A 115343-nucleotide genomic window follows, 5' to 3' on the forward strand; every position below is an offset into this window, starting at 1 on the left:
GGCGACCGACCCGGTGCCGATGGACATCTCGAAGGGCGAGATGTTCCGCCAGGGCGGCAGCAGCTACCCGAGACTGGTCCGGCTGGAGAACGGCGGCCTGGCGAACGGCCGCGTCCTGGCCAGCATGACGACCTACGTGGACAACGCCGGACGTGCGGTGATCTACGAGAGCACCGACGACGGGAAGTCCTTCCAGCCCGTCGGCGAGATCCGCGACCCGGCGGGCGAGAACGCCAAGGGCATGTGCTGCTCCACCCTCTACGAGCTGCCCCGCCAGGTCGGCGACATGCCCGCGGGCACCCTGCTGTGGGCGGGCACCGCCGGCGTCGGCGACGACGAAGAGACCCGCACCAGCAGCGTCCGGCTGTGGCGCAGCGACGACCACGGCCGGAACTGGACCTTCATGTCCGACGTGGTCGCCAAACCGCCGGGTCCGGGAATCTGGGAACCGGAGTTCACCGTCTCCGCGGAAGGCGATCTGGTCGCGTTCTACTCGGACGACATGGACCCGGCGCACGATCAGAAAATGGTGCAGATCCGGTCGAAGGACGGGATCACCTGGACCGACGAACGCGATGCGATCAAGCAGGACGAATTCCGGGTCCGGCCGGGCATGGCAGGGGTTCGGCAATTGCCGGACGGCACCTATGTGATGACCTACGAAATGTGCAACTTCGACCCGGTGCACACCTGCACGGTGTGGATGCGGACCTCGCCGGACGGCTGGGACTGGGGCGACCCCTACGACCCCGGAACCGAGATCGTCTCGGACACGGGCGGGCAGCCGCTCGGCACGCCGACGATCACCTGGGCGCCCGGCGACGACCCGAACGGCAGGCTCGTCCTCGCCTACCAGATGCTCGCGGGCGACGAAGGCGGCTGGGCGCCCGGCAACGGCCGCACCCTGATGGTCAACGACCACCCGTCCGACCTGTCCACCGGCTGGCGCGAGATCGACGCCCCGGTGCACATCGACCACAACCAGGGCAGCACCTGCCGCGGGTTCAGCCCGTCCGTCGTCCCCACCGAGGACGGGAAGTCGCTGATCCACGTCGTCACGGACTTCGAGAAGTACATCGGCGGGCCGTGCGAGGCGTTCTTCGGCACCGGCCCGATCGACGGCGACGGCGACGCGGCGACCGCGGACACCGGCCGCACCCCGCTCGACCCGCGCCCCGGGCGCTGAGCGGGACACCCGTCCGACGAGAGGTGAACGGCCCGCTCGCCCCGCCACGCAGGGCGGACGGGCCGTTCGGGCGTCAGGTGCGCAGCGTCGCGTGCGACCCGTCCAGCTCGGCGAGCGACGTCACGCCGAGCAGCCGCATCGTGCGCTCCACCTCGGTGCGCAGGATGTCCACCGCCCGCTGCGCGCCGCGCTCCCCGCCTGCCATCAACCCGTACAGGTAGGCCCGCCCCACCAGGCAGGAATCCGCGCCGCGCGCCACCGCGGCGACCACGTCCGCGCCGCTGAGGATGCCGGTGTCCAGCAGGATCTCCGCGCGGTCCCCGACGGCCTCGCGCACCCGAGGCAGCAGCTCCAGCATCGTCGGTGCCCGGTCCAGCTGGCGGCCGCCGTGGTTGGACAGCACCACCGCGTCCGCGCCCAGCTCCACGACCTTCGCCGCGTCGGCCGCGTTCTGCAGGCCCTTGATGACCAGCGGGCCGTCCCACGCCTCCCGCAGCCATTCGACGTCCGCGAAGCTCAACGAGGGGTCGAACATCTCGTTGATGAGTTCGGCGACGGTGCCCTCCCAGCGGTGGAAGGAGGCGAACGACAGCGGCTCGGTGGTGAGCAGGTTGATCCACCACGCCGGGTGCAGCGCCCCGTCCGCGATCGTCTTCACCGTCAGCGACGGCGGGATCGTGAGCCCGTTGCGCACGTCCCGCAGCCGCGCGCCCGCCACCGCGGTGTCCACGGTGAGCATCAGCGCCTCGTACCCGGCTTCCTGCGCCCGCTGCACCAGGTCGCGGCTCGCGGCGCGGTCCCGCCACACGTACAGCTGGAACCACTTGCGGGCGCGCGGCGCGGCGACGGCGAGGTCCTCCACGGACGTGGTGCCCATCGTCGACAGGGCGTACGGGATGCCCGCGCGCTCGGCGACCCGCGCCACCGCGGGCTCGCCCTCGTGGTTCATCATCCGGGTGAAACCGGTGGGGGCCAGTGAGAACGGCAGCTCGGAGCGCTCGCCCAGCACCGTCGTGCTCGTGTCCACTTCGGACACGTCGCGGAGCACGGAGGGGTGGAACTCGATGTCGTGGAACGCGCGCCGGGCCCGCCGCAGGCTCGTCTCGCTCTCCGCGGCGCCGTCGGTGTAGTCGAAGACCGCGCGCGGGGTGCGGCGGCGTGCGATGGCGCGCAGGTCCGCGATGGTGTGCGCGTTCGACAGCCGCCGCTCGGTGGGGTTCAGCTTCGGCGGTTCCACCCGCAGCAGCGGGCGCAGCTCGGACCAGCGGGGGATCTGACGCCGCACCATCGGGCACCGTCCTTCCACGTCGTCGTGATCGACGCGGCCGACCCTATCCGGCGGGAGCGGGCGCGGGCACCGCCGAAGACGGGCGGGCGCGGCCACCCGGTGACCGCGCCCGCCCGGATCCTGCACGCTCCTGCCGATCAGCCCTGGAACACGACCGTCCCGCCGCTGCGCGTCTTCGACGCGAAACCGACGATGCGGCCGGAGTCCGCCTGCACCGGGGTGATGTCGGCCTGCTCGACCGCGTCCGCGGTGGAGGTGCCCGCGCCGCCGAACTGGCGCACCGCCGCGTAGTAGACGTTCGCGGCCGCCTTGCACAGCCCGTCGTCGTCGCAGATCGAGTACATGTCGGCCTTGAAGTTGTCGTCGACGCGCAGCCGGCCGTCGTCGGTGAACCGGTCCTGCGCCTTGTAGTTGCGGTAGCCGAAGTCGTGCCGGTCGCAGCTGGTGGAGAAGTCGAAGCCCAGCGGCTGGTCCGGCGAGTACGAGCAGCTGTCGGAGGACCAGTCCAGCTGGTCGGCGTGCGGCTGCTCGGACCGCAGCTCGACGAAGTCGTCCAGCGAGGTCTCGAACAGGTAGCGGTCGGTGATCTGCCGCAGCTCGCCGTCGGACAGGTCCGCGTGCGCGGTACCTGCGGACAGCAGCAGCGCGGCGCCCGCGGCGACGGAGGCGACGAGGCCGCGGCGGATTCGTGCGGAACGGAACACGGGATCTCCTCGGGATCAGGGTGGGGCCTGCACGGATCACCCAGTGTTATAGCGGTTGCGCGCGGTGCGCGTGGGACTGTTCGGGTTTTCACCAGGTGAACCGGGTGTCGCGGCACGTGGCCAGGCTGGTGATCACGACGAGCGGAGGGGGTCGGGTGAGGCTCAGCACGACGGTCTTCGGCGACGGCCCGCGCACGGTCGGCCTGGTGCACGGGCTCGGCCAGTCCGGGGCGCTGTGGGAGGACTTCGCGGCACCGCCGGCCGCGAGCGGGTGCACGGTGCTAGCGGTGGACCTGCGCGGCCACGGCGACAGCCCGCGCGGTTCGTCCTACCTGCTCGACGACTTCGCCGCGGATCTGGTGGACACGCTGCCGACCGGGCTGGACGTGCTGGCCTGCCACTCGCTGGGCGGCTCGATCGTGCCGCGCGCGATCGGTGAGCTCGCGCCGAAGCGCGCGCTGTACCTGGATCCCGGGTTCCGGCTGGCGCTGCCGACGAGTGGGTTGCGCGCCCGGCTGTTCTGGGCGGCGCCGCTGGTGAGCCTGCTGATCAGCGCGCTGGGCCGCCGCGATCAGCAGCGCCGCGCCGCGGCCGCGCACACTCCGCGCACCCGCGAGCTCACCGCGCGGGCGAAGCGGGACTTCGACCGGCGCATGATCGGCGAGGTGTACCGGGACATCGCCCACCACCCGTTCTCGGCCGCCGCACCCGAGGTCCCCAGCACCGTCGTCCTCTCCGGCGAAGCCGAGGCGGTCGTGCCCGCCGACCTCGCCGCCGATCTGGTCCGGCACGGCTGGGACGTCCGCCGCCTGCCCGACCTCACCCACGAGTTCTGGCTGGAGAACACCCCCCAAGACCACCGAAGCCGACCTCTTCTGACCGGTACCGCCCGATGGTGTCGGTGCGAGCACGCCTGTTGAGGTACCTCCAGGCTGTTTTTTGCGGTTAACTTGCACGAGAAGGCTCGAAGCTCGACCTCGGAAGGTGTCCCATGCTCCGGAGCTTCCGGCTCGGCAACCACCGCTCGTTCGCGGAGGAGCAGGAGCTGCTCCTCATGCCCGCTTACGACAGGACGCGCGAAGTCCTGCCGGTGGCGGCGATCTACGGGGCGAACGCCTCGGGCAAGTCGAATCTGCTGGACGGGCTGCGGTTCATGCGGTCTGCAGTGGTGGATTCCTTCGGCCACTGGGACGCGGACGGTGACGGTGGTGTGCCGAGGCGACCGTTCCGGCTCGACCCCGCACTTCGAGCAGAACCCTCGACCTTCGTCGTCGAGCTGCTCATCGAGTCCGTCCGCTACACCTACGGGTTCGTCCTGGACGACTCCGCGGTGCGCGAGGAATGGCTCTACTCGTATCCGGAGAACCGGCGCCGGGTGCTCTTCGAACGCGAAGGTCGCGAGGTGAAGTTCGGCTCGACAGTCCGGACGGCGAAGGTCAAGCGCGAGGTGCTGGAGGAGATGACCCGGGAGAACGCCCTGCTCCTCTCCGTGGCAGGGCAGTCGCGGTTCGAGGAGGTCCAGCCGGTTCACCGGTGGTTCGTGCGCACATTGCGCTTCCGGAGTTCGGCTGCGAACCGCCCGGCGACACTCGGAGCCAGACGACTGGCCGATTTCTTGGAACGCGGTGACACATCTCGGGAGCAGGTGTTGAACCTGATCCGAGCGGCGGACCTCGGCATCGCGGACGTCCAGGTGGAGCGACGCGAAGACCGCAGCCGCATCGATTCGTACCTGTGGCACGTGAAGCGCGCCGAGGAAGCGGGTGATTCCGAAGGAGCGGACCGCTGGAAATCCCGGGTGGCCGAACTGGAGGCCCGTGGCCCGGATGTGGAGACGCTGCTCAAGTTCGCGCACGCGGAAAGCGGCGACGAGCTGTTCGACCTCCGCGACGAATCACAGGGCACGCAGCAGTGGATCGGGCTGCTGCCGGTAGTCCTGTCCGCGCTCCGCGACGGTTCCGTCCTCGTCGTCGACGAGATCGACACCAGCCTGCACCCGTTGCTCACCTCGCGGTTGATCGGTTTGTTCCGCGACGAGCGGATCAACGCCGCGCAGGCCCAGCTGATTCTCACCACGCACGACACGAGCCTGCTCGGCACGATGCTCGACGAGGCTGCGCTCCCGCGCGATTCGGTGTGGTTCGTGGAGAAGGACCGCGCCGGGCGGAGTTCCCTCTACGCGCTGTCCGACTTCAAACCGCGCAAGGGTGAGAACCACGAACGGCGCTACCTGCACGGCAGTTACGGCGCGGTCCCGTTCACGGCGGCCGAGCGTTTCGCGGAGGCATTCGGGGTCGACCGGTGACCCGCCGGGAGAACAGGGGTGGGCGTCGTCGGCCCAAGCTGACCTCGAAGCCTCTCGTGCTGGTGCTGTGCGGCGCAGCGGAGACCGAGCGCCAGTACTTGTCCGCGCTGAGCTCGCACCTCCGCACCTTGGCCGTCGACGTGCAGCTCGAGAGTGAGGCGGTCGACCCGGTCACGCTGGTGGCGAAGGCCGAGCGCTGGCGGCGCAGGCATCCCGACGCCTACGACGAGATCTGGTGCGTGGTCGACGTGGACGAGTTCGACATCGACCAGGCGCGCGCCGCCGCCAAGAAGGCGAAGATCAGGCTGGCCGTGTCCAACCCGTGCTTCGAGTACTGGCTGCTCCTGCACTTCGAGGAGTACGACGGCGCGTTACCCGACTACGCGGCGACCGCGCGCAGGCTCAAGCGCCACGTGCGCCACTACGCGAAGGCGGCGATCGCCTTCGACGACTACCGGGAAGGCCTTGCGGACGCCCGCGCGCGGGCCGAGCGCAGGTGCGAGCACGAGTGCGAGCACCAGCGGAACCCGTCGAGCGGGGTCTGGCGGTTGGTCGACGTGATGGACGGACGCCGCGGCTGACCCCGCTCAGCGGGGGAGTTCGAGGAGCATTCGGGTGTTGCCGAGGGTGTTGGGCTTGACGTACGGGAGGTCGAGGAACTCGGCGACGCCTTCGTCGGCGGAGCGGCGCATCTCGTCGTAGACGTCGGGGGAGACCGGGGCGCCGTCGATGGGGCGGAAGCCGTGGCGGCCGAAGAACGAGGTCTCGAAGGTGAGCACGAAGACCCGGGCCAGCCCGAGCTCGCGCGCCAGCCCGACCAGCCTGCCGACGACCTGGTGGCCGACGCCGCGGCCGCGGGCCGCCGGGTCGACGGCGACGGTGCGGATCTCGGCGAGGTCCTCCCACAACACGTGCAGCGCCCCGCAGCCCACCAGCCGCGGCGCTCCGTCCTCGTCGGTCAGCTCGGCGACCCAGAACTCCTGGACGTGCTCGTAGAGCGTCACGAGTTCCTTGGCCAGCAGCACCTTGCCCGCGTACGAGTCGACCAGGGCTTTCATCCCCCGGACGTCGTCGACCCGAGCACGCCGAATCGATATCGCCCCAGTCGCATAGTCATGCATGGCTCGAATGCTACCTTTCCCGCGTCCCGCAGGTCGACGCTCGTCGGAGAACCCGCGGTGACCGGATGGCCCGTCCGCGAGACGAGATCAGCACCCGGCGCGGGGTCGCCGTCCGCCGGTGCGTTCGGCGGACTCGCGGGCCGCTCACCGGGCGCGCGCGCAGGGCCGCCGGACGCGACGGCTAACCTCGGGTCATGCCAGCAGGGTCCACATCGCGCCGAGTGTCCATGGTCACTCTGGGTTGCGCGCGCAACGAAGTCGATTCCGAAGAGCTCGCGGGAACCCTGCACGAGCGCGGCTGGGACCTCGTCGACGGTGCCGACTCCGCGGACGTCGTGGTCGTCAACACCTGCGGATTCGTCGAATCCGCCAAGAAGGACTCGGTGGACACGCTGCTGGCCGCCTCCGACACCGGCGCGAAGGTCGTCGCCGTCGGCTGCATGGCCGAGCGCTACGGCCAGGAGCTCGCCGAGCAGATGCCGGAAGCCGACGCCGTGCTCGGCTTCGACCACTACGGGCAGCTCGCCGAACGGCTCGACGACGTGCTCGACGGCAAGCCCCTCGCGTCCCACCAGCCCCGGGACCGCCGAACCATGCTGCCCATCACCCCGGTCGAGCGGCCCGCCGCCGCCACCGAGGTCGCGGTGCCCGGCCACGGCTGGGTGCCCTCGACCCGGGTGAGCAGGCGCAGGCTGGACAACGCCCCGGTCGCCTCGCTCAAGCTCGCCTCCGGCTGCGACCGGCGTTGCACGTTCTGCGCGATCCCCGCCTTCCGCGGCTCCTTCCTGTCCCGCAAGCCCGACGAGATCCTCGGCGAAGCGGCCTGGCTGGCCACCCAGGGCGTGCGGGAGCTGTTCCTGGTCAGCGAGAACTCCACCTCCTACGGCAAGGACCTCGCCGACCCGCGCGCGCTGGAGACCCTGCTGCCGCGGCTCGCCGGGATCGAGGGCATCGACCGGGTGCGGGTCTCCTACCTGCAGCCCGCGGAGACCCGGCCCGGGCTGGTCCGCGCCATCGCCGCCACGCCCGGCGTCGCCCCCTACTTCGACCTGTCCTTCCAGCACGCCAGCGAGACCGTGCTGCGGCGGATGCGGCGCTTCGGCTCCACCGAGTCCTTCCTGGGCCTCATCGAGCAGATCCGGGACCTCGCGCCCGAAGCCGGCATCCGCAGCAACGTGATCGTCGGGTTCCCCGGCGAGACCGAGGAGGACTACGCCGAGCTGCGCGACTTCCTCACCAGGGCTCGGCTGGACGCCGTCGGCGTGTTCGGCTACTCCGACGAGGACGGCACCGAGGCCGAGGGCTTCGACGGCAAGCTCGACGAGGACGTCGTCGCCGAACGCGTCACCGAGCTGTCCGCGCTCGTCGACGAGCTCACCGACCAGCGCGCCGAAGACCGCATCGGCGAGACCGTGCGGGTCCTCGTCGAACGCGGCGCCGACCACGAGGACGGCTGCGCGGGCCGCGCGGAACACCAGGGGCCCGAGGTGGACGGCGAATGCCTCCTCGTCGATCCTGGGAACGTCGTCGTCGGCGACGTGCTGCGCTGCGAAGTGGTCGGCAGCGAAGGCGTGGACCTCGTGGTCCGGCCGACCGGCGACGAGCTCGAACGGCAACGTTCCGGGGAGACGACATGAGCGCCGAAGGCGCGGCTTCGGGAGCGGCGCCCGACACCCGTCCGGTGCCGCTGCTCAACATCGCCAACGTGCTCACCGTGTCCCGGCTGCTGCTGGTCCCGGTGTTCCTCGTGGCGCTGCTGTGGGAGGACGGCCACCAGCCGCTGTGGCGGTGGGTGGCGCTGCTGGTGTTCCTCGTCGCGGCCATCACCGACCGCATCGACGGGGAGCTCGCCCGCAGGCGCGGCCTCATCACCGACTTCGGCAAGATCGCCGACCCGATCGCGGACAAGGCGCTGACCGGTGCCGCCCTCGTCGGGCTCAGCCTCGTCGGCGACCTGCCGTGGTGGGTCACGGTGTTGATCATCGCACGTGAGCTGTTCGTCACACTGCTGCGGTTCTGGGTGATCCGGCACGGCGTGATCCCCGCCAGCCGCGGCGGCAAGCTCAAGACGCTGCTGCAGGCCATCGCGATCGTCGCCTACCTGCTGCCGCTCGGTGCGCTGATCGATCCGCTGCGCTGGGCCATCATGGGGGCCGCGGTGCTGGTCACGGTCGTGACCGGGCTCGACTACGCGGTGCGGGCCTGGCGGCTGCGGGCTGCGGGCAGGCGCGCCGAGGGCGCGGGATCGTGACCGCCGCCGCCGAACTGCTCGGCCTGCTGCGCGACCGCGGGGAGACCGTCGCCACCGCCGAATCGCTCACCGCGGGCCTGCTCGCGGTGACGCTCACCGACGTGCCCGGCGCCAGCGACGTCGTGCGCGGCGGGCTGATCGTCTACGCCACCGACCTCAAGGACCGGCTCGCCGGGGTGGACGCGGAACTGCTGACCCGCGGCGGTGCCGTGCAGCCCGCCGTCGCCGAACAGCTGGCCGTCGGCGCCCGCGAGCGCTGCGCCGCGACCTGGGGCGTCGGGCTCACCGGAGTCGCCGGTCCCGACCCGCAGGACGGCGCCGAACCCGGCACCGTGCACCTCGGATTCGCCGGTCCGCGCGGGACGAACGTGCTGTCCACCAAACTCGACGGTGATCGCGCCGAGGTGCGGGCGGCGGCCGTTCGAGTGGCGTTGGAACACTTCGCGGCACTGCTGCGTTGAACGTTCCGGAAGTGTCCGCGCGCCCCAGCGCTGCGGAATCGTCGCCGAACCGCGCACGCGCGGCGGTGCCGAGGACGTTCGCCCTCGGCGGATTAGCGGATGATCGCTCTCGTAACGGCGTTGCGATGAGTAACGTAGGGGGCGTTGACGCGTAGCGCACGATGTAAGCGACGAAGGAGGGAGGCGCGCGATGACCGTGTTGTTGCGGGAAGCAGTCGGTGAAAGGCTGCGCCGCGCCCGGACCGCTCAATCTCGTACGCTGCGAGATGTCTCGCGCGCCGCCCGGGTGAGCCTCGGCTACCTCTCGGAGGTGGAGCGAGGGCGCAAGGAGGCTTCGAGCGAACTGCTGGCCTCGATCTGCGGCGCATTGGACCTGCCACTGCCCGAACTGCTCGTCACGGTCGCGGGCGACCTCGACGGGTCGGGCTCCGTGCTCACCCCGGCGATGGTCGAGCAGCGCGGTGCCGCCGATTTCGACGGTGGCCGCCTGGTGCCCAGCCTGATGGGCGCCGACCTCGCCGACACCGAGCTGTCCGGTGCCGACTTCGCCGGTGCCGAAGCGGCGGGCGTCGACGCGCAGCTCTCCAGCGAGGACCTCACCGAGGAGCAGCACCGCCTGCAGCCGGTGCTCAGCCAGCGGATCAGCGCACCGCTGCGCAGCTCCGGTGGCGTCGTCGTCGCAGCCTGAAACCCGCCGTTCCGCGGAGTGGTGCGCCCGCACCGCTCCGCGGAACCTCGCGGCGCCCTCGTGCGTTGATCGGGTGGACCGTGCGGAACCGCGGCCGCCACCCGGGCGCGGGCCCGGTCGGCGGTGCTGGTTCGATCATGGCGTGACCGCTCGGGGGTCGCTGGGGGCAAAATCCCGGAGATCTTCGCATCCTGGTGGAACCGGACACCGCGCCCTGACACGATGGGTGCGGCGGATCCAGGAGAATGGGACGCGACACGGCTGGCACCGGCACGCGCCGGACCTTCGGCATCGGGTCCAGGTCCACGGTCGCGACACGCGCACGGGCAGCACCGGCAGGAGAGAAGGCAGGCGGAGGAGATGGCCAATCCGTTCGTGAAGTTCTGGAAGTACCTGATGGCGTCGTTCTCGTCGAAGATCGACGAGAACGCCGACCCGAAGGTGCAGATCCAGCAGGCCATCGAGGATGCGCAGCGCCAACACCAGGCACTCTCCCAGCAGGCGGCCTCGGTGATCGGCAATCAGCGGCAGCTCGAGATGAAGCTCAACCGCCAGCTCGGCGAAGTCGAGAAGCTGCAGTCCTCGGCCAAGCAGGCCCTGGTCATGGCGGACCAGGCGCGCGCCGAAGGCGACACCGCCAAGGCGCAGAAGTACGAGGAGACCGCCACCCAGCTGGCGAGCCAGCTCGTCACCGCCGAACAGGGCGTGGAGGACCTCAAGACGCTGCACGACCAGTCCCTGCAGGCGGCCGAGCAGGCCAAGCAGGCGGTGGACCGCAACTCCCAGATGCTCCAGCAGAAGATCGCCGAGCGCACCAAGCTGCTCAGCCAGCTGGAGCAGGCCAAGATGCAGGAGCAGGCGTCCAACTCGCTCAAGCAGATGAGCGACCTCGCCGCCCCCGGCAACACGCCGTCGCTGGACGAGGTGCGAGACAAGATCGAACGCCGCTACACCACGGCGCTCGGCGAAGCCGAACTGGCGCAGAACAGCGTGCAGGGCCGGATGATGGAGGTCCAGCAGGCCTCCCTCGACGCCGCGGGCTCCAACCGGCTCGAACAGCTCCGCGCCACCATGGGCGGCGGCCAGCAGCAGGTCACCGGCGGTCAGCAGGCGAGCGGCCAGACGGCGGAACCCGCCACCCGGCCGCAGCAGCAGAACCCGCAGACCGGCCAGGCCTGATCGAGCCGGACGATGCCACCGCGGAGGAACGAACTCGCGGCATGGGGCGAGGCCGCGCTGCGCGAGCTGCGCGGCCCCGTCGCCGGTGAAGTGCGCCGCACCCTCGCGCGGTGGCGCGATCCCCGCGCCCGCCTGCTGCGCAAGCGCAAGCGGGCGCGGCGGCAGGCCACCGCCGGAACCGTCGGGACCGGCGTGCTCGGCGTCGGCACCTACGGGGCGTTCGCGCCCGAGACGTTCGGCATCCCGGTCGGCGACGGCGTGCTGGAGACGATGTTCGACGTCGCCGGATTCGGCGTCGGTGCCGTCGCGCTCGCCGCCGCCGCGGGCACGGCCGTCGGCTGGCGCCGCTACCGCAGGCTGCTGAAGGCGCCGCTGCCCGCGGCCGCGCCGGAGCCGGTGGAACTGCCCGCGCACGGATCGCAGGCCAGGGAACCGATGCGGCTGCTGCGCGACGCCGAGCAGAGCCTGCACGAATCGTTGGCGCAGCTCGGCGACGGCGGCTTCGGCGAAGCCACCGAGGCACGGGCCACCGCCGACCGCGCCGCCACCGCGCTGCGCGAAATCGCCTCCCGGCTGCAGGCCGTCGAACGCGCACTGCCGCACGTGCCCGGCACCGAGCAGGGCGCGCTGCGCTCGGACGCGCAGCGGCTGCGCACCGAACTCGACGAAGGCGTCGAGGGCTACCGCCACCTGGTCGCCGCCGCGGGCCGGGCCGTCGCCGCGAGCGGCGCCCCCGAACAGCGCCACGCCGTGCAGGACGCCGCCGACCGGCTGGGCGGTCTCGCCGCCGCGCTGGACGAACTCGACCGGGGCAGCGGAACCGCCGGATCGGCGGACCAACCTCGCGCGTGAGTCGCGGAACAGCAGGTCGGCGGCCTCGCGAGCTGACTCCACGTCGACCTGGGTGACTCATCTCTTCACCCGGATGACCCCGTTACGGGTTGATTATGTGATGCCGAATAGTAATCTTCCCAGCGTCGCTACGTTACGTGGCGGCGATCCCCGCAGGTGGGGACAGTCGGGGAGGGCGATGTGGCGTTGTGGACCGTGCACGGCAACGGTCGTCAGCTGGTGGACGACGCGGTCGTGGGGTCCGGCGAACGGCTCAGCTGGCCGCTGACGTTCGGGTTCGGGTTCCAGCACCTGATCGCCATGTTCGGCACCACCACCCTCGTCCCGCTGCTCACCGGATTCCCCGCCTCCACCACGCTGCTGCTGTCCGGGCTCGGGACGCTGCTGTTCCTGCTCGTCACCCGCAACCGGGTGCCCGCCTACCTCGGCGCCTCCGCCGCCTTCGTCGTCCCGATGGGAGCCGCCGTTGACCACGGCGGCGCCACCCCGGGAGCGCTGCTCGGCGCGATCATGATCGTGGGCCTGGTGGTCTTCACCTTCGGGGTCGCGGTCAAAGCGCTCGGCGTGCGGCTCCTCGAATCCGCGATGCCCCCGGTCGTCACCGGGGGCATCGTGCTGCTGATCGGGCTGAGCCTCGCGCCGCAGACCGTGCGCTCCTTCAGCGTGCAACCGGTGCCCGCCGTGATCACCCTCGCGGTCGTCGTGCTCGCCACCGTGCTCAGCCGCGGCATGCTGCGGCGGCTCGCCGTGCTGCTCGGCGTGCTCGCCGGCTGGACCTGCGCGGCACTGCTCGGCCAGGTCGACCCGGCGCGGCTCGACGCCGTCGCCCGCGCACCCTGGTTCGGGGCACCGGAATTCGTCACCCCGCAGATGCACCTGTCCGCGGTGCCGTTCGTGGCGCCGATGGTGCTCGTGGTGCTCGCCGAACTCGTCGGCAACGTGAAGGCCGTCGGAGCGATGAGCGGGCGCAACCTGGACGGCCAGGTCGGGGACGCGCTCATCGGCGGCGGGCTCGCCACGGCGCTCTCCGGCGCGGGCGGCGGCTCCGCGCTCAGCAGCAGCGCCCCGAACGTGGGAGTGATGGCCGCGGCCCGGGTGTACTCCACCGCCGCGTGCATGATCGCCGCCGTCGCGGCCGTGGTCCTCGCGTTCTGCCCCAAGCTCGGCGCCCTGCTCGGCACCATCCCGGTGGGCGTGCTCGGCGGGGCGCTGCTCGTCGTCGTCGGCGTGCTCGCGCTCGTCGGAGTGCGGATCTGGAGCGAGGCGGGCGTGGACTTCGCCGACCCGGTGAACCTCGCGGTGCTGGGCACCGCCCTCGTCGCCGGCGTCGGCGACCTGACATTGTCGCTGGGCGCGCTGCGGTTCACCGGGCTGGTGTGGGGATCCGTCGGGATCGTGCTCGTCTACCCGGTGCTGCGGAGCCTCGCGGACGCGGTCTCCGCCCGGCGGGATGCTTAGCCGGCTCGTGCGAAGCGACGGGTGCGGCGCCCGCTGCGGGATCGCTCCTCGTCGGCGGCAACGCCCGGTGGGGGCCGCTGCGGCGCCGGTTGATCGGGTGCTCGCCGCTCATCGGCTCCGCCCGCCGGCAAGAAGGCCCGCGCGGTGCGGCGGGGGAGTTCAGGGGCCGGGTTGGCAGCGGGGGCAGTGGTAGGTGACGCGGTCCGCTTCGGCGTCGCGGTGGACCGGGCCGCCGCAGCGCAGGCAGGTCCGGCGGCCGTACACCCAGTAGCGGGCGTCCCGGCGGAGATCGCCGGTGGTGGACCGGTCCGCCCGCAACGCGTTGCGCAGCAGCAGATCCCGGCACAGCCGCACCGCCCGCTCCGCGTCGACCTCCGCCACCGGGACGTGCGGGGAGCGGCGCAGCAGGAAGCACACCTCGGTCCGGTAGATGTTGCCGACGCCGGCCAGCACCGACTGGTCCAGCAGCGCGGCGCCGATCTCGCGCGCCGGATCCGCGGTGAGCCGCCGCACCGCCTCCGCCGCCGCCTCCGGGCCCCACTCCGGCGACAGCAGGTCCGGGCCCAGGTGCCCGATCAGCTCGTCCTCGTCGGCGGTGCGCACCCAGCGCAGCAGGCGCAGGTCGAAGCCCACCGCGGTCCGGCCCGGCACCTCCAGCACCGCCCGCGCCCGGTGCGCCGCCCGGCGCCACCGGCCGCCCGGTGGGTACAGGTGCCACGCGCCGTCCATGCCCAGGTGGCTGTGCAGCGTCCGGCCGTCGGTGAAGCGGATCAGCAGGTGCTTGCCCGCCGGGCGCACCTCGCGCACCGTCCGGCCGCGCAGCGGCACCTCGGCCAGCCGCGGATGGCGCAGCTCGCCGCGCACCAGTTCCGTCCCCGCCAGCGCCTCGTCGAGACGCCGGCAGGTGAGGAACACGGTGTCGCCCTCCGGCATCAGGCTCCCGGCGCGTCGCCGTCGAACTCATCCAGGTCCTGATCGCCCGGATCGTCCTCGAACGAGTCGTCCGGCAGCGGATCCCGGCGGCGGCCCGCGCGCAACGTGCGGGCCAGCAGCAGGTTGAAGCCCAACGCGACCTCGCGAGCACCCGGCGTTCCCCACTGGTGGATCGGCATGCACGCGCCCTGCGCCTGCTGCACCGCCAGCCGGTCCGGCAGCGCCACCGGCATCACCAGCGGGCCGAAGATCTCCCGCAGCTCCTCGATGCGGAACTGGTGCTCGTGCGACCGCGGCCGCACCCGGTTCACCACCACGCCCAGCGGTTGCAGCCGCGGGTTGTTCTCGGCCCGCTCCGCCTGCACCGCCTCGAACGCGCGCTGCACCCCGGACACCGCGAAGATCGTCGGCTCGGTCACCAGCAGCGCCCGGTCCGCCGCGATCAGCGCCGACCGGGTCAACCGGCCCAGCGACGGCGGGCAGTCCAGCAGGACCAGCTGGTACGGCAGCTCGCCGTCCGCGATCAGCGCGTCCAACGTCGACAGCGCCGTGGTCAGCTTCGCCAGATCTCCCTCACCGTCGTGCGGGCCGCCGTTGTACAGCTCGGCGTCCTCCGACCCGACGAGGACATCGACCTCCGCACCCCATCCGCTCGGCGCCACCGCCGCGCGCAGCACCTCCGCGCGCGGATCGGACAGCACATCGCTGAGACCCAGCCGGGTCTCGTCCGGCTCCAGCGCGGCCGTCGCGTTGCACTGCGGATCCAGGTCCACCACCAGCGTCCGAGCGCCGCGGCGCATGGCCGCCGAAGCGAGCCCGAGCACCACGGTCGTCTTCCCGACACCGCCCTTGAGGCTGAGCACTGCCACCGTTTGCACGCCCGTAGCCTACGGAACCGGACCGATCACGTGTGCCGCTGCGCCCGCCGTCCCGCCCCGCCGGTGCGTCGCCCGGTCTGACCCGCCATTACGCTGCTGGCCATGAGATCCGACGCCGTCCACCGGGTGCTGGAAGAAGAGATCACCGAAGCCCGAACGCGCCGCGACGGCCGCCCGCCCCGAGTCCTGGACGTGGGCGGCGGCAGCGGGGTCTGGGCGGTGCCGCTGGCCAGCGCGGGCTGCGAGGTCACCGTCGTCGACCCCAGCCCCAACGCGCTCGCCACCCTGCAGCGCCGGGCCGCCGACGCCGGCGTCGACCGGCTCATCACCGCGCTGCAGGGCGACACCGAGGCGCTGCACGCGTTCGCGCCGCCCGGCGGGGCGGACCTGGTGCTCGGCCACGGGCTGCTGGAGTACGTCGACGACGTCGCCGGATCGCTGGCCTCGCTCACCGCGGCCACCGCGCCCGGCGGGGCCGTGTCCGTGCTCGTGTCCAACCGGTACGCGGCCGTGCTCGCCAGCGCGCTCGCCGGGCGGCCCGCCGACGCGCTGCACGTGCTCCGCGATGCCGACGGCCGGTACCGGGGCGGCGGGGACACCGTGCTGCGCCGCTTCGACGGCGACGAGCTCGCCCGGCGGATGCGGGAGGCGGGGCTCGACGTGGAACTCGTCCAGGGCCAAGGGGTGTTCACCGACCTCGTGCCCGGGTCCGTCGCCGAAGGCCAGGGGGCCGACGCGCTCGCCGAACTGGAGCGCGCCGCCGCGGCGACTCCACCGCTGCGGGACGTCGCCACCCGGCTGCACGCCATCGGCAGGCTCCGCGGCTGACCCGAAATCCCACGTCGCGCCCGGGGATTGCGCCGATCGGTTGATCCGACGGGATGATGTCGGCAACCTCGCGGGCGCGACCTGACCCCTGCGGGTAGTCGGGACGTCGCCGGAACCGTATCCTCGACGGTGACGCCCCCAAGCGTTCGCCGGGTTCCCACTCCGGAGGTGTGCCCTCCGGGTTCCGGCGCCACTGAGTTACCTGTGCCGGAGGAGGAGCCATGCCACTCTCCGAGCACGAGCAGCGACTGCTCGACCAGATCGAGCGCGCGCTCTACGCCGAGGATCCGAAGTTCGTCTCCACCGTGCGTGGCGGCCGGTTGCACCGACCGTCCCGGCGGCGCCGCCTGCAAGGCATCGCCGTGTTCGTGCTGGGGTTGATCCTGCTGGTGCTCGGCGTGGTGATACCGGTCAAGCCGGCCGATATCCCCGTGGTGAGCGTGGTCGGCTTCCTCGTGATGTTCGGCGGAGCAGTTCTGGTGCTGTCCGCGATGCGTGGTGGCAGCCAGGAAGCTGAATCCGAGGGGGAGGGGAGCGCAGGCCCGGCGTCCGGTGGAGACCGGAAGAAGCCCGAGCCGCGAGCGCGCGGTTCCTTCGCCCAGCGGATGGAAGAACGCTTCCGGAAGCGGTTCGAGCAGTAGTCCCGACAGGGACGGCGGAGGCCGGAGATCGTCGACCCCACGGGTCGGCGATCCGTCCTCATCACCTGGCCCGATGGTCTGATGACCGTCGGGCTGGTTCTTTTTCCGGGGGTCTTCCCCTGATGCCCGCGACCACCCGACCGGTGCCGGTCGCCGCCCGGACGGTTTCCGGGACCGGCGGCTTGGCCGACCCGGCTGGTCAGGACTCGGATCGACGACCGGCGGCCTGGCCGACCCGGCTGGTCAGGACTCGGATCGACGACCGGCGGCCTGGCCGACCCGGCTGATCAGGACTCGGATCGACCGTGCCGGGCCGCCGCCGGGAACACCGAGCGTGGGAACAGGCGGTGCCGCCACGGCAGCGGTGCACCGGCGCGCAGGCCCGCCAGCGCCCGCGGGAGCGCCTCGGCGGGCGCGGTGATCTCGGTGGACACCGGATGGCCCGACGGGGCGTACCAGTCGTGCTCCACCGCCGCGACCAGGTCGTGGACCGAGCGCACCGCATCCTCCGGCAGCTCCGCGGACTCGACGATCGTGGTCGCGGTCGTGCGGACCGTGCCCGCGGCGTCCGGACGGTGGCCACCCCGATCGGTGTGCTCGTCGAGCAGTTCCTGCCACGCCGCGCTCGCCGCGCCACGGCCACCAGCACGCACCACGGCCAACCGCCGCCTGCGGCGGAACTCCCGCAGCGCCAGCGGGGCCGCGCCCAGCGCCAGCGCCGCCGGCAGCACCAGGCCCACCGCGAGCCACGCGCCCGAGCCGCTGGACTGCCCGGCCTCCGGGGCCTGCGGCTGCTCGGCGTCCCCGGGAACGGGGGTCTGCGACGGGGTCGTCGAGGGCTCCGGCGACGGCTGCTGCGACTGGCCGGGCGCCGGGGCCGGGGTCGGCGCGGGCGCCGGCGGGCTCAGGTAGTCCGGCAGCGAGGTGCGGCCGTCGGCCAGCGGCGTCGGATCGAACGTCACCCAGCCGTAGCGCGGGAAGAACGCCTCTACCCACGCGTGCGCGTCGTTCGTGGTGATCACGCGCTCGTCGCCGTCCTGCTCGCCGGGAGTGAAGCCCACGGCGACCCGGGCGGGCACGCCCACCGACCGCAGCAGCACACCCATCGACGAGGCGTACTGCTCGCAGAAGCCGCGCTTGCCGCGGAACAGGAAGTCCTCCAGGGCGTTCCCGCTCGTCGACGGCGCCGTGGTCAGGTCGTAGCGGAAGCCGTTCGAGCGATCGGTGAAGAACCGCTGCAGCGCCACGGCCTTGTCGAAGTCGGTCGGCGCGTCCGCGGTGATCTGCCGGGCCAGGTCCGCGATGCGCGGCGACACCCCGCTCGCGTCCGTGTAGGCCGGGTCGACCTCGGCCGGGCCGCTCGTCGCGCGCAGCTGCTGCGGCGTCGGTGACGGCAGCGCCACGTCCTCCACGTAGGGCCTGCTCTCCTGCCGGACCTGGGTGAACACCACGCCGCTGGTCGGGTCGTAGTTCCACTGCTCGCCCATGCCGGTCACCCCGCGCGGCACCCCGAAGACCGGCAGCCACGGGTCGCGGTAGCCCACCGGGTCGATCCGCACCGTCGCCGTCGGGCCCGGCGCCAGCTCCTCGGTGCCGTTCGGCAACGGCAGCGGGTGCTGCCGGGCGTCTACGCCCGAGGTCAGCTTGCCCAGCTCCCAGCCGCGGCCCGGGTCGAAGTGCTGCAAGGTCATGGCCCGCAGGTAGGCGCGCTGCGGCAGCCCGCTCACCCGGAACAGGTCCACCGGGTCGTCCCGGTCCAGCTGGCCGCGCAGCGAGGTGAACGGCCGCAGGCCGATGCCACCGTTCGCCGAGCCGTAGCCCGTGGACGCGCCACCCGGCAACCGGCCCTCGGTGCCGACCCCGGTGAACACCACCCCGCTCAGCACCGCCAGCACCCCGGCGGCCGCCACCAGCGCCACGCCCCGGTGGTCGAACCGGGCCAGCGGGGAGGAACCCGACGCGGCCTGCCGGTGCCTGCCCGAACACGCCAGCAGCAGCGCGAACCCCGCCGCGCCCGCCGCGAACGTCCACCACGGCAGCATGTTCGGCGCCAGCGACGCCGGGATCGCCACCACGCACAGCAGCACCAGGCCGGCGACCGCGGGCACCGCGGCGGCCACCGCGATCACGTCGACCAGCAGCGCGACCACGCCGATGCCGAGGCACAGCAGCACCTGCAACGGGGGCTCCGCCGGGACCGGCGGCACGCCCTCCCGGGCCACCTGCATCGCCTGCCCCAGCAGACCGGACAGCTCGCCGAACGCCGCCGGTCCGGGCAGGAAACCGAGCACCGCCTGGCCGGTGAACAACGTAGAGAGCAGCACCGCCGAGGCGCACAGCTGCGCGAGCACCACCAGCGGCGGCCACCAGCGCAGCGTGCGGCCGAGAAGTCCGACCCCGGCCACCACGAACACCGCCAGCGCCACCGGCGGCACCCAGCGCGCATCGCTCACGATCCCGGTGAACGAGGTCGACACCGCCAGCGAGGCAATCGCTGCGGCCGCCGTGGCCGCAGCCGTCGTGTCCGCAGGGCGCACCCGGGTGCTCACGAGACCACCCCCGGTGCCGCCGACGCGACCTGGCACAACCGGCCCCACGAGCCCGCCAGCGACGCCCGCGGTCCGTCGACCACCACCACCGACCAGCCGGAGGCGCGCAGCCGGTCCGCGGTGCGCTGCGGGGAGAAGGAGCCGTCCGCCGGATCGCCCGCCCACGCCCGCACGTCCAGCAGCAGCGCGAGGCTGCGCGCCCGTTCGGGGCGCAGCCGGGACAGCTCCTGCACCCCGGCGGTGCTGGTGGCGCCCAAGATCGCGATCAGTTCCTGGCCGCTGCCCGGGTCCTGCGGGCACACCAGGTCGCGCTGCGCGGACGGGCGCACCGCCGCCAGCGCGTCCAGCATCGCCGCGTCGTCGTGACCCCCGTCGAAGGGACCCGGACCGCCGCTGAGCGTCGCCGCGTCCTCGGTGACCAGCCGCACCTGCTGGCCGTGCGCGTGCAGGTGCGAGCAGACGCTGGCCGCCGCCGACACCGCCCATTCCAGGCTCGCCGCCGCGCCGGTGCCGCGGTGCGCCGCGGACCGCCGGTCCAGCAGCACCGTCACGCCGCCGTGCCACGGCCGTTCCTCGACGCGCACCATCAGCTCGTCCCGCTTCGCGGTGCTCTTCCAGTGCACGCGGCGGATGTCGTCGCCGTGCCGGTACTCGCGGACCATCGTGTCGTCGTCGCCGTGCCCGGCCCGCAGCCGCGTCGAACCGTCCTCGCCGGTGCCGAGCCCGGAACCGGCGGGCAGCCCGCCCAACGGCACCACCTTCGGCACCGCGACCAGCCTGCTGCGGCCGGCGAGCTCGTGCTCGAACTCGGTGAGCCCGAACGGGTCGCCGATCCGGGTCTTCAGCGGCCCGATCTGGTGGATGCCGCGCAGCCCGGGGCTCGCCGGGTACTCCAGCACCGCGCCCGCCCTGGGCACCGTTTCGAGGCGGAACCGCGGCCGGCCGCCCAGCGCGTGCGGCACCCCGTCCTCCAGCCGCAGTCCGCCCATCGGCACCGCGGACGAGCCGGTCAGGTGCAGGCGCACCGAAGCGCTCCCGCCCACCGGTACCCGGCCCGGCAGCACCTCGCGGCGCGCCCGGATCCCGTGCTTCACCCGGCCCGCCAGCAGCAGCGCCAGCAGCGGCAGCACCACGACGAACGCCGCGATCCGCAGGAGATCCCGTTCGTCGAGCACCACCGAGCACACCGCCGCGGCCACGCCCGCCGCCAGCAGGCAGCGGCCGCGCACCGTCAGGCCGGAGAGCACGCGACTACCGCCGTTGTCCGGAGTCGCCGCGCGGCACATCGACCCGGCGCAGCAGCGAGCGCACCAGGTCGGAGGCGGAGCGGCGGGTCGCGCGGGCCTCGCTGGTCAGCACCAGGCGGTGCGCCAGCACCGGCACCGCCACGTCCTGCACGTCGTCCGGCACCACGTACTCGCGGCCGGACAGCGCCGCCTGGGCGCGGGCCGCGCGCACCAGCTGCAAGGTGGACCGCGGCGAGGCGCCCAGCCGCAGCTCCGGCAGCGTGCGCGTCGCGGTGACCAGTTCGATCACGTAGCGGCGCAGCTCGGTGCTGACGTGCACGTCGCGCACCGCCCGCAGCAGCGCGCGCACCTGGTCGGCGTCGGTGACCGGGCGCAGCTGGTCCATCGGGTCCCGGCCCGCGTGGTCGTCGACCATCGCCAGCTCGGCCTGCTGGTCGGGGTAGCCGATGGACACCCGCGCGGTGAACCGGTCGCGCTGCGCCTCCGGCAGCGCGTAGGTGCCTTCCATCTCGATCGGGTTCTGGGTGGCGATGACCATGAACGGCGCGTGCAGCTCGTAGGTCTCGCCGTCGACCGTGACCTGGTCCTCCTCCATGCATTCGAGCAGGGCGGACTGGGTCTTCGGGGAGGCGCGGTTGATCTCGTCGCCGACCACGATGTTCGCGAACACCGGGCCGGGCCGGAACTCGAAGGCCTCCGCCTGCCGGTTGTACAGCGAGACGCCGGTGATGTCGCTGGGCAGCAGGTCGGGGGTGAACTGGATGCGGTTCACCGTGCAGTCGATGGAGCGGGCGAGGGCCTTGGCCAGCGAGGTCTTGCCGACACCGGGCACGTCCTCCACCAGGAGGTGGCCCTCGGCGAGCATGGTCACCAGCGCGATCCGGACCACTTCGGGCTTGCCGACGAGCACCTGCTCGACGTTGGCGGCGATGCGCTGCACGGTGTCGTGCAGCGCGGCGATCGTCGCGGGTTCGGACTCCCGCACGTACCCGCCGCTGCCGCGGGATGCCGCGTCGGCGTGCCCGCCACCGGCGAACGCGGTGCCGGACGTGGGCATGTTGGGCGTCACGAAACCTCCAGGTGTTCGCTGAGCGCCGCGGTGAACCGCCGTCCGCGTCGACGAGGGCCGCCTGCTCCGTCGACCGGTGACGGGTGCTCGGCGGTCGCGCGCTCAGGTGCCTCCGCAGTGTGCCAAACCGGAGGTGGCCGCCGTACCGGTGCCGGTGGCCTGGGGCGTTCCCCACGTTCCCCCACCGGAGCCCCCGGGATCACCGCCGGAAGCGGGTCGATCTCGGTTCCGGCTCGGTCGGCGGTCCTCCGGAGGGGGCGCCGGCTCGTGCTCCCCCACCCGCCCCCCACCCCGGCCGGCTTTCCTTCAGAGGCCCGCTAGCTGGGCAAACGTCCGACACGCCGAGGCGTGTCGGACGGCGTTCCAGGTTGACGGTGGAGTGGAGTGGGGTACTGTGGCGCTCGGTGGGGCAGACGGGGGCTCCGCCCGGCTCCGGGGAGTGCGGGGTGGTCGGCAGCGCCGGTCTCCCGGCGGGACGGGAGTCGTCGGACCGGAGCGGTCCGGGAGGGGGAGGTGGACCGGGATGTTCCTCGGCACCCACAACCCCAAGCTCGACGACAAAGGGCGTCTGACGCTGCCGGCGAAGTACCGGGACGCACTGGCAGGGGGGCTGATGGTCACCAAAGGACAGGACCACTGCCTGTACGTCTTCCCGCGCGCCGAGTTCGAGCAGATGGCCCGCAAGGTCGCCGAGGCCCCGCTGACCAACGAGTCCGTCCGCGCCTACCAGCGGTACCTGTTCGCGGGCACCGATGAGCAGCGCCCGGACGGGCAGGGGCGGATCCCGATCGCCGCCGAGCTGCGCCGCTACGCGGGCCTGGAGAAGGACTGCGTGGTCATCGGCGCGATCAACCGGCTGGAGATCTGGAACTCCGAGAGCTGGCAGAACTACCTCGACGCGCACGAGGAGAGCTACGCGCAGGCCCGGGAGGAGGTCCTGCCCGGGATCTTCTAGCCATCCCGGTGGCGTGAGGCCTCGGTCCGCTCACGTGTCCTGGTGCACCTTCCCCGGCGCCAGAACGTCCGGAGCGGACTGGGACCTGGGGCCACCGGGCGCGGTGGATCTCGACGGACGGGCATCGTCCACAATGGACAACTATGGCCGTCGTGCTCCGGGAGCGCGGCGGTGGTGATCGGGCCGGTGCGCGCACCGGCCCGGCTCGTACCGGCCGGGAGCCGGGACGGGTGGCACGACCCGCCGGGGAGGGCGGGAGGACCAGGCCGGGGGCGAACCCGCGGCCGGGACGAAGGGTTGCGGTGACCGTGAACGGTTCGCGGGAGGGAGGGACCGCCGTGGCGGAGAACGACGTGCCGGGGGACACCGGCGGGGGTTCCGCCCGCGACAGGCACGTGCCGGTCGCGCTGGACCGGACGCTGGAGCTGCTGGCGCCCGCGCTGGACCGCGGCCCGGCGGTCGTGGTGGACGCGACGCTCGGCATGGGTGGCCACGCCGAGGCGCTGCTGCGCGCGCACCCCGAACTCACCCTGGTCGGGCTGGACCGGGACCCGCAGGCGCTGCGGCTCGCGGGGGAGCGGCTCGCCGCCTACCGGGACCGGCTGCACCTGGTGCACGCCGTCTACGACGAGTGGGCCGAGGTGCTCGACGACCTCGGGCTGCCCGCGGTGGACGGGGCGCTGTTCGACCTCGGCGTGTCCTCGCTGCAGCTCGACGAAGCCGACCGCGGCTTCGCCTACGCGCAGGACGCGCCGCTGGACATGCGGATGGACCCGGGCGCCGAGCGCACCGCCGCCGACGTGCTCAACACCTACCCGCCCGGCGAACTGGCGCGCATCCTGCGCCAGTACGGCGAGGAGCGGTTCGCCTCGAAGATCGCCGGGGCGATCGCGCGGGAACGGGCGAAGGAACCCTTCGTCGACAGCGACCGCCTGGTCCAGCTGCTCTACGACACCGTCCCCGCGGCCAGCCGCCGCACCGGCGGGCACCCGGCCAAGCGCACCTTCCAGGCGCTGCGGATCGAGGTCAACGCCGAGCTGGACGTGCTCGGCCGGGCGCTGCCCGCCGCGCTCGACTCGCTCGCCGGCGGCGGGCGGATCGTGGTGCTCGCCTACCACTCGCTGGAGGACCGGATCGTCAAGCGCGGCCTGGGCGAGCGCGCCACCTCGCGCACCCCGGTCGACCTGCCGGTGGAACTGCCCGGGCACGGCCCCGAACTGCGGCTGCTCACCCGCGGCGCCGAACTCGCCGGTGAACAGGAACGAGCGGACAACCCGCGGGCCGCCTCGGTGCGGCTGCGCGCCGCCGAACGGATCAAGGAGTCGGCATGACGGCACCCGCACGCGCCAAGACGGCTGCATCGCGCACCGGCTCCGCCGCGAAGAAGAAGGACCCGGCGAAGCGGAAGGCGCAGTCGACGACCGCCAAGTCGACGACGGCCAAGTCGACCACCGCGAAGACGCCGCAGACCAAGACGCAGAAGAAGACCCCGCGCGGCCGGTCCGCCGCCGCCGAGCGCGCCTACGCGCGCCGCGAAGAACGCCGGGACCGCACCACGCGGGAACCTGCCGAGCGCAGGCCCCGCCGCCAGCGCCAAGCCGCCGAGCAGCGCCAGCCGCGGCAGTGGCGGCTCGCCGCGGTGCGCCCGCGCGCCCGGCAGCTGCAGGCGAAGGTCGCGACCTCCCGCGTCCCGCTCGTCGTCGCCGTGATGGCGGTGCTCGGCGTCGGGCTGGTGGCGACGCTGTCGCTGTCGATCGCCGCCGTCGGCGGCTCCTACCGGCTGCAGCAGGTCGAGCAGGACGTCACCGCGCTCAACGAGCACCGGGAGCAGCTGCTCCGCGAGGTCAGCAACATCGACTCGACGCCCGCGCTGCAGCGCAAGGCCACCGAGCTCGGCATGGTGCCACCACCCGGGCCGCCTGCCCACCTGGTGGTGAGCCCGGACGGCTCGATCAACGTGGTCGGTGAACCGCAGCAGGCCAGCGGCCCGCCCGCCCCGCCCGCACCGCAGCCGCCCGCGCCCGCGGACGCACCGGAGCCGCCCGCGGCGCCGAACCCGTCCGTCGAGCAGGGCGCGCCGCAGCCGGACCCGGCGCAGCGGCAGGCCGCGGCCGTCCCGGCGGTGGAGGGCGACTGATGGTCCGCAGGGGGACGCGGGCCGCGAAGGGAAAGCGGACCGCGCGCACCGACGTGGCCGGCAGCGGCAGGCGGTTGCGCATCGGCCGGTTGTTACTGGTGCTGGCGCTGGTGCTCACCGGCACCAAACTGATCCTGGTGCAGGGCTTCGACGCGCAGCAGCTGTCCGCGGCCGCGGCCCGGCAGCGCACCACCAGCGACTCGATCCCCGCCGAGCGCGGCTCGTTCACCGACCGCAGCGGGAACGTGCTCGCCTTCAGCAGCGAAGCCCGCCAGCTGTACGCGACACCGCGGCGGCTCGCCGAAGAGCAGGACAAGGCGCACGCCGAAGACCCGAGCGAACCCACCGCCGACCAGTACAAGCGGGAGATCGCCCGGTACATCACCCAGACCCTCGGCCCCCGGGTCCACGAGCAGGACGTGCTCGCCGCGCTGTTCGCCGACACCACCTACACGACCATCGGGCCGCTGATCGAGCCCGCGCTCGCCCGGAAGATCACCGAGAAGTACTCGCAGATCGGCCAGGAGTACCGCGCCACCCGCGAATACCCGGCCGGGGAGAACGGCGCGAACGTGCTCGGCGGCGCCCGGTGGAGCCAGGACGCGCGCAAGATCGAAGGCAGGCTCGGGCTGGAGAGCTCGCTGGACAAGCTGCTCGCCGGGACCGACGGGAAGAAGGTCTCCGACACGGCGATGGGCAGCGACCTGGTCATCCCCGGCACCGAACGGGAGCTGGAACCGGCCATCCCCGGATCCGACGTGGAACTCACGCTGGACTCCGACCTGCAGTACATGGTGCAGAACAAGCTGTCCGACTACGCGACCAAGACCGGGGCGCGCAGCGCCAGCGCCGCCGTGCTCGACGCGCACACCGGTGAGGTGTACGCGCTGGCCAACGACAAGTCCTTCGACCCGAACGCGCCCGCGTGGGGACCCGACGGACTCGGCAACCCGGCGGTGACCAACCCGTTCGAACCCGGCTCGGTGAACAAGGTGATCACCGCGGCCGGGGCCATCGAGGACGGGCTGGTGCGCCCGGAGACCGTGCTGCAGGTGCCCGGCAAGATCAAGGTCGCGGACCGGACCGTCGGCGACGCGTGGGCGCACGGCACCATTCCGCTCACCTTCACCGGCGTGCTCGGCAAGTCCTCCAACGTCGGCACCCTGATGACCGCGCAACGGCTCGGGGAGGACCGGTTCAACGACCTGGTGCACAAGTTCGGGCTCGGCGAGACCACCGGCATCGGACTGCCCGGGGAGAGCGCCGGGTTCGTGCCCGCCCGCGAGGACTGGTCCGGCAGCACCTTCGCGAACCTGCCCATCGGGCAGGGCCTGTCGATGACCGTGCTGCAGATGGCCGGGATGTACCAGGCGATCGCCAACGACGGCGTGCGGATGCCGCCCCGCGTGATCGCCGCGGAGACCGGGCCGGACGGCGTGCGGGTGCCGCGGCCGCGGCCGGAAGGCGTGCGGGTCGTCAGCCCGGAGACCGCGACCACGGTGCGGGACATGATGCGCTCCGTCGTGCAGGACGCGCCGCAGCAGCAGGGCACCGGCAAGGCGGCCGCGCTGGACGGCTACCAGATCTCCGGCAAGACCGGCACCGCGCAGCAGATCGATCCGGACTGCAAGTGCTACAGCAACGACACCTACTGGATCACCTTCACCGGCATCGTCCCCTCGGACAACCCGCGGTTCGTGGTGGCGCTGATGCTGGACGCGCCGGGCGGCGGGGCCTCCGCGGCACCGCTGTTCCACGACGTCGCCGCCTACCTGACGCAGCGGTACAAGATCCCGCTGTCGTCCGGGCCTGCCCCGGTGCAGACCCTGCAGGTGCGGTGACGGCCGCGGCCTGACCGGCGGTCAATCCGCCCGGATGTGCGCGGTCTGCACGAACTGCCGCCCGCCGCGCGACGCCCTGCTGACCAGGGTGCCGCGGCCCGGCGGCAGGCTCGTCACGGCCGCCGTGCCGATCAGCTCGCCCTCGCGTTCGTCGGCGCTCAGCAGCAGACCAGGGGCTCCGCCCGCGCGCAGCGCCGTGAGCAGCGGGTCCTGGTCCTCGCCCGCCCCGGCCGCAGCGCGCGTGAGCACCAGGTGCAGGCCCAGCTCGGCGGACTGCGCGACGAACTCGGCCAGCGGTGCCAACGGGTTCTCCCCGGCAGCGCACAGCAGCTCGTAGTCGTCGACCACCACGAACAGCTCCGGACCCGTCCACCAGGACCGGTTGCGCAGCTGCTCCCGGGGGAGGTCCGGGCCGGGCCGCCGCGTGCGCAACGTGACCACCAGCTCCCGCACCACCGCGCGCACCTGGTCGAGGTTCACCGCGTGCTCCTTCGAGTGCTCGGTGCGCAGGAACCCGAGCAGCGAGCGCCGCAGGTCCACCAGCACCACCGCGGCCTCCTGCGGTGAGTAGCGGGTGGTGATGCCGCGCAGCACCGTCCGCAGCAGCGAGGTCCGGCCGGACTGGGGCTCGCCGAACGCGTAGAAGTGCGGATCGGCCCGGAAATCCAGGTAGACGGGGTCCATGCCGTGCTCGTTCACCCCGATCGGCACCATCGACGGACGCGGCTGCTCCTCCGGTGCGGGCAACCGGTCGTACGGCAGCATCGTCGGCAGCAGCCGCACCCGCGGGGCCCGCATGCCGGGCCAGGTGTCGCGCAACCGGGCGCGCAGCGCGGCGACCGCGGCCGCGGAACCGTCGCCCACCGGGTGCGGCAGCGCGGTGAACATGTGCCGCTTCGTCGGGTGCAGCCCGCGCCCCGGGAGGTCCTGCGGGACCCGGGCGGCGGCCTCCGGGGAGATCTCGGATTCCGCCGGATCGGCCAGCCGCAGCTCCAGCCGCGTGCCCAGCAGCTTCTTGAGCGCCGGGCGGATCTCCGGCCAGCGGTGCGCGGTGACCACCACGTGCAGCCCGAACTCCCGGCCTTGGGAGGCGAGGTCGACCACGTCCCGGTCCACGCCGTCGAACTCGCGCTGCAGCGCGGTCCACCCGTCGATGATCAGGAACACGTCGCCGTACCGGTCGTCGTCCGGGTTCTCGCCGCGCCGCCGCCGATCGCGGTAGCCGGCCATCGAATCGATGCCGCGCTCGATGAACCGGGCCTCCCGCCACGCCAGCAGGGTGCGCAGCTCCGCGATCGTGCCGCGCAGCACGTCCGGCTCGTGCCGCCCCGACACGGCGCCCACGTGCGGCAGCTTCCGCAGGTCGTGCAGCTCGCCACCGCCCAGGTCGACGCAGTAGAACTGCACCTCCCGCGGGGTGTGAGTCAGGGCGAGCGACAGCAGCAGGGTGCGGACGGCGACGGACTTCCCGGAACCCGCCTCGCCGACGATCCCGACGTGCCCGGAGCCGCCGGAGAGGTCGACCTGCGCGGGGCGCTGCTGGTGCTCGAACGGCAGGTCCGCCATGCCGATCGACGCGCACAGCCGCGGTTCGTCGGCCCGCGTCGCCGGTGGTGGCAGCAGCTGCTCCAGCGCGGGTGGTTCCCGCAGCGGCGGTGTCAGGATCCGCCGGGCCGCCGGGCCGGTGCCGCGCATCCGCCGCACCGCGAATTCCAGCTCGGTCGGGGAGTCCGGGCCGCGGTCGCCGTGCTTCCGCTCCGACGCGCAGGCCGGGCGGAAGCGCACGGTCCCGCCGGGATGGTGCAGGTCGCCGCTGCGGGGCGGGTCCGCGGTTTCCGGGGCGCCGGTCGGCCGTCCGGTGGAGCCGTGGAGCTCGACGCGGTAGGTCGGCTCGCCGCCGATCAGGTCCGCGTCCGGGTCGCGAGCCGCCAGCAGCAGTTGCACCTGCAGCGATCGCCCGACCTTCCCGATGATCCGGAGCAGCTCGAGCAGTTCGGGGGAGCGGCGAGCCAGCTCGTCGGCCCCGTCGATCACCACGAGCAGCATCGGCATCGGCGGCAGGTCCTGGTCGACCCCGGAGTCCTGGTCCACCCGCAGGCCCCGGTACTCCCACACGGTCCGCGTGCGCACCTTGTCGAGGCTGGTCTGCCGGTGCTGGATCTCCCCGGCCAGCGCCTCGCACAACCGGTCCAGCTGTTCCGGGTCCTCGATCGCGGCGGGGACCAGGGCCGCGACGTGCGGCGCGTCCCGGAAGGAGCCGAACGCGGCGCCGCCCGCGTGCTCGACGAGCACCACGGTGAGCTCTTCGGGGGAGTGCGTGGCCAGCAGCGACAGCACCGCGGTCCGCAGGAGCTCGGACTTGCCGGCGCCCGCCGCGCCGAGGCACAGCCCGTGCGGTCCCATGCCGCCGTGGGCGGCCTCCTTCAGGTCGAGGACCGCGACCGCGCCGTCGTCCTCGTCGCAGCCGAAGCCGATCGTCGCCCGGTAGCGCTCCGCCACCGGGCCCGGCTGCCAAGCCACGGCGGGATCGAACTCGGTGACGTCCCGGCCGGTCAGCAGCGGGAACAGCGCGGTGGTCGGCGTCGGGGCCGAGGCCGGAGCCAGAGCCGGAGTCGAAACCGAAGCCTGATCCGAAGCCGAAGCCGAAGCCGAAACCTGATCCGAAACCGAAGCCAGGGCCGGAGTCGAAGCCGGTGCGGGCACCGGCGCCGGTGGGTCGGGTTCCGCCGGTGCGCCGGCGGTGTCGACCGGCGCGGGGCTCAGCTCGGTGATGGCACCTTCGGCTTCGTCGGACCACGGCTGGGCGACCTGGAACTTCCGGTCCTCGTGCAGCGCCCAGCCGGTGGCCGGCAGCTGCGCCGACAGCTCCGGGTTCCTCGATTCCGCCGGGTCCGCCAAGGGCAGTTCGATCCGCCCCCGCATCAGGTCCAGCAGCTCGTCGGGCAGCTCCGACCAGCGGCGGGCGGTGACCAGGACGTGCACGCCGAACTTCGGGCCGTCGTCGGCGATCCGCACCACCGCGTCCGCCAGGCCCGGCACCCGCTCGGCGAACCAAGCCCAGCCGTCGATGATCAGGAACGTCTCGGAGTGGTCGCCGTCCGGCAGCAGGTCCGGTCGTTCCCGGCGCAGCCTGCGGTACTTCTCGATGGTGCCGATGCCGGTCGGGAACAGGTCGCGCCGCTCTTCGATGAGCGCCGCGACCTGGCCCAGCAGCTCTGCCACGGCCTCGGGGGTGTGGCCCGCCGAGGACACCTGGGGGAGCGCGCCGAGCGCGCCGCCGCCGTCCAGGCACTTGAACTGGAGCTGGTCGGCGCCGAACGTGGCGGTCAACCCGATGATCAAGGTGTGCAGCAGCGTCGACTTGCCGGACCGGATGTGGCCCACCACCGCGACGTGCTCGCTGGTCCGGAACACGTCCAGGTCGACGATCCGGCCGGGGCCGCGGTTCGTCTCGTCGGTGCGCCCGATCGGCACCGGCATCGTCGGCGGGGCGTCGTCCGCGCGTTCGGCGAGGAGTTCGGTGATCCGCAGCGGCGCACGGGCGGGTTGCCGGGACGGCGCGCCGCGGACCCGGCAGAACGGCATGTCCCCGTACTGGGTCCCGCCGCGGCCGGGCGTCTGCTTGCCGTACTTGGTCACCTCGTCGCTCACGAACTTGTACAGCTCGTTGAACGTCAGCTTCCCGTCGCCGTCCAGGTCGGGGGTGCCGGACCGCATCGCCTCGATGATCGCCGCGGTGAACCGGGAGCCGGGCCGGGACCCCTCGTCGGAGGTGACCCGGCGCTCGTAGGCGTACTCGATCGCGTTGGTGGCGGTCATCGTGAACAGCCCGGATCCGAGCAGCTCGGTCACGTTCACCGGTTCGCCCGCCCGGTGCGCCGAACCGTGGTTGAACACGCCGCTGTAGCAGCAGTCCAGCAGGATCGCCGCCGACCCGGCCTGCGATTCCGTGGCGATCCGGTGCACCACCTCCGCGGGCACGGCCGTCGAGTACGGCAGTTGCACGTCGGTGTCGGTGGCGGCGAAGAACAGCTGGTTGTCGTCGTTCTTGATGCCGTGCCCGGCGATGTACAGCAGCACCAGGTCGGTGTCGTCCCGGTCCTGGAAGAGGGTTTCGACGCGCCGTTCGATCTCCGCCTTCGTCCCGTTGATCACGAGGTGCGCGGTGTCGTAGTGGCCGAGCTCGCGGTCGGCGAGCAGCGTCCGGAGTTCGTGCGCCTCCTCCACGGTGTGCAGGTCGCGCAAGCCCGGCGCGAAGTACCTCGAGGTCGCCACCAGCAGGGCGTATCTGCCCACCGCGCATCACCCGCCGTTCTCGTCGTGCAGCCGGCCCAGCACCGCTTCGAGCTCCGCCTCCGCGGCGTCGGCCTCGATGCGGTGCAGCACGTCGTCGCACCGCAGCGTGATCGCGCGGTTCCGGCCGAAGTCGACCCAGCCGGTGAGCACGGCGGAGACCGCGGCGACCGAACTCGTCGTCAGCGCCCCGCCGAGGACGAGCTCGGCGAGCAGCGCCCCGCCGCCGCGCCCGTCCGGCGGGGGTTCTTCGCGGGGGCGGTGCACCGATAGGCCGCGCACCCGGCGCAGGTTGTCGTGCAGCGCGCGGGTGGCGCGGTCGAGCCGTTCGGGAGTCGAGTCCGGGGCTTCCAGGGCGAGACGGATTTCAGGCATGCGATCTCCGCTCCAGCGCTGCGGTGATCACACCGGTATAGCAGTCGCCCACCGCGGGGCGCGGGATTTTCGGGGGATGCGCGTTCCCGGACGTGCACGGGCCGCTCGCGCCACGGCCCGTGCACGTCCGGACGGCTCAGGCCGGGGATGCGCGGGCCGCAGGACCCGGTTGGATCGTCGAGAACCGAAGGCGACGGCACCCGCTGCGTCGCCGCTCCGGCGGTGCTCAGGCCGCAGCCATCCCCCGCCCGAGTCGTTCTTCCACCGATCCGCCGAAATCCGCGGAATCACCGACCTGGCAGTAGGAACGCTAATCGACGGCCGCCGGTGCGCACCACGATCCGGCGGAAGTTGCACGAGACGGACCAGTGCCCGCCAGCGAACGGCCCCGGCCGCAAGTAGGTGCTCGGGCATGTGAAGAGGATTCGCTTTTTCTGCGCGGCACGATCGACGCCGCGCGGAACGCTTCGCGGTCCGCCGCGCCCGCCCCGGTGCAGGTCAGGGAGCCTGATCGCCGGTTCGCGCGCGCCGCCGGGCCGAATCGCACCGCACCGGGGCGGGACCCGGGAGAAACCCGTGCGGGATGCGCGCCGCCGCTTCTCCGCAATTCCCCCGCGCCATTCGGGCGGCAATTCCGCGCGAATGGCGGGCCGCCCGCCGCGGACCCCGATCCGGGGCACCGGACACCACCCGGCCGCGCGGTCCGGGGCGGCTCACCGACGCGCACGCGCCCGAGGCGTTCTACTGGACGCCGGGCCGGTGCGGCGGCGTGCTCCGAACGGCCCAGTCCCGAAACGCGGTGTGTGCAGAGGTGACCATGAGCATGACCCGTCAGGTGGTACCGGTAGCCTTGCGCGACGTGCCTTCCGCGCTCGCGACAGCCCCGCCTCGACCTGCTCTCGTCGAGCCGGTGCAGATCCACCAGCTCGCCGAGACGATCGGTGCGCGGGTCATCGACATCCCTGGTCACGCCCCTGGTGAAGGGGTGGTGACCGGAGCGACGCTGCGAGCTCAGCACGTGCGCGCCGGCGATCTGTTCGCCGCGCTGCCCGGAACCCGGGTGCACGGAGCCGACTTCGCCGCCGACGCCCTCACCGCGGGCGCCACCGCGGTGCTCACCGACCAGGCGGGCGTGGACCGCGCCGCGCTGCTCGACCACCCGCGGGTGCGGGCCGGCGAGGTGGCGCTGCTGGTGCACGAGGACCCGCGCGGCGTGCTCGGCTCCGCGGCCGCCCGCATCTACGGCGATCCGTCCCAGAAGCTCACCATCCTCGGGGTCACCGGCACGTCCGGGAAGACCACCACCAGCTACCTGCTGGAGTCCGCGCTGCGCGCCGCCGGGCACACCACCGGGCTGGTCGGCACCGTCGAGACCCGCATCGCCGGAGAACGCCTCGACAGCGCCTTCACCACGCCCGAAGCACCCGACCTGCAGGCGCTGCTGGCCGTCATGGTCGAGCAGGGCGTCACGCACGTGCCGATGGAGGTCTCCAGCCACGCCCTCGCGCTGGGCCGCGTCGGCGGCACCCGGTTCGCCGTCGGCGCGTTCACCAACCTCTCGCAGGACCACCTGGACTTCCACCGCGACCTGGAGGACTACTTCCAGGCGAAGGCACTGCTGTTCGACGGCCGCTCCGAGCGCGAAGTGGTGTGCGTGGACGGCGAGTGGGGGCGGCGGCTCGTCACCGCCGACACCATCACCGCGTCCACCACCGGCGACGCGAGCTGGACCGCGGGCGACGTCGAGACCTTCCCGACCGGCGAGCAGCGCTTCCGCGCGCACGGCCCGGACCGGACGCTCGACGTGCGGCTGCGGCTGCCGGGACCGTTCAACATCGCCAACGCGCTGCTGGCCGCCGGCGTGCTCACCGCCGCCGGCATCCCCGCCGACGCCATCGAACGCGGACTGGCCGAAGTGGACGTGCCCGGCCGGATGGAGCGGGTCGCCCTCGGGCAGGACTTCACCGCCGTGGTGGACTACTCGCACAAGCCCGGCGCCGTCGCCGCGGTGCTCGACGCGGCCCGCGCCCAGGTGCTCAACGGGGGCGGCCGGGTGCTCGTCGTGCTCGGCTGCGGCGGGGACCGGGACGTGGCGAAGCGGCCGCTGATGGGCGAGGCGGCAGCGCGCCGCTCCGACCTGCTGGTGGTGACCGACGACAACCCGCGCAGCGAGAGCGCCGCCGACATCCGCGCCGCCATGCTCGCCGGGGCGCTGGAGGTCCCCGAAGCCGAACGCGGCGAGGTGATCGAAGCGGGCGATCGGCGCGAAGCCATCGCCGAAGCGGTGCACCGGGCCCGCGCGGGCGACGTCGTCGTCATCGCGGGCAAGGGGCACGAGACCGGCCAAGAGGTCGCCGGGGTCGTGCACCCGTTCTCCGACCGGGACGAGGTGGCCGCCGCGCTGCGGCGCAGGCTCGACACCGGCAGCGCCCGGCTCGGAGATGGCAGTGGGGGAACGCAGAACACGGGGGAACCCACGCCCCCGGCCGGTGGCCGGGGCGGCAACGAGGAGGCAAGGTGATCCGGCTCAGCCTGGCTGACATCGCGGAAGCGGTCGGCGGCAGGCTCCACCACGCGGACGGCACCGAGGTCGTGACCGGCTCCGTCGAGTTCGACTCGCGGAAGATCGGACCGGGCGGCCTGTTCGTCGCGGTCCCCGGTGAACGCGTCGACGGGCACGACTTCGCCGCCCGCGCCATCGCGGACGGAGCCGCCGGCGTTCTCGCCGCGCGCGAAGTGTCCACCGCCGACGACCCGATCCCGACCGTGGTCGTCCCGGAGCTGTCCGAGCACCACCCCAGCCGGGCCATGGCCCTCGCCGGGGACACCGACGGCAGCGGCGCCGCCGTGCTCGCCGCCCTCGCGCGGCTGGCCCGCGCCGTGGTGGACGGGCTGCCCGAGCTCACCGTCATCGGGGTCACCGGCTCGTCCGGCAAGACCTCGACGAAGGACCTCATCGCGCAGGTCCTCGAACCGGCGGGACCGACCGTGGCACCGCCCGGCTCGTTCAACAACGAGCTCGGGCACCCGTGGACCGCGCTGCGCGCCGACGAGCACACCCGGCACCTCGTGCTGGAGCTCTCCGCCCGCGGCCGCGGCCACATCGCCGCGCTCTGCGAGGTCGCCCCGCCGCGGATCGGCGCCGTGCTCAACGTCGGCAGCGCCCACCTCGGCGAGTTCGGCTCGCAGGAGGCCGTCGCGCAGACCAAGGGCGAACTCGTCGAAGCGCTGCCCGCCGCGGCCGACGGCGGGGTCGCCGTGCTCAACGCCGACGACCCGCTGGTCGCCGCGATGGCCGAGCGCACCACGGCCCGCGTCGTCCGCGTCGGGCAGAGCCCGGCCGCCGACGTGCGCGCCGAGGACATCGAGCTCGACGAGCAGGCGCGCGCCGAGTTCACCCTCCGCACCGCCACCGGTTCCGCGCGGGTGCGGCTGCCGCTGCACGGCGAGCACCACATCGGCAACGCGCTCACCGCCGCCGCCATCGCCATGGAGCTCGGCGCGAGCGTCGAGGAGGCCGCCGCGCGGCTCGGCTCGGTGCGGCGCGTCTCCGCGCGGCGCATGGAGGTCACCGAGACCTCCGGCGGCGTCACCGTCATCAACGACGCCTACAACGCCAACCCCGAATCGGTGCGCGCGGCGCTCAAGACGCTCGCCTCGATGACCAGGGGGAAGCCGGGCCGCGCCTGGGCGGTGCTCGGAGTCATGGGCGAACTCGGCGATGCCGAGGTCGCCGCGCACGACGAGATCGGGCGGCTCGCCGTCCGGCTCAACATCGACCGCCTCGTGGTGGTCGGTGACCAGGCACGGGCGATGCACCAGGGTGCCTCGCTGGAAGGGTCATGGGGAGAGGAGTCGGTTCTGGTGCCGGATGTCGATGCCGCCGTCGCGCTGCTGCGCGACGAGCTGCGTCCCGGTGACGTCGTGCTCGCCAAGGCGTCCAAGGTCGCCGCGCTGTGGCGCGTCGCCGAACAGCTGACCGAGCAGGTCACCGATCGATCCGCCACCGAACGAGCCGGGGGTCAAGCGTGAAGAGCATCCTCGTCGCCGCCGCGGTGGCGCTGGTCATCTCCATCCTGTTCACGCCGTACCTGATACGGATCTTCTCCAAGCAGGGCTTCGGCCAGGAGATCCGCGAAGAGGTGCAGAAGTCCCACGCCGCCAAGCGCGGCACGCCCACCATGGGCGGGATGGCGATCCTCGTCGCCATGTGGGCCGGCTACCTGATCACCCACCTCACGGTCGCCGAAGAGGGCCCCACGGTCTCCGGGCTGCTGGTGCTGGGGCTGACCACCGCGCTGGGCATCGTCGGCTTCCTCGACGACTTCATCAAGATCCGCAAGCAGCGCAACCTCGGCCTGAACAAGACCGCGAAGCTCGTCGGCCAGCTCGTCGCCGCCGTGCTGTTCGCGATCCTCGCGATGCGGTTCCCCGACGACAACGGCATCACCCCGGCCTCCGAGCACCTGTCGTTCATCCGCGACATCAGCATCGTGTCGTTCGGCGCCATCGGGTTCGTGATCTTCGCGTACGTGGCGATCAGCGGCTGGTCCAACGCGGTCAACTTCACCGACGGCATGGACGGCCTCGCGGGCGGTACCGCGGCGATGGTGCTGGCCACCTACGTGCTGATCTCGTTCTGGCAGCTGCGCTACGACTGCACCGGCGGGGGCGGCTCCGGGCCCGCCTGCTACACGGTGCGCGACCCGCTGGACATCGCGATCGTCGCGGCGGCCGCCATGTCGGCGTGCATCGGGTTCCTGTGGTGGAACGCGGCACCTGCGAAGATCTTCATGGGTGACACCGGTTCGCTCGCGCTCGGCGGCCTCGTCGCCGGGCTGAGCATGGTCACCCGCACCGAACTGCTGATGATCATCATCGGTGGGCTGTTCGTGGTGGAGGCCCTCTCCGTCGTGCTGCAGATCGTCGTGTTCCGCAGCACCCGGCGCAGGCTCTTCCGGATGGCACCGTTCCACCACCACTTCGAACTCGCCGGGTGGGCGGAAACCACGGTGATCATCAGATTCTGGGTGCTGGCCGGGATCAGCTGCCTGTTCGGCGTCGGACTGTTCTACGCGGACTGGCTCAGCCTCTACGGCGGCTGACGAACCCGGCGGCCCCCGCCGCAGGCAGGAGAGGAGAGAGCGGTGACCCGAACGTTGCGGGACCGGCGCGTGCTGGTCGCGGGTGCCGGGGTGTCCGGCCGCTCGGCGGCCGAGGCGCTGCTGGCAGCCGGTGCCGAAGTCACCGTCACCGACGCGTCCGAAGAACGGCTCGCCGCGCTCGACTCCGTCCGCGCCGGCGGCGGGCGGCTCCTGCCCGGGCTGCTCGAACCGCCCGCCGGGACCGACCTCGTCGTCACCAGTCCCGGCTGGCGGCCCGGCACCCCGCTGCTGGCCGCCGCCGCGGCCGCGGACATCGAGATCATCGGCGAGGTCGAGCTCGCCTGGTGGCTCGACCGGGCGCGGCCCGAACCCGCCCACTGGCTCGCCGTCACCGGCACGAACGGCAAGACCACCACCGTCACCATGCTCGAATCGGTGCTGCGCGCCGCTGAGCTCGACGTCGTCGCCTGCGGCAACGTCGGGCTGCCCGTCGTGGACGCGGTGCGCGCCGGGCACCGGGTGCTCGCCGTCGAGCTGTCCAGCTTCCAGCTGCACTGGTCCCGATCGCTGGCCGCCGAGGCCGGGGTCGTGCTCAACCTCGCCGACGACCACCTCGACTGGCACGGCACCCTCGACGCCTACGGCGCCGCCAAGGCCAAGGTGTACGCGGGCAACGTCGTCGCGGTGCACAACGCGGACGACGAGTGGTCCACCCGGCTCGCCACCGGCGCGGGCAGGCCCGTGTCCTTCACCCTCGGCGAGCCCGGACCCGGCCAGCTCGGCATCACGGGCGGCGTCCTGCTCGACCGGGCCTTCGCCGCCGACCCCGCCGGAGAAGTGCTCGCCGACGTCGCCGACGTGCGCCCCGGCGGACCGCACAACCTCGCCAACGCGCTCGCCGCCGCCGCGCTCGCCCGCGCGCACGGCGTGCCCGCCGACGCCGTCGCCCGCGGCCTGCGCGCCTTCGAACCCGGCGCGCACCGCTCCGTCGTCGTCGCCGAGACCGGCGGCACCACCTGGGTCGACGACTCCAAGGCCACCAACCCGCATGCCGCCGACGCCGCGCTGCGCGCCCACGACCGCGTCGTGTGGATCGCGGGCGGGCTGCTCAAGGGCGCCGACGTCGAGGAACTCGTCGCGCGCAACGCCGGGCGCCTCGCCGCCGTCGTGCTCATCGGCCGCGACCGCGCCGCGTTCGCCGAAGCGCTCGCCCGACACGCCCCGCACGTGCCCGTCGACGAGGTCTCCGCGGGAGACGATGCGGGCATGTCCCAGGCCGTCACCAGGGCCGCCGCGCACGCCGCCCCCGGCACCGCGGTGCTGCTCGCCCCCGCCGCCGCCTCCATGGACATGTTCACCGACTACGCGCACCGGGGCCGGGCCTTCGCCGACGCCGTGCGGGCCCTGCCCGCCGCCGAGCCCGCCACCGGCGGGTGAGTCCGATGGCCACCCCCGCAGCGACCGCCCGCAGGCCGCGCCGCACCCGCAAGCCCACCGGGCTCGCGGCCATCACGACGCCGCTCACCGCGTGGCTCACCCGGCCGCTCGCCTCGTTCCACCTGCTGCTCGCCGTGTTCGGCCTGCTCACCGTGTTCGGGCTCGTCATGGTGCTGTCCGCGTCCAGCGTGGACTCGTTCACCAGCGCCGGATCGTCCTACGACATCTTCATCCGGCAGGTCGTGTACTGCGGCGGCGGGCTCGTGCTGTTCTACGGGGCGCTGCGGCTTCCGGTGCGGCAGATGCGCAAGCACAGCCTCACCGTCTTCGGCGGCTGCCTGCTGCTGCTCGTGCTCGTGCTGACCCCGCTCGGGAGCGTCCGCAACGGCGCGCAGAGCTGGTTCGTGTTCGGCGGGATCTCCTTCCAGCCCGTCGAATTCGCCAAGATCTCCTTCGCGCTGTGGGGCGCGCACGTGCTCGTCACCAAGCGCGGGCTGCTCGCCCAGTACCGGCACCTGCTGGTGCCCGTGGTGCCCGCGGCGATGCTGATGTTCGCGCTGGTCATGCTGCAGCCCGACCTCGGCTCCACGATCACGCTGTTCATCGTGCTGCTCGCGCTGATGTGGTTCGCCGGGGCGCCGCTGCGGCTGTTCGGCGTCTCCGTGCTCGGGGCCGTCACCGCCGCCGTCGTGCTCGCGATGGTCGCGCAGTACCGGATGGACCGGATCACCACCTTCCTCGACCCGGCCTCCGACCCCACCGGACGCGGCTACCACGCCCGGCAGGCGCTGTTCGCGCTCGCCGACGGCGGGCTGTTCGGCCGCGGGCTCGGCCAGGGCTGGTCGAAGTGGCAGTACCTGCCCAACGCGCACAACGACTTCATCTTCGCGGTCATCGGCGAAGAGCTCGGCTTCGTCGGCTGCGTCATCGTGCTCGTGCTGTTCGGCACCACCGCCTACGTCGGGATGCGCATCGCCGCCCGCAACACCGACCCGTGGATCCGGCTCGTCGCCGCCACCCTCACCACCTGGCTCGTCGGACAGGCCGCGATCAACGTCGGCTACGTCGTCGGCCTGCTGCCCATCACCGGGCTGCCGCTGCCGCTGATCTCCTCCGGCGGCTCGTCCGTGGTGACCAGCATGCTGGTGTTCGGGCTGCTGGCGAACTTCGCCCGGCACGAGCCCGAAGCGATCGCCGCGCTACGGTCGCTCGGACCGGGCCGCGTCGGGAAACTGCTGCGCCTGTCCACACCAGAGCCTTACCGCCCGCCGGCGAAACGCCGCCCGGCGCGCACCGCGCCCACCAGCCGCCCCGGAGCGCGCAGCGCAGGGGCCCAGCCGACCCGCCGGGGATCACCGGACGCGCGGAACCGCACCGCGGCCCGCGGCAAGACCGGATCCCGGGCACAGACACGAGGAGGACACCGTTGAGCGGGCAGCACCCGGCCCCCGGACACCCCGCCCGGCGCGGCCTGTCGGTCGTCGTCGCAGGCGGCGGCACCGCCGGACACATCGAGCCGGCCCTCGCCCTGGCCGACGCCGTGCGCAGGATGCGCCCGGACGCGCGCATCACCGCGCTCGGCACCGAACGCGGACTGGAGAACCGGTTGGTGCCCGCTCGCGGGTACCCGCTGGAACTGGTGCCGCCGGTGCCGATGCCGCGCAAGCCCAGCACCGAACTGCTGCGGCTGCCGCTGAAGGTGCGCGACTCGGTGCGCAAGACCAAGGACGTGCTCGAACGCGTCCAGGCCGACGTCGTCGTCGGGTTCGGCGGCTACGTGTCGCTGCCCGCCTACCTCGCCGCGCGCGGCCGCACCCCCATCGTCGTGCACGAGGCCAACGCCCGGGCGGGCATGGCGAACAAGGTCGGCGCCCGGTTCGCCGAACGCGTCCTCGCCGCCACCCCCGACAGCGGACTCGCCGGGGCCCGGCCCATCGGCATCCCGCTGCGCGAATCCATCACCAGCCTCGACCGCGCCGCGCTGCGCATGCAGGCCCGGCAGTTCTTCGGGCTGCACCCGCACGCGCCGACCATCCTCGTGTTCGGCGGATCGCAAGGCGCCCAGACGCTGAACACCGCGTTCTCCGGAGCCGCGCAGGCGCTCGGGCGCGCGGGCATCGGCGTGCTGCACGCGCACGGGCCGAAGAACACCCTCGCCGTGCAGCAGGTTCCCGGTGCTCCCGTCTACAACGCGGTGCCGTACCTGGAGCGGATGGACCTCGCCTACGCCGCCGCCGACCTCGTCGTGTGCCGCTCCGGCGCCATGACCGTCGCCGAGGTGTCCGCCGTCGGACTGCCCGCCGTGTTCGTGCCGCTGCCGCACGGCAACGGCGAACAGGCCCTCAACGCGCAGCCCGTCGTCTCCGCGGGCGGTGCCCTGCTCGTCGCCGACGAGGACATGACGCCGGACAAGGTCATCAACGAGATCCTGCCGCTCGGCCGCGACCCGCAGCGGCTGCACATGATGAGCCGTGCCACTCTGGGTACCGGACACCGGGAAGCCGATCAGGTGCTGGCCCGGATCGTGCTGGAGGTGGCCGGCCAGTGACCGAAGCCCAGACCGCGGAACGCAGCGGCACCGACGACCTGCTGTCCCGCGTCCACCTCGTCGGCATCGGCGGTGCGGGCATGAGCGGCATCGCCCGCATCCTGCTCGCCCGCGACCGGCAGGTCTCCGGTTCCGACGCCCGCGATTCCCGCACCGTGCTCGCGCTGCGCGCCCAGGGCGCGCAGGTCGCGCTCGGGCACCGCGGCGAGAACCTCGACCAGCTCGGCCAGGACCCGACCGCCGTCGTGGTGTCCACCGCGATCCGGCCGGACAACCCGGAACTCGTCGAAGCGCAGCGCCGCGGCGTCGCCGTGCTGCGCCGCGCCGAAGCGCTCGCCGCGCTCATGGCCGAACACCGCGTCGCCTGCGTCGCGGGCACGCACGGCAAGACCTCGACGACCTCGATGCTCACCGTCGCGCTGCAGCACTGCAGGCTCGACCCGTCGTTCGCCATCGGCGGCGACCTCAACGAGTCCGGGGCCAACGCGCACCACGGCGAAGGCGGCGTGTTCGTCGCCGAGGCCGACGAGAGCGACGGCTCGTTCCTCGTGTTCGCCCCCTCGGTCGCCGTGGTCACCAACGTCGAACCCGACCACCTCGACCACCACGGCACCGCCGAGGCCTACACCGAGGTGTTCGACGAGTTCGTCCGCCGCGTCGAACCCGGTGGCGTGCTCATCGTCAACGCCGACGACCCCGGATCCGCCCGGCTCGCCGGGCAGGCCGCCGCGAGCGGGCTCCGCGTCCGCCGCTACGGGCACACCGCCGGTGAGCCCGGCGACGCGCGCATCGTCGACTACCGGCCCGAGCACGGGGCGGGCGTCGCCGCCGTCGAACTCGACGGGAAGCGGATCGACGTGCAGGTCTCCGTGCCGGGCGAGCACATGGCCGGCAACGCCGTCGCCGCGCTGCTCGCCGGGCTGGAACTCGGGGCACCGCTGGAGGAACTGCTCGACGGGCTCGCCGCGTTCGGCGGAGTGCGCCGCCGCTTCGAGTTCAAGGGCCAGGCCGGTGGCGTGCTCGTCTACGACGACTACGCCCACCACCCCACCGAGGTCGACGCGCAGCTGCGCGCGGCCCGGCCCGTCGTCGGGGACGGCAGGCTCGTCGTGGTGTTCCAGCCGCACCTGTTCTCCCGCACCGCCGCCTTCGCCACCGAGTTCGCCACCGCGCTGGGCCTCGCCGACGAGATCGTGGTGCTCGACGTCTACGGCGCGCGGGAGGACCCGCAGCCCGGCGTCACCGGTGCGCTCATCGCCGACCAGATCCCGGGTGCGGCGGACCGAGTGCACTTCGAACCGTCCCTGACCGATGCGGCACCGCTCGTCGCCGGGCTCGCCGCACCGGGAGACCTGGTGCTCACCATGGGCGCCGGTGACGTGACCATGCTCGGCCCGGAGATCCTCGTTGAGCTGGAGCGGGCCGCGGGAACCGGAGGAACGGCGGGGTGAGCGCGGCAGGGCGGTCGTCGAACCGGCCGGGGGTGCGCCGCACCCGCGGCCGGCCGGTGCGCGGTGGGATCCAGCGGCCGCAGCGCCGCTGGGTGCTGCCGGTGGCGATGTCCGTGGTGACCGTCCTGGTGCTCGCGCTCTACTACAGCCCGCTGCTCGGTGTCCGCTCCGTGCAGGTCGCCGGGCTCACCGGCGTGCCGGAGCAGCTCGTGCTGGACACCGCGGGCGTCGGACTCGGCACCCCGATGCTGCAGGTCGACGCCGAGGGCATCCGGTCCCGGCTCGGCGCGGTCCCGGAGATCGCCGATTCGGAGGTCCACCTGGAGTGGCCCTCGACGGTACGACTGGAGATCGCCGAACGCGTCGCCGTGGCGTACGTGCCCGCCGACGGGCCAGGGGAGAGCGGGTTCCGGCTGATCGACGCGGCCGGGGTGCCGTTCCGCACCGTGCCCCGCCCGCCCGGCGGGCTCGCCCAGCTGCGGCTCGGCGAGGACCGGGCGGAGAGCGTGCGGACCGCGATGATCGCGCTCACCGCGCTGCCCCCGGACCTGCGGTCCCAGGTCACCGAGGTGCGGGCCGAACGGCCGCAGAACCTGTACCTGGCGCTGGGCGGAGGCAGGCAGGTGCACTGGGGGGAGAGCACGGCCGCGGACCGGAAGGCGGCGATCCTGGTGCCGCTGCTGACCCGCTCCGGACAGGTCTACGACGTGACGAGCCCGGATCTGCCGACGGTGGCGTGATCGCGGTAGCGCGATCCGGAATGGCGGCGGACGCAGGGGCTTGATCGCCCGAACGGCGGTCGACTGACCGGGAATTCGATCCCGCTCGAATGCGAGTTCCGCGGTAGCGTTCGGATGTCGGTGCGCCTTTGGAATAGGCGTTGTGGAATATTACTCAGGGCGTATTTATCCGGCCTTTTCCGGTGTGGAAATTGCCGATGTTCGATGTGCGCCCGTTCGGGTGTAAATGCGCCCGATGCCCCTTTCGTTGCAGCGTTCTCGTCCCGCTGGCGGATAACGTTTCCCCGTACGATCGGATCGGCGCGAGGAGGCGAAGTGACCGACGATGCTGAGTCGGTGCGCGGCGGTGGGGGCGGCGGCTCGCTGGGGGCCATGTCCGCGCGGCTGACCGGAATCTCGGCCCAGAACGAGCAGCTCCGGGCGCAGGTGGCGTCCGGTCGGCTCAAGATCGACCCGGATGCGGCGGAGAAAGCGGCGCAGGCTTATGAGAAGGCGCAGCGCCAGGTGAATCGTCTCGGGCGGAATGCGGAACGGCTGGGCAGAATTACCGGTCTCGGCGACTACGATTCGGCGGTCCAGCTCTCCCGGAAATTCGAGAGCAAGGCCTGCGATGGCACGTCCGGTGCCCTGGCCTTGCTCACGCGGCTCGCGGATGAGCTCGGGGAGAAAGCGGAGCTGTTCCGGCAGGTGGCCAAGGACTACGCGCTGACGGATGACGTCATCGCGCAAGAACTGCGGCGGGGTGAGGGATGAACGGCGTTTCGCGCAGGGCGGTGGCCGGACTCCTCATCGCTGTGACATCGGTGTCGCTCGGCGGCTGCGCATTGGACTCGAAGGCGGGCGGGGCGTCCGCCGTGGAGGAACCGGTGCGGACGGTAGGCCTGGCGAAGATCGATCCGTGCACGATGCTCACCGAAGCGGAGCTGACCGCGCGCGGTGTCCTGCCGCCAGGTCAGCCGAACGAGGACATCTCCTCCGAACCGGGCTGCGATTTCGACGGTGAGCCGTTCGGATACAGCTTCTACAAGAACCAGGAGATGACCGTCGGGCGGTACGGAGCCCAGTCGAACTGGGCGAAGTTCGAGCGACGTGAACTGGACGGTCGTCCAGCGGCGAACACGATCGACCGAACCGCCGTAGGGGCCCGCATCTGCTCCACGATGTTCGACGCCGGGGGTGGCGTGATCACCGTGACGGCCCAGGAGACCGACGACGAAGGCCGCGACGAGTGCGCCGAGTCCTGGCAGGTGGCGGAGCTGATCGCGGCGAAGAGCCCGCGCTGATCAGCGGCGAACACGTGAAGCGCCCGCCGGCGATTCCGGCGGGCGGCCGCGAACCGGGGGGATGAATTGGGATTCGGGGACTGGGCGGAGCGCGCCGTGGACACGGCCCACGACGCCGGGGCGTCCTGGCTGGGCTACGAGACGACGGCGCAACGCGCGGCGCGGGAACAGGCGGAGGCGGCCGAGCGCTCCGGCGAGCGGCGGCGCGACGTGCTGGCCGACCGCAACGAGCGGCTGCACGCGGGTGGCGAGTTCGACCCGCCGTCGATCACCGAGCAGGAGAACTGGCAGTCCTACAGCCACCACGAGCTGTACGAGACGAACGAGCGCTCGCTGGACCCGGCGAAGGCGCAGGAGGTCGCGGAAGCGTGGCGCCGGATCGGCACCGCCCTCGCGGAGATCGGCCCGGACCTGCACCGCGATGCGGGTGCCGCCATCGCGGGCGGCTGGGAGGGCGAGGCGGCGGACGTCGCGACGGCCTCCGCCGAACCGCTCGTGCAGTGGATGTCCGACAGCGGCCAGGCGTTCCAGCTGACCGGGAACAAGGTCGAGCAGGCGGGTTCGGCCGCGGGCCAGGTGAAGGCGATGGTGCCGAAGCCGCAGGACTACAGCATCGGCCGCACCCTCGCCGCGGGCATTCCCGGCGGGTTCGTCGGCGGCGGCGTGGACGCGCTCGCGCAGATGCGGGAACGGCAGGAGGCGGAGCGCGCCGCCCAGGAGACGATGCAGCGCGTCTTCACCCCGACGTACCACGACGTGGACGGGACGATTCCGGTCTACCCGGGTCTGGACGGCGCGCCGCTGCCGCCGCCACCACCCGTGGCGCCCCCGCCGGTCGAGCCGCCGCCTCCGCCGGTGGAGCCGCAGGACCGCGGTCGGGGTGGCGGTGATCGTTCCGGCGCGGATCGTGCCGGTGCCGACCGGACCGGTGTCGATCCGACCGGCCACGACCGCGGCGGCGGTACCGGGCGCCCGGACGGCCCGGCGGGGTCCGATCCGTCGTGGGTTCCGGACCAGCGCCCCGACGGCACCCCGGAACGAGTACCGCCCGGCGGGCAGCGCGTCCCGCCGTCACCGGTGCTGCCCGGTCCGGTCCCGCTGCCGGGCGGCGGCGTCCCGGGTGGCACCGGTAGCGGCCGAGGCGGCGGTCCGGCCCCCGGCGGCCGTGGCGCGGGAGGCCGCGGTGCAGGAGGTCGCGGAATCGGCGGAACGGGTGGCAGGCCCGGCGGCGGCACTCCCGGAGCCCGGGCGGGCGGCCCCGGCGACCAGCCGGGCCCGGGCGGACGGGCGGGCGTCGGAGCCGGTTCCGGAGCGGGCGTCCGTGGTATCCCGGCAGGCGGCCCGGCCGCCGCGACCGGCGGTGCACGCGGGGGCGCCGGGGGAACGGGCGCGGCCCGCCGCGGCGAAGGCGGCGAGGACTACGAGCACGAACGCCCCGGTTGGCTGGAGGAGCAGGACGACGTCTGGATGGAGGGCATGCCGAAGACCGCCCCACCGGTCTTCGGCGAGTGAGCACCTCCGCGTCGCTGCGGGGGTGGGCCGGCCCTCGACGGCGTTCTCGCCGCGGGCTTCGTCGGCACCGGTAGGAGAACGTCCTCGCGAGAGCGCCGCTGCGAACCCGCGGGTGGCCGAGCTGCGCACGGGGTCGCAGCGGACAGGACGGCGGTCGTGGGGAAGGGAGTCTTCGAGGATCGTGCCTAGGGGGAACGAGATGGCACTGGTGGTCCGGTGGCGGTTGCACCCGCTGCACCTGTACTTGTTGCGCCGCTACCTGGCGGTGGATGATCTCGCGCTGCCGCTGGAGGCACCGGCTTTCGGGCGCACGCGGCGGCAGCTCCGCGAGCTGGCGCGCCGGGAAGCCCCCGCGATGCACCGGGCCGGGCTCCTGGTGGACGACGAGGTCCCGGCGGAGCTGGCGGAGGCGCTGCGGGTGCTCGCGGGCCCGCACCTGTGGGTCGACTCGGTGTGGTGCCCGGAGTTCGGCGGTGCGGCCGCGTGGCGCTCGGTGGCCGCGCTCGCCGGCCGCGACCGGGTGGTTCTCGGCGTGCAGGAACCGGGGGAGGACGCGCGGTACGGCGGGACGCTGACCGTGGAGCTGCACCACCGGGCGGCGCTGTCCGAGGTGCTGCTGGCGACGCTGCCACCGGCGCCGCCCGGAACCCGCGGCCGGGTGCGGGTTCCGGAGAGCTCGCTGCGGTCCGGCCCGGAGGAACTCGCCACCGGATTCCTGCAGCAGGTGGCGCCGGTGCGCGGCAGCAGCGGTGACCGGCTGGTCGAGCAGTACCGGAGCATCGGATCGGCCCCGCACCTGCGGGCGGGCCAGTTCGCCGCGTCGGCGCGCGATCCGCGCGGTGCGCGGCGGCGTTCGGCGGTGGTGCGCTGGTTCGACAACGCCGCCCCCGACGGCCGCTACCTGGACCACGCGGAGCGGGGCGGCGTGGGCGAACGGGTGCACGCCCTCACTCCGGCGGACGCACGGGAGGTTCGCACCCGAGTGGAAGCGCTGGTCGAGTCGGTGCGCTGACCCCCGTGCACCCCACCAATGGCGCATTGACCGCCTTCGATCGCCGGGAATAGCGTTCGGCAATCGATTTCTGGGGGACCGGATGCGCGACGTGCCCGCGATCAGCCGTCGCACGGCCCTGCGCGGGGCGGGGGCGGCGCTGCTCGCGGGAGCCGCCGGCTGTGCCCCGGCCCGCGACCCGCACGAGATCAGCCTGTGGAACTTCTACGGCCCGGGCGGGCAGAACAAGAGCCAGAGCGACTGGATCAGCAAGCTCGCCGCGGACTGGAACGCCACGCACGAGGTGCAGGTGCGGCTGCGGTACGTGCCGAACAAGGACTACAAGGCCGGTCCCACCTTGCAGACCTCGTTCAGCGCCGGTGCCGGTCCGGACGTGTTCCTGCTCAGCCCCGGCGATTTCCTGCGCTACTACAACGGCGGTGCGCTGGCCGACCTCACCCCGCACCTCGAACCGGGCGTGCGGGAGGACTTCCTGCCGGAGGTGCTGGCGACGCGGCTGGTCGACGACCGGGTGTTCGGGCTACCGATGGAGATCGAACCGCTGGCGCTGTTCTACAGCGAGGACGTGTTCGAACGCGCCGGGCTCGCCGAAGGGGACCTGCCGGGCACCTGGGACGAGCTGCTGGGCCTGGCCGAGCGGCTCACCACCCCGGACCGGTTCGGGATGCTGTTCGAGACGAATCCCGGCTACTACCAGAACTTCACCTGGTACCCGTGGCTGTGGATGGCCGGTGGGGACGTGTTCACCCCGGACCAGCGGCGCAGCGCCTTCGACTCGCCGGCCACGCACCGGGCGATGCGGTTGTGGCAGGACGCGGTGCGCAGCGGTGCCGCGCCGCGCCGGGTGCGCGGTGAAGGCGGCAACGACACGATCTCCAACCTGGCGCAGGGCTATTGCGCGATGCAGCAGCTGGGGATCTGGGGCATCGCCGAGATCGCCGAGCAGGCGCCCGGTTTCCGCTACGGCGTCACCCCGATGCCCGCACCGCCGGGCGGTACCGCGACCACCGCGCTGGGCAGCTGGGCGATGGTCGCCAACGCCTACGGCGCCAACCCGGAGGTGGCGGCCGAGTTCGTGGCCTGGGCGCTCGGTTCCTCCGATCCGGCGTGCGTGGAGCGGATGCGGCAGTGGAACACCGTGGCGAAGACGGGCATCCCGCCCCGCTATTCGGTGCGCCGCGCAGCCGAGGCGCACGGTGCCTTCGACGACGGCCCGATGCGGGTGTTCGCCGACGAGGTGATGGCCGAGGCGCGCCCGGAACCGCGTTATCCGCCGGAGGTGTACCGCGCGATCTCGGACGCGTTGCAGTCCTGCCAGCTCGACGGCGCCGACCCGGCCGCGGTGGCCGGGGCGGCGTCCGAGCAGATCGACACGTTCCTGGCCGGCTACGACGGGGCGGCGATCCAATGAGCGCCCGGCGTTCCGACGGCCGGGCCGCGCTCGGCTTCCTGGCCCCCGACGCGGTGGGGCTGCTGGTGTTCGTGGCGGTGCCGACGGTGCTGGCGCTGGTCGTCGGACTGTTCGAAGTGGACGGTTTCGGCAACGTCGAGTGGGCGGGGCTGGACAACTTCCGGTTGATGGCGGGGGACGGGCTGCTGTGGCGCAGCTTCGGCATCACCGCGCTGTACGCGGGCCTGTTCGTGCCGCTGGTGTTCGCGTGCGGGCTGGCGCTGGCGCTGCTGGTGCGCGACCACTTCCCGGGGGTGGGGGCGGTGCGCGCGGCGCTGTTCCTGCCGAACGCGGTGAGCCTGGTGGTGATCGGGCTGCTCTGGCAGTTCCTGCTCACCGACAAGACGGGCCTGGTGAGCCGGGTGCTGGCGGTGTTCGGCCTGGACGGGGTCTCCTGGCTGGGCGATCCGGACCTGGCGCTGGTCACGCTGGTGCTGATCAGCGTGTGGTTCCTGATGGGCTACCAGATGCTCATCTTCCTCGGCGGGCTGAACGACATCCCCGGCGACCTCTACGACGCGGCGACGGTGGACGGTGCGGGCGCGTGGCACCGGTTCCGGCACGTGACCTGGCCGATGCTGCGGCCGACGAGCTTCTTCGTGCTCATCACGTCCACGGTGAACGCGGTGGCCGGGTTGCAGGCGTTCGACCTGGTCTTCGTGACGACTTCGGGCGGCCCGGCGAACGCGACGTCGACCGTCGTCTACTACGCCTACCAGCAGGCGTTCCAGTTCGGCCGGTTCGGCTACGCGGCGGCGATCTGCGCGCTGCTGGTGCTGCTGCTGGGCGCGATCACCGGGGTGCTGTTCGCCGCGACCCGAGGAGGCCGGTTCGATGCGTAGCGGGATCCGCGGGCGGGCGCTGCTGGCGTACCTGGTGGCGCTGGTGACGGTCGCGCCGCTGCTGTGGCTGCTGCTGGCGGCGTTCCGGCCCGCGGCGGAGCTGTTCTCGGTGGGCTGGCCGAGCGCGTTGACGCTGGAGAACGTGGTGTACGTGCTGACCGAGGTGCCGTTCCTGCGCTACCTCGCGAACAGCGCGTTCGTCTCGGTGGTGGTGACGGCGGTGGCGCTGCTGGTGCACTCGATGGCCGCGTACGCGTTGGCGCGGATGCACTTCCGCGGCCGGGGGATCGCGTTCGCGGCGGTCATCGCGACGCTGCTGATCTCGCTGCCGGTGATCCTGGTGCCGCTGTTCCTGGTGGTGCGGACGCTCGGCATGGTCGACACGTACGCGGGGCTGATCGTGCCGGGCGTGTTCAACGCGTTCGGCATCTTCCTGCTGCGGCAGTTCTACCTGGGGGTGCCGCGCGAGCTGGAGGACGCGGCGCAGCTGGACGGCTGCGGGCACTGGCGCACCTACTGGCACGTGGTGCTGCCGTTGAGCAGGCCGATGCTGGCGGCGCTGGCGGTGCTGTTCTTCCTCGCGAACTGGAACTCGTTCCTGTGGCCGCTGGCGGTGGCCCAGGACGAGTCGCTGCAGGTGGTGCAGGTCGGCATCGCCTCGTTGCAGGGCCAGTACGCCTCCAAGCAGCAGTACGTGATCGCCGCGGCGCTGCTGGCCGCGATCCCCACCGTGCTGGTGTTCCTGCTGGGGCAGCGCAAGCTCATCTCCTCGCTGAAGACCACCGGGCTGAAGTGAGCGCCGCTGTCGGGGGTCGGGCGTAGCGTCCGCGGCACCGGCGGAGGGGGAGCGATGCGGGCGGCGCGGTTGATCTCGTTGGTGCTGCTGCTGCAGAACCGGGGCGCGGCGACCGGCCCGGAGCTGGCGGCCGAGCTGGAGGTCACCGAGCGCACCGTGGCCCGCGACGTGCGGGCGCTGGCCGAGGCGGGCGTGCCGGTCTACGCGGAACGCGGCCGCAACGGCGGCTACCGGTTGCTGGGCGGCTACCGGACGCGGCTCACCGGGTTGCACCGGGCGGAGGCCGAGGCGCTGCTGCTGGCCGGAATCCCGGGCCCGGCGGCCGAGATGGGCCTCACCGAGGCCGTCGGCAGCGCCCGCCGCAAGATCTCCGCCGCGCTCGCGCCGAGCAACCGGGACGTGCCGGACCGGGTCGGGCGGCGCTTCCACCTGGACGCGCCCGGCTGGTTCCGGGAGGCGGCGACGCCGCCGCTGCTGCCGGAGCTCGCCGACGCGGTGTGGCAGGACCGCGCGGTGCGGGCCACCTACCGGCGCGGCGACCGGGAGGTGCACCGCGAGATCGAACCGCACGGCCTGGTCCTCAAGGCGGGCGCCTGGTACCTGGCGGGGCGCTGCGACGGCCGGTTCCGGGTGTACCGCGTCGACCGGTTTCGCTCCGCGGAGCCCGGCGAGCCGTTCGAGCGGGACGCCGAGTTCGCGCTGCCGGAGTTCTGGGCGCGCCGCGGCGCCGAGTTCGAACGCGCCCTGCTGCGCGCGGAGATCACCGTGCGGCTCGCCCCGGGCGCGCTCGCCGCCTTGCACGCCCAGGTCGGTGGCCCGGGCGCGGCGGACGCGCGCGCCGCGGCGGGGGAGCCGGACGAGCAGGGCTGGGTGACGACCACCCTGCCCGTCGAGTCCCTCGAGGTCGCGCACGCGCAGCTGCTCGGGCTCGGCGCGCAGGTCCAGGTGCTGGCCCCGGCCGAGCTGGCCGAGCGGATGGCGCGGACCGCCGCCGAGCTCACCGAGCTGTACGGGGCGGCGGATCAGCGGTACCCGGTGGTGTCCTCCGGTGCGCCCGCCTCGACGACTTCCGCGATGTAGCGCCATGAATCCGGTCGCGACCCGTCCAGGTCGGTGAACCCGTAGTGCTCCGCGAGCTCGAAGCTGGAGACGGTGCGCCCTGCCCAGCGGGACACCTCCGGATCCGCCGCCAGGGCCGCGACCCCGCGGCCGACGAAGTGCGGCGATTCCGAGATCGAGAAGTGCGGTTCGGTGGCCTCGCGCCAGTTCTGCTCGGTGACGCCGAAGTGGTCGAGCATCATCTCGGAGCGCAGCCAGCCCGGGGTGATCGCGAGTGCGGTCCCGCCGTGCGGGCGCAGCTCTTCGGACTGGGCGAACGCCAACCTGCTCGCGGCGATCTTCGTCACATCGAAGAACGCGCCGCAGTCCGCGCGGTAGCGCCGGTTGTACTCGGTGGTGCCGTCGGTCAGCTCCACCACCAGCCCGCTGGGGGTGCGGGACAGCAGCGCGAGCGCGAAGTGGCTGGTGATCAGGTGCGCTTCGATGCCGATCCGGAGCCTGCGCAGCCCGAGGTCCAGCGAGTGCTCCCACACCGGTTTGTGCCAGTCCATCAGGTGCTCGCCGCCCATGTCGTTGACCAGCAGGTCCAGCCGGCCGCGCTCCCGCTCGATCCGCGCCACCAGCTCCCGCACCTGCTCCGGGACCTGGTGGTCCACCCGCACCGCGATGCCCTCGCCACCCGCCGCGGTGACCAGCTCCGCGGTGTCCTCAATGGACTCCGGGCGGTCGTAGTCGGAGCGTTGCTCGCGAGTGGTGCGCCCGGTGCCGTACACCGTGGCGCCCGCGGCGCCCAGCTCCACCGCGATCGCCCGGCCCGCGCCCCGCGTCGCGCCCGCGACCAGCGCGATCTTCCCCTGCAGCGGTCGTCCCATCGTCGTGCTCCTCCGTCGGTTCCGGTTCGTCCCGCCGATGCTGGCGGCGAATCCGGACGACCGCGGTCCGGATTCCGGCGGCGTTCTTTTCCGAGTGGGCCACCCGGCACGCCCGGACGCGCGGTACGGTGAACATCGGTGATCGCGCAGCGCGCCGATCACCGTGCAGGCGAGAACGACGGTCGAGGCGGATCTGCGACGTGGGTGGCATGACACACCTGGGAGAACTCCCGGCGTGGCTGCTGGACGCGGCGACGCGGGCATGCCTACGGTCCGCACCGGGTACGGGGTTGACCGCGTTTCGATCTTGTGCTCGCACGGGACCACTCCGGTGTCGACCGGTACCCGTGCCGGCCCCGGACTACTGTCCGGTTCCCACGGTGACCGCTCCCGCGGCGGTCCGAGCAACGCAGAGCGCTCAGCCACGACCAGGAAGGCGGACCCGATGACGCCCCCGCACAACTATCTCGCGGTGATCAAGGTCGTCGGCATCGGTGGAGGCGGCGTCAACGCCGTCAACCGCATGATCGAGGTCGGGCTCAAGGGCGTCGAGTTCATCGCGGTGAACACCGACGCCCAGGCCCTGCTGATGTCCGATGCCGACGTGAAGCTGGACATCGGCCGCGAACTGACCCGAGGACTCGGCGCGGGCGCCGCCCCCGAGGTCGGGCACAAGGCAGCCGAGGACCACAAGGAAGAGATCGAAGAGGTCCTCAAGGGCGCCGACATGGTCTTCGTGACCGCGGGCGAAGGAGGCGGCACCGGCACCGGTGGCGCCCCCGTGATCGCCGACGTCGCGCGCAAGCTCGGCGCACTGACCATCGGCGTGGTCACCCGGCCGTTCTCCTTCGAGGGCAAGCGCCGGGCGAACCAGGCCGAGCAGGGCATCAAGGAGCTCCGCGACTGCTGCGACACGCTCATCGTGATCCCGAACGACCGGCTGCTGCAGCTCGGTGACATCGGGGTCAGCCTGATGGACGCGTTCCGCTCCGCGGACGAGGTGCTGCTCTCCGGTGTGCAGGGCATCACCGACCTGATCACCACGCCGGGTCTGATCAACCTCGACTTCGCCGACGTCAAGAGCGTCATGTCCGGGGCGGGCAGCGCCTTGATGGGCATCGGCTCGGCGCGCGGGGAGGGCAGAGCCGTGCAGGCCGCGCAGAAGGCGATCAACTCGCCACTGCTGGAAGCCTCGATGGAAGGCGCGCACGGCGTGCTGCTGGCCATCGCGGGCGGCTCCGACCTCGGCCTGTTCGAGATCAACGAGTCGGCCTCGCTGGTGCAGGAGTCCGCGCACCCCGAAGCGAACATCATCTTCGGTACGGTCATCGACGACTCGCTCGGCGACGAGGTGCGGGTCACCGTGATCGCCGCCGGTTTCGACGCGGGCGCGCCGACCCACAAGAAGCTCGAACCGACGAGGGTCGGCGGCAGGGACACCGTCGCCGGCGGCGAAGCGGGCCAGGTCACCGAGGGGCAGGTCGTCGACAGCACAGCCGAAGCCGCCCCCGAGCCGCCCCCCGCACTGCAGCAGCAGGCCCCCGCCGAGCAGCCACCGGCCCCGGCCCCGCAGCCCGAGCCGTACACCCCGCCGCAGAGCTACGAGCCGCAGAACTACGAACCGCGGCCCACCTACGGCGAGGGCGGCACGCCCGGCGTCTCGGTGCCGACCCGCTCCGGCGGCGGCTACCCGACGCACACCGGCACCCAGGGCATGAGCGGCCAGCTGCCGTCCCGCCCGATGCCGGTCTCGGACGACAACGACGACGACGTGGACATTCCTCCGTTCATGCGACGCTGATCGCCTTCGAACGTGGGCCAGAATGGGCACCGGGACGGACACCGTCCCGGTGCCCGTTCACGTGCGGGCACGGTGTTCCGGGACGGCCGCCCCGCGAGTCGGCAGGACCTTTCGAGAACGGGAGTGATGGAGTGCGGATCCGGCGCGTGATCACCACGCGGGAAGGCGGCAGCTCGAAGCCGCCGTTCGACTCGTTCAACCTCGGCGGCCGGGTCGGCGACGACCCGGTGGCGCTCGCGGCGAACGAGCGCAAGCTCGCCGCCGGTATCGGGCTGGACCCGTCGCGGCTGGTGTGGATGGAGCAGATCCACGGCAAGACCGCCGAACTCGTCGACGGTCCGCGCCCGGAGCCGGTGGAGGCCACCGACGCGGTGGTGACCGCGCAGCCCGGTCTGGCGCTGGCGGTGCTCACCGCGGACTGCGTGCCGGTGCTGCTCGGCGATCCGGTGAGCGGTGTGGTGGCCGCGGTGCACGCGGGCCGGGTAGGCGCCCGGGTGGGCGTGCTCGTCGAGGCGCTGAAGGCGATGCGCGACGCGGGCGCCCGGATCGACGACATCGAAGCGCTGCTGGGGCCCGCCGCCTGCGGCCAGTGCTACGAGGTGCCCGAGGCGATGCGCGACGACGTCGAGGAGTACCTGCCGGGCAGCGCGTGCCGCACCCGCAAGGGCACGCCCGGCCTGGACCTGCGCGCAGGCCTGTGGGAGCAGCTGGCGGGCGCGGGCATCGCGAAGATCGGCATCGACCCGCGCTGCACGATGGAGAGCCGCGAGCTGTTCAGCCACCGCCGGGACGGGCCGCGCACCGGCCGGTTCGCCGCCGTGGTGTGGGCCGAGCCGGAGGACGGGTCGTGAGCGAGGACGACGAGCGCCGCGCGGAGCTCGCCGAGTCGCTGGGCGAGGTGCGGCAGCGCCTCGCGGACGCCTGCGCGGCGGCCGGTCGGCCGGTGGCGGACGTGCAACTGCTGGCCGTGACCAAGACCTTCCCGGCGCGGGACGTGGCCCTGCTGACCGATCTGGGCCTGGTCTCGTTCGCGGAGAACCGCGAGCAGGAGGCGCGGCCGAAGGTCGCCGAGCTGGCGGAGCTGCGCCCTGAGGCCGCGGCGCGCTGGCACATGGTCGGGCAGCTGCAGCGGAACAAGGCGCGCTCGGTGGCCCGCTGGGCGGACGTGGTGGAGTCCGCGGACAGCCCGCGGCTGGTAGCGGCGCTGGCCGGTGCGGTGCGCAACGCCCTCGACGCGGGGGAGCGGACACGCCCGCTCGAAATTCTCGTTCAGGTGAACCTCGACGAGGCGGCCGGTCGCGGTGGCTGTCCCGCCGCCGAGGTTCCCGCGCTCGCCGACGACATCGCCGCCCGCAGTGAGCTCCGGTTGCGCGGAGTCATGGCCGTGGCACCGCAGACCACGCCTCCGGGAGTGGCCTTCGACACACTTTCGGCGATCTCCGCGCGAGTGCGCCGGGACCACCCCGAAGCTGGGGAGATCTCGGCGGGGATGAGCGGCGATCTGGAGAGTGCTGTGGCCCACGGCTCCACCCGGGTGCGTGTCGGAACAGCGCTGCTGGGAGGGCGACGGTTAATCTCGCCGTAGCCTGGGCGGAGGGTCGAACGCGGGTCGAACCGCGCTCGGCTCGGAGGAGTCGCGGAGGAAGGGCACGCCGATGAGCACGATGCACAAGCTGAAGGCCTACTTCGGCATGGTGCCCGCCGACGAGGTCGACGACTTCGACGACGAGGTCTACCCCGACCGGTACGGCGACGTGGGCGAGTACGACGCGCCCGCCGACCGGGTCGGCAGGCGACGGGTCGGAGTGCGCGGTGGCTACCAGGACGAGGCGGCCGCGGACGAGGGCTTCGACGATCACGGGCTCCGCGAGGCCCCGCACCGGGACCCCGGTCACCGCGGGGAGGAGTACCGCGAGGTCAAGCCGGCCCGCAGGCAGTGGACGCCGGAGACCGCGGCGCGCACGGCCGCCGAGCGGGAGTCCGTCTCCCGGCTGCGGGCCGTCACCGACACCGGCAGCCACTTCAACTTGAGCAAGATCACAACTCTGCATCCTCGCAGCTACAGCGAGGCCCGCACGATCGGGGAGCAGTACCGGGACGGCACCCCGGTGATCATGAACCTGACGGAGATGGACGAAGCGGACGCCAAGCGTCTGGTCGACTTCGCCGCAGGTCTGGCCTTCGCGATGCGCGGTTCGATCGAGAAGGTCACCAACCGGGTGTTCTTGCTCTCACCCCCGAACGTGGACGTCGCAGCCGAGGACAAGCGCCGCTTGGCCGAGGGTGCCTTTTTCAACTACGGGTGACCGGTGGCAGAGTTGAGCTGTGGAACTGGCGCTGATCGTCCTTTACTACGCGGTCTTCATCTTCTGGCTGCTGCTCACGGCCCGTATCGTGATCGAGCTCGTCCGGGTGTTCGCCCGCGACTGGCGCCCCGCTGGAGGGGTTGCAATCGCGTTGGAGAGCATCTACACAGTGACCGACCCGCCGATCCGGCTGCTGCGCCGGGTGATCCCGACGGTCCGCATCGGCGGTGTGGGGCTGGACCTATCCATTATGGTGCTGCTGCTGGTTGTGTTCATACTGATGCAGCTGCTGTTGAAACTGTGGACGCAGACCGGGTAACGGGGAACCCGGGTGACCTGCAGCCGAAGAGTGCGTGAGGTGATCTTGTGGGCTTGACCCCCGCCGACGTGCATAACGTCGCGTTCAGTAAACCGCCGATCGGGAAGCGCGGTTACAACGAGGACGAGGTGGACGCTTTCCTCGACCTGGTTGAAGCCGAGCTCGCCCGGTTGGTGGAGGAGAACAACGATCTGCGCAGCCAGATGGAGCAGCTGGAGAACCAGCTGCAGACCGCGCAGGTCGATCTCGACGACGCCCGCAGTCAGGCGTCCGCGGTTCCCGCCGCCCCCGCTCCGGTGGAAGAACCGCGTCGGCTCGCGCCGGTCCCGGCACCCACCGCGGCAGAGCAGACCTCGCCCGGTGGTGACCACCACGTGCAGGCCGCCAAGGTCCTCGGGCTCGCCCAGGAGATGGCGGACCGGCTGACCGGCGAGGCGAAGGCGGAAGCCGACGGCATGCTCTCGGAGGCCCGGACCAAGTCCGAGCAGCTCCTCTCCGACGCCCGGTCGAAGTCCGACAGCATGGTCAACGAGGCGCGCACCCGCGCCGAGACGATGCTGAACGACGCCCGCACCCGGGCCGAGACCTTGGAACGGCAGGCCCGCGAGAAGGCCGCCGGTCTGGAACGCGACGCGCAGCGCAAGCACGCCGAGGTGATGGGCAACATCACCCAGGAGAAGAACGCGCTGGAGAAGAAGATCGACACCTTGCGCACCTTCGAGCGCGAGTACCGCACCCGGTTGCAGACCTACCTGGAATCGCAGCTGCGTGAACTGCAGGACCGCGGATCGGCGGCACCCGCCGAGAGCGGCAGCCGCGCCGCCGGCCAGCAGAACACCTACAGCTTCGGAGCACGAGCCGCCGAAGCCGGCTGAACGGGCCGGTGACCGGATCCGCCGGTCGCGAGCCACCGCACGGCCATCCGGCCGCCGGTGGTCGGCTGCGGAGGGGACAAGGGGGTCCCCGCACGGTGCGGTGAAGGGGAGTTCGGCGTGTTGTTGGTAGTGCTGTTCCTGGTCCTGGCGGCCGGCGGTGTGCTGGTGACGTCGGTGCTGATCGAACGCCCGGAATGGGCGTGGCTGTCGGTGCTGCTCAGCGTGCTGGCCGCGGCATTGCTCGTGGTGGAACGGTTGCGGCGGCGGAGGGAAGCGAGCTCACCGCCGCGGCAGCCGGTCGCCGCGGGCGAGGCGGGGCGGGACCCGGCGGCACCTGCCGACGAGGTCGACGCCGATGCGGAACCGGACGAGGAGGACACCGACGCGGCGGACGCGCTGCTGGTGTCCGAATCGGACGACGAGGTCGTGGTCGTCGACGAACGTCCCCGGTACCACCTGGCCAGCTGCGAATGGCTCGGCGATCGGGAGGTGCAGGGCCTGCCGGCGAAGGAAGCCCGGGAGCTGGGCTTCACCGCCTGCGCCCGTTGCACCCCGGACGCGGTGCTGGCCGGTCAGGCGCGCGCCGCGCGCTGAACCCGCCGGGTGGCGCGCTCAGGGCCCTGGGCGCGGACCGCGGCGGTGGCCGTGGAAACCCGGTGGCGTCGAATGGTTATGCTGAATGCGGGCTGGTCGCCGGGGAGCGACCGGCCCGCATCGGCGTTGATCCGGCCATCACCGGGGAGCCTCCGGAAGAACGGGCGCGGCGCTGCCGCGGCGCCCCAGTAGAACCGGACGGGTTCGGCCCGTCACAGCCGGCAACGAGTGGCCGTCGCGTTCGCGGCGGCAAGCGGGGTGGTACCGCGGGACGCGGGCGACCGGATTGGGTCGCGCGCCGTGTCGTCCCCGTGTGGGCATCGAGTGCGGATGCCCGTGCGGCTGCTGACGACACACCGGCGAGGAGAACACCCGCGATGGCTTACCCGAAGGTCCGATTCGGCGGAACGCCCGCCCCGGAGGGCGCGGATCGAGCAGCCCCCCAGGAGCGCGGGGTGGCCGCACAACCGTCCTTCCCGCAGATCGAGCGGGAAGTGCTCGACTTCTGGTCCGCGGACGGGACGTTCCGGGAGAGCGTGCAGGCCAGGGACGCGGGCGTCAACGGGTCGAACGAGTTCGTGTTCTACGACGGCCCGCCGTTCGCGAACGGCCTGCCGCACTACGGGCACCTGCTCACCGGGTACGTCAAGGACGCGGTGCCGCGCTACCAGACGATGCGCGGCCACCGGGTGGAGCGGCGCTTCGGCTGGGACTGCCACGGGCTGCCCGCGGAGGTGCAGGCGGAGAAGCAGCTCGGCATCACCTCGAAGTCCGAGATCGAGTCGATGGGCGTCGCCCAGTTCAACGACGCCTGCCGCGCCTCGGTGCTGCGCTACACGCGGGAGTGGGAGGACTACGTCACCCGCCAGGCGCGCTGGGTGGACTTCGAGAACGACTACAAGACGCTCGACATGGACTACATGGAGAGCGTGATGTGGGCCTTCAAGACCTTGTGGGACAAGGGCTTGGTCTACGAGGGCTTCCGGGTGCTCTGGTACTGCTGGCGCTGCGAGACGCCGCTGTCCAACACCGAGACTCGGATGGACGACACCTACCGCCAGCGGCAGGACCCGGCGGTGACCGTGGGCCTGCGGCTCGTCGCGCCGGGCAAGGCGTTCGACGGGGCGCTGGCGCTGGTGTGGACGACGACGCCGTGGACGCTGCCGTCGAACCTCGCGGCCGCGGTCCACCCCGAGGTGGACTACGTGCTCGTGGAGCCCGGTCAGGGCGGCGAGCGCTACCTGCTGGCCGAGGCGCGGCTGGGCGCGTACGCGCGGGAGCTCGGCGAGGACGTCGCCGACCGCGTCGTCGCCCGGTTCACCGGCGCCGAGCTGGTCGGCACGAGCTACCGGCCGCCGTTCGACTTCTTCGCCGGGCGGGAGAACGCCCACCGGGTGCTGCCCGCCGACTACGTGACCACTGAGGACGGCACCGGCGTCGTGCACATCGCGCCCGCCTTCGGTGAGGAGGACAAGGCCGTCACCGACGCGCACGACATCGAACCGGTCGTGCCGGTCGACGCGCGCGGCCGGTTCACCGCCGAGGTCCCGCCGTACGAGGGCCAGCAGGTCTTCGAGGCGAACAAGCAGATCATCCGGGACCTCAAGGAAGCCGGGCTGCTGCTGCGGCACGAGACCTACGACCACCCGTACCCGCACTGCTGGCGCTGCGACAACGCGCTGATCCAGCGCGCCCTGTCGTCCTGGTTCGTGGCCGTCACCCAGTTCCGGGACCGCATGGTCGAGCTCAACCAGCAGATCAACTGGGTGCCGGGGCACATCCGGGACGGCCAGTTCGGCAAGTGGCTGTCCAACGCCCGCGACTGGAACATCTCGCGGAACCGGTTCTGGGGTTCGCCGATCCCGGTGTGGACCTCGGACGACCCGGCGCACCCGCGCACCGACGTGTACGGCTCGCTCGACGAGCTGGAGCGCGACTTCGGGGTGCGGCCCGCCGACCTGCACCGGCCGAACATCGACGAGCTGACCCGGCCGAACCCGGACGACCCGACCGGCAAGTCCACCATGCGGCGGGTGCCGGAGGTGCTGGACTGCTGGTTCGAGTCCGGGGCGATGCCGTTCGCGCAGGTCCACTACCCGTTCGAGAACGCCGACTGGTTCGAGCACCACTACCCGGGCGACTTCATCGTCGAGTACAACGGCCAGTCCCGCGGCTGGTTCTACCTGCTGCACGTGCTGGCGACCGCGCTGTTCGACCGGCCCGCGTTCTCCAACGTGGTCGCGCACGGCATCGTGCTCGGCGACGACGGCATGAAGATGTCGAAGTCGAAGAACAACTACCCGGACGTCAACGAGGTCTTCGACCGCGACGGTTCGGACGCGATGCGCTGGTTCCTGATGGCCAGCCCGATCCTGCGCGGCGGCGACCTCGTGGTCACCGAGCGCGGCATCCGGGATGCGGTGCGCCAGGCCGTGCTGCCGCTGTGGAACTCCTGGTACTTCCTGGCGCTGTACGCCAACGCCGAAGGCGTCGAGGGCCGGTTCCGGGTGGACAGCGAGCACGTGCTGGACCGCTACGTGCTCGCCAAGACCCACGAGCTCGTCGGCGACGTGCAGGCCGCGATGGACGTGTTCGACCCGGCGGGGGCGTGCGCCAGCGTCCGGGACTTCCTGGAGGTCCTGACGAACTGGTACGTGCGCCGCTCCCGGGACCGGTTCTGGGCCGGGGACGCCGATGCCATCGACACGCTGCACACCGTGCTGGAGGTGACCTCCCGGGTGGTGGCGCCGCTGCTGCCGCTGACCGCGGAGGCGGTGTGGCGCGGGCTCACCGGTGGCCGTTCGGTGCACCTGGCCGACTGGCCGCTGGTCGACGAGCTGCCCGCGGACGCGGCGCTGGTCTCGGCGATGGACCGGGTGCGGCAGGTGTGCTCCTCGGTGCTGGCCCTGCGGAAGTCGAACTCGCGGCGCGTCCGGCTGCCGCTGGCGAAGCTGGTCGTGGCCATGCCGGAAGCCGGCTCGCTGGAGCCGTTCGTGGACCTGATCCGGGACGAGGTGAACGTCAAGGAGGTCGAGCTGACCACCGACGTCGCCGCGCACGGCCGGTTCGAGATCGCCGTGAACGCCCGCGCCGCAGGACCCCGGCTCGGCAAGGACGTGCAGCGGGTGATCAAGGCCGTGAAGTCCGGCGACTGGACCCGGAACGCGGCGGGTGCCGTCGTCGCGGACGGCACCGAACTCCAGGAGGGCGAGTTCACCGAGCGGCTGGTGTCCACCGACTCCGGTGCCGCGGCCGCGCTGCCGGGCGGGGCCGGGCTGGTGGTGCTGGACTGCGACGTCACCTCGGAGCTGGCCGCCGAAGGCGTGGCCCGCGACCTGGTGCGCGTCGTGCAGCAGGCGCGCCGGGACGCCGGGTTCGAGATCTCCGACCGCATCCGCGTCGAGGTCTCCGCGCCCGCGGAGGTGCTGGCCGCGGTGGACGCGCACCGCGAGTTCATCGCCGCCGAAACCCTCGCCGATGTCGTGTCCGAGGGCGCGGCCGCGGGTGGTTCCGCGGGCAGCGTCGGGGACGGCGTGGACGTCTCGGTCGCCGTCGAACGCGTCTGATCGGCCGCCCCCGGGCGGGTCCGCGAGATCCTTCGCGGACCCGCCCGGACGGGCGTGGCACACCTCCCACTTCGCACCGGACGGTTGCGCGCGGCGGGGGGTGGTCCTTAAGGTTCGTCGTCGAAGGTCATGAGTGCCAGCGGGAAACCCCGGTTTGCTGGTCGGCAACCCTCCTACCGCGGTGGGGTGCCCCGGGTGAGGACCTGGCCGATCGCGCAGGGCGGTCGGCAAGCGCGGGCCCCGAATGCTCCGGGCCCGGTGAGGCCCCAGGAGGCATCGTGTCGTCAGCCGTTCGCTCCGCCGCCGGTGAGATCGCCGAAACCCCGATCTGGTCCGTCGTGGACTCCGTTCCCGTGGTGCCCGCGGTCGTCGGCGCGCAGCTCCAGGTCCCGCTGGTCACCGGCGGTTCCGCCGAGTACGCCAACCTGGACCACGGGGCCAGCGCGCCCTGCCTGAACGCGGTGCGCGACGCCGTGAACGAGCTGCTGCCCTGGTACGCCAGCGTGCACCGCGGCGCCGGGTTCGCCTCCCAGGTGTGCACCCGGGTCTACGAGGGCGCTCGGGACGTGCTGCGCCGGTTCGTCGGCGCCCGCCGCACCGACTCGGTGATCTTCACCCGGAACACCACGGACGCGCTGAACCTGCTGGCCGGTGCGCTGCCCGCGGACACCTCGGTGGTCGTGTTCGACACCGAGCACCACGCGGCGCTGCTGCCGTGGGCGGGGGAGCGGCTGCACCGCCTCGACATCCCGGAGAGCCCGCAGGACGCGGTGCGGCTGCTCGACGCCGCGCTCGCCGAGTGCGCCGACGGGCCGAAGCTCGCGGTGCTGACCGGCGCCTCCAACGTGACCGGCGAGCTGTGGCCGATCGCCGAACTCGCCCGCGTCGCGCGTGCGCACGGCGCCCGCACCGTGCTCGACGCCGCCCAGCTCGCCCCGCACCGCCCGATCCGCATCGCCGACCTCGGCGTGGACCACGCGGTGCTGTCCGGCCACAAGCTCTACGCCCCGTTCGGCGCGGGCGCGCTCATCGGCCGCGACGACTGGCTGGACCGGGCCGAGCCGTACCTGGCCGGGGGCGGCGCCACCCGCTCGGTCCCCGACGAGGGCGAGATCGACTGGAACACCGGTCCCGAACGGCACGAGGCCGGGTCGCCGAACACGGTCGGCGTGCACGCGCTCGCCAAGGCCTGCGAGGTGATCGCCGAGCACGCCGAGGCGATCGAGGGGCACGAGGACCTGCTGCTGCGCAGGCTCCGCGCCGGGCTCGCCACCGTGCCCGGGCTGCGCGAGCTGAGCCTGTTCGGGCCCGAGCACGACCGGGTCGGCGTGGTCGGCTTCACCGTGGACGGCCAGGACCCGGGCCTGCTGGCCGCGGCGCTGTCCGCGGAGCACGGCATCGGCGTGCGGGACGGGCTGTTCTGCGCGCACCGCGCCGTGCGGCACCTGCTGGCAGGCACCGACGCGCAGCGCGCGGTCCGGATCAGCCTCGGCCTCGGCACCACCGTCGAGCACGTGGACCGGATCGTCACCGCGCTGCGCGAGCTGGTCGCCCACGGGCCGCAGTGGAGCTACGAACTGGACGGCGGCCGCTGGGTGCCCGCCGACGATCCGCGCGAGTTCCCCGCCGCGTTGGCGTGAGCCGCTGCGAACGACCGATCGGCGGTCGGGGAGAATGGGCCGGGTGAACACCGAGCAGTCCGACTCCGAGCAGCCCGGATCGAACCCCGCCGACGGCGCGGGCTCGACCTCAGAACCGGAAGCGCGACCCGCCGCGGGCGGGGACGGCGGTACCGCCGCAGGCGAGCCGGACTCGGGTTCGGACGTCGCCGGGGCGACCGCGGTCGAACCCGCCGGTGGCCGCGCGCCGCGGAAGCTGCTGGTCCTGCTGTTCGGGGTGGCGGCGCTGCTGCTGGCCGCGGACGTGCTGACCAAGATCGCCGCCGTCGCCCGGCTCGACGGGCGGCCACCGCTGGAGCTGTTCGGCGGTGCCGTGTACCTGGTGCTGGTGCGCAACCCGGGGGCCGCGTTCTCGCTGGCCACCGGCATGACCTGGCTGCTGGCGCTGCTGGCGATCGCCGTCGTCGGCGTCATCGTGTGGCTGGCGCCGAAGCTGCGCTCCACCGGCTGGGCCGTGGGGCTCGGCCTGGTGCTGGGCGGGGCCTGCGGGAACCTGGTCGACCGGCTGTTCCGGGAACCGGGGCCGCTGCGCGGGCACGTGGTGGACTTCGTGTCGCTGTTCGCGCCGGACGGCAGCGTGTGGCCGGTGTTCAACGTCGCCGACTCGTCCATCGTGTGCGGCGGAATCCTCGTGGTGCTCCTGTCGCTGTTCGGCCGGGATTACGACGGCTCCGTGCACACCCGCAAGAAGCGCGAGGACCGGGCATGAGCGATCTGCGGATGCTCCCGGTCCCGGACGGCCTCGAAGGCATGCGGGTCGATGCGGGTCTGGCGAAGCTGCTCGGGCTGTCCCGGAGCACGGTGGCGGGGCTCGCCGAATCCGGTGAGGTGCTGCTGGACGGCGCCCCCGTCGGCAAGTCGGACCGGCTCATCGCGGGCGGACTGGTGGAGGTGACGCTGCCCGCGGCCCGGCCGGAACCGGAAGTGGTCGCGGTCCCGGTGGAAGGCCTGCGGATCCTGCACCAGGACGACGACATCGTCGTGGTGGACAAGCCCATCGGCGTCGCCGTGCACCCCAGCCCCGGCTGGGAGGGACCCACCGTGATCGGCGGGCTCGCCGCGGCGGGCGTGCAGATCGCGACCTCGGGCGCCGCGGAGCGCCAGGGCGTGGTGCACCGGCTCGACGCGGGCACCACCGGCGTCATGGTCGCGGCGAAGAGCGAGCACGCCTACACCGCGCTGAAGCGGGCCTTCAAGGAACGCACCGTGGAGAAGCGCTACCACGCGCTGGTGCAGGGCCACCCCGATCCGAGCAGCGGCACCATCGACGCGCCGATCGACCGGCACCCCAAGCACGACTACAAGTTCGCCGTGGTCAGCGGTGGCAAGCCGAGCATCACCCACTACGAGACGGTGGAGGCGTTCCGCGCCGCGTCCTTGGTGGACGTGAAGCTGGAGACCGGGCGCACGCACCAGATCCGGGTGCACTTCTCCGCGGTCCGGCATCCGTGCGCGGGCGATCTCACCTACGGGGCGGACCCGGTGCTGGCGCGGCGGCTGCAGCTGGGCAGGCAGTGGCTGCACGCCCGGATGCTGGGCTTCGAGCACCCCGCCGACGGGCAGTGGGTGACGTTCACCAGCGACTACCCGGACGATCTGCAGCACGCCCTCGACGTCCTGCGCGAACAGGACTCCTGAGCCGCTCTCGCCGCGCCTTGTGATGATCTTCGTCCAGGCGCGGTCGGACGATCGCGTAGCGTGGTCGTACTGATCCAGGAGCGGTGGGGAGGGGCCGATGACCCAGGCCGGAGCGGGCGGGGCGTTCGACGGGCGTCGCGAGGAGTTCACCGACGACACGCCGACGCCGCCGACGGGCCTGTCGTTGGGCGGTTCGCCGCCGCCTGGACCCGCGCGGCGGGACGGGCGCGCGGAGGCCGAGGACTGGCCCACCACCGATGCGGAGCGGACCGATCCGGGCCAGCTGGGGCTCGCGGAGCTGCTCGCGGCCGAGGACGTCGGCCGCGCGGGCCCGGCGGTGCTGGGCGCGGACCCCGTCGCGGATTCATCGGCGGACGCAGGGGACTGGCCCACCCTCCAGCGCCGCGAACGCCGTCCCGAGCGCCCTCGCCCCGGCCCCCTCGACTGGGTCCGCCGCCGCACCACCTGACAGTCCACATTGGATCGAACCGCCGCGACTCTGCGCTGGGCCAGGTCTTTTTCGCCTGTCAGCGGCGAAGCCGCTGAGCGGAGACCACCCGAGCAACCGGCACCGCAGCGGGTTCTCAGCGGGTTCCTCGCGAGGACAGCGATTTCTCCTGTGGCGGAGCCACCGGTGAAATCGATCCCGCAGCGAGGGGCCCGCTGAGGTTCCGCCACCCGCCCCCACCGAGCAGAACGAGCCGGATCAGAGATCAGTGATGTCCCAGTGCAGGGTTCGGTGTTCGTCTCCTGGTCTCATGGTCCACCGCACCGTGGACAGCTCGGTGTCCTCCGGCAGCACGTAGACGGTGTGCCCGCCCGCGGTTTCGCCGGGCGGGACGCCGATGCGGTGCGGCGGCCGGGAGGACAGCGCGACCGGTGCTTTGCCCACGGTGGAGCCGTCTTCGGCGACCAGCACCAGGTAGAGGTCGGGCAGCGAGGTGAACGGCATGGGGCTGCGGTTGGTGAGCTCGGTGTGCACGACGACGGAGCGTTCGCCTTCTTGCAGCTGGTAGCCGGCGGCGGTGTACAGGAAGTCGGCGGGGTCGACGACTTCGACGAGCTGGATGGTGATCCGCTCGCCTTCGGGGCCGTCCACGTCGAGCTTGGTGCCGACCTTGCCGGTGCGGGCCGCGGCGGGCACCGCGGTCTTGGCGGTGGGTGCGTGCGGGTTCGCGACCTGCTGGGTCTGCTGGTTCTGCGGGGCGGCCTGGGCCGGTTGCGGCCCGGAATGCGGTCCTGATTGCGGTCCGGCCGCGGGCTGGCCGGGTTGCGGGGGCCGCTGCTGCTGGTCGCCGCGCGCCCAAGCGGCGGAGCCGGGCGGGCCCCAGGTGTTCTGAGGTGCCTGCTGCGGTCCGGGCGCCGGTGCGGGCCTGGCCTGCTGCGGCTGGCCGAGGGAGGCGGGCGGTCCGGCGGGGGTGAACGGTTGCGCGCCGCCGGTCTGGTTCTGGCCGGGGTGTCCGCCGCTGTGCGCCCCGCTGGGGCCGCCGTGCACCTGGTGGCCGCCGCTCGGCGGGTTCGGCACCTGGTACCCACCGCTGGGCGGATTGGGCACCTGGTATCCGCCGCTGGCCTGGGTCCAGGCGTTGGCGGCGGCGACCGCGTTGCGGATGCCGACCGGGTCGCACTCGACGCCGACGACCATGGGGAGACCGGTGGTGGAGAGCACGGCGAGCCGGGCGGCCACGTCGCGGACGTCCATCCCGAGCCGCGACGCGATCTCGTGCACCGCGGCGCGCCCGGATTCGGCGACGGCGGTGAGCAGACGTACGTCCACGGGATCAGGAGCGGTCACGTCAGGCCACGCTACCCCCTAGGAACGATCACCGTCCGCAAGGGCGGGATGTTCGCGGGAACCCGGTCCGCCGAGCTCGTCGAGCTCGGGATCGATCCGGCTGGGGACCGATCCGCGGCACGCCCGGCAGGGTCGCGGATCGCGCCCGGAGATGGTCGCGGTCCGGCGCCGCCGTGACCACCCCTTCGCTCGTCGGCACCGCCGATCGGGTCGGTGTCGCGCCCCGCGGCCGGTGCGCTTCCCGGCCGGTCCGCCGCCGTTCGCGGCGATGGGGGAGGCCGCCGGACGGTCCGCGCCCGTCCCGAGCCGATCGCGCCGGAGGAGCACACCGTGCCGGGGCCACCGCCAGGTGCGCGCCTGGTGCTCGGTGCTCGGCGCTGTCCAGCTGTCCACCGAGGACGGGTCGCAGGGGGGAGCTGACGGGCCTGTTCGGCGCCGGGCGCGTCGAATCCTGCTGATCGGGTGAGCGGGCAGGGGCTGTTCGGACGGTCCCTCCCGCGTCCGCGGCGGTACCCGCGGAACGCCTCGGATGGTGGCTCGCGCACCGCCGCGGAAGCTGAGAATCCTCTCAGATCGCGGCGAGTTGACTGTCCCGCGACAGCCTCCCACCCGAGAGGACGCGATGTCCGCCACCACGGAGAACGCCGAGTCGATCGTCCTCGACGACGCGTTCATGCAGGACCCCTACGTGCGCTACGCGCGGCTGCGCGCCGACGCTCCCGCGCAGAAGGTGATCAGCCGGGCAGGCATCCCGGTGTGGGTCGTGACCCGCTACGCGGAAGCGCGCCAGGCGCTCTCCGATCCGAGGCTGCAGAAGAACGTCGAAGGCACCAAGAAGGCCATCGACAACCAGCTGGGGGAGGGCGCGCACCGCGCCGAGTTCATCGACGACCTCAACGCGCACCTGCTCAACACGGACCCGCCGGACCACTCCCGGCTGCGCAAGCTCGTGCTCAAGGGCTTCACCCCGCGCCGCGTCGAGGACCTGCGGCCCCGCGTGGAGCTGCTCACCGGCGAACTGCTCGACGAGATCGCCGGCCGCGGCGAGATCGACCTGCTGCACGAGTTCGCGTTCCCGCTGCCCATCATCGTGATCTCCGAGATGCTCGGAGTGGAGCAGGAGCGCCACGAGGACTTCAAGCGCTGGACGACGGCGCTGGTCAACGGCGCCGACGCCGAGACGATCAACTCGGCCGGGACCGCCATCGCCGAGTACACCGCCGGGCTGATCGCCCGCAAGCGCGAGGAACCCGGCGACGACCTGATCAGCGCGCTCATCGCGGCCGCCGACGGGACGGACCGGCTCAGCGAACCCGAACTGATCTCCATGGCGTTCCTGCTGCTCGCCGCCGGGCACGAGACGACGGTGAACCTCATCGGCAACTGCGTCTACGACCTGCTCGGCAACCCGGAACGGCTGGCCGAGGTGCGCGCCGACCCGGACCTCGTCGACGACGCGATCGAGGAGACGCTGCGGCACGAGAGCCCGGTGAACCTGGCGACGATGCGGCACACCGCCGAACCGGTGCTGCTCGGCGACGTGGAGATCCCGGCGGGCGAGCTCGTGCTGGTGTCGCTCGGTTCGGCGAACCGGGACGAGCGACGCTTCGACCGGCCCGACGAGTTCGACCTGAGCCGCTCCAGCACCGGGCACCTCGGGTTCGGGCACGGCATCCACTTCTGCCTCGGCGCCTCGCTGGCCCGGCTCGAAGCGCGGATCGCGGTGCGCGGGCTGCTGGAGCGCTTCCCCGACCTGCGCCTCGCCGTGGACCCGGCGGAACTCCGGTGGCGGCCCAGCACCCTCGTGCACGGGCTCGAAGCGCTGCCGATCCGGCTGTCCTGAAACGCACCGCGCCCCCGGGGAGGAACCCCGGGGGCGCGGTCGTGTCGCGGGGATCAGCGCGCGTCGCGCAGCGCGATCACGGTGTACGGCCCCACCTCGCGGCGCTCGAACCGCGGGTCGTCGAACGCGGCCGGGTCGAAGAACACGTCGTAGTCCCGCACGTTCGGCAGCTGCGGGAACGCGTCGCCCTTGAGGTTCAGCGCCAGCTTCCGGCCGTTCTCGTCCGACGGGTCCGCCGCACGCTCCTGGTCCGCCTCCGACGCGACCGGGCTGTCCTGGTTGCGGAGGATGAACACGTTCGGCGTGGTGAACCGGCTGTGCTGCAGCATGTCCAGCAGCTCCGCGCCGCTGCGCGCCTTCGTCCAGCGCTCGATCTCCGCGGTCCGCCCGTCGTAGTCGGCCAGCGGGTTCGCGTAGTGCGGCGTCTCCTGCTGGAAGCTCCAGTACGGCTGGAACGACAGCAGCTTGTAGTCGGTGGTCAGCAGCAGGTTCCGCTGCGGCGGGCGACCGGTCAGCTGCGACACCTCCCGGTACACGTCGTCGGCCCACGAACCGGTCTGCTCCGGATCGCGCGCGCCCTTCGCGTTGTCGCCCGTCGGGTAGTAGTCCTCGTAGGCCTGGTCCGCGGACGGCGCCAGCGCGCTGCCGATCGCGCCCTGCGTCAACGTGATCGCGCCGAGCAGCCCCAGCGCGCAGGACAGGACCGTGATCCGCGCGGCGTAGGCCGCGTCCACCCGCTCCCGCAGCCAGCCGATGAACTCCAGCACCGCGAACACCCCGGCCACCGCCAGCACGACGCCCAGGATCACGTTCAACCGGAACGCGAGCAGCGTCGTCTTCGCCACCAGCGCCAGCGTCGAGAGCCCGAACCAGGTGTAGATCGCGACCACCACGGTCAGCATCGCCGCCGCGACCTCGCTGCGCCGCGCCCGCAGCACCAGCCAGGCGAACCCCGCCAGGCACAGCGCGCCGACCGGGCTCGCCGACATCATCGGCACCGGCAGGAACGAACCGTCCTCCGGCAGGTAGTGCAGCGCCGCGCTGCGCGGGTTGTCGGTGAACACGTGCGTGGCCAGCACGTACGGCAGCCACACCAGCAGCGACACGAGCCCGCTGACCACGCCGATCGGCAGCAGCCGGAAGAACATGCGCTGGACCGTCGGCCACACCCGCTCGCCGCGACGCACCCGGAACACGCCGACCACCACGGCCATCGCCACGATCAGCAGCACCGCGAAGCCGAAGTGCAGGGTGTAGGTGATCGCCGCGAACCCGACGTACCCGCCGATGCACACCAGCGTCCAGCGCGGGGCGCGCTCCTCGCGGCGCATCGCGTGCCAGGTCAGCACCGCGATCGGCGCCAGCCACGCCGCAGACGGCCACGCGTACGGCTCCTCGATGCCGTGCAGCATCCCCGCCAGCGAGGTCGCGATCGCGGCCAGCAGCGCCAGCCGCCTGCGCACCACGACGCTCCACAGCGTGAACGCGACGACGCTCGTCACCGCCACCCAGATCAGCGCGTACGGCTTGTACGCCGCCCAGCCCTCCCAGCCGAGCAGGTTCGCGAACCTGCCGCCCAGCCAGAACCAGCCGCCCGGGTAGTACGGCGCGACGCCCGCGTAGTTCATGTCGGACAGGTCCCAGGCGGACGCCATCCGGGTCATGTACTGCAGGCGGAACGCGTTGTCCGTCGACGAACCGCCGAAGTAGTACCGCGTCGCCTGCAGCGGAATCGCCAGCGCCAGCGTGGTGAACGTGGACAGCGCGGCCCACGTCCCCGCCAGCCGCACCGGGCGCGGTAACCGGGTGGGACCGGCCGCCAGCAGCGCGAACGTGATCAACAACACCAGCGCGGCGCCGAGCGAGGCCAGCGCCTCCGGCGCGAAGCTCGGTTCGCTGATGCCGAGGCGCGCCACCGCGAACTGCAGGACGAGGCTCACCACGGCGGCGACGATCGACCCGGCGACCAGTTCGGCAACGGTGCTGCGCAAGGGAAGTCGCACGGCGGAGTCCCGGCGCGGCGCATCGATCGATCGGGGTCCGGTCAGCACCGGACTCGGCAAGGTTCCCGCCACGTGAGTTCGATCCTTCGGAAGTGGGGGACAGGACGCCCGCGCAGAATAGAGGATGGCCACCGGACACCCGCGCCGCGCCTGGAAGGCCGACCGCGATCACCCGCTAGGGTGCTGTGGGCTCGTCCCGCTCCTGTTGCGGGGGACGGGTGGCGGAACCTCGACGGCCTTCCCGCTGCGGGATCGATCTCTCGACCGGCTCCGCCACCCGTGACATCGCGTCCTCGCGGGAGGACCGCTGAGAACTCGCGGCGGTGCCGGTCGAGCCGGTGGTCGCTGCTCGACGGCTCCGCCGCCGACAAGACGAAGACGCGGCGCGAGCCAGTGCTCGCCACATCACCGAGGAGGGTCGGCTGTTGTCATCAGGAGCGGTCGAGGCCAGCGGAACACCCGAACCCGCCGGGGCGGTGCGCGTGCCCGGCCCGGACGAGCGGACCTCGCGGGTCGCGGTGCGCGCCGACCTGCTGCCTGCGCTGAGCGCGCTGTCCCTGGTGGCGCTGCTCGGGATGCCGCTGGGGTGGGTGTGGTCCCGGCTCGCGCCGCCGCAGGCGAGCCTGCTCGGCCGCAGCGGGACGCCGGTGCCCGCGCAGATCGTGGAGAGCTACCACGAGTTCGACGCGCTGGCGCTGTTCCTGCTGCTGTCCTTCGCCACCGGCATCGTCACCGCGGCCGTGTTGTGGACGTTCCGCAGGCGGCGCGGGCCGGTGCTGCTGGTCGCCGCGGCGCTCGGCTCGCTCGTCTCGGCGTGGCTGGCGATGCGGATGGGGTCGACGTTCGCGGGCGAGCTGTACCCGTGGCCCGCCGACCTGGGCTACGGCTCCGCGCTCACCGTTCCGCCCGCGGTGGGCACCTCGTGGGCCGTGCTGGTGCAGCCGTTCGGGCTGGCGCTCGGCTACGGCCTCGCGGCGTCCTGGAACGGCTTCGACGACCTGGGCCGCCGCAGCTGATCGACGTCCGCCCCGCTGGAGGCCGATCGGGTCAGCCCGCGGGCCGCACCGAGGCCGTGATGCGGTCGAGCACGTCGGGGGTCACCGCGTCCGGCACCTCCTGGTCCGCGGCCGCGACGTGCACCACCGCGGTCCCGCCGGAGCCGTCGGTGGTGAGCACGTTGACCACCGCGCTCGGCGAGCCGCACGCCGCGGGCGCGGGGAACACGGTGGCGACCACCTTGTGCCCGGGGAGCCCGCCGGGCAGCACCGCCGGCTGCGGCGGCGTGAGCTCGATCCGGGCGTCGGCGCCGTAGGCGAGCTCCGAGAACCGGCGGGCCATGTCGGTGGCGATCGCCGCCGCGTCCGGGCCGCGCCGCGCGGTGGCACCGGCGAGCCCGCGGAAGCTGCCGCTGCGGTCCGGGCAGTAGCCGTGCTGGTAGAGCGCGACTCCGCTCACGGTCACCGGGTCGTCCTCGGTCTCCCCGAACCCGACCAGGCTGCCGGGCGACTGCAGCTCCCAGCCCGGCGGCACGTCGTAGGCGGCGTTCCGCTTCGGCACCGGCACCGCCTGCCAGCCCGGTTCCAGCGGTTCGGGCGGCGGCCCGGCCGAGGTGGGCGCGGACGTGCCGGGCGCCGTCGCGGCGGAGGTCTCCGGTGCGGCTGAAGTGGGGGCGGGCGCCGACCCGGCCCGCGCGTCGTCGTCCCCGCCGGAGCCGCCGAAGACGACCGCGGTGACCACCACGACCAGCACCACGGCCACCGCCGCGCACAGCGCGATCAGCGGACCGCGGTTCCGCCGCGGCGGGGACGGCGGTGGCGGGGGAGGCAGCGGTGCGACCGGCGGTGGCGCGGTCGGTTCCTGCGGACGGTCGAACGTGCCGAAGCCCTGGTAGCGCATGCCGCCCTGGTACGGCGGCCCGCCCTGCTGCCCGGGCTGCGCCCCCCAGCTGCCGCGACCGCCCCAGGGCTCGCCGTTCTCCGGGTTCCCCGGCCCACCAGGTGATGACATGGGCGAGATCCTAGCGAGCGGCCGCGAGCGGCCGGGCGGTGTTGCGCGGAGCGGTCAGTTCACGCTGGTCTGCTCGGCGAATTCGGCGAGCGGCGCCGGGACGGCCCGCAGTTCCCGCAGGAACTGCGCCTCCCGCGCGAGCAGCCGCCGCACCAGCCGCAGCCGGGCCAGCGGATCGGTCTCGGCGAGCAGCGCCTGGCGGTCGTCGGTGCTGAGCACGCAGTCCTCCGCCAGCGCGTAGGACAGCTCGCCCGGTTCGAGGTCGGCGGCCGCGGGTTCGTAGTGGTCGCCGCGCAATCCGGTGCCGTGGTAGCGCTCGTGCGCTTCGCGGGCGGCCTCGTCGAGCCGGTCGACCAGCCGCGGGTCCTCGTCGGGTTCGTCGTCGGGGAGCCATTCCACCCGGGCCATCAGGTAGGGCGCGGCCTCCCGGTCGATCTGCAGCAGACGGAACCGGTGCCCGCCTTCCGCGGTGATGTCGTAGCGGCCCTGCGGCAGCTGCTGCACCTGCTGCAGCCGCGCGGAGCACCCCACGTCGTACATCGAGTCGACGTTGTCGTCGCCGACCTCCCAGCCCTGCCGGATGCCGACGACGCCGAAGCGGCGGTCCGGGACGACCTCGTTGACCAGGTCGAGGACCAGTTGCCGGTAGCGCGCTTCGAACACGTGCAGCGGCAGGTCGGCGCCGGGGAGCAGCACGGTGCTCAGCGGGAAGAGCGGGAGCGTGTCGGTCACGACCGCCAACCTACGTCCCCGCCCCGCGGATCTGCCACCGTCCGACCGCCCCTGGTGAACGGCCGGTTCGGCGGACCGGGCCGGTCACTTCGCGGGCGGGCGGAAGACGGCGAACGGGTCGGTGATCTCCAGGTCCGGCTGGGTGAACCGGAACAGCGCGGCCGGTCGGCCCCCGGACGGCCCGGCGGGCACGGTGCTGCCGGTGGGGTGCAGCGCGCCGCGGCGGGTGAGGACGCGCTGCAGGTTGGTGGCCGCGACCTCGTAGCCGAGCGCGGCGGAGTAGATCCGGCGCAGTTCGGAGACGGTGAACTCGGCCGGGGCCAGCGCGAACCCGATGTTGGTGTAGGAGAGCTTGGCGCGCAGCCGGTCGCGTGCGGCGCGGGTGATCCGCTCGTGGTCGAAGGCGGTGGCGGGGAGTTCGTCGACCGGGTGCCACGCGGTGTCGCCGGGGACTTCCGGGTCGACGTCGGCGGGCACCAGCCCGAGGAACGCGGTCGCGACGGTGCGCTGACCCGGGACGCGCGCGGGGTCGCTGAACACGGAGAGCTGCTCGACGTGGCTGAGCTTGTGCACGTCGACCTTCTCCGCGAGCTGACGGCGGATGGAGGTCTCCACGTCCTCGTCCGAGCGGAGCCTGCCGCCGGGCAGCGACCAGCGGTGCCGGTGCGGTTCCCTGGCGCGCTGCCACAGCAGCACGTGGAGCCGTCCGCGCTGCGCGCGCAGCACTCCGGCGAGCACTTCGTGAGCGGTATCTCCTTCGTCCGCATGACCTGCGGTGTTACGATGAGGCACGTTTTCGATTATAAGGCGAAAACCGCTCGGGGAGCGAACGGGGGGCGCGCGATGCGGCGCGCACCGCCGGTGAGGAGGAGAAATGGTGGTCGCCGACCAGCTCGCGCCGTACGCGGGAGTCGACCCGGATCAGGCGTGGGCGCGGGAGATCCGCAGGCTCGCCGACGAGCGCGGCGCCGTGCTGCTCGCGCACAACTACCAGCTGCCCGCGATCCAGGACATCGCCGACCACACCGGGGATTCCCTGGCGCTGAGCCGGATCGCCGCCGACAGCGAGGCCTCGACCATCGTGTTCTGCGGCGTGCACTTCATGGCCGAGACCGCGAAGATCCTCAGCCCCGGCAAGAAGGTCCTCATCCCGGACGAGCGCGCCGGCTGCTCGCTCGCCGACTCGATCACGGCCGACCAGCTGCGCGAGTGGAAGGCCGAGCACCCCGGTGCCGTCGTGGTCTCGTACGTCAACACCACCGCCGAGGTGAAGGCGGAGACCGACATCTGCTGCACCTCCTCGAACGCGGTCGACGTGGTGCGCTCCATCCCCGCGGACACCGAGGTGCTGTTCTGCCCCGACCAGTTCCTCGGCGCGCACGTCCGCCGCGAGACCGGGCGGGAGAACCTGCACGTGTGGGCGGGGGAGTGCCACGTGCACGCGGGCATCAACGGTGCCGAGCTCGCCGACCGCGCGGCCGCGAACCCGGACGCCGACCTGTTCATCCACCCGGAGTGCGGCTGCGCGACCTCCGCGCTGTACCTGGCGGGGGAGGGCACGCTGCCGCCGGAGCGGGTCAAGATCCTCTCCACCGGCGGGATGCTGGACGCCGCGCGCGGCACCGGCGCCGAGTCGGTGCTCGTGGCCACCGAGGTCGGGATGCTGCACCAGCTGCGCCGCGCCGCCCCCGAGATCGACTTCCGGGCGGTGAACGACCGCGCCTCCTGCCGCTACATGAAGATGATCACCCCGGCGGCGCTGCTGCGCTGCCTGCGCGAGGAGGCCGACGAGGTGCACGTGCCCGCCGACGTCGCCGACCGGGCCCGCGCCTCGGTGCAGCGGATGATCGGCATCGGCAAGCCCGGAGGTGGCGAATGACCTGGGAGGCCCGCGCCGACCTCGTCGTCGTCGGCACCGGGGTCGCCGGGCTCACCGCCGCGCTGCGCGCCCGCGAGCTGGGCCTGCGCACCCTCGTGATCACCAAGGACGCCGCGGCGGCGGGCAACACCGGCTGGGCGCAGGGCGGGGTCGCGGTGGTGCGGCCCGACGAGCACGACGCGGACGACAGCGTGCGGCGCCACGTCACCGACACGCTCACCGCGGGCGCCGGGCTCTGCGACGAGCACGCGGTGCGGGAGATCCTCGCCGACGGCGCGGCCGCGGTGGCGCGGCTGCGCGCGGCGGGTGCGCGGTTCGACGGCGCGGACGGGGAGCTGGCCCGCACCCGCGAAGGCGGGCACACCGCGTTCCGCGTGATCCACGCGGGCGGGGACGCCACCGGCGCCGAGGTGCAGCGGGCGCTGTCCGAGGCCGTCGGCTCCGGCGGGATCCCCGTGCTGGAGCGGCACTGCGCGGCGGAACCGGTCCGCGGCGACGGCGGCACCCTCGCCGGGGTCCTCGCGCTCGACCCGCACGGCAATCCCGGAGTGGTGCGCGCCCCCGCCGTGCTGCTCGCCACCGGCGGCCTCGGCAGGCTCTACGCGGCCACCACGAACCCGGAGGTGGCCACCGCGGACGGGATCGCGTTCGCGCTGCGGGCCGGGGCCACCGCGGCCGACCTGGAATTCGTCCAGTTCCACCCGACGGCGCTGCACGTGCCCGGCGCCAGCGGCAGGCGGCCGCTGGTCACCGAGGCGGTGCGGGGTGAGGGCGCGGTGCTGCTGGACGTCCGCGGCGACCGGATCATGGCCGGGGTGCACCCGCTGGCCGACCTGGCGCCGCGGGACGTGGTCTCCGCGGAGCTCGACCGCCGCATCGCCGAGACCGGCGCCGAGTGCGCGTACCTGGACGCCACCGGCATCCCGGAGTTCGCCGCCCGGTTCCCCACCGTCTTCGCGTCCTGCCGCGCCGCCGGGGTCGACCCGCGGCGCGAGCCGATCCCGGTGACCAGCGCCGCGCACTACTCCTGCGGCGGCGTGGTGACCGATGTGGACGGTCGGACCGGGGTGGCCGGGCTGTACGCGGCCGGGGAGGTGGCGCGCACCGGCCTGCACGGGGCGAACCGGCTCGCGTCGAACAGCCTGCTCGAAGGCCTGGTCGTGGGGGCCAGGGCGGCCGAGGCGGTGGCCCGCGACCTGCGCGGTGGCCTGATCGAGGCCCGCAGGCCGGTGCTGCCGCCGGTGCCCGCGGCGGCCGTCGTGGACCGCGAGCTGCTGCAGCGCACCATGACCGCGCACGCCGGGATCGGCCGCACCGCCGAGGGCCTGGCCGCGGCCCGGGAGGTGCTCGACAAGGCGGGCGTCGTCCGTCCACTTCGGACTCGGGAGGCGGTGGAGGACGCGTCCCTGGCGCTCACCGCGCAGGCGTTGCTCGCCGCCGCCGAGGCCCGCACCGAATCCCGCGGCAGCCATCGGAGGCGGGACCACCCGGCGCGCGACGACGTACGCTGGCGGCGCAGCGTCGCGCTGCGCCTGGACGTGTCCGGCTGGTTGTTCCGCACCGACCGAGAACCCCCGAGGAGCGTGGCATGACCCTGTCCGAGGTGACCACCGGCCACCTGCGCGCCGCCGGGCTCGACCCGCAGGAGATCCGCTCCCTGGTGCGGGCCGCGCTCGCCGAAGACCTGCGCTACGGGCTCGACGTCACCACCGAGGCCACCGTGCTCGTCGACGCCATCGCCGAAGCCGCCTTCCGGGCGCGCCCCGCCGGGGTCGTCGCGGGCATCCCCGTGGCCCGCGCGGTGCTCGACGAGGTGCTCGGCGCGGACGGCTACAAGGTGCTGCACAGCCGCGGCGACGGCGACATGATCATGCCGGGGGAGAGCGCGCTGAGCGTGCACGCGCCGGTGCGCGGCCTGCTCACCGCCGAGCGCACCGCGCTGAACCTGCTCTGCCACCTCTCCGGCATCGCCACCGCCACCGCCGAATGGGTGCGCGCGGTGGAGGGAACCGGCTGCCGCATCCGGGACAGCCGCAAGACCCTGCCCGGCCTGCGGGTGCTGCAGAAGTACGCGGTGCGCTGCGGCGGCGGGGTGAACCACCGGATGGGCCTCGGCGACGCCATGCTGATCAAGGACAACCACGTGGTGGCCGCCGGATCGGTGGTGGCGGCGCTGCGGGCCTGCCGCGACCACGCGCCGGAGCTCCCGCTGGAAGTCGAAGTGTCCACATTGGAGGAGCTGGACGAGGTGCTGGAGGAGGGCGCCGAACTGGTGCTGCTGGACAACTTCACGCCGCAGGACTGCGCCGACGCGGTGCGCCGCACCAAGGAGATCTCGCCCGGCACCGAACTGGAGGCCTCCGGCGGGCTCACCCTCGACGTGGCCCGCACCTACGCCGAGACGGGCGTGCACTTCCTCGCCGTCGGCGCGCTCACCCACTCCTCGCCCGCGCTCGACATCGGCCTCGACATGTGACCGGCCGGGCCGCCCACCGGGGCGGCCCGGACCCGATCAGAACCGCCGGTTCGCCAGCACCGGGATGCTGGCCCGCGCCTGCTCGACCGCCGCCGGGTCCAACTCGGCCACCAGCACGTCCGGAGCGTCGCCGAGCTGCGCGTGCACCGTCCCGACCGGGGTGGCGACGGTGCTGAAGCCGATGCCGGTCGGCGCCTTGCCGCTGGGCTCGATCCCCGCGGTGCGCGGATCGGCCTGGCCGCACGCCACCACCCAGGAGGTGCTGTCCAGCGCGCGGGCGCGCACCAGCAGCTCCCACTGCTCGCGCTTGCCGTCGCCCGCACCCCAGGACGCCGCGGTGACGATCACCGACGCGCCCCGGTCGGCCAACGCCGCGTACAGCCCGGGGAAGCGCACGTCGTAGCAGGTCGTCACGCCGATCCCGGTGCCGCCGACGTCGACCACCAGCGGTTCCGCGCCGGGCGCGACCGTGCGCGACTCGGCGAAGCCGAACGCGTCGTAGAGGTGGATCTTGTCGTAGTGCGCGTCCACGCCCGGCCCGGTGACCAGCAGCGTGTTCGCCACCCGCCCGTCGTCGGCCGGGGTGAACATGCCCGCGACCACGGTGATCCCGGACTCCGCGGCCAGCCCGCGCACCTCGGTGGCCCACGGGCCGTCGAGGGGTTCCGCGACCGGCCCGAGCGGGATGCCGAAGCAGGCCATGGTGGCCTCCGGGAAGACCGCGAGCTCCGCGCCCGCCTCCGCCGCCCGGCGGACGCCGTCCGCGACCAGCTCCAGGTTCGCCGCCGGATCAGGGGTGGACACGATCTGGCACAGCGCGACGCGCATGGGTTCCGCCTCTCTTCGCCTCTGCCTCGTTGTATACCAGGGATATGCAAGACTGGGACGGCATCGTCCCGCAGCGCAAGGAGCCGCCGTGACCTCGGGCCGCCAGCTCGCCTACGACCACCTCAAGGACACCGTGCTCAGCGACCCCGCGATGCAGGGCAGCTTCGTCAACGAGCAGTCCCTCGCCGACGCCATCGGGGTCTCCCGCACCCCGATCCGGGAGGCCCTGCTGCTGCTCGCCGCCGAAGAACTCGTGCAGCTGGTGCCCAAGCGCGGTGCCTACATCGCGCCCGTCGCCGGGCGGGAGATCCGCGAGCTGTTCGAACTCCGCGGGATGATGGAGCGCTACGCGGCGCAGCGCACCCTCGAACTCGGCACCGTGCCCGTCCAGCAGATGAGCGGCGAACTCGACCGGCAGCGCGAGCTGCGCGCCGCCGAGGACGCCAGGGCGTTCATCGACCTCGACCACCGCTTCCACGCCGCGCTGGTGCGGGCCGTCGGCAACGACATGCTCACCAAGAACTACGACGGGCTGCGCGCTCGCCAGGTCCGCGCGGGCATCGTCGCGCTGTTCTCCGCGCGCAACCGGCGCGAGGCCGTCCTCGACGAGCACGACGCGATCCTCGCCGCGCTCGCCGACGGCGACACCGCGGCCGCGCACGCCGCGATCACCGCGCACCTGGACGCTACGCAGCACGTGCTGCTCGCGGGCTGATCGCCAACCCGGCCAAGGTCACCGCGCAGGTCGCGAACAGGTAGCAGGCCGGCGCGATCCAGCTGTCGAAGTACGCGAACAACGAGGTGAACAGCAGCGGCGCCAGCGCGCCGCCGATCACCCCGGCCAAGGTGTACGCCAGCGAGCAGCCCGTGTAGCGCAACCGGGTGCTGAACTGCTCGGACACGAACGCCGCCTGCGGCCCGTACATCAACGAGTGCCACAGCAGGCCGACGATCACGCCGAGCACCAGCAGCGGCGCCGAACCGCCACCGATCAGCGGGAAGAAGGCGAACGGCCACACCGCGCCGCCGACGGCGCCGATCGCGTACACCCGCCGCCTGCCCCACCGGTCCGAGAGCCACCCCGCGGCCGGGATCAGCGCCAGCTGGCAGGTCGAACCGAGCATCACGCCGGTGACCGCCCAGCCCTGCGGGAGCCCGAGCTCCTTCGTCACGTAGGTCAGCACGAACACGGTGAACAGCGCGTACAGCACGTCCGGGCCGACCCGGGACAGGATCGCGGAGATCAGGGCGCGCGGCTCCTCGGTGAACACCTCGCGCAGCGGGGCGGCGGCCTGGTCGCCGGAGCGCTGCAGCTCGCGGAACACCGGCGTCTCCTCCAGCTTCACCCGGATCCACAGCCCGAAGACCACCAGCACCGCCGAGAGCAGGAACGCGACCCGCCAGCCCCAGGCCAGGAACTGCGCCGAGCTGAGCGTCGCGGCCAGCACCGCCAGCACGCCGTTCGCCAGCAGGTTCCCGGCGGGCGGCCCGATCTGGGCGGCCGAGGCCCAGAAGCCGCGCCGCTTCTCGTCGCCGAACTCGCTGGACAGCAGCACGGCGCCGCCCCACTCGCCGCCGATGCCGACGCCCTGGGCGAAGCGCAGCACCACCAGCAGCACGGCGCCCCACGCGCCGACCTGGCCGTGCGTCGGCAGCAGTCCGATGAGCACGGTCGCGATACCGGTGAGCAGCAGCGTCGTGACCAGCACCTGCTTGCGGCCGAGGACGTCGCCGAGCCTGCCGAACACGAAACCGCCCAGCGGCCGGGACAGGTAGCCGACGGCGTAGGTGGAGAACGCGAGCAGCGTGCCCGACAGCGGGTCGTGGCTGGGGAAGAACAGGTCGCCGAACACCAGGGCGGAGGCCACCGAGTAGGCGGCGAAGTCGTACCACTCCAGCGAGGTCCCGGACAGCGCGGCGACGAACGCCTTGACCAGGTCCTTGCGCGGCGGGCGGGTGGGTGCGTCGGGGAGCGCTTGACTCATCGGCGGTCCTTGTCGAGGGGGTTCGTCACATCGGTCGTGCTGTCCGGCGAATTGGTGATACGAACTGTATACAAGAAGTATGCTGATCGGGAGGGTCTGATGTTTCCGCTTCGTTTCGATGTGGCAGGCACGTCCGTCGAGGTGCCCGTCCGCACCCTGCTCAACGCCGGCTACGCCGGGCGCAGCCAGGACGACGTGGCCGCGCACGTCGCCGAACTCGCCGAACTCGGCGTCCCCGCACCCACCCGCACGCCCTGCCTCTACCCGGTCGCGCCCTACCTCGCCATGCAGACCGGCGAGGTGCCCGCGCAGCACGGCCGCACCTCCGGCGAGGCCGAGTGGGCGCTGATCATCGCCGGGCCGCGCGAGGAGGACGTGCTGCTCACCGTCGCCTGCGACCACACCGACCGGGAGCTGGAGGTGCACGGCGTGGCCTGGAGCAAGCAGGCGGGTCCGGACGTGCTCGGTTCCCGGGCCTGGCGGCTCGTCGACGTCGCCGACCGGATCGACTCGCTCACCCTCACCGCGCACGTCGGCGGCCGGCGCCTCCAGAGCGGCACGCTCGGCGAGCTGCTCACGCCCGCGTACTGGCTGGCCGAACTGCGCGAGCTCGGCCTCGCCGAGCCGGGCACGGTGCTGCTGTCCGGCACCATCCCGATGGACGCCGAGGTCGACCAGTTCGCGGACCCGTGGCGGGTCGAGCTCGCGGACCCCACGACCGGCGACGTGCTGACCTGCGAGTACACCGTTCGGCAGCTGCCCGCGCCGATCGCCTAGCGCGCCACTCCCGAGCGCGGTCGCACGATCGTGCCCGATCTTCCGGCCGGTCGGCCCGCGTCGGACCGACCGCTCGCGGCAGGTGCCCGCCGGGTGCGGAGGTGACTTGCCCTGCGGGGGTGTCCGCCGTCATGCTCGGCGGCGCCGCCGCGGGTCCGGGGCCGGTGAGCCCGGGGGTTCCGCGGGTGGCCGCTCCCACCGGGCACGTGGTCGGAATGTGATCCGGCCGATGTGGCATCGTGACTCCCTGCAAGTTCACGACGCCCCGTCGTGAACGGTGCCAAGTGCAGCACACGAAGAGGGAGACAGACGTGAGCGACAGCGGCGAGGGCACCACTTTCATGCAGTGGCGCGAGCGGGCGCAGTCCGAGGTCCAGGAGGAGCGGCCGCAGCTGCGGGCCGTGCTGATCACGGCCGGTGTCGTGGTCCTGGTCGGCATCCTCGTGGGCGTCGTCGTGCTCCTGCTGTCCTGATCGTTCGTCCGGGCGTTTCGGGGGCGCTCGGATGATCGGAGTCGGCGTGGGCGCGGTTCCCGGAACCCGCCCGCCTGCCCCGGTGCGCGGGAGGCCGTCGGTCTCGTCCGCCTCCCGATCCTGGTGCTCCCGATCCCGACGACTTGAGAATTCTCGGCGGGTGCGGCTGATTCCCGCTGGATACAGCACGATCAAGTGATGACGAACCCGTGTTCGAGTCGGAACACTGGGTGTCATGGAATCCACGATCTCGCCGTCGGTGGTCAGCCGCGGCCACCGCTTCCACCGGTCCGCAGCGCGACGGCGCTCGTCCTCGACGTCCGGACTCCGCGCGTCCGGTTCCGCCGCCTTCCGAGCCGTCGCCTTCCGGGCCGCCGCGTTCCGGTGCACCGCGCTCCTGTCCGTCGGGTTCCGGGCTGTGGTGCTCCGAACTGCGGTGCTCCGGGCTGCGGCGTTCCGGGCTGCGGCGTTCCGATCCGCGGCGCACCGGCACGGCGCCGTGCGGCTCGTGCCGCGCGCACCGGAACGCGCCGGACCGGACCGGACGAGCGGAGGTGGCGGTCGCCCGCCGCCCGGATCACGGCCGTGCCGACGGCTTCACGCCCACCGCGGACCAGCCGCTGCCGACGGCGGCGCGGACCCCCGCGGCCACCGGGGCGTCGGGGCGCCAGTCGACCACCGGCACCACGCCCGGCGGGACCAGCGCCCACCCGGACAGCAGCGTTCCGGCCTGTTCGGCCGGGCGCAGGCTCAGCGGCGTCGGCGTCCGGTCGTAGATGCGCAGCCCCTCCACCACCTGCGTCGAGGTCAACCCGGCTCCGGAGGCGTGGCTGACCGCCAGCACGCTGCCCGGAGCGCAGACGTCCCGGTACGCCGCGAGCACCTCGGCCGGACCGGCCTCGTCCGGGACGAAGTGCAGCACCGACAGGGCCAGCACCGCGACCGGCTCACCCAGGTCCAGCAGCCGCCGCACGCCGGGGGCGGCGAGCACGTCCGCCGGGTGCGCCAGGTCGGCCTGCGTGACGGTCACCCGCGGTTCCCCGTGCAGCAGCCTGCGCGCGTGCGCGACGGCCACCGGCTCGTGGTCGACGTAGGCGATCGCCGCGTCCGGGTCGCCCTGGTGCGCGATCTCGTGCACGTTGCCGACCGTCGGAATCCCCGACCCCAGGTCGAGGAACTGGCGGATGCCGCGCTCCACGCAGAACCGCACGACGCGGCGCAGGAAGGCCCGGTTCTCGCGGACCCCGACCCGGGTCTCCGGGAGCAGCTCCAGCTGCTTGCGGGCGGCTCCCCGGTCGGCGGGGAAGTTCTGCGTCCCGCCGAGGAAGAAGTCGTACATGCGTGCGGCGTTCGGCCGCTGCAGGTCGAGGGTGCCGTGGATGTCGGCCAGCTCCCCGACGCGTTCGTCCTCGATGATCGCGAATCCCTTCCCGGCCGGGCCGGTGGTCGTGCGCGCACCGATCGGCCCCTCGAACGGGGAGAGCCCGGACACCCGACGGGCATCCGGGCTCTCCAGCACCGCGCGAACCTCGGCTCAGGCGCCGGCTTCGCGGAGCGCGATGTCCACCGCACCGTCGTTGCGGGCGGTCTCGCGCTCGATCACGTCACCCGGCGGGTAGAACCCGTCGAGGCCACCGTCGGAGGGGTACATCTCCAGGGTGAACGCGAGGATCTTGTGCTTGCCCCACATCCAGTCGAGGCTGTCGCCGTCGGTGGCGTAGAGGTCGCTGGACTGCTGCGGGGTGTACCCGTTCGTCTCGGCCATCTCGGTGCCGACCTTCTCGAACCGGTCGTGCTCGGCCTGCGTCATCCCCTCGGTCACGTCGTCCTGGGTGTGCCCGAACGGCCAGAGCACCAGCTCCGAGAAGGTGTGGAAATCGATCGCCGACTTGATCTGCTGCTCGCCGCCGACCACGCGGGAGTCGATGAAATCCGCCAGCGCCTTCGTCTCCGGGGCGGAGAACGCCTCGGTGCCGCGGTAGGTCTCGTCCTGCGGGTCGTCGCTGGCGCCGCCGCAGCAGCCCCACTTGTAACCCCAGTTGCGGTTCAGGTCGGTGCCGGCGTCCTGCCGGTTCTTCCGCCAGCCCTGGTACTCGCCCGACTCCACGTCGTAGGTGGAACCGTCGACGTTCACCGAGGGGACGATCCACACCTCGCGGGTGTCGACGTTCTCCTTGACCGCGGGGTCGTCGGCGTAGCCGTCGGTGAGCCGGTTCGCGATCTGCAGGCACATCTCGGTGGTGAGGTGCTCGCGCGCGTGCTGGTTGCAGTCGAACAGGACCTCCGGCTCGTCCTCGTCCTCCGCGACGTTGCCGCTGACCTTGAGCAGCGGGATGTCCCGGCCCTCGAAGCTCGTGCCGAGGCTGGACTTCGCGGCGATGTCCGGGTGGTCGGCGACGATCTGGTCGAGCTCGGCGACCATCTCGTCGTAGTTGTGGTACGCCTCGTCGCCGGGCGGGAAGTCCCGCGGCGTCGCCTTCTGCTGCAGGTCGAAGCCCTGCGCGCGCAGCTGCTCCGCCTGCGCCGCGGTGGCCTCCACCGTCGCCACGCCGTCCTTCGCACCGAGCACCTGGGCTCCGGAGGCGTTGATGTCGGTCCGGATCCGGCTGTCGGTGTTCGGTACCGAATACACCCCGCCCGCCGCGGCCGCAGCGGGCGCGGGCTCGGTCCGGGGTGCGGCGACGCTCGCCTGGACGGGAAGGAGCAGTGCCAGGGACGCGGTGGCCGCCACCGCCGTTGCTCTGCGCCGTGCGCTGGACATCGGGCCTCCCGATCGATCACGGATGGTGATCAAGAGAGCGTCCCCGAGTCACGCTCGGTTGGCAACCCACTTACGTCGGAAGCGGCGGATCACCGTTTACCGTTCGCGCGCGGACGCGCGTCGGACGCCGCCGAACAGGGCGATTACCCTGGTGACCGAGCTAGTAGCCCACATCCGTCCGCACTGAAAGGACGCCCATGCTCACCCGTACCGACCTGCGCGGTCGTGTTCCGTCCACCGCCGAGCTGCGCGCCACGCTGCCGCGCGCCGACACGGACGTGGAGCACGTGCTGCACCAGGTGCGGCCGGTGATCGAGGCGGTCCGCGACCGCGGTGCCGACGCGGTGCTGGAGTACGCCGAGAAGTTCGACGGGGTGCGGCCCGAGCAGGTGCGGGTGCCTGCCGCCGAGCTGGTCGGCGCGCTGGAGCGGCTCGACCCGGCGGTGCGCGAAGCCCTGCAGGAATCCATCGACCGCGCACGCCGCGTGCACGGCGACCAGCGGCGCACCGACGTCACCACCGAGGTGGTGCCGGGCGGCACCGTCACCGAGCGCTGGGTGCCGGTCTCCCGGGTCGGGCTGTACGCGCCGGGCGGCCTCGCCGTGTACCCGTCGAGCGTCGTGATGAACGTGGTGCCCGCGCAGGCGGCCGGGGTCGAATCGCTGGTGGTGTGCTCGCCACCGCAGGCCGAGTTCGGCGGGCTGCCGCACCCCACGATCCTCGCGGCGGCCGCGCTGCTCGAGGTCGACGAGGTGTGGGCGGTCGGCGGTGCCCAGGCGGTCGCGCTGCTCGCCTACGGCGGGCAGGACACCGACGGCGCCGAACTGCTGCCCGCGGACCTGGTGACCGGACCGGGCAACGTGTTCGTCACCGCGGCGAAGCGGCACCTGCGCAGCGTCATCGGCATCGACGCGGAGGCCGGGCCGACCGAGATCGCGGTGCTGGCCGACGACACCGCCGACCCGGTGCACGTGGCCGCCGACCTGATCAGCCAGGCCGAGCACGACCCGCTGGCGGCGAGCGTGCTGGTCACGACCTCGCCGGAACTGGCCGACGCGGTGGACGCGGAACTGGACCGCCAGGTGCCGCTGACCAAGCACACCGAGCGGATCCGCACCGCGCTCACCGGCGAGCAGTCCGGCTGCGTGCTGGTCGGCACCGTCGGTGACGGCCTCACCGTCGTCGACGCCTACGCCGCCGAGCACCTGGAGATCCAGACCGCCGACGCGGACGCCGTCGCCGCGCGGGTGCGCAACGCGGGGGCGATCTTCGTCGGGCCGCACGCGCCGGTGTCGCTCGGCGACTACTGCGCGGGCTCGAACCACGTGCTGCCCACCGGCGGCTGCGCGCGGCACTCCTCCGGGCTGAGCGTGCAGAGCTTCCTGCGCGGCATCCACGTCATCTCCTACGACGAGCAGGCGTTGCGGGAGGTGGCGGGGAAGGTCGTCGCGCTCGCCGACGCCGAGGACCTGCCCGCGCACGGGCAGGCCGTCACGGCCCGCTTCCCGTCCGGACTCGACCGCTGATCCACACCTCGAAGAGAGAACCATGAGCGACGTGCTCGGCGCCGACGTGGCGCTGACCGACCTTCCGCTGCGCGAGGACCTGCGCGGCCGCAGCCCCTACGGCGCCCCGCAGCTGGACGTGCCGGTGCGGCTGAACACCAACGAGAACCCCTACCCGCCGCCGCCCGAACTCGTGGCCGACGTGGCCGAGGCGGTCCGCGAAGCGGCCGAGTCGCTGCACCGCTACCCGGACCGGGACGCGGTGGCGCTGCGGGAGGACCTGGCCGCGTACCTCAGCGGCGCCACCGGCGTCGCCGTCTCGCACCGCAACGTCTGGGCCGCGAACGGGTCCAACGAGGTGCTGCAGCAGGTGCTGCAGGCGTTCGGCGGACCGGGGCGCAGCGCCCTGGGCTTCGAACCGTCGTACTCGATGCACCCGATCCTGTCCGCGGGCACCCGCACCGACTGGCTGCCCGCGCCCCGCCGCGCCGACTTCAGCCTGGACGGGGCGCAGGCGGCGGCGATCGTGGCCGAGCGCCGCCCGGACGTGGTGTTCGTGACCAGCCCGAACAACCCGACCGGCCAGGTGGTCCCGCAGCAGGACCTGCGCGCGGTGCTCGACGCCGCCCCGGGGATCGTGGTGGTCGACGAGGCCTACATCGAGTTCTGCACCGAACCGAGCGCGATCGAGCTGATCGACGACTACCCGGCGAAGATCATCGTCAGCCGCACCATGAGCAAGGCGTTCGCGTTCGCCGGCGGCAGGCTCGGCTACCTCGCCGCCGCCCCCGCGATGATCGACGCGCTGCTGCTGGTGCGGCTGCCGTACCACCTGTCGGCGCCGACCCAGGCCGCCGCCCGCGCCGCGCTGCGGCACGCGAAGGCGACCCTCGGCTCGGTGCGGGCGCTGGCCGACGAGCGCGACCGCGTCGTGGCGCGGCTGGGCGAACTCGGCTTCAGCCCCGTGCACAGCGACGCGAACTTCGTGCTGTTCGGCCGGTTCACCGACGCGCACGCGGCGTGGCAGCGCTACCTGGACGCCGGAGTGCTGATCCGCGACGTCGGCATCGCCGGACACCTGCGGGTCACCATCGGCACCCCCGAGGAGAACGACGCGTTCCTGGCCGCGAGCAAGGGCCTGATGGACGCGGTGAACGAGGAGAACACGCGATGACGGCGACCGAGGCGGCGTTCGCGCCGGGCACCCGCACCGGCAAGGTGGAGCGCACCACCAAGGAATCCTCCGTGCTGGTCGAGCTGGACCTCGACGGCACCGGGCAGGTCGACATCGACACCACGGTGCCGTTCTACGACCACATGCTCACCGCGCTGGGCACGCACGCCGCGTTCGACCTGACGGTGAAGGCGTCCGGCGACATCGACATCGACGCCCACCACACCGTCGAGGACACGGCGATCGTGCTCGGGCAGGCCCTGCGCCAGGCGCTCGGCGACAAGAAGGGCATCCGCCGCTTCGGCGATGCCTGGATCCCGATGGACGAGACCCTGACGCACGCCGCCGTGGACGTCTCCGGCCGCTCGTACTGCGTGCTGACCGGGGAGCCCGAGCAGTACAACAGCTTCACCATCGGCGGGAACTACCCGTTCGTGCTGAACCGGCACGTGTTCGAGTCGCTGGCGTTCCACTCGCAGATCAACCTGCACGTGCGGGTGATCCACGGCCGGGACCCGCACCACATCGCCGAAGCCCAGTACAAGGCGATCGCCCGCGCGCTGCGCGCCGCCGTGGAACCCGACCCGCGGTTCGCCGGCGTGGTCCCGTCCACGAAGGGTGCGCTGTAAATGCAGGCGCTCGGCCCGATCGTGCTGCTGGCCGTCGCCGGCTTCCTCGTCGGCGGCGTCGCCGCGACCTGGAAGACCGCCCGACTGGCGGCGGTGGTCCTCGGCGTGCTGGCGGTGCTGGCGGGGGCGGGTGGGATCGCCTGGTTGCTGTGACGGGGATGTGAACAGCAACCAGGCGAAAATCGTGGCCCCTCGGCTTGCTCGCCGGGGCGGGTGGCGGAACCTCAGCGGTTCCCTCGCTGCGGGATCGTTTTCACCGGTGGCTCCGCCACAGGCGAAAACGCTGTCCTCGCGAGGAAACCGCTGAGAACCCCCGGGTGGTCCGGCTGCGCGCGTGGTCGCTGCTCAGCGGCTTCGCCGCTGACGGGACCGGATCGATGGCGCCGCCGGGTTCTGGTTCTCGCTCAGGCGTGCAGCGGGTGGTTTTGGAAGAACTTCCAGATCAGGGGGGTTGCTTCGATGACCGTCGGGTCGTCGGAGTCCGGGTTGGACGAGCGGCTCGGCCAGTCGTGCCCGAGCTCGTCGATGCGGTAGTGCACCAGCGCGCCGCGGTCCGCGCAGCCCCTCCAGCGCTGCTTCGTGACCAGGTCCTGCGGCTCGTCGGTGACCGGGTCGGGGGAGCACCCGTCGCGCTCCGCCCACCCGTCGAGCCAATCCGGGATGGCGGGCAGGCCCTTCTCCGGATTCCCGTCGTAGGGGATCGTGTCGTCCGCGGTGCCGTGGAACGAGATCATCGGCACCGGCGCGGACGGCGAGCACTCCCCGCTCTGCGGGTAGTAGGCCCCGGCGACCGGCGCGAACGCGGCGATGCGGTCGCCCAGGCGGCAGGCCAGCACGTTGGTGAAGCCACCGCCGTTCGACTTCCCGGCCGCGTACACCCGGTCGGTGTCCACGCAGAAGTCGTCCTCGACCCGGTCCAGCAGATCCCGGGTGAACTGCACGTCATCGGCGTCCGCCGAATACGGCGCGCCCTCCCACGCGGTCCCGCCGTCGGTGCCGACCAGGCCTTGCGGGTAGACGGCGATCGCGTCCACCTCGGAGAACTTCGACAGCCGCTCCTGGTACTCGGCGGTGCGGTTGTGGCCGTGGAAGGACAGCACCACCGGAGTGGCCCGGTCCCCGTCGTAGCTCTCCGGCACGTGCACGAGGAATTCCCGCGTCCGGCCACCGGAGGTGAGTTCCTGGTGCTCGGTGGTGCCCGGCTCGATCTCGGGACCGCCGCCGCAGCCGCCGCGCGGGGCGGGCCGCTCCGGGGCGGCCAGGGCCGGTGCGCCGGTGGCGGCGACCACGCCGAGGGCGATCAGCAGGCTCAGCACTGCTCTGTGCATCATCGACTCCTGTCTCGGCGCGGTCGCCGCTCGCGGCCGCGCGAACCTCACTTGGCAGCGACGGGTTCCTTGCCGGAATCGCCGTCGGCCGACGAGGATTCTTCCTCGTCGAGGAAGCTCTGCTCGTTGAACGGGTCCTCCTTGGCGAACACCCGCCGCATCTGCTCGCGGTCGATCTCCTGGGTCCAGGAGCCGATGATGACCGTGGCGATCGCGTTGCCCGCGAAGTTGGTGAGCGCGCGGGCCTCGGACATGAACCGGTCGATGCCGACGATGAGGCCGACGCCGTCCACGAGCTCCGGCCGGTGCGACTGGAGGCCACCGGCGAGGGTGGCGAGCCCGGCGCCGCTGACGCCCGCGGCGCCCTTCGACGCGATGATCATGAACACGAGCAGCGAGATCTGCTCGCCGAGCGCCAACGGCTCACCCATCGCGGAGGCGATGAACAGCGAGGCCATCGTCAGGTAGATCGCGGTGCCGTCGAGGTTGAACGAGTACCCGGTGGGCACGGTGATGCCGACGACGGGCTTGCTGACGCCGAGGTGCTCCATCTTCGCGATCAGCCGCGGCAGCGCCGCCTCCGACGAGGACGTCGACAGGATCAGCAGGAACTCGCGACCGAGGTAGCCGAGCAGCTTGAACACGCTGACCCGGGCGAACGCCCACAGCAGCGGCCCGAGCACCAGGAAGATGAACAGCAGGCAGGTGGTGTAGAAGCCGGCCATGATGATGCCGAGGCCCTTGAGCGCGTCGACCCCGGTGGCGCCGACGACGGCGGCGATGGCGCCGAACGCGCCGATCGGGGCCACCCACATCACCATCGCGAGGATCTTGAACACGAGCCGCTGGATGTGCTCGATGCCGCGCAGGATCGGCGTGCCCTTGTCACCGAGGGCCTGCAGCGCGAACCCGGCGAGCAGCGCCACCAGCAGCGTCTGCAGCACTTCGCCTTCGGTGAGGGCGGAGACCAGGGTGTTCGGGATGATGCCGATGAGGAACCCGGACAGGCCTTCGGCTTCGCCCGGCGCCTGCTCGCTGCCGCTGGCGCGCAGCTCTTCGGTGAGCTGGAGGCCCTCACCCGGGTGCAGCACGTTGCCGACGAGCAGCCCGACGACGAGCGCGACGAACGACATCACGAGGAAGTAGCCCAGTGCCAGGCCGCCGACCTTGCCGACCTTCGCGGCCTGCCGCACGCCGCCGACGCCCAGCACGATGGTGCAGAAGATGACCGGCGAGATCATCATCTTGATCAGGTTGACGAACCCGGTGCCCAGCGGTTTCAGTGCGGTGGCGAAGTCGGGGAACGCGAATCCGACGGCGATGCCGAGCAGGACCGCGACGATGACGAAGATGTACAGGAAGTGGGTGCGGTCCCGCTTCTTCGGCGGTGCACCGGCGGCCTCGGGTGCAGCGTCTTTGCTTGCCACGGGTCAACTCCTACGGGAAGTACCGATCACTCGGGTCGGCGCTCACTCATTCGGTCGTGTCTCAGGTCACGAGTATGTCGGGGGAGACTATCGGACTCACCGGTGGTGACCGTCACGGTTGTGTTCATTGAGTTCATGCGGGAGCAACAACAACGTCATGTCGTATTTCCGGCGGATCGGGCGGACCAGCCTCGCGGCCCGGTTGTTCGTGCTGCAAGTGGTCGTGGTGGCGGTGGTCGTGCTCAGCGGGGTGGCGCTCGGCTACCTGGCGGCGGAGCAGCGCACCGAGGAGGCCGCGGCGGACGAGGTCGCTGCGGTGGCGCACACGCTGGCCGTCGATCCCGGCGTGCTGGCGGCGGCGATCGGCGCCGACCCGCCGCGGATCCTGCAGCCGCGGGCGGAGCGGGTCCGGGCGGCGACGGGCGTCGGGTTCATCACGATCATGGACCCGTCGGGGATGCGCTACACGCACCCGAACCCGGACCTGATCGGCAAGCGGTTCGTCGGCAACATCGGCGCTGCCCAGCACGGCAGGCCGCTCACCGAGACCTATGAGGGCACCCTCGGCCCGTCGGTGCGGGTGGTGGTCCCGGTGCTCGACGAGTCGGGCCGGGTGCGGGCGCTGGTGTCGGTGGGCATCACGGTGCGGGTGCTCACCGCCGAGCTGAGCGGGCAGCTGCTGGTGCTGGCCGGGGTGGGTGCGGTGGCGCTGCTGTTCGGCGGCGCCGGCGGATACCTGGTGTCGCGGCGGTTGCGCAGGCACACGCACGGCCTGACTCCGGCGGAGCTGAGCCGGATGTACGAGTACCACGACGCGATCCTGCACGCGGTCCGCGAAGGCCTGCTGCTGGTGGCGCCCTCCGGAGCGGTGACGCTGTGCAACGATGGGGCGGCGGTGCTGCTGGGGGTGGACCAGGAGGTGGCGGAGCGGGCGCGCTTCGCGGACCTGGGGTTCCCGGAGCCGCTGGTGGAGGCGCTCGCGGAGCGGGAACCGGTGCGCGACGAGGTGCACGTGACCGAGGACCGGGTGCTGCTGGTGAACGTCTCCGCGGTGCGCAGCGGTGACCGCGACCTGGGCAGCGTGGTGACGTTGCGCGATCACACCGAGTTGCAGGCGCTGACGGGGGAACTGGATTCGATGCGCGGGTTCTCCGAGTCGCTGCGCTCGCAGGCGCACGAGTCGGCGAACCGGTTGCACGCGGTGGTGTCGCTGATCGAACTGGGCCGGGTCGAGGAGGCGGTGGCGTTCGCGACCGCGGAGCTGGAGCTGGCGCAGCAGCTGACGGATCGCGTGGTGGAAGCGGTCGGCGAGCCGGTGCTGGCGGCGGTGCTGCTCGGCAAGAGCGCGGAGGCGCGGGAGCGGGGCGTGGAGGTGGTGCTGTCCGAGGACAGCGCGGTCGACGACCGGGCACTGGGCCGGGTGGGCTCCCGCGACCTGGTGACGATCCTGGGGAATCTGATCGACAACGCGGTGGAGGCGACCTTCGAGGTGCCCGCGCCGCGGGTCGAGGTGAGCATCCGCTCCGGTGCGGAGGAGCTGTCCATCGTGGTGTCGGACAACGGGCCCGGGGTCGATCCGGCGGTGGCCGGGCAGGTGTTCGAGCGGGGCTGGTCGACGAAGCGCCCGGGCCGCGGCCTGGGCTTGGCGCTGGTGGGCCGCAGCGCGCGGCGCTACGGCGGGTCGGTGCGGGTCGGCGCGGGCCCGGGCGGCCGGTTCGAGGTGCGGATCCCGCTGGCCGAGGTGCGCTCGTGATCTCGGTGCTGGTGGTGGAGGACGACCCGGTGGCGGGCGAGGCGCACGAGCTCTACGTGTCCAGGGTGGACGGTTTCGAGGTGGCCGGGCGCGCCCGCACCGGGCAGGAGGCGCTGCGGTTCCTGGAGCACACCCAGGTGGACCTGGTGCTGCTGGATCTGCGGCTGCCGGACATGGACGGGCTGGCGGTGGCGCGGGCGCTGCGCAACACGGGCAGCAACGCGGACGTGATCGCGGTGACCTCGGCGCGGGACCTGCGGGTGGTGCGCGCGTCGGTGGCCAGCGGCGTGGTGCAGTACCTGCTGAAACCGTTCACGTTCGCGGCGATGCGGGAGAAGCTGGAGCACTACGCCCGGTTCCGGCAGAGCCTCGGGCACGACCGGGAGGCCAGCGGGCAGAGCGAGATCGACCGGGCGTTCTCCACCCTGCGCGGGGTGGACCGCGCGTCGCTGCCGAAGGGCATGGGGGAGGAGACGCTGGCCGCGGTGGTCTCGGCGCTGCGCGCGCACCGGGAGGGCGCGGCCGCGGGCGCGGTGGGCGAGCTGGCTGGGGTGTCGCGGGTGACGGCGCGCCGCTACCTGGAGTACCTGGTGGACAACGGGATGGCGGGCCGCGAGCCGCGCTACGGCGGGGTGGGGCGCCCGGAGATGTTCTACCGCTGGGCCGAGAACTCCGGTTAGGGGAACTCCGGCTAGGGGGAACTCCGGTCAGGACCGGTCCGCGGACGGCTTGAGCAGCGGCGAGCCGGGGCCTTGGGCGGCCATCTGGTCCTCGGCGTTGTTCAGCGCGCAGGTGCGCAGCGACAGGCAGCCGCAGCCGATGCACCCGCTGAGCCGGTCGCGCAGCCGTTGCAGCCCGTCGATGCGCGCGTCGAGCTCGTCCCGCCAGGAGCGGGACAGCCGCGTCCAGTCGGCCTTGGTGGGCGCGTGGTCGGTGGGCAGCGTCGCGAGCGCGTCGGAGATCTGCTCCAGGCTGAGCCCCACGCGTTGGGCGGCGCGGATGAACGCGAGCCTGCGCAGCACGGGCCGTCCGTAGCGGCGCTGGTTGCCGCCGGTGCGGGTGGAGGCGATCAGGCCGCGTTGCTCGTAGAAGCGCAGCGCGGTCTGGGCGACTCCGCTGCGGTGCGCGACTTCGCCGATGGTGAGCAGGGAGGGCAGTGCCGACATGCCCCCAACGTAGCCGCGAACTTCGCGTTAGGTCGAACTTCCGCCCGCGGTCGTGGCCTCCGGGGTGAGCGCGCCGTAGCTGAGCAGGCGCCCGGCGGCGCGCAGCGCGATCTCCAGCTCGAACCGGGCCTGCGGGTCGGTGAGCGCGTCGCCGAAGAGGTCTTCGAGCTGGTGCAGGCGGTAGCGCACCGTCTGCGGGTGCACCTGCAGCCGGTGCGCGACCTCGGGGGCGCCGCCGCGGGTCTGCAGCCAGGCCAGCAGGGTGTCGGCGAGCCGGATCTGCTGCTTCGGCTTGAGCCGGTCGAGCGGGGCGAGGCGGGTGTGCACGATCTGCCGGGTCAGGGTCTCGTCGCTGAGCAGCAGCAGGTGCGTGAGGTGGTCCTCGCAGTGCAGCACGGGCCGGTCCGGCACGAGTCCGGCGTGCGAGAGGTCGAGGAGCTCGCGCGCCCACCGCAGCGCGTGCGGTGCCCGGTGCAGCTCGACCCGGGGTCCGAGCGCGACCCGCCAGCCCGCGAGCTGCTGCTCCCACGGCGGTTCGCCGGTGGCGTCCGCGGGGTGCGGCACCAGCAGGTGCGGGTGGTCGCCGTCGAGGTCACCGAGCGCGTCCCAGCCAACGAGCGGTGCGCTGCGGGGTTCCGCTCCGCCGGTGCGTTCGAGCGCGGCGACGACGAGGGTGTCCGGCAGCATCCAGTCGGCGGCCTCGGCGGCTTCGGCGAGGATGCGGCGCGGTGGCTGCGGATCGGTGAGCAGCAGTTCCAGCAGTCGACGCCTGCGCCGGGCCCGGGTGCCCGCGGCGCGGGCCTGCGCTTCGGCGAACCCTTCGACGGAGAGCGCGGCGAGCTCGTCGATGTGCGCGTAGATCGCTTCGCCGAGCAGCAGCATGGTGCGGGGCGCGATGCGGGCGCGTTCGCCGATGCGGGCGGTGCGCCGCCAGGCGAGGCGGGCGCCGAGCCGGTAGGCCGCCTGCAGGCTGTCGAGGCTGCGGCCTTCGTGCATTTCGGCCTTGCCGAGCGCCCGGTGCACTTCGGCGCAGCGTTCCTGCGGTGCGGTGGGGTCGGCGATCTGGTCGACGAACTGGTTGAGCGCTTCGTCGACACCGCGTTGGATGGCGCGCACGTACTGCTCGTCCATCGGCCGCGCGTATTCGGGGATGCGGAGCTGGATCTCGGTGCGGATCTGGGTGGCGAGGCTGCTCAGCTCGGGTCGCAGGACGGGGGCGAGTTCGCTGGGCAGCGCCGCCCACAGGTCCGGTGTGCCGGTGCGGGCCACCCTCGTCGGCATGGGCTCCTTCTCCTGTCGGGTGGGCGCCGGATCGGTTCCGGAAGTGCCACCGGGAAAGTTACTACTAGAGAGTAGGGACTTTAATGAGCGGTTCCGCTCGACCCCAACCGGCAATTCGGGTGAATACGAAGGTGGGCGATGCGCGCGGGGTCAACATGAAGAAGATTCGCCTCTTATTCGAGGAGTCCACTGTGGATCGGTGACGAATCCCTTGACTTCGAGTCAACTCGAAGTTCGAGGCTGTCCGCATGACCACTTCCACCGCCACCGGAACCGGGCTCGGCTACTCGGACCTGCCCGCGCTGCTCGGCCGGATGTCCGGCGACGAGAAGCACTCGCCCGCCGCCACCTCCACCCTCGACGTGCTCTGGGTGCTCTACGACCGCATCCTCGCCGTCGACCCCGCGCACCCCGACGACCCGGACCGGGACCGCTTCCTGCTGTCCAAGGGGCATGGGCCGATGGCCTACTACGCGGTGCTCGCCGCGAAGGGCTTCCTCGACCCCGCCGAGCTCGACGGCTGGAGCGGCTTCGACTCCCGCCTCGGCCAGCACCCGGACCGGCTGCTCGCACCCGGCGTCGAGATCGGCAGCGGCTCCCTCGGCCACGGGCTGCCGCTGGCGCTCGGCACCGCCCTCGGCCTCCGCGCGCAGGGGCGCACCCGGTCGCGCGTCGTCGTGCTCGTCGGCGACGCCGAACTCGGCGAGGGCAGCAACCACGAGGCGATCACCGTCGCCGGCCGCCTCGGTGCGGGGCAGCTGACCGCGGTCGTGATCGACAACGCCTCCGACTCGCACGGCTGGCCCGGCGGCATCGCGGAGCGGTTCGCCCGCGAAGGCTGGGCCGCGCACACCGTCGACGGCCGCGACCACGACGCCCTGCAGCACGCCTTCACCGACACCCGACCCGACCAGCCGCTCGCCGTCATCGCCCGCGTCGAACCGAAGGAGCTCGCATGACCGCCCCGACCGAACCCCGCACCCGCCCGATGCGCGAGGAGTTCACCGACATCGTCGGCGCCGCTCTCGACGCGGACCCGCGGCTCGCGGTGGTGCTCGCCGAGATCTCCGCCGACCGGTTCACCGGCGCCGCCGCGCGCCATCCCGACCGGGTGATCAACGTGGGCATCCGGGAGCAGGCGCTGATCGGCGTCGCGGGCGGGCTCGCGCTCACCGGCATGCGGCCCGTCGTGCACTCGATCGCCCCGTTCCTCGTGGAACGGCCGTTCGAGCAGCTCAAGCTGGACCTCAACCACCAGGGAGTGGGCGCCGTCCTCGTCAGCACCGGCGCGTCCTACGACTACCCGGCCGCGGGCCGCACCCACATGGCCCCCGGTGACGTGGCGCTGCTGGACACGCTGCCGGACTGGACGGTGCACGTGCCCGGACACCCCCGGGAGTTCGCCGAACTGCTCAGCGCGGCGCTGCTCACCGACGACCTCGTGTACCTGCGGATGAGCGAGCGCACCAACGAGACCCCGTTCCCGGTCGGGCGCCGGTTCCGGGTGGTGCGCGAGGGCCGCTCCGGAGTGGTGCTCGCGGTGGGGCCGATGCTGCGGCCGGTGCTGGCGGCGACGGCCGGGCTGGACGTGACGGTGCTCTACGCCGCCACCGTCCGGCCGTTCGACGCGGCGGGGCTGCGCGCGGCGGCGCTGGCGGCGACCCCGGATGTGGTGCTGGTGGAGCCCTACTTGCGGGACACCTCCACGGCGGCCGCGAACGCCGCGCTGGCCGACGTGCCGCACCGGGTGCTCGGGCTGGGCGTGCGGCGGGACGCGGAACTGCGCGCCTACGGCACCGCCGACGAGCACGAGGCCGCGCACGGGTTGGACCCCGCGGGCCTCGCCCGGTCGATCCGCGGATTCCTCGCCACGGGCGGCCGGTAGCCTGGCGGCGTGGCACGCGTCGTCGTTTTGGACTATGGCTCCGGCAACCTGCGCTCCGCCGAACGCGCCCTGGAACACGCGGGCGCCGACGTGCGGGTGACCTCGGACGCGCAGGCCGCCGTCGAGGCCGACGGGCTCGTCGTCCCCGGCGTCGGCGCGTTCGCGGCCTGCATGGAAGGCCTGCTCGCCGCCGGTGGGGACGAGATCATCGATCGGCGGCTGGCGGGCGGCCGGCCCGTGCTCGGCATCTGCGTGGGCATGCAGGTGCTGTTCGACCGCGGCGTCGAGCACGGTGTGCAGGCCGACGGCTGCGGCCAGTGGCCCGGCGACGTGGAGCGGCTCAAGGCGGACGTGCTGCCGCACATGGGCTGGAACGAGGTCTCGCCGCCCGCCGACTCGGTGCTGTTCGCCGGGATGGAACCGGGCACCCGGTTCTACTTCGTGCACTCCTTCGCCGCCCGCCGCTGGGAGCTGCCCGAGTCCGAGACCGTCGCCCCGGCCAAGGTGACCTGGTCCGAGCACGGTGAGCCGTTCGTCGCCGCGGTCGAGAACGGCCCGCTCTCGGCGACGCAGTTCCACCCGGAGAAGTCCGGCGAAGCGGGCTCCCGGCTGCTGCGCAACTGGCTCGGGACGCTGTGACGTGCGCCGCCACGGATTGATGAACCCGCGCGGCGCCCGGGTGGTGGCCCTGGTCCTCGCCGTGGGGGTCGTCGCGGGCTTCAGCTCCACCTACCTCGTCGAAGCCGGCGTGCCCGCCTGGCTGGTGCTGGTGCTCGCGGTGCTGGTCCTGCTGGTCCCCGTGATCGCCGCGACCCGCTCCGGCGACCGGCACCGCTGACCCCGCACCGCCGGCCCGCGACCGTGCCGGACGGCCTGCACCGGGCCGCCAGATACAGTTGCCGCGTGACTTTCACGCTTCTTCCTGCAGTTGACGTGGCCGATGGCCAGGCCGTCCGCTTGGTCCAGGGCGCCGCCGGAACCGAGACCTCCTACGGCGATCCGCTGGAGGCGGCCCTCGCCTGGCAACGCGCCGGAGCCGAGTGGATCCACCTGGTGGACCTCGACGCGGCGTTCGGCCGCGGCTCCAACCGGGAGCTGCTGGCCGACGTGGTGCGGCGGCTCGACGTGCGGGTGGAGCTCTCCGGCGGCATCCGCGACGACGACTCGCTCAAGGCCGCGCTGGCCACCGGCTGCCACCGGGTGAACCTGGGCACCGCGGCGCTGGAGAACCCCGAGTGGGCGGACCGCGTGGTCGCCGAGCACGGGGAGCAGGTCGCCGTCGGCCTGGACGTGCGCATCACCGAGGAGGGGCACCGGCTCGCCGCCCGCGGCTGGACCCGCGACGGCGGTGACCTGTGGGAGGTGCTGGCCCGGCTGGACGCCGCGGGCTGCCGCCGCTACGTCGTCACCGACGTGAGCAAGGACGGCACCCTGCAGGGCCCGAACACCGAGCTGCTGCGCGAGGTCTGCGCCCGCACCGAGGCACCCGTCGTCGCCTCCGGCGGAGTGTCCAGTGTGGACGACCTGCGGGCGCTGGCCGAACTCGCGCCGCTGGGCGTCGAGGGCTCCATCGTCGGCAAGGCCTTGTACGCCGGGAACTTCACCCTCGAAGAGGCCCTCGCCGCGGTGTCCTGATCGGACCGGGCCCGGCGATGCGCACCCCGCACCGCCGGGCCGACCCGGTGCCGCGACGGCCGCCGCGCACGGCCTACGCTGGAGGCATGGGCGTCGCGGTACGAGTGATCCCCTGCCTGGACGTGGACGCCGGGCGGGTCGTCAAGGGTGTCAACTTCACGGACCTGCGGGACGCGGGCGATCCGGTCGAACTGGCGAAGACCTACGACGCGGAGCACGCCGACGAGCTCACCTTCCTCGACGTCACCGCGTCATCCGGGGACCGGGAGACCACGTTCGAGGTGGTGCGCCGCACCGCCGAGCAGGTGTTCATCCCGCTGACCGTCGGCGGCGGCGTCCGCAGCGCCGACGACGTGAACCGGCTGCTGCGCGCGGGCGCCGACAAGGTGAGCGTGAACACCGCCGCCATCGCCCGCCCCGAACTGCTCCGCGAGGCCTCGCACCGGTTCGGCGCGCAGTGCATCGTGCTCTCCGCCGACGCCCGCCGCGTCCCGGAAGGGGAGCAGCCGACCGCCTCCGGTTTCGAGGTCACCACGCACGGCGGCCGCCGCGGCACCGGGATCTGCGCCGTCGAATGGGCCGAACGCGCCCAGGAGCTCGGCGTCGGCGAGATCCTGTTGAACTCGATGGACGCCGACGGCACCAAGGCCGGCTTCGACCTGGAACTGATCCGCGCGGTCCGCTCCCGCGTCGACGTGCCGCTGATCGCCAGCGGCGGCGCCGGCGCGGTCGAGCACTTCGCGCCCGCGGTCCGCGCCGGGGCGGACGCGGTCCTCGCGGCCAGCGTCTTCCACTTCGGCCAGCTGCGGATCGGCGAGGTCAAGGACGCGATGCGCGCGGAAGGGATCACCGTCCGATGAGCGAGCTCGACCCGGCGATCGCCGCCCGCCTCAAGCGCAACGCCGACGGCCTGGTGGCCGCGGTCGCGCAGCAGCGCGGCACCGGCGAAGTGCTGATGATGGCGTGGATGGACGACGAGGCGTTGCACCGCACGCTCACCACCCGCCGCGGCACCTACTTCTCCCGCAGCCGCGGGGAGTACTGGGCGAAGGGCGAGACCTCCGGGCACGTGCAGCACGTGCACGAGGTGCGGCTGGACTGCGACGGGGACACGGTGCTGCTGGTGGTCGACCAGGTGGGCGCGGCCTGCCACACCGGTGATCGCACCTGCTTCGACGCCGACGTGCTGCTCGGGGAGCCCGCCGGACCGGGGGCCTGACCCGGACGCCCGCGCCCGGGTGCCTGGGACGGCTGAACCCGGACGCCCGAATCGGGGGCCGGAATCGGGCGTCTGAACCCGGCGGTCCGAACCTGGACGCCTGAGCGGATGCCTGACCGGACGACTGAACCCGGACGCCTGACTCGGGTGCCTGACCCGGACGTCTGAATCGGATGCCCGACCGGACGTCTGAATCGGATGCCTGACCGGACGACTGAACCCGGACGCCTGACTCGGGTGCCTGACCGGACGACTGAATCGGATGCCCGACCCGGACGCCAGAACCCGGAAGCCAGAGGCGACCGGTCGAACCGGCCCGCTGGACCGCCCCTGCACGCCCTCCGAACCGTCCCGCCGGACTAGCCCTCCGGACCGAGTTCGCCGGTGAGGTAGCGCTGCAGGTTCGGCGCGATCGCGGCCACCACGGTGTCGTGGTCGGCGGAGGCCAGCGGTTCCAGCTCCACCACGTACCGGGTGATGCCGAGCCCGATGATCTGCGAGGCGCTGAGCGCGGCGCGCAGCTCCGGCCGGTCCATCCGCAGCTCCCGCACCAGCCGGTCGATGATCACGGTGGCGACGAACTCGCGCAGCAGCCGCAGCGCCGAGCGGTGCGAGGCGACGCTGCGCACGAGCGCGGCGAACGCACGGCCACCCGCCTCGTCCCACACGCCGAGGAACCGCCGCAGGATGCGCTCGGCGAGCAGCTCCCGGTCCCCGGCCAGCAGCGCGGGGATGACGGTGGCCGGGTCGATGGGGATGTGCACGGCCGCGGTGAACAGGGCCTCCTTGCCGCCGAACCAGTGGTTGACCATCGCCGGGTCGACGCCCGCCCGGGTGGCGATCACGCGCACCGTGGCGTCGTTGTAGCCGGATTCGGCGAACACCTCGCGGGCGGCGGAGACCAGCGCGGCCCGGGTGTCCTGCCCGCCCGCGCGCCGGCCGCGCCGCTTCCGGCCGTCCGGCTCGTCCCGGTCGGAGCCGCGACCGTCCGCGCGCTCGCCGGGGCTGCGCTCGCCGAGCTCGTCCTGACGGCCGGTGCCGTCCTGATCGCCGGTGCCGCCTTGATCGCCGGTGCCGCTGTTCACCCCTGCCATCTTCGTCGGTGCCCCGAGCGGCCCGCAAAACCCCCCGCCGCCCGACCGCTGCGACGCGGCCGGTGCGGGGTCGGCACAATGTGGACATGGTTGGCGACGGCGACATCGGCAGCATCACCCCGGACCGCGCGGAGTTCCGCGACCTGGCCGCCGGACGGCGGGTCATCCCCGTCGTGCGGCGGTTGCTGGCCGACGACGAGACCCCGCTCTCGGTGTACCGGAAGCTCGCGGGCGACCGGACGGGCACGTTCCTGTTCGAGTCGGCGGAGAACGGGCGTTCCTGGTCGCGCTGGTCGTTCATCGGGGTGCGCAGCGCCGCCGCGCTGACCGTGCGCGACGGCGAGGCCTGCTGGACGGGCACGCCCCCGGTGGGCCTGCCGACCGGCGGTGATCCGCTGGAGGCGCTGCGCGAGACGGTGCGGCTGCTGCGCACCGATCCGCTGCCGGGTCTGCCGCCGCTGACCGGGGGCATGGTCGGCTACCTGGGCTACGACGCGGTGCGCCGCCTGGAGCGGCTGCCGGAGCTCACCGAGGACGACCTGCACATCCCCGAGCTGGTGATGCTGCTGGCCACCGACCTGGCCGCGCTGGACCACCACGAGGGCACGATCACGCTGATCGCGAACGCGGTGAACTGGGACGACAGCCCGGAGCGGGTGGACGCCGCCTACGACGACGCGGTCCGCAGGCTGGACGAGATGACCGAGCGGCTGTGCACGCCGTCCGCGCCGACCGTGGCGTCCTTCTCCCGCCCAGCGCCGGACTTCACCCGCCGTCGCACCCCCGAGGAGCACTACCGGGCGGTGGAGACGGCGAAGGAGGCGATCCGCGCGGGCGAGGCCTTCCAGGTCGTCGTCTCGCAGCGCTTCGAGATGGAGACCAGCGCGGACGCCCTCGACGTCTACCGGGTGCTGCGCACCACGAACCCGAGTCCGTACATGTACCTGCTGCGGCTGGCCGACCCGGAGGGCGGCAGCCCGTTCGACATCGTCGGCTCCAGCCCCGAATCGCTGGTGACGGTCCGCGACGGCCAGGCGACGACGCACCCGATCGCGGGCACCCGCTGGCGCGGCGCGGACGAGGACGAGGACGCGCGGCTGGAGAAGGAGCTCAGCAACGACGAGAAGGAGCGCGCCGAGCACCTGATGCTGGTCGACCTGGGCCGCAACGACCTGGGCCGGGTGTGCCGCGCCGGTTCGGTGCACGTGGTCGAGTTCTTCCGCATCGAGCGCTACAGCCACGTGATGCACCTGGTCTCCACGGTCACCGGCACCTTGGACGAGGGCCGCACCGCGTTCGACGCGGTCACCGCGTGCTTCCCGGCGGGCACCCTGTCCGGTGCGCCGAAGCCGCGGGCGCTGGAGCTGATCGAGGAGCTGGAACCGACGCGCCGCGCCCAGTACGGCGGGGTGGTCGGCTACCTGGACTTCGCCGGGGACGCCGACACGGCGATCGCGATCCGCACCGCGCTGGTGCGCGACGGGGTGGCGTACGTCCAGGCGGGTGGCGGCATCGTCGCCGATTCGGACCCGGTGGCGGAGGACCAGGAGTCGCTGAACAAGGCGAAGGCGGTGCTCAACGCGGTCGCGACCGCGCAGACGCTGCGCGCTCCGGACACGCGCCCGGCGGACGTGGCGGAGCGGGTGTGACGGCGCGGCGCGAGACCTCGCCGCGGCTGCTGTGGTCGGTGGTGCTGCTGCTGGTGGCCGCGGCGGGGCTGTTGTGGGGCGCGAGCGCGCTGACCTGGGCGTCGCGGCAGTACCGCACCCCGTTCTCCGGCGAGGTGGGCGCGGTGGCCTCGGGCGCGGTGGCGCGTCCGGAGCTGGTGCCGCTGGCCCTGGCCGCGCTGGCCGCGGTCGCCGCGGTGCTCGCCACCGGCGGTCTGCTGCGCCGCGTGGTGGGCGTGCTGACCCTGCTGGGCGGCGTGCTGCTGCTGTGGCGGGCGGGCACGTGGTGGTTCACCGCCTCGGCCGGGTTCGTGCCGCCGGGAGTGCCCTCGGGCGGCGAGCCGGTGGGCGAGCCGGTGCTCACCCCGTTCGGCCCGCTGCTGGTGGTGCTGGCCGGGCTGGCGCTGCTCGCCGCGGGCGCGCTGGTCGCGGTGCGCGCCGGGCGGATGCCCGCGATGGGCGCGCGGTACTCGGCGCCGGGGGCGGAGAAGCGGAAGTCCACCGATCCGGACAAAAGGCTGTGGGACGCTCTGGACGAGGGAGCGGACCCGACCGACGAGCGCTAGCCGCGCGCGCAGCGCGGTCCCGGCACCGGTTCGGGTACGTCCGGGTGGCGGCGGGGAGTCCGTCGATCGGAGTCGGCAAGGGACGAAGGTCCTTGCTGTGCAGGGACGTTGTACCGACCCCTTGGGCGGCGGCCGCACCGCGCGGGGTTAGCATCGGCCATGCGAACGGCACGGCGGGAAGGGGAGTGTCGTGATCGAGCGCGCTGAGTTCGGCTGCGTCAATGACGATTTTCGAGACCTGCGGGCGAGTGTTCGGGGCACGCGTGGCGAGGTGTTCGAGTGAGCGTTCTGGAATCCATCATCGAAGGCGTTCGCGAGGACATGGCCTCCCGCGAATCCGCCGTTCCGTTCGACGAGATCAAGCAGCGTTCGGCCGCGGCGCCACCGCCGCACGACGCGCTGGCCGCGCTGCGCGCGCCCGGCGTCGGCGTGATCGCGGAGGTGAAGCGGCGCAGCCCGTCGAAGGGTGAGCTCGCGGAGATCGGCGAACCCGCCGACCTGGCCGCGGACTACTCGGAGGCGGGCGCGCGGGTGATCAGCGTGCTGACCGAGCAGCGCCGCTTCGGCGGTTCGCTGGCGGACTTCGACGCGGTGCGGGCGAAGGTCCCGGCCACTCCGCTGCTGCGCAAGGACTTCGTGGTCAGCCCGTACCAGGTGCACGAGGCGCGCGCGCACGGCGCGGACATGGTGCTGCTGATCGTGGCCGCCCTGGAGCAGAACGCGCTGGAGGCCCTGCTGGACCGGGTCGAGTCGCTGGGCATGACCGCGCTGGTCGAGGTGCACACCGCCGAGGAGGCGGACCGCGCGCTGGAGGCCGGGGCGAAGGTCATCGGCATCAACGCCCGCAACCTGCACACCCTGGACGTGGACCGCGAGGTCTTCGGGCGGATCGCGCCCGGCCTGCCGCCGGAGGTGCTGAAGGTGGCGGAGTCCGGCGTGCGCGGCCCGAGCGACCTGATGGCCTACGCGGGGTCGGGCGCGGACGCGGTGCTGGTCGGCGAAGGCCTGGTGACCAGCGAGAACCCGCGGGTCGCGGTGACCCAGCTGGTGACGGCCGGCTCGCACCCGGCGTGCCCGCGGCCCAGCCGCTGATCTGCCCGGGCGGTCGCCGGATGTCGGCGCCGTTCGCATCCGGTCCCCGGGCTCGGCGCCGACCGGCCCGGGGCTGACCGGGCTCGGTGCCGACCGGGCTGGACGTCGACCGGGTTCGACGTCGACCGGGTTCGGGGCTGACCGGCCCCGGGTCCGGTCGCATCCGGTTTCGGACCGCTCGGCGGCGGCGTCGGCGGTCGCCGGTGTCGCGGCGCCGGTTCCGGGAACCCGAGGTGAGGTGCCGCGCGTGCGGCGTGCGGTGCGCGGCCGGACTCCGGCGGCTGAGGACTACTAGAGAGGTGACCTAGATGGCGACGGTGCACGACGCGCAGCACGATCGCGCGCACCGGCCGGGCCGTCCGGTGCCCGAGGGGCACGACCCGGACGAGCGGGGCCACTTCGGCCCCTACGGCGGCCGGTTCATGCCGGAGGCGTTGATCGCCGCGCAGGACGAGCTGGCCGCGGAGTACGAGAAGGCGCAGCTGGACCCGGAGTACGTGAACGAGCTGGCGCGGCTGCTGCGCGACTACGCGGGGCGCCCGTCGTTGCTGACCGAGGCGAAGCGGTTCGGCGAGCACGCGGGCGGGGCGCGCATCCTGCTCAAGCGCGAGGACCTGAACCACACCGGCTCCCACAAGATCAACAACGTGCTGGGGCAGGCGCTGCTGGTCAAGCGGATGGGCAAGCGCCGCGTCATCGCCGAGACCGGTGCCGGTCAGCACGGCGTGGCCACGGCGACGGCCTGCGCGCTGCTCGACCTCGACTGCGTGATCTACATGGGACAGGTCGACACCGAGCGGCAGGCGCTGAACGTGGCGCGGATGCGGCTGCTGGGCGCCGAGGTGCGGCCGGTGGCGAACGGCTCGGCGACGCTGAAGGACGCGATCAACGAGGCGCTGCGGGACTGGGTCGCCAACGTCGAGGACACCCACTACCTGCTGGGCACGGCGGCCGGGGCGCACCCGTTCCCGGTGATGGTCCGCAACTTCCACAAGATCATCGGCGAGGAGTCCCGCGAGCAGTCGCTGGCGCAGTTCGGCGGGCTGCCGGACGCGGTGGTGGCGTGCGTCGGCGGCGGCTCCAACGCCATCGGCATCTTCCACGGCTTCATCGACGACCCGGGCGTGCGGCTGATCGGCTGCGAGCCGGCCGGGCACGGCCTGGACAGCGGTGAGCACGGCGCCACCCTGAGCAAGGGCACGCCGGGCACGCTGCACGGCGCCCGCTCCTACTTGCTGCAGGACGAGGACGGGCAGATCACCGAGGCCTACTCGATCTCGGCGGGCCTGGACTACCCGGGCGTGGGGCCGGAGCACTCGTACCTCAAGGACGCCGGTCGCGCCGAGTACATCGCCGTCACCGACGACGAGGCGATGCAGGCGTTCCGGTTGCTGTCCCGCACCGAGGGCATCATCCCGGCCATCGAGTCCGCGCACGCCCTCGCGGGCGCGCTGCGGCTGGGCCGCGAGCTGGGGCCGGACGCCACGTTGCTGGTGAGCCTCTCCGGTCGCGGCGACAAGGACATGGACACCGCCGCGAAGTACTTCGGCCTCGTCGACGAGTCGGGCGAGCCGGTGGCGGACGACGCAGACGGGGAGGCGGCGCGGTGAGCCTGCACGAGGTGTTCGCGACCTGCCGCGCCGAGGACCGCGCGGCGCTGATCGGGTACCTGCCCGCGGGCTACCCCACGGTCGAGGGCTCGAAGGAACTGCTGGCGGGCATGCTCGCCGGTACCGACGACGGGCCCGGCTGCGACGTGGTGGAGGTCGGCGTCCCGTTCTCCGACCCGGTGATCGACGGACCGACCATCCAGGCCGCCGGGGACGTGGCGCTGCGCGCCGGGTTCCGGGTCCGGGACCTGTTCGACGTGGTGTCCTCGATCGCCGACGCGGGCAAGCACGCCGTGGTGATGACCTACTGGAACCCGGTGCACCAGTACGGGCCGGACGCGTTCGCCCGCGACCTGGCCGCCGCGGGCGGGCTCGGCGTGATCACGCCGGACCTGGTGCCGGACGAGGCCGACGACTGGATGGCCGCCAGCGAGGCGCACGGCGTGGACCGGATCTTCCTGGTCGCCCCGTCCTCGACCGAGCAGCGGCTGGCGATGACGGCGAAGGCCAGCTCCGGGTTCGTCTACGCCACCTCGGTGATGGGCGTGACCGGTGCCCGCGACACCGTCGGTGACCAGGCGGAAGGCCTGGTGCGGCGGACCCGCGCGCACACCGACCTGCCGATCGGGGTGGGCCTCGGCGTCCGCTCCGGCGAGCAGGCCGCGCAGGTCGCGAAGTTCGCCGACGGCGTCATCGTCGGCTCGGCGTTCATCAACCGCGCTGAGCAGGACGGGCCCGCGGGCGTCCGCGAGATCGCCGCCGAACTGGGCCGGGGAGTCCGCTCCCGCTGAAGCACCCCGGGTGAACGGCCCACCGGTTCGGACGGGCGGGCCGTTCACCTGGCGATGGGGGTGGCGCGGCGGACCGATACGGTGTTCGGGTGAGCGCGCACAACCTCGCTGCCCCGGCGACCTCGTTCCTGGCGAACATCCCGAGCCCCCCGCAAGGGGTCTGGTACCTCGGCCCGGTGCCGCTGCGCGCCTACGCGCTGTGCATCATCGCCGGGATCGTGGTCGCGATCCTGTGGGGCGACCGGCGCTGGCAGGCCCGCGGCGGACGTCCGGGCACGGTCACCGACATCGCGGTGTTCGCGGTGCCGTTCGGCCTGGTCGGCGGTCGGCTCTACCACGTGGCGACGGACTGGTACAAGTACTTCGGCCCGGGCCGCGACCCGATCGACGCGCTGAAGGTCTGGGAGGGCGGCCTCGGCATCTGGGGCGCGGTGGCCCTCGGTGCGGTCGGCGCGTGGATCGGCTGCCGCAGGCGCGGCGTGCCGCTGCCCGCCTTCGCCGACGCGATCGCCCCGGCGCTGATCACGGCGCAGGCCATCGGCCGGTTGGGGAACTGGTTCAACCAGGAGCTCTACGGCAGCCCGACCACGGTGCCGTGGGGCCTGGAGATCTACCGGCGGGTCGACGAGTTCGGCGTGGTGAACCCGATCGCCGGGCACGCGGTCGACCAGGGCGCGCCGCTGGCGGTGGTGCACCCGACGTTCCTGTACGAGCTGCTGTGGAACCTGCTGATCGCGGTGCTGCTGGTGTGGGCGGACCGCAGGTTCCGGATGGGGCGCGGCCGGGTGTTCGCGCTGTACGTCGCCGGGTACACGGCGGGCCGGGTGTGGATCGAGATGATGCGCACCGACGCGGCCACCCACGTGTTCGGCGTGCGCATCAACGTGGTCACCTCGCTCGTGGTGTTCGCGCTGGCCGTGATCTACCTGCTGGTGGTGCGCGGCAAGCGGGAGGATCCGGCGCTGCTGCGCGGCAAGCCGCTGCCGGGCGACGACGACTACGCGGAGCCCGCGGCCGGTTCCGGCGGGGCGGCGCGGGCCGACGCGGGTGAGGAGGCGGACGCGGCGGAGTCCGGCGCTCGGGAATCCGGCGCTGCTTCCGGTGGTGGCACATCCGGTGACGCGAAGTCCGACGACGCGACGGCAGTGGACGCGAAGGCCGACGACTCGAAGACCACGGACGCGAAGACCACCGGGTCGAAGCAGGCGGACGAGCAGGCCGACCGCCCGAAGGAGCCCTCCGCCGCGACGAGCGAGAAGACCTCCGAGGACTCCGAACGCGACGACTGACCCGAACCGTTCCGACTACGGCCGCGCCACCGACCCCGGAGGCGCGGCCGTTCTCGTACGAGCCCGCAGGCCGGGGAAGGTCGAGGTCAACCCCGCACCGGTGCGATCACCGGCGTCCCGTCGGGACCGGTGAGCACCACCACCCGGGCGTCGTAGTGCTCGGTGAGCACTTCGGGCGTGAGCACCTCGGCGGGCGGGCCGTGCGCGGCGGTGGCCCCGTCGGCGAGCAGCAGCAAGCGTTCGGCGTACTGCGCGGAGATCGTCAGGTCGTGCAGCGTGGTGACGACGGTGGTGCCGAGTTCGCGCCGCAGCTCGTCCACCAGGTCGAGCAGTGCTTGCGCGTGTCCGAGGTCGAGTCCGGTGGTCGGTTCGTCCAGCAGCAGCACTCCGGCCCGCTGGGCCAGCGCCCGCCCGAGCACGGCCCGCTGCCGTTCGCCGCCGGAGAGCTCGGTCAGCGGTCGCCGGGCGAGCCCGGCCAGGTCGAGCCGCTCCACGACGTGCTCGACGACGTCGAGGTCGCGGCGTCCTTCCCGTCCGAGCAGCCCGAGGTGCGGGGTGCGGCCGAGCAGCACGTAGTCGGTGACGGTGAGCCCCGGCGGCAGCTGCGGGGTCTGCGGCGCGTAGGCGAGCAGCCGGGCCCGTGCGCGCCGCCCGGCCCGGTGCAGCGGCTCGCCGTCGACGAGCACCTCGCCGCGGTGCGGCAGCAGCCCCGCGACGGCTTTGAGCAGCGTGGACTTTCCGGAGCCGTTGGGGCCGATGACGGCGAGCCAGCCACCGGTGGGCACCTCGGCGGACACCCCGGCCAGCACGGTGCGCCGCCGGTATCCGGCGGTCAGCTCGCGCACCCGCAGCCCGGTCATGCGCGCCTGCTCCGGTGCAGCAGCAGGGCGAAGAACGGGGCCCCGGTGAACGCGGTGATCACGCCGATGGGCAGTTCGGCGGGGGCGAGGACGCTGCGCGCGAGGACGTCGGCCAGCACCAGGAACGCCCCGCCGAACAGCAGCGACAGCGGCACCACGATCCGGTTGCCGCCGCCGAACGCGAGCCGCACCAGGTGCGGGACGACGAGCCCGACGAAGCCGATGAGCCCGGCGACGGACACGGCCGCGGCGGTGGCGAGCGAGGCGGCCAGCAGCACGATGGCGCGGACCCGGCCGGGGTGCACGCCGAGCGCCGCCGCCTCTTCGTCACCGGTGCCGAGCACGTCGAGCAGCCGGGCGCAGGCCCACAGCACCGCGCCGGAGACGACGACGAGCGGCAGCACCAGCAGCACGTCGGTCCAGCCCGCGGTGCTCAGCCGCCCGAGTATCCACAGGTAGACCTGCTGCAGGCTCTGCAACTGGAGCTGTTGCAGGAACGTCTGCCCGGCGGAGAGGAACGCGCCGACGGCGACTCCGGCGAGCACCAGGGTCGCGGCGCCGCCGCCCGCCGCGCGCCCCAGCAGCCAGGTGGTGGCGACGCCGGCGAGCGCCCCGGCGAACGCGGCGGCCTGCGCGGCTCCGGGCGCGGCGGTGGCATCCGGCAGCACCGTGATCACGAGGGTGACGCCGAGGCCCGCGCCGCTGGCCGCACCGAGCAGGTACGGGTCGGCGAGCGGGTTGCGGAACACGCCTTGGAAGGCGGCGCCGGACACGGCGAGCGCGGCCCCGACGAGCGCCCCGAGCACCGCGCGCGGTACCCGCAGACGCCACAGGATCGCCGCCTCCCGTTCGGACAGCGGGGAGTGCCCGCCGGTGAGCTGGGCGCCGATCTCGGCGAGCACCCGGGTCCAGCCGAGGTCGGCGGCCCCGAGCAGCACCGAGACCAGCAGGGCCAGCAGCAGCGCCGCGACGCCCGCCAGCAGCGGTCCGGGCCGCAGCCGGGTCGTGCCGCGCACCCGGCTCAGGGCCGCTGGGCGCGGGACACGGAGTCGGCGACCGCGCGCACCAGGTCGACCACGCGCGGTCCCCAGCGTCCGGCGACGTCCTCGTCGAGCGGGACGACCCGGCGCTCGCGGACGGCGGTGAGGGTGTCCCAGCCGGGCCGGGCGGCGGCGGACTCGGCGGTGGCGCCGCAGCAGTCCGTGTCGGCGAGGAAGATCAAGTCGGGGTCGGCCTGCACGATCCGCTCCTGCGCGAGCTGCGGGAACTCGCCCTCGGCGTCGTCGGCGATGTTGGTGAGCCCGAACAGCCCGTACACGCTGCCGATGAAGCTGCGGGAGGTGGCGGTGTAGTAGTCGGGGCTGAGCTCGTGGAAGTAGCTCAGCGGTTCCGGCGCCTTCGGCGTGTCGGCGACGATCTTCGCGATGTCCGCGCGCATCCGGCCGGTGACGTCCCGCGCCTGCCTGCTGTGCCCGGTGGCCTGGCCGAGGGTCTCGATCTGCGCGTAGGCGTCGTCCAGCGATTTCGCGGCGGGCGTGACGAGCACCGGGATCTCCAGCTCGCGCAGCCCCTCGACGAGCTTCCCGGCGCCGTCGGGCGCGATGACCAGGTCCGGGTCGTGGCCGGCGACGGCGGCGGCGTCGCTGGTGAGGCCGTTGAGTTCGGTGCGAGGCGCGTCGGCGGGGTAGTCGGAGAACCGGTCGGCGGCCGCGACCTGCTCGCCCGCGCCGATCGCGTAGAGCGATTCGGTGGCGGTGGGGCTCAGCGACACGATGTGCTTGGGCTGCTGGGGCAGCGTGATCGGCTGCTGGCCGTCGATGGTGATCTCCGCGGGGAACGCGGCCGCGGGGTCTTCGACGGGGGCTTCGGGTGCCGGGGACGGGGTGCGCGTGGCGCACGCGGTGCCTGCGAACAGCAGGGCCAGCACCGTCAGCAGCAGGGCGGGGAGGCGGCGGAACCCGAGCATGGCGTCCTCGTGGTCGGGCCGGTGCGCCACGGGTGCGCACCGGGTGCGGTGGCGGACGGCGACGCCCGCGCGAACGCACCGGAATTCGCCGCCGCGAGCGCCCCGAGCTGGAAAGGTACCAGGAGCTGATCGTCCCGCCCCGGTTGCCGGGGTGCGCAGGGGTTCCGCGGCGTGCGGTCTTGACGCGGTTCGGTCGGACGTCGGAATATTCACGCGGGCTGAGAGCTGACTTGCGGTGCTGCTTCCGGGTATCGTCGTTGTTAAGGTTCGTCGAACTCCGGGTCGTGGCCGCAGGCGCTCGTGAATTCCCCGGTCCCGCGTTGCCGGCGGGGTCGAGCTTCGCGAGCCAGGTCGACATCCGCGCCCGGTCCGGTCGCCGAACGTCTCGCATCGCCGAGTCCGGTGCCGTTGCCCGGCTCGGCCGACCACCCGTCCAGCGCCGGACGCCCACGCGGGCCAGCGTCGTCCCGTGCCCAGAAGAGATCAACGCGACTACCGCGGTGGTCTTTCCGCACGAGTACCGACGAGGGAGGTTTGCGCAGTGGTCTTCTCTGCCTTTCCCGCCGCTCAGGGTCTGTACGACCCCGCTTCCGAGCACGATTCCTGCGGGGTCGCCATGGTGGCCGACGTCCAGGGGCGCCGCTCGCACGGCATCGTGGCCGATGCGATGACCGCGCTGGCGAATCTCGACCACCGCGGGGCCGCGGGCGCGGAACCGACCAGTGGGGACGGCGCCGGGGTGCTGCTGCAGCTGCCCGATGAGCTGCTGCGCTCCTGTACGGGGTTCGATCTGCCCGAGCCGGACGCGGCCGGTCGCGCGCGCTACGCGGCGGGCCTCGCGTTCCTGCCCGCCGATCCGGCGCTGCGCGCGGAGGCGGTGGCGCTGGTGGAGCGCATCGCCGCCGAAGAGGACCTGCGCGTGCTGGGCTGGCGGGAGGTGCCGATCGCCCCGGCGGCCGCCGAGGTGGGCACCACCGCGCTGGAGTGCATGCCGCACTTCGCGACGCTGCTGGTCGAGGGCTCGTCCGGGCAGGCCGGGCTGGAGCTGGACCGGTTGGCGTTCTGCCTGCGCAAGCGCGCCGAGCGGGAGTCCGCGCGGGCCGGCACCGAGCTGTACTTCGCGTCGCTGTCGGCGCGCACCTTCGTCTACAAGGGCATGCTGACCACCGAGCAGCTGCCGCTGTTCTTCCCGGACCTCACCGACGAGCGCCTGGTCTCGGCGATCGCGGTGGTGCACAGCCGGTTCTCCACGAACACCTTCCCGTCGTGGCCGCTGGCGCACCCGTTCCGCTACATGGCGCACAACGGCGAGATCAACACGATCCGCGGGAACCGGAACCGGATGCGGTCCCGGGAGGCGCTGCTGGAGTCCGACCTGATCCCGGGCGACCTGTCCCGGCTGTACCCGATCTGCGCCGAGGACGGTTCGGACTCGGCGTCGTTCGACGAGGTGCTGGAGCTGCTGCACCTGGGCGGGCGGTCGCTGCCGCACTCGGTGCTGATGATGATCCCGGAGGCGTGGGAGAACCACGCCGAGATGGATCCGAAGCGCAAGGCGTTCTACCGCTTCCACGCGGGCCTGATGGAGCCGTGGGACGGCCCGGCCTGCGTCACCTTCACCGACGGTTCCCTGGTGGGCGCGGTGCTGGACCGCAACGGGCTGCGCCCGGCGCGCTGGTGGCGCACCGCCGACGACCGGGTGGTGCTGGCCAGCGAGTCCGGGGTGCTGAACCTGGAACCGGCGGAGGTCGTCGCGAAGGGCCGGTTGCAGCCGGGCCGCATGTTCCTGATCGACACCGAGCAGGGCCGCGTCGTCGACGACGACGAGATCAAGACCGAGCTCGCCGAGCAGCACGCCTACGAGGAGTGGCTGCACGCGGGCCAGCTGAACCTGGGCCAGCTCGCGGACCGCGAGCACGTGGTGCAGAGCCACGAGTCGGTGGTGCGCCGCCAGCTCACGTTCGGCTACACCGAGGAAGAGCTGTCGCTGCTGCTGTCGCCGATGGCCTCCGGCGGGGGAGAGCCGCTGGGCTCGATGGGCTCGGACACGCCGCAGGCCGCGTTCTCGCAGCGCTCCCGGCTGCTCTACGACTACTTCGTGCAGCACTTCGCGCAGGTCACGAACCCGCCGCTGGACGCGATCCGGGAGGAGATCGTCACCTCGGTGGCGCGGGTGATGGGCCCGGAGCAGAACCTGCTGGAGCCGGTCGCGGCCTCGTGCAGGCACGTGGTGCTGCCGACGCCGGTGATCGACAACGACGAGCTGGCGAAGCTCATCCACATCAACTCCGACGGCGACCTGCCCGGTTTCGCCTGCACCGTGCTGCCCGGCCTGTACGAGGCCGACGGCGGTGCCGAGGCGCTGGCGGACGCCGTCGAACGGGTGCGCGAGGAAGCCTCCGAGGCGATTCGTGCGGGCGCACGAGTACTAGTGCTCTCGGACCGGGACTCGGACCACCGGCTGGCGCCGATCCCGTCGCTGCTGCTGGTCTCCGCGGTGCACCACCACCTGGTGCGCACCAAGGAGCGGCTGAAGGTGGCGCTGGTCGTGGAGAGCGGGGACGCCCGCGAGGTGCACCACATCGCCGCGCTGCTCGGCTTCGGCGCCGCCGCGGTCAACCCCTACCTGGCGTTCGAGACGATCGAGGACATGATCTCGACCGGCCAGATCACCGGGATCCGGCCGCGGGTGGCGATCCGCAACTACGTGCAGGCGCTGGTCAAGGGCGTGCTGAAGGTGATGTCGAAGATGGGCATCTCCACCGTCGGCGCCTACACGGCCGCGCAGATCTTCGAAGCCGTCGGCCTGTCGAAGGAACTGGTCGCCGAGTACTTCACCGGCACCGGCACCCAGCTCGGCGGCGTCGAGCTGGACGCGCTGGCCGAAGAGGTCGCGCTGCGGCACCGCCGCGCCTACCCGGACAACCCGACGGACCGGGCGCACCGCAGGCTGGAGGTCGGCGGCGAGTACGCGTACCGCCGCGAAGGCGAACTGCACCTGTTCTCCCCGGAGATGGTGTTCCTGCTGCAGCACGCCACCAAGACCCGCAAGGTCGAGGCGTACCGCGAGTACACCGCCGAGTGCGACCGGCTGGCCCGCAAGGGCGGCACCGTCCGCGGCATGTTCGCGCTCGACAGCGGCCGGGAACCCATCTCGATCGACGAGGTCGAACCGATCTCGGAGATCATGAAGCGGTTCGCGACCGGCGGCATGAGCTACGGCGCGATCTCCGCGGAGGCGCACGAGACGCTGGCGATCGCGATGAACCGCATCGGCGGCCGCTCCAACTCCGGCGAGGGCGGCGAGGACGCCGACCGGCTCTACGACGACGAGCGCCGCTCCGGCATCAAGCAGGTCGCCTCGGGCCGCTTCGGCGTCACCAGCGAATACCTGGTCAACGCGACCGACGTGCAGATCAAGATGGCGCAGGGCGCGAAGCCCGGCGAGGGCGGCCAGCTGCCCGCGCACAAGGTGTACCCGTGGATCGCGAAGACGCGGCACTCCACGCCGGGCGTCGGGCTGATCTCGCCGCCGCCGCACCACGACATCTACTCGATCGAGGACCTGGCGCAGCTGATCCACGACCTGAAGAACGCCAACGACCGGGCGCGGGTGCACGTGAAGCTGGTCAGCTCGGTCGGCGTGGGCACGGTCGCGGCCGGCGTGAGCAAGGCGCACGCGGACGTGGTGCTGGTGTCCGGGCACGACGGCGGCACCGGCGCGGCCGCGCTGACCTCGCTCAAGCACGCGGGCACCCCGTGGGAGATCGGGCTCGCCGAGACGCAGCAGACGCTGCTGCTCAACGGCCTGCGCGACCGGATCACCGTGCAGGTCGACGGCGGCATGAAGACCGGCCGCGACGTGGTGATCGCCGCGCTGCTCGGCGCCGAGGAGTACGGCTTCGCGACCGCGCCGCTGGTGGTCGAGGGCTGCGTGATGATGCGCGTCTGCCACCTGGACACCTGCCCGGTGGGCGTGGCCACCCAGAACCCGGAGCTGCGCAAGCGCTACAACGGCCAGGTCGAGCACGTGGTGAACTTCTTCGAGTTCGTCGCCGAGGAGGTCCGCGAGCACCTGGCGCAGCTGGGCTTCCGCACCCTGGACGAGGCGATCGGCCAGGTCAGCGCGCTGCGCACCGACGAGGCCGTGGAGCACTGGAAGGCCACCGGCCTGGACCTGACGCCGCTGTTCGCCGAGCCGGAGACCCCGTACTCGGCGGTGCGCCGCCGCGTCCGCGAGCAGGACCACGGCCTCGACCAGGCCTTGGACCGCACGCTGATCCAGCTGGCCGAGGCGGCGCTGGAGGACGCGCACCCGGTGCGGCTGCGGCTGCCGGTGCGCAACGTCAACCGCACCGTGGGCACCCTGCTCGGCGCCGAGGTCACCCGCCGCTACGGCGGCGCGGGCCTGCCGGACGACACGATCCGGGTGGAGCTGGAAGGTTCGGCCGGGCAGTCGCTGGGCGCGTTCCTGCCACCGGGCGTGACGCTGGAGATGGTCGGCGACGCCAACGACTACGTCGGCAAGGGCCTCTCCGGCGGTCGCATCGTGGTGCGCCCGCACCGGGATTCGGCGTTCGCCGCCGAGGACCAGGTGATCGCGGGCAACGTGATCGGCTACGGCGCCACCTCGGGCGAGCTGTTCCTGCGCGGCCAGGTCGGGGAGCGGTTCTGCGTGCGGAACTCGGGGGCCACCGCGGTCGCCGAGGGCGCGGGGGACCACGCCTTCGAGTACATGACCGGCGGCCGCGCCGTGGTGCTCGGCGGCACCGGGCGCAACGTGGCCGCGGGCATGTCCGGCGGTATCGCCTACGTGCTGGACCTCGATCCGGTGCGGGTGAACACGGCGATGGTGGACGTGCAGCAGCCCACGGCGAAGGACCTGAAGTGGCTGCACGAGGTGGTCCGCCGCCACCACGAGTGCACGGGTTCCACGGTGGCGGCTTCGCTGCTGGGGGACTGGACGCGGCGTTCCGCGGCGTTCTCGAAGATCATGCCCCGCGACTACGCGCGGGTGCTGGAGGCGATGCGGCTGGCCCGTTCCGAGGGCCGCGACGTGGAAGAGGCGATCATGGAGGCGTCCCGTGGCTGACCCGAAGGGTTTCTTGAAGTTCTCCCGGGCCGAGGCGCCGAAGCGCCCCTACGACGAGCGGCTCGGCGACTGGCGCGAGGTCTACGCCGCGCTGTCCACATCGGACCAGAAGGCGGAGGTGTCCACACAGGCCGCGCGCTGCATGGACTGCGGAATCCCCTTCTGCCACTCGGGTTCCGCCGGTTGCCCGCTGGGCAACCTCATCCCGGAGTGGAACGACCAGGTCCGCCGCGGCCAGTGGGACCGGGCGAGCGACCGGCTGCACGCCACGAACAACTTCCCGGAGTTCACCGGGAAGTTGTGCCCCGCCCCGTGCGAGGCGGCGTGCGTGCTGGCGATCTCCCCGGACGCCGGTGGCGCGGTGACGATCAAGCGCGTCGAGGAGACCATCGCGGAGGTCGCCTGGGAGCAGGACCAGGTGCACCCGAGCCCGCCCGAATCGCACACCGGCCACCGGGTCGCCGTCGTCGGCTCCGGTCCGGCGGGCCTGGCCGCCGCCCAGCAGCTGACCCGCGCCGGGCACGAGGTGACGGTGTACGAGCGGGACGACCGCATCGGCGGCCTGCTCCGCTACGGCATCCCCGAGTTCAAGATGGAGAAGTCCGTCCTGGACCGGCGGCTGGCCCAGATG

Annotated in this window: 102 protein-coding genes and 1 riboswitch (1 of these 103 running past the window's edge); of the genes, 74 read left to right on the forward strand and 28 right to left on the reverse strand. The window is 72.9% G+C overall.

Going from position 1 to position 115343, the window contains the following annotated elements:
* On the forward strand, window positions 1–1186 hold a 1186-nt coding region (locus tag ABZ805_RS07680), incomplete at its 5' end, for a sialidase family protein (protein WP_358435911.1).
* Window positions 1187–1259: 73 nt separating this feature from the next.
* On the opposite strand, the gene ABZ805_RS07685 is transcribed toward ABZ805_RS07680, so the two are convergent.
* Together ABZ805_RS07685 and ABZ805_RS07690 are read right to left on the reverse strand one after the other, a co-directional pair.
* Window positions 1260–2474, reverse strand: coding sequence for an alpha-hydroxy acid oxidase (locus ABZ805_RS07685; protein ID WP_358435913.1), 1215 nt, complete (start codon window positions 2472–2474; stop codon window positions 1260–1262).
* 137 nt (window positions 2475–2611) lie between these two features.
* Window positions 2612–3178 (reverse strand): phospholipase, encoded by a 567-nt coding sequence (locus ABZ805_RS07690; protein WP_358435916.1) that lies wholly within the window; start codon window positions 3176–3178, stop codon window positions 2612–2614.
* A 155-nt stretch (window positions 3179–3333) separates the two neighbouring features.
* On the opposite strand from ABZ805_RS07690, the gene ABZ805_RS07695 reads away from it, so the two are divergent.
* From ABZ805_RS07695 to ABZ805_RS07705, 3 genes are all read left to right on the forward strand, one after another.
* Window positions 3334–4098, forward strand: a complete 765-nt coding sequence (locus ABZ805_RS07695; protein WP_358435918.1) for an alpha/beta fold hydrolase — start codon at window positions 3334–3336, stop codon at window positions 4096–4098.
* Between the two features lie 134 nt (window positions 4099–4232).
* Window positions 4233–5483 carry an ATP-binding protein gene (locus ABZ805_RS07700; protein WP_358436204.1) on the forward strand — a complete coding sequence of 417 codons (1251 nt, stop codon included), beginning with the start codon at window positions 4233–4235 and terminating at the stop codon, window positions 5481–5483.
* Window positions 5484–5539: 56 nt separating this feature from the next.
* Window positions 5540–6064 carry an RloB family protein gene (locus tag ABZ805_RS07705; protein WP_358435921.1) on the forward strand — a complete coding sequence of 175 codons (525 nt, stop codon included), beginning with the start codon at window positions 5540–5542 and terminating at the stop codon, window positions 6062–6064.
* A gap of 6 nt (window positions 6065–6070) precedes the next feature.
* Here the strand turns inward: ABZ805_RS07705 and ABZ805_RS07710 are convergent, their stop codons facing one another.
* Window positions 6071–6604, reverse strand: a complete 534-nt coding sequence (locus ABZ805_RS07710) for an amino-acid N-acetyltransferase (protein WP_358435924.1) — start codon at window positions 6602–6604, stop codon at window positions 6071–6073.
* A gap of 194 nt (window positions 6605–6798) precedes the next feature.
* On the opposite strand from ABZ805_RS07710, the gene rimO reads away from it, so the two are divergent.
* From rimO to ABZ805_RS07745, 7 genes are all read left to right on the forward strand, one after another.
* Window positions 6799–8241 carry a 30S ribosomal protein S12 methylthiotransferase RimO gene (gene rimO, locus ABZ805_RS07715; RefSeq protein WP_358435927.1) on the forward strand — a complete coding sequence of 481 codons (1443 nt, stop codon included), beginning with the start codon at window positions 6799–6801 and terminating at the stop codon, window positions 8239–8241.
* Window positions 8238–8855: a CDP-diacylglycerol--glycerol-3-phosphate 3-phosphatidyltransferase gene (gene pgsA, locus ABZ805_RS07720; RefSeq protein ID WP_358435930.1), complete on the forward strand. Its 618-nt coding sequence runs from the start codon at window positions 8238–8240 to the stop codon at window positions 8853–8855. Before rimO ends, pgsA begins: the two co-directional genes overlap by 4 nt.
* On the forward strand, window positions 8852–9316 hold the full coding sequence (locus tag ABZ805_RS07725) for a CinA family protein (RefSeq protein ID WP_358435932.1): 465 nt from the start codon (window positions 8852–8854) through the stop codon (window positions 9314–9316). The genes pgsA and ABZ805_RS07725 overlap by 4 nt, the downstream gene beginning before the upstream one ends.
* 190 nt (window positions 9317–9506) lie before the next feature.
* Window positions 9507–10004: a helix-turn-helix transcriptional regulator gene (locus ABZ805_RS07730; RefSeq protein WP_358435935.1), complete on the forward strand. Its 498-nt coding sequence runs from the start codon at window positions 9507–9509 to the stop codon at window positions 10002–10004.
* Window positions 10005–10364: 360 nt separating this feature from the next.
* Window positions 10365–11183 (forward strand): PspA/IM30 family protein, encoded by an 819-nt coding sequence (locus tag ABZ805_RS07735; RefSeq protein WP_358435938.1) that lies wholly within the window; start codon window positions 10365–10367, stop codon window positions 11181–11183.
* A gap of 12 nt (window positions 11184–11195) precedes the next feature.
* Entirely contained in the window at window positions 11196–12035 is an 840-nt protein-coding gene (locus ABZ805_RS07740) for a hypothetical protein (protein ID WP_358435941.1), read from the forward strand.
* A gap of 180 nt (window positions 12036–12215) precedes the next feature.
* Entirely contained in the window at window positions 12216–13493 is a 1278-nt protein-coding gene (locus ABZ805_RS07745) for a solute carrier family 23 protein (RefSeq protein ID WP_358435944.1), read from the forward strand.
* 159 nt (window positions 13494–13652) lie between these two features.
* On the opposite strand, the gene ABZ805_RS07750 is transcribed toward ABZ805_RS07745, so the two are convergent.
* A complete protein-coding gene (locus ABZ805_RS07750; protein WP_358435947.1) occupies window positions 13653–14426 on the reverse strand; it encodes a DNA-formamidopyrimidine glycosylase family protein in 774 nt (257 codons plus the stop codon).
* Window positions 14426–15304: a ParA family protein gene (locus ABZ805_RS07755; protein ID WP_358435950.1), complete on the reverse strand. Its 879-nt coding sequence runs from the start codon at window positions 15302–15304 to the stop codon at window positions 14426–14428. Before ABZ805_RS07755 ends, ABZ805_RS07750 begins: the two co-directional genes overlap by 1 nt.
* Window positions 15305–15406: 102 nt before the next feature.
* Between ABZ805_RS07755 and ABZ805_RS07760 the strand changes: the two genes are divergently transcribed.
* Window positions 15407–16132 (forward strand): class I SAM-dependent methyltransferase, encoded by a 726-nt coding sequence (locus tag ABZ805_RS07760; protein WP_358435953.1) that lies wholly within the window; start codon window positions 15407–15409, stop codon window positions 16130–16132.
* A 221-nt stretch (window positions 16133–16353) separates the two neighbouring features.
* Window positions 16354–16773: a DUF3040 domain-containing protein gene (locus ABZ805_RS07765; RefSeq protein WP_358435956.1), complete on the forward strand. Its 420-nt coding sequence runs from the start codon at window positions 16354–16356 to the stop codon at window positions 16771–16773.
* A gap of 287 nt (window positions 16774–17060) precedes the next feature.
* Here ABZ805_RS07765 and ABZ805_RS07770 read toward each other — a convergent pair whose 3' ends face one another.
* From ABZ805_RS07770 to ABZ805_RS07780, 3 genes are all read right to left on the reverse strand, one after another.
* Entirely contained in the window at window positions 17061–19250 is a 2190-nt protein-coding gene (locus tag ABZ805_RS07770; RefSeq protein ID WP_358435959.1) for a DUF3488 and transglutaminase-like domain-containing protein, read from the reverse strand.
* 68 nt (window positions 19251–19318) lie between these two features.
* Window positions 19319–20569 (reverse strand): DUF58 domain-containing protein, encoded by a 1251-nt coding sequence (locus ABZ805_RS07775; protein ID WP_358435962.1) that lies wholly within the window; start codon window positions 20567–20569, stop codon window positions 19319–19321.
* Window positions 20570–20573: 4 nt separating this feature from the next.
* On the reverse strand, window positions 20574–21638 hold the full coding sequence (locus ABZ805_RS07780; RefSeq protein WP_358435964.1) for a MoxR family ATPase: 1065 nt from the start codon (window positions 21636–21638) through the stop codon (window positions 20574–20576).
* Window positions 21639–22161: 523 nt separating this feature from the next.
* On the opposite strand from ABZ805_RS07780, the gene mraZ reads away from it, so the two are divergent.
* The 4 genes from mraZ to ABZ805_RS07800 all read left to right on the forward strand — a co-directional run bounded on the left by mraZ (window position 22162) and on the right by ABZ805_RS07800 (window position 26571).
* The gene (gene mraZ / locus ABZ805_RS07785; protein ID WP_358435967.1) at window positions 22162–22593 is read left to right on the forward strand and encodes a division/cell wall cluster transcriptional repressor MraZ; all 432 of its coding nucleotides are present in this window, start codon (window positions 22162–22164) and stop codon (window positions 22591–22593) included.
* 338 nt (window positions 22594–22931) lie between these two features.
* A complete protein-coding gene (rsmH, locus tag ABZ805_RS07790; protein ID WP_358435970.1) occupies window positions 22932–23924 on the forward strand; it encodes a 16S rRNA (cytosine(1402)-N(4))-methyltransferase RsmH in 993 nt (330 codons plus the stop codon).
* A complete protein-coding gene (locus tag ABZ805_RS07795) occupies window positions 23921–24730 on the forward strand; it encodes a hypothetical protein (RefSeq protein WP_358435973.1) in 810 nt (269 codons plus the stop codon). The genes rsmH and ABZ805_RS07795 overlap by 4 nt, the downstream gene beginning before the upstream one ends.
* Window positions 24730–26571, forward strand: a complete 1842-nt coding sequence (locus tag ABZ805_RS07800) for a penicillin-binding protein 2 (protein ID WP_358435976.1) — start codon at window positions 24730–24732, stop codon at window positions 26569–26571. The genes ABZ805_RS07795 and ABZ805_RS07800 overlap by 1 nt, the downstream gene beginning before the upstream one ends.
* A gap of 21 nt (window positions 26572–26592) precedes the next feature.
* Here the strand turns inward: ABZ805_RS07800 and eccCb are convergent, their stop codons facing one another.
* Together eccCb and ABZ805_RS07810 are read right to left on the reverse strand one after the other, a co-directional pair.
* The gene (gene eccCb / locus ABZ805_RS07805; protein WP_358435979.1) at window positions 26593–30867 is read right to left on the reverse strand and encodes a type VII secretion protein EccCb; all 4275 of its coding nucleotides are present in this window, start codon (window positions 30865–30867) and stop codon (window positions 26593–26595) included.
* Window positions 30868–30873: 6 nt separating this feature from the next.
* Window positions 30874–31239, reverse strand: a complete 366-nt coding sequence (locus tag ABZ805_RS07810; protein ID WP_358435983.1) for a hypothetical protein — start codon at window positions 31237–31239, stop codon at window positions 30874–30876.
* 910 nt (window positions 31240–32149) lie between these two features.
* Here ABZ805_RS07810 and ABZ805_RS07815 point away from each other — a divergent pair.
* From ABZ805_RS07815 to ABZ805_RS07890, 16 genes are all read left to right on the forward strand, one after another.
* Window positions 32150–33760, forward strand: coding sequence for a UDP-N-acetylmuramoyl-L-alanyl-D-glutamate--2,6-diaminopimelate ligase (locus ABZ805_RS07815; protein ID WP_358435986.1), 1611 nt, complete (start codon window positions 32150–32152; stop codon window positions 33758–33760).
* Entirely contained in the window at window positions 33757–35271 is a 1515-nt protein-coding gene (murF, locus tag ABZ805_RS07820) for a UDP-N-acetylmuramoyl-tripeptide--D-alanyl-D-alanine ligase (protein WP_358435989.1), read from the forward strand. The genes ABZ805_RS07815 and murF overlap by 4 nt, the downstream gene beginning before the upstream one ends.
* Entirely contained in the window at window positions 35268–36344 is a 1077-nt protein-coding gene (gene mraY / locus ABZ805_RS07825; protein ID WP_224959306.1) for a phospho-N-acetylmuramoyl-pentapeptide-transferase, read from the forward strand. Before murF ends, mraY begins: the two co-directional genes overlap by 4 nt.
* Before the next feature lie 42 nt (window positions 36345–36386).
* Window positions 36387–37781, forward strand: a complete 1395-nt coding sequence (gene murD / locus ABZ805_RS07830; protein ID WP_358435992.1) for a UDP-N-acetylmuramoyl-L-alanine--D-glutamate ligase — start codon at window positions 36387–36389, stop codon at window positions 37779–37781.
* A gap of 5 nt (window positions 37782–37786) precedes the next feature.
* The gene (gene ftsW / locus ABZ805_RS07835) at window positions 37787–39211 is read left to right on the forward strand and encodes a putative lipid II flippase FtsW (RefSeq protein WP_358435995.1); all 1425 of its coding nucleotides are present in this window, start codon (window positions 37787–37789) and stop codon (window positions 39209–39211) included.
* Window positions 39208–40329, forward strand: coding sequence for an undecaprenyldiphospho-muramoylpentapeptide beta-N-acetylglucosaminyltransferase (gene murG, locus ABZ805_RS07840; protein WP_358435998.1), 1122 nt, complete (start codon window positions 39208–39210; stop codon window positions 40327–40329). The genes ftsW and murG overlap by 4 nt, the downstream gene beginning before the upstream one ends.
* A complete protein-coding gene (murC, locus tag ABZ805_RS07845; protein ID WP_358436001.1) occupies window positions 40326–41780 on the forward strand; it encodes a UDP-N-acetylmuramate--L-alanine ligase in 1455 nt (484 codons plus the stop codon). Before murG ends, murC begins: the two co-directional genes overlap by 4 nt.
* Window positions 41777–42520 (forward strand): FtsQ-type POTRA domain-containing protein, encoded by a 744-nt coding sequence (locus ABZ805_RS07850; protein WP_358436004.1) that lies wholly within the window; start codon window positions 41777–41779, stop codon window positions 42518–42520. The genes murC and ABZ805_RS07850 overlap by 4 nt, the downstream gene beginning before the upstream one ends.
* Window positions 42521–42835: 315 nt before the next feature.
* Window positions 42836–43273, forward strand: coding sequence for a hypothetical protein (locus ABZ805_RS07855; RefSeq protein WP_358436006.1), 438 nt, complete (start codon window positions 42836–42838; stop codon window positions 43271–43273).
* A 41-nt stretch (window positions 43274–43314) separates the two neighbouring features.
* Complete coding sequence (locus ABZ805_RS07860; protein ID WP_358436009.1) at window positions 43315–43803, forward strand: DUF3558 family protein; 489 nt, start codon at window positions 43315–43317, stop codon at window positions 43801–43803.
* A gap of 96 nt (window positions 43804–43899) precedes the next feature.
* Window positions 43900–45315 (forward strand): PPE domain-containing protein, encoded by a 1416-nt coding sequence (locus tag ABZ805_RS07865; RefSeq protein WP_358436012.1) that lies wholly within the window; start codon window positions 43900–43902, stop codon window positions 45313–45315.
* Window positions 45316–45514: 199 nt separating this feature from the next.
* Complete coding sequence (locus ABZ805_RS07870) at window positions 45515–46327, forward strand: ESX secretion-associated protein EspG (protein WP_358436015.1); 813 nt, start codon at window positions 45515–45517, stop codon at window positions 46325–46327.
* An 82-nt stretch (window positions 46328–46409) separates the two neighbouring features.
* Entirely contained in the window at window positions 46410–47738 is a 1329-nt protein-coding gene (locus ABZ805_RS07875) for a sugar ABC transporter substrate-binding protein (RefSeq protein ID WP_358436018.1), read from the forward strand.
* Window positions 47735–48619: a sugar ABC transporter permease gene (locus ABZ805_RS07880; protein WP_358436021.1), complete on the forward strand. Its 885-nt coding sequence runs from the start codon at window positions 47735–47737 to the stop codon at window positions 48617–48619. Before ABZ805_RS07875 ends, ABZ805_RS07880 begins: the two co-directional genes overlap by 4 nt.
* A complete protein-coding gene (locus ABZ805_RS07885; protein WP_358436024.1) occupies window positions 48612–49415 on the forward strand; it encodes a carbohydrate ABC transporter permease in 804 nt (267 codons plus the stop codon). Before ABZ805_RS07880 ends, ABZ805_RS07885 begins: the two co-directional genes overlap by 8 nt.
* A 54-nt stretch (window positions 49416–49469) precedes the next feature.
* Window positions 49470–50495: a WYL domain-containing protein gene (locus tag ABZ805_RS07890; RefSeq protein ID WP_358436027.1), complete on the forward strand. Its 1026-nt coding sequence runs from the start codon at window positions 49470–49472 to the stop codon at window positions 50493–50495.
* On the opposite strand, the gene ABZ805_RS07895 is transcribed toward ABZ805_RS07890, so the two are convergent.
* Complete coding sequence (locus ABZ805_RS07895; RefSeq protein WP_358436030.1) at window positions 50438–51346, reverse strand: SDR family oxidoreductase; 909 nt, start codon at window positions 51344–51346, stop codon at window positions 50438–50440. The two genes, ABZ805_RS07890 and ABZ805_RS07895, sit on opposite strands and share 58 nt — an antisense overlap.
* Before the next feature lie 445 nt (window positions 51347–51791).
* Between ABZ805_RS07895 and ftsZ the strand changes: the two genes are divergently transcribed.
* The 12 genes from ftsZ to ABZ805_RS07955 all read left to right on the forward strand — a co-directional run bounded on the left by ftsZ (window position 51792) and on the right by ABZ805_RS07955 (window position 64593).
* Window positions 51792–53147 carry a cell division protein FtsZ gene (ftsZ, locus tag ABZ805_RS07900; RefSeq protein WP_358436033.1) on the forward strand — a complete coding sequence of 452 codons (1356 nt, stop codon included), beginning with the start codon at window positions 51792–51794 and terminating at the stop codon, window positions 53145–53147.
* A 131-nt stretch (window positions 53148–53278) separates the two neighbouring features.
* Window positions 53279–53998 (forward strand): peptidoglycan editing factor PgeF, encoded by a 720-nt coding sequence (gene pgeF, locus ABZ805_RS07905; RefSeq protein WP_358436036.1) that lies wholly within the window; start codon window positions 53279–53281, stop codon window positions 53996–53998.
* Entirely contained in the window at window positions 53995–54732 is a 738-nt protein-coding gene (locus tag ABZ805_RS07910; protein ID WP_358436039.1) for a YggS family pyridoxal phosphate-dependent enzyme, read from the forward strand. The genes pgeF and ABZ805_RS07910 overlap by 4 nt, the downstream gene beginning before the upstream one ends.
* 70 nt (window positions 54733–54802) lie before the next feature.
* Window positions 54803–55453 carry a cell division protein SepF gene (sepF, locus tag ABZ805_RS07915; RefSeq protein ID WP_358436042.1) on the forward strand — a complete coding sequence of 217 codons (651 nt, stop codon included), beginning with the start codon at window positions 54803–54805 and terminating at the stop codon, window positions 55451–55453.
* A gap of 19 nt (window positions 55454–55472) precedes the next feature.
* A complete protein-coding gene (locus ABZ805_RS07920) occupies window positions 55473–55772 on the forward strand; it encodes a YggT family protein (protein ID WP_358436045.1) in 300 nt (99 codons plus the stop codon).
* A gap of 47 nt (window positions 55773–55819) precedes the next feature.
* Entirely contained in the window at window positions 55820–56647 is an 828-nt protein-coding gene (locus ABZ805_RS07925) for a DivIVA domain-containing protein (RefSeq protein WP_358436048.1), read from the forward strand.
* 117 nt (window positions 56648–56764) lie between these two features.
* The gene (locus tag ABZ805_RS07930; RefSeq protein WP_358436050.1) at window positions 56765–57241 is read left to right on the forward strand and encodes a hypothetical protein; all 477 of its coding nucleotides are present in this window, start codon (window positions 56765–56767) and stop codon (window positions 57239–57241) included.
* Window positions 57242–57618: 377 nt separating this feature from the next.
* Window positions 57619–60807, forward strand: a complete 3189-nt coding sequence (gene ileS / locus ABZ805_RS07935) for an isoleucine--tRNA ligase (protein ID WP_358436052.1) — start codon at window positions 57619–57621, stop codon at window positions 60805–60807.
* Window positions 60808–60932: 125 nt separating this feature from the next.
* A riboswitch (SAM riboswitch) is annotated at window positions 60933–61047 on the forward strand.
* Between the two features lie 71 nt (window positions 61048–61118).
* Window positions 61119–62447, forward strand: a complete 1329-nt coding sequence (locus ABZ805_RS07940) for an aminotransferase class V-fold PLP-dependent enzyme (RefSeq protein ID WP_358436206.1) — start codon at window positions 61119–61121, stop codon at window positions 62445–62447.
* A 34-nt stretch (window positions 62448–62481) separates the two neighbouring features.
* Window positions 62482–63195: a signal peptidase II gene (gene lspA / locus ABZ805_RS07945; protein ID WP_358436055.1), complete on the forward strand. Its 714-nt coding sequence runs from the start codon at window positions 62482–62484 to the stop codon at window positions 63193–63195.
* Window positions 63192–64124 (forward strand): RluA family pseudouridine synthase, encoded by a 933-nt coding sequence (locus ABZ805_RS07950; protein WP_358436057.1) that lies wholly within the window; start codon window positions 63192–63194, stop codon window positions 64122–64124. Before lspA ends, ABZ805_RS07950 begins: the two co-directional genes overlap by 4 nt.
* A gap of 97 nt (window positions 64125–64221) precedes the next feature.
* Window positions 64222–64593 carry a hypothetical protein gene (locus tag ABZ805_RS07955; RefSeq protein WP_358436060.1) on the forward strand — a complete coding sequence of 124 codons (372 nt, stop codon included), beginning with the start codon at window positions 64222–64224 and terminating at the stop codon, window positions 64591–64593.
* A gap of 237 nt (window positions 64594–64830) precedes the next feature.
* Here the strand turns inward: ABZ805_RS07955 and ABZ805_RS07960 are convergent, their stop codons facing one another.
* Window positions 64831–65919 carry an AsnC family protein gene (locus ABZ805_RS07960; protein ID WP_358436062.1) on the reverse strand — a complete coding sequence of 363 codons (1089 nt, stop codon included), beginning with the start codon at window positions 65917–65919 and terminating at the stop codon, window positions 64831–64833.
* Window positions 65920–66541: 622 nt separating this feature from the next.
* Here ABZ805_RS07960 and ABZ805_RS07965 point away from each other — a divergent pair.
* Window positions 66542–67762: a cytochrome P450 gene (locus ABZ805_RS07965; protein ID WP_358436065.1), complete on the forward strand. Its 1221-nt coding sequence runs from the start codon at window positions 66542–66544 to the stop codon at window positions 67760–67762.
* Window positions 67763–67815: 53 nt separating this feature from the next.
* Here the strand turns inward: ABZ805_RS07965 and ABZ805_RS07970 are convergent, their stop codons facing one another.
* Window positions 67816–69765 carry an arabinofuranosyltransferase gene (locus tag ABZ805_RS07970; protein WP_358436067.1) on the reverse strand — a complete coding sequence of 650 codons (1950 nt, stop codon included), beginning with the start codon at window positions 69763–69765 and terminating at the stop codon, window positions 67816–67818.
* Between the two features lie 425 nt (window positions 69766–70190).
* Here ABZ805_RS07970 and ABZ805_RS07975 point away from each other — a divergent pair, with 425 nt between their 5' ends.
* A complete protein-coding gene (locus ABZ805_RS07975; protein ID WP_358436070.1) occupies window positions 70191–70781 on the forward strand; it encodes a DUF2567 domain-containing protein in 591 nt (196 codons plus the stop codon).
* A 31-nt stretch (window positions 70782–70812) separates the two neighbouring features.
* Here ABZ805_RS07975 and ABZ805_RS07980 read toward each other — a convergent pair whose 3' ends face one another.
* From ABZ805_RS07980 to ABZ805_RS07990, 3 genes are all read right to left on the reverse strand, one after another.
* Window positions 70813–71772, reverse strand: coding sequence for a hypothetical protein (locus ABZ805_RS07980; protein WP_358436072.1), 960 nt, complete (start codon window positions 71770–71772; stop codon window positions 70813–70815).
* 54 nt (window positions 71773–71826) lie between these two features.
* Complete coding sequence (locus ABZ805_RS07985; RefSeq protein ID WP_358436075.1) at window positions 71827–72504, reverse strand: LON peptidase substrate-binding domain-containing protein; 678 nt, start codon at window positions 72502–72504, stop codon at window positions 71827–71829.
* 84 nt (window positions 72505–72588) lie between these two features.
* On the reverse strand, window positions 72589–73242 hold the full coding sequence (locus ABZ805_RS07990; RefSeq protein WP_358436208.1) for an NUDIX domain-containing protein: 654 nt from the start codon (window positions 73240–73242) through the stop codon (window positions 72589–72591).
* Window positions 73243–73378: 136 nt separating this feature from the next.
* On the opposite strand from ABZ805_RS07990, the gene nadA reads away from it, so the two are divergent.
* Genes nadA through nadC form a run of 3 tightly spaced genes read left to right on the forward strand, consistent with a single transcriptional unit; the run spans window position 73379 to window position 76859 of the window.
* Window positions 73379–74383 carry a quinolinate synthase NadA gene (gene nadA / locus ABZ805_RS07995; protein ID WP_358436078.1) on the forward strand — a complete coding sequence of 335 codons (1005 nt, stop codon included), beginning with the start codon at window positions 73379–73381 and terminating at the stop codon, window positions 74381–74383.
* On the forward strand, window positions 74380–75975 hold the full coding sequence (locus ABZ805_RS08000) for an L-aspartate oxidase (protein WP_358436080.1): 1596 nt from the start codon (window positions 74380–74382) through the stop codon (window positions 75973–75975). The genes nadA and ABZ805_RS08000 overlap by 4 nt, the downstream gene beginning before the upstream one ends.
* A complete protein-coding gene (nadC, locus tag ABZ805_RS08005; RefSeq protein WP_358436083.1) occupies window positions 75972–76859 on the forward strand; it encodes a carboxylating nicotinate-nucleotide diphosphorylase in 888 nt (295 codons plus the stop codon). The genes ABZ805_RS08000 and nadC overlap by 4 nt, the downstream gene beginning before the upstream one ends.
* A gap of 36 nt (window positions 76860–76895) precedes the next feature.
* On the opposite strand, the gene ABZ805_RS08010 is transcribed toward nadC, so the two are convergent.
* On the reverse strand, window positions 76896–77687 hold the full coding sequence (locus ABZ805_RS08010) for a carbon-nitrogen hydrolase family protein (protein ID WP_358436086.1): 792 nt from the start codon (window positions 77685–77687) through the stop codon (window positions 76896–76898).
* Window positions 77688–77775: 88 nt separating this feature from the next.
* Here ABZ805_RS08010 and ABZ805_RS08015 point away from each other — a divergent pair, with 88 nt between their 5' ends.
* Window positions 77776–78402: a GntR family transcriptional regulator gene (locus tag ABZ805_RS08015; protein WP_358436089.1), complete on the forward strand. Its 627-nt coding sequence runs from the start codon at window positions 77776–77778 to the stop codon at window positions 78400–78402.
* Here ABZ805_RS08015 and ABZ805_RS08020 read toward each other — a convergent pair.
* On the reverse strand, window positions 78374–79672 hold the full coding sequence (locus ABZ805_RS08020; RefSeq protein ID WP_358436092.1) for an MFS transporter: 1299 nt from the start codon (window positions 79670–79672) through the stop codon (window positions 78374–78376). The genes ABZ805_RS08015 and ABZ805_RS08020 overlap by 29 nt on opposite strands.
* A 99-nt stretch (window positions 79673–79771) precedes the next feature.
* Here ABZ805_RS08020 and ABZ805_RS08025 point away from each other — a divergent pair, with 99 nt between their 5' ends.
* Both ABZ805_RS08025 and ABZ805_RS08030 read left to right on the forward strand, forming a co-directional pair.
* Window positions 79772–80449, forward strand: a complete 678-nt coding sequence (locus ABZ805_RS08025) for a DUF2848 domain-containing protein (protein ID WP_358436095.1) — start codon at window positions 79772–79774, stop codon at window positions 80447–80449.
* Between the two features lie 311 nt (window positions 80450–80760).
* Window positions 80761–80922 carry a hypothetical protein gene (locus tag ABZ805_RS08030; RefSeq protein ID WP_358436098.1) on the forward strand — a complete coding sequence of 54 codons (162 nt, stop codon included), beginning with the start codon at window positions 80761–80763 and terminating at the stop codon, window positions 80920–80922.
* Between the two features lie 577 nt (window positions 80923–81499).
* On the opposite strand, the gene ABZ805_RS08035 is transcribed toward ABZ805_RS08030, so the two are convergent.
* The gene (locus ABZ805_RS08035; RefSeq protein WP_358436101.1) at window positions 81500–82441 is read right to left on the reverse strand and encodes an SAM-dependent methyltransferase; all 942 of its coding nucleotides are present in this window, start codon (window positions 82439–82441) and stop codon (window positions 81500–81502) included.
* 15 nt (window positions 82442–82456) lie between these two features.
* Complete coding sequence (locus ABZ805_RS08040) at window positions 82457–83683, reverse strand: M14 family metallopeptidase (protein ID WP_358436104.1); 1227 nt, start codon at window positions 83681–83683, stop codon at window positions 82457–82459.
* A gap of 197 nt (window positions 83684–83880) precedes the next feature.
* Between ABZ805_RS08040 and hisD the strand changes: the two genes are divergently transcribed.
* The 4 genes from hisD to ABZ805_RS08060 are packed head-to-tail and all read left to right on the forward strand — an operon-like array spanning window position 83881 to window position 87144.
* Window positions 83881–85209 carry a histidinol dehydrogenase gene (hisD, locus tag ABZ805_RS08045; RefSeq protein ID WP_358436107.1) on the forward strand — a complete coding sequence of 443 codons (1329 nt, stop codon included), beginning with the start codon at window positions 83881–83883 and terminating at the stop codon, window positions 85207–85209.
* 22 nt (window positions 85210–85231) lie between these two features.
* Entirely contained in the window at window positions 85232–86362 is a 1131-nt protein-coding gene (locus ABZ805_RS08050; RefSeq protein WP_358436110.1) for a histidinol-phosphate transaminase, read from the forward strand.
* Window positions 86359–86991 (forward strand): imidazoleglycerol-phosphate dehydratase HisB, encoded by a 633-nt coding sequence (gene hisB / locus ABZ805_RS08055; RefSeq protein ID WP_358436113.1) that lies wholly within the window; start codon window positions 86359–86361, stop codon window positions 86989–86991. Before ABZ805_RS08050 ends, hisB begins: the two co-directional genes overlap by 4 nt.
* On the forward strand, window positions 86992–87144 hold the full coding sequence (locus tag ABZ805_RS08060) for a hypothetical protein (RefSeq protein ID WP_358436116.1): 153 nt from the start codon (window positions 86992–86994) through the stop codon (window positions 87142–87144).
* A 251-nt stretch (window positions 87145–87395) separates the two neighbouring features.
* Here the strand turns inward: ABZ805_RS08060 and ABZ805_RS08065 are convergent, their stop codons facing one another.
* Both ABZ805_RS08065 and ABZ805_RS08070 read right to left on the reverse strand, forming a co-directional pair.
* Window positions 87396–88319 (reverse strand): ferulic acid esterase, encoded by a 924-nt coding sequence (locus tag ABZ805_RS08065; RefSeq protein ID WP_358436119.1) that lies wholly within the window; start codon window positions 88317–88319, stop codon window positions 87396–87398.
* Between the two features lie 47 nt (window positions 88320–88366).
* The gene (locus ABZ805_RS08070) at window positions 88367–89746 is read right to left on the reverse strand and encodes a cation:dicarboxylase symporter family transporter (protein ID WP_358436121.1); all 1380 of its coding nucleotides are present in this window, start codon (window positions 89744–89746) and stop codon (window positions 88367–88369) included.
* 157 nt (window positions 89747–89903) lie between these two features.
* Here ABZ805_RS08070 and ABZ805_RS08075 point away from each other — a divergent pair, with 157 nt between their 5' ends.
* On the forward strand, window positions 89904–91499 hold the full coding sequence (locus ABZ805_RS08075) for a sensor histidine kinase (protein ID WP_358436124.1): 1596 nt from the start codon (window positions 89904–89906) through the stop codon (window positions 91497–91499).
* Window positions 91496–92179: a response regulator gene (locus ABZ805_RS08080; protein WP_358436126.1), complete on the forward strand. Its 684-nt coding sequence runs from the start codon at window positions 91496–91498 to the stop codon at window positions 92177–92179. Before ABZ805_RS08075 ends, ABZ805_RS08080 begins: the two co-directional genes overlap by 4 nt.
* 27 nt (window positions 92180–92206) lie before the next feature.
* On the opposite strand, the gene soxR is transcribed toward ABZ805_RS08080, so the two are convergent.
* Window positions 92207–92665, reverse strand: coding sequence for a redox-sensitive transcriptional activator SoxR (gene soxR, locus ABZ805_RS08085; protein WP_358436129.1), 459 nt, complete (start codon window positions 92663–92665; stop codon window positions 92207–92209).
* Between the two features lie 27 nt (window positions 92666–92692).
* A complete protein-coding gene (locus ABZ805_RS08090) occupies window positions 92693–93946 on the reverse strand; it encodes a helix-turn-helix domain-containing protein (protein ID WP_358436132.1) in 1254 nt (417 codons plus the stop codon).
* A 248-nt stretch (window positions 93947–94194) separates the two neighbouring features.
* Between ABZ805_RS08090 and ABZ805_RS08095 the strand changes: the two genes are divergently transcribed.
* The 7 genes from ABZ805_RS08095 to hisI all read left to right on the forward strand — a co-directional run bounded on the left by ABZ805_RS08095 (window position 94195) and on the right by hisI (window position 98685).
* Entirely contained in the window at window positions 94195–94905 is a 711-nt protein-coding gene (locus ABZ805_RS08095; protein WP_358436134.1) for a thiamine pyrophosphate-dependent enzyme, read from the forward strand.
* The gene (locus ABZ805_RS08100) at window positions 94902–95831 is read left to right on the forward strand and encodes a transketolase (protein ID WP_358436136.1); all 930 of its coding nucleotides are present in this window, start codon (window positions 94902–94904) and stop codon (window positions 95829–95831) included. Before ABZ805_RS08095 ends, ABZ805_RS08100 begins: the two co-directional genes overlap by 4 nt.
* Before the next feature lie 9 nt (window positions 95832–95840).
* The gene (hisH, locus tag ABZ805_RS08105) at window positions 95841–96470 is read left to right on the forward strand and encodes an imidazole glycerol phosphate synthase subunit HisH (RefSeq protein WP_358436138.1); all 630 of its coding nucleotides are present in this window, start codon (window positions 95841–95843) and stop codon (window positions 96468–96470) included.
* A 19-nt stretch (window positions 96471–96489) separates the two neighbouring features.
* A complete protein-coding gene (locus tag ABZ805_RS08110) occupies window positions 96490–96669 on the forward strand; it encodes a hypothetical protein (protein WP_358436141.1) in 180 nt (59 codons plus the stop codon).
* A gap of 65 nt (window positions 96670–96734) precedes the next feature.
* A complete protein-coding gene (gene priA / locus ABZ805_RS08115) occupies window positions 96735–97466 on the forward strand; it encodes a bifunctional 1-(5-phosphoribosyl)-5-((5-phosphoribosylamino)methylideneamino)imidazole-4-carboxamide isomerase/phosphoribosylanthranilate isomerase PriA (protein ID WP_224959554.1) in 732 nt (243 codons plus the stop codon).
* 86 nt (window positions 97467–97552) lie between these two features.
* Window positions 97553–98326, forward strand: a complete 774-nt coding sequence (hisF, locus tag ABZ805_RS08120) for an imidazole glycerol phosphate synthase subunit HisF (protein WP_358436144.1) — start codon at window positions 97553–97555, stop codon at window positions 98324–98326.
* Window positions 98323–98685: a phosphoribosyl-AMP cyclohydrolase gene (hisI, locus tag ABZ805_RS08125; RefSeq protein WP_358436146.1), complete on the forward strand. Its 363-nt coding sequence runs from the start codon at window positions 98323–98325 to the stop codon at window positions 98683–98685. The genes hisF and hisI overlap by 4 nt, the downstream gene beginning before the upstream one ends.
* A gap of 359 nt (window positions 98686–99044) precedes the next feature.
* Here the strand turns inward: hisI and ABZ805_RS08130 are convergent, their stop codons facing one another.
* Entirely contained in the window at window positions 99045–99770 is a 726-nt protein-coding gene (locus ABZ805_RS08130) for a TetR family transcriptional regulator (protein ID WP_358436149.1), read from the reverse strand.
* A gap of 95 nt (window positions 99771–99865) precedes the next feature.
* Between ABZ805_RS08130 and ABZ805_RS08135 the strand changes: the two genes are divergently transcribed.
* The 6 genes from ABZ805_RS08135 (at window position 99866) to lgt (ending at window position 106794) form a co-directional block, all read left to right on the forward strand.
* A complete protein-coding gene (locus ABZ805_RS08135) occupies window positions 99866–101428 on the forward strand; it encodes an anthranilate synthase component I (RefSeq protein ID WP_358436152.1) in 1563 nt (520 codons plus the stop codon).
* Complete coding sequence (locus ABZ805_RS08140) at window positions 101425–102012, forward strand: Trp biosynthesis-associated membrane protein (protein WP_358436155.1); 588 nt, start codon at window positions 101425–101427, stop codon at window positions 102010–102012. Before ABZ805_RS08135 ends, ABZ805_RS08140 begins: the two co-directional genes overlap by 4 nt.
* 279 nt (window positions 102013–102291) lie before the next feature.
* On the forward strand, window positions 102292–103104 hold the full coding sequence (gene trpC, locus ABZ805_RS08145) for an indole-3-glycerol phosphate synthase TrpC (protein WP_358436157.1): 813 nt from the start codon (window positions 102292–102294) through the stop codon (window positions 103102–103104).
* Between the two features lie 308 nt (window positions 103105–103412).
* A complete protein-coding gene (gene trpB / locus ABZ805_RS08150; RefSeq protein ID WP_358436159.1) occupies window positions 103413–104714 on the forward strand; it encodes a tryptophan synthase subunit beta in 1302 nt (433 codons plus the stop codon).
* Window positions 104711–105505 (forward strand): tryptophan synthase subunit alpha, encoded by a 795-nt coding sequence (trpA, locus tag ABZ805_RS08155; protein WP_358436162.1) that lies wholly within the window; start codon window positions 104711–104713, stop codon window positions 105503–105505. The genes trpB and trpA overlap by 4 nt, the downstream gene beginning before the upstream one ends.
* 89 nt (window positions 105506–105594) lie before the next feature.
* Window positions 105595–106794, forward strand: coding sequence for a prolipoprotein diacylglyceryl transferase (lgt, locus tag ABZ805_RS08160; RefSeq protein WP_358436165.1), 1200 nt, complete (start codon window positions 105595–105597; stop codon window positions 106792–106794).
* Between the two features lie 86 nt (window positions 106795–106880).
* On the opposite strand, the gene ABZ805_RS08165 is transcribed toward lgt, so the two are convergent.
* The 3 genes from ABZ805_RS08165 to ABZ805_RS08175 are packed head-to-tail and all read right to left on the reverse strand — an operon-like array spanning window position 106881 to window position 109650.
* Window positions 106881–107654 carry an ABC transporter ATP-binding protein gene (locus tag ABZ805_RS08165; protein WP_358436168.1) on the reverse strand — a complete coding sequence of 258 codons (774 nt, stop codon included), beginning with the start codon at window positions 107652–107654 and terminating at the stop codon, window positions 106881–106883.
* A complete protein-coding gene (locus tag ABZ805_RS08170; RefSeq protein WP_358436171.1) occupies window positions 107651–108670 on the reverse strand; it encodes an iron ABC transporter permease in 1020 nt (339 codons plus the stop codon). Before ABZ805_RS08170 ends, ABZ805_RS08165 begins: the two co-directional genes overlap by 4 nt.
* A 5-nt stretch (window positions 108671–108675) precedes the next feature.
* Complete coding sequence (locus ABZ805_RS08175; protein ID WP_358436174.1) at window positions 108676–109650, reverse strand: ABC transporter substrate-binding protein; 975 nt, start codon at window positions 109648–109650, stop codon at window positions 108676–108678.
* A gap of 511 nt (window positions 109651–110161) precedes the next feature.
* Here ABZ805_RS08175 and gltB point away from each other — a divergent pair.
* Both gltB and ABZ805_RS08185 read left to right on the forward strand, forming a co-directional pair.
* Window positions 110162–114712, forward strand: coding sequence for a glutamate synthase large subunit (gltB, locus tag ABZ805_RS08180; protein ID WP_358436176.1), 4551 nt, complete (start codon window positions 110162–110164; stop codon window positions 114710–114712).
* Window positions 114705–115343 carry the 5' end (the start) of a glutamate synthase subunit beta gene (locus ABZ805_RS08185; protein WP_358436179.1) on the forward strand. It continues 864 nt past the right edge of the window, so only the first 639 of its 1503 coding nucleotides appear in the window; it begins with the start codon at window positions 114705–114707; its stop codon lies off the right edge, out of view. The genes gltB and ABZ805_RS08185 overlap by 8 nt, the downstream gene beginning before the upstream one ends.

The organism is Saccharopolyspora sp. NPDC047091 (assembly GCF_040643635.1).
In the GTDB taxonomy this organism is placed as follows: Bacteria; Actinomycetota; Actinomycetes; order Mycobacteriales; family Pseudonocardiaceae; genus Saccharopolyspora_C.

Bases quoted from the DNA above. Each gene is read 5' to 3' on its own strand.
- ABZ805_RS07685 (WP_358435913.1), bottom strand. From the start codon at position 2,474: ATGGTGCGGCGTCAGATCCCCCGCTGGTCCGAGCTGCGCCCGCTGCTG.
- ABZ805_RS07700 (WP_358436204.1), top strand. From the start codon at position 4,233: ATGCCCGCTTACGACAGGACGCGCGAAGTCCTGCCGGTGGCGGCGATC.
- ABZ805_RS07710 (WP_358435924.1), bottom strand. From the start codon at position 6,604: ATGCATGACTATGCGACTGGGGCGATATCGATTCGGCGTGCTCGGGTC.
- rimO (WP_358435927.1), top strand. From the start codon at position 6,799: ATGCCAGCAGGGTCCACATCGCGCCGAGTGTCCATGGTCACTCTGGGT.
- pgsA (WP_358435930.1), top strand. From the start codon at position 8,238: ATGAGCGCCGAAGGCGCGGCTTCGGGAGCGGCGCCCGACACCCGTCCG.
- ABZ805_RS07730 (WP_358435935.1), top strand. From the start codon at position 9,507: ATGACCGTGTTGTTGCGGGAAGCAGTCGGTGAAAGGCTGCGCCGCGCC.
- ABZ805_RS07735 (WP_358435938.1), top strand. From the start codon at position 10,365: ATGGCCAATCCGTTCGTGAAGTTCTGGAAGTACCTGATGGCGTCGTTC.
- ABZ805_RS07740 (WP_358435941.1), top strand. From the start codon at position 11,196: ATGCCACCGCGGAGGAACGAACTCGCGGCATGGGGCGAGGCCGCGCTG.
- ABZ805_RS07750 (WP_358435947.1), bottom strand. From the start codon at position 14,426: ATGCCGGAGGGCGACACCGTGTTCCTCACCTGCCGGCGTCTCGACGAG.
- ABZ805_RS07760 (WP_358435953.1), top strand. From the start codon at position 15,407: ATGAGATCCGACGCCGTCCACCGGGTGCTGGAAGAAGAGATCACCGAA.
- ABZ805_RS07765 (WP_358435956.1), top strand. From the start codon at position 16,354: ATGCCACTCTCCGAGCACGAGCAGCGACTGCTCGACCAGATCGAGCGC.
- mraZ (WP_358435967.1), top strand. From the start codon at position 22,162: ATGTTCCTCGGCACCCACAACCCCAAGCTCGACGACAAAGGGCGTCTG.
- ABZ805_RS07795 (WP_358435973.1), top strand. From the start codon at position 23,921: ATGACGGCACCCGCACGCGCCAAGACGGCTGCATCGCGCACCGGCTCC.
- ABZ805_RS07800 (WP_358435976.1), top strand. From the start codon at position 24,730: ATGGTCCGCAGGGGGACGCGGGCCGCGAAGGGAAAGCGGACCGCGCGC.
- ABZ805_RS07810 (WP_358435983.1), bottom strand. From the start codon at position 31,239: ATGCCTGAAATCCGTCTCGCCCTGGAAGCCCCGGACTCGACTCCCGAA.
- ftsW (WP_358435995.1), top strand. From the start codon at position 37,787: ATGGCCACCCCCGCAGCGACCGCCCGCAGGCCGCGCCGCACCCGCAAG.
- ABZ805_RS07870 (WP_358436015.1), top strand. From the start codon at position 45,515: ATGGCACTGGTGGTCCGGTGGCGGTTGCACCCGCTGCACCTGTACTTG.
- ABZ805_RS07875 (WP_358436018.1), top strand. From the start codon at position 46,410: ATGCGCGACGTGCCCGCGATCAGCCGTCGCACGGCCCTGCGCGGGGCG.
- ABZ805_RS07880 (WP_358436021.1), top strand. From the start codon at position 47,735: ATGAGCGCCCGGCGTTCCGACGGCCGGGCCGCGCTCGGCTTCCTGGCC.
- ABZ805_RS07885 (WP_358436024.1), top strand. From the start codon at position 48,612: ATGCGTAGCGGGATCCGCGGGCGGGCGCTGCTGGCGTACCTGGTGGCG.
- ABZ805_RS07890 (WP_358436027.1), top strand. From the start codon at position 49,470: ATGCGGGCGGCGCGGTTGATCTCGTTGGTGCTGCTGCTGCAGAACCGG.
- ABZ805_RS07895 (WP_358436030.1), bottom strand. From the start codon at position 51,346: ATGGGACGACCGCTGCAGGGGAAGATCGCGCTGGTCGCGGGCGCGACG.
- ftsZ (WP_358436033.1), top strand. From the start codon at position 51,792: ATGACGCCCCCGCACAACTATCTCGCGGTGATCAAGGTCGTCGGCATC.
- sepF (WP_358436042.1), top strand. From the start codon at position 54,803: ATGAGCACGATGCACAAGCTGAAGGCCTACTTCGGCATGGTGCCCGCC.
- ileS (WP_358436052.1), top strand. From the start codon at position 57,619: ATGGCTTACCCGAAGGTCCGATTCGGCGGAACGCCCGCCCCGGAGGGC.
- lspA (WP_358436055.1), top strand. From the start codon at position 62,482: ATGGGCCGGGTGAACACCGAGCAGTCCGACTCCGAGCAGCCCGGATCG.
- ABZ805_RS07950 (WP_358436057.1), top strand. From the start codon at position 63,192: ATGAGCGATCTGCGGATGCTCCCGGTCCCGGACGGCCTCGAAGGCATG.
- ABZ805_RS07955 (WP_358436060.1), top strand. From the start codon at position 64,222: ATGACCCAGGCCGGAGCGGGCGGGGCGTTCGACGGGCGTCGCGAGGAG.
- ABZ805_RS07965 (WP_358436065.1), top strand. From the start codon at position 66,542: ATGTCCGCCACCACGGAGAACGCCGAGTCGATCGTCCTCGACGACGCG.
- ABZ805_RS07980 (WP_358436072.1), bottom strand. From the start codon at position 71,772: ATGTCATCACCTGGTGGGCCGGGGAACCCGGAGAACGGCGAGCCCTGG.
- nadA (WP_358436078.1), top strand. From the start codon at position 73,379: ATGGTGGTCGCCGACCAGCTCGCGCCGTACGCGGGAGTCGACCCGGAT.
- ABZ805_RS08000 (WP_358436080.1), top strand. From the start codon at position 74,380: ATGACCTGGGAGGCCCGCGCCGACCTCGTCGTCGTCGGCACCGGGGTC.
- nadC (WP_358436083.1), top strand. From the start codon at position 75,972: ATGACCCTGTCCGAGGTGACCACCGGCCACCTGCGCGCCGCCGGGCTC.
- ABZ805_RS08010 (WP_358436086.1), bottom strand. From the start codon at position 77,687: ATGCGCGTCGCGCTGTGCCAGATCGTGTCCACCCCTGATCCGGCGGCG.
- ABZ805_RS08020 (WP_358436092.1), bottom strand. From the start codon at position 79,672: ATGAGTCAAGCGCTCCCCGACGCACCCACCCGCCCGCCGCGCAAGGAC.
- ABZ805_RS08025 (WP_358436095.1), top strand. From the start codon at position 79,772: ATGTTTCCGCTTCGTTTCGATGTGGCAGGCACGTCCGTCGAGGTGCCC.
- ABZ805_RS08040 (WP_358436104.1), bottom strand. From the start codon at position 83,683: ATGTCCAGCGCACGGCGCAGAGCAACGGCGGTGGCGGCCACCGCGTCC.
- hisD (WP_358436107.1), top strand. From the start codon at position 83,881: ATGCTCACCCGTACCGACCTGCGCGGTCGTGTTCCGTCCACCGCCGAG.
- ABZ805_RS08050 (WP_358436110.1), top strand. From the start codon at position 85,232: ATGAGCGACGTGCTCGGCGCCGACGTGGCGCTGACCGACCTTCCGCTG.
- hisB (WP_358436113.1), top strand. From the start codon at position 86,359: ATGACGGCGACCGAGGCGGCGTTCGCGCCGGGCACCCGCACCGGCAAG.
- ABZ805_RS08060 (WP_358436116.1), top strand. From the start codon at position 86,992: ATGCAGGCGCTCGGCCCGATCGTGCTGCTGGCCGTCGCCGGCTTCCTC.
- ABZ805_RS08065 (WP_358436119.1), bottom strand. From the start codon at position 88,319: ATGCACAGAGCAGTGCTGAGCCTGCTGATCGCCCTCGGCGTGGTCGCC.
- ABZ805_RS08075 (WP_358436124.1), top strand. From the start codon at position 89,904: ATGTCGTATTTCCGGCGGATCGGGCGGACCAGCCTCGCGGCCCGGTTG.
- soxR (WP_358436129.1), bottom strand. From the start codon at position 92,665: ATGTCGGCACTGCCCTCCCTGCTCACCATCGGCGAAGTCGCGCACCGC.
- ABZ805_RS08090 (WP_358436132.1), bottom strand. From the start codon at position 93,946: ATGCCGACGAGGGTGGCCCGCACCGGCACACCGGACCTGTGGGCGGCG.
- ABZ805_RS08095 (WP_358436134.1), top strand. From the start codon at position 94,195: ATGACCACTTCCACCGCCACCGGAACCGGGCTCGGCTACTCGGACCTG.
- ABZ805_RS08100 (WP_358436136.1), top strand. From the start codon at position 94,902: ATGACCGCCCCGACCGAACCCCGCACCCGCCCGATGCGCGAGGAGTTC.
- ABZ805_RS08110 (WP_358436141.1), top strand. From the start codon at position 96,490: ATGAACCCGCGCGGCGCCCGGGTGGTGGCCCTGGTCCTCGCCGTGGGG.
- hisF (WP_358436144.1), top strand. From the start codon at position 97,553: ATGGGCGTCGCGGTACGAGTGATCCCCTGCCTGGACGTGGACGCCGGG.
- hisI (WP_358436146.1), top strand. From the start codon at position 98,323: ATGAGCGAGCTCGACCCGGCGATCGCCGCCCGCCTCAAGCGCAACGCC.
- ABZ805_RS08135 (WP_358436152.1), top strand. From the start codon at position 99,866: ATGGTTGGCGACGGCGACATCGGCAGCATCACCCCGGACCGCGCGGAG.
- trpB (WP_358436159.1), top strand. From the start codon at position 103,413: ATGGCGACGGTGCACGACGCGCAGCACGATCGCGCGCACCGGCCGGGC.
- ABZ805_RS08165 (WP_358436168.1), bottom strand. From the start codon at position 107,654: ATGACCGGGCTGCGGGTGCGCGAGCTGACCGCCGGATACCGGCGGCGC.